Origin of the sequence: Bacillus sp. Leaf49 (assembly GCF_001426125.1) — a bacterium.
In the GTDB taxonomy this organism is placed as follows: Bacteria; Bacillota; Bacilli; order Bacillales; family Bacillaceae; genus Bacillus; species Bacillus altitudinis.
This window is the reverse complement of sequence record NZ_LMRK01000020.1, coordinates 340,845-456,187: the sequence shown is the minus strand read 5'-3', so window position 1 is coordinate 456,187 and position 115,343 is coordinate 340,845. Positions and strand designations below refer to the sequence as shown.

The following is a 115,343-nucleotide window of genomic DNA, read 5'->3' as shown; positions in this document are numbered from 1 at the left end:
TGTTACAAACCACAATGGCATGATCTCCGCTGTCACGCATAACCTCATATTCAATTTCTTTAAAACCTGCGATACTTTTTTCAAGCAAACATTGTGTCACCGGACTTAACTTCAGTCCATTCTCGACGATTTCTTTTAATTCTTGCTCATTTGTACAAATTCCGCCGCCTGTTCCGCCTAGTGTATAGGCTGGTCTAACAATGACCGGGAAACCGATTTGATCTGTGAATGCCATCGCTTCTTCAAGGTTATGGATGATTTCACTTTCTGGTACAGGTTCATTTAATTCATTCATTAGATTACGGAATAAATCTCTGTCCTCTGCTTTTTGAATAGCTGACAGCTTTGTGCCTAGTACTTCAACACCGCATTCAGCGAGTACACCAAGATCTGATAATTCAACAGCAAGGTTCAATCCAGTTTGTCCGCCAAGTGTTGGCAGAATCGCATCAGGACGTTCTTTTCGAATGATTCGTGTTAAAAATTCTGGTGTCAGTGGTTCGATGTATACCTTGTCGGCCATTTCCGTATCTGTCATGATCGTCGCAGGGTTAGAGTTCACAAGAACGACTTCATAGCCCTCTTCTTTTAGCGCTAAACAAGCCTGTGTGCCTGCATAGTCAAACTCCGCTGCCTGACCGATGATGATTGGACCTGAACCGATCACTAAAATCTTTTTGATATCTACGCGTTTTGGCATACTTCTTCCCCTTCTTTCTCAGTTGTATGAATCATGTCCATGAACTCGTCGAATAAGTAGTTCGCATCTTCTGGACCCGGTGATGCTTCTGGGTGATACTGGACAGTGAATGCTGGTGCTTCTTTATGTTTTAATCCTTCAATGGTATTGTCATTTAGCGCAATATGTGTGACTTCAAGCACGTCTTCATTAATGGCGCTAACCGTGTAGCCATGGTTTTGAGACGTCAAGGTTACCTTGCCAGTTGCTAGTTCTTTGACTGGATGATTGGATCCTCTATGCCCAAATTTCATTTTTTCTGTACTTGCGCCGCACGCAAGCGCGAATAACTGGTGTCCCAAGCAGATACCAAAGAGTGGTACCTTTCCAATCAGCTGCTGAATCATTTCAACCGCTTCTGGCACATCGACTGGATCCCCAGGTCCGTTTGAAAGCATGATGCCGTCTGGTTTTAACTGTAATACTTCATCTGCCGTGATATTGTATGGCACCACAATGACATCACAATCTCGCTTATTGAGTTCGCGCAAAATGCCATGCTTCATGCCGAAATCGACAAGCACAATTCTTTTTCCTCTTCCTGGGCTTGGATACGCATTTTTCACAGATACTTGGCTTACTTGATCTGTTGGTAGCTGCATCGTTTGAAGGCGGCTTACAACGTCTTCTACTTGTTCATCCGGTCCTGCAAAAGCTCCTCTTAATGTACCTGCACTTCGAATCATGCGCGTGAGCTTGCGTGTATCAATGCCGCTAAGACCCGGGATATTTTTCATTTTTAAATACTCATCAAGTGAGTATGAAGAGCGCCAGTTTGAAGGCTTTTCACAAAGCTCTTTCACGATCAGCCCTTTCACAAACGGTGTGATCGATTCAAAATCATCACGGTTAATGCCATAGTTGCCGATCAGCGGGTAAGTGAGTGTGACAATTTGTCCGCAGTACGACGGGTCAGACAAAATCTCTTGATAGCCTGTCATCCCTGTGTTAAAGACGACTTCTCCGACTGACGGTTCTAAGCTGCCAAAGCCTGTTCCTTCGAATACTGTTCCGTTTTCTAGCACTAAGCGTCTCTTCATTTTACTAGTCTCCCCTCTTCATAAACGACTTCCCCAGATGCAAGTGTCATGACCGGCCATCCTGATACAGTCAATTTGTCAAACGGTGTATTTTGTCCTTTAGATAAGAAGCTTTTTTTGTCAATTGCCATTTCTTTGTTTAAATCAATCAGTGTGATATCAGCGATTTGACCTTCTTCCAGCTTTCCGTATGGAAGAGCAAAGGCTTCTGCTGGTTTGATGGTCATATAATCAACAAGTTCTTTTAATGTCCATTCCCCTGTTTTCACAAAACGTGTGTACAGAAGCGGGAACGCTGTTTCAAGTCCAACAATCCCAAAAGGTGCCCTCTGCATCGTTTCGTTCTTTTCTTCTTCTGTATGCGGTGCATGGTCTGTGGCGATAAAATCAATCGTGCCATCTAAAAGCCCCTCGATCAGTGCCTCGCGATCTTCTGCTCCTCTGAGCGGCGGATTCATTTTATAGTTTGTGTCAAGACCTGGAATGTCTGCATCACATAAGAGCAGGTGATGTGGCGAGACCTCAGCTGTCACACGAATGCCTGCTTTTTTTGCATCGCGTACCACTCGGACGGATTCCTTTGTGCTGATATGGCATACATGATAATGACAATTCGCTGCTTCTGCTAAGAGGACATCTCTTGCAATATGCACCGATTCACAAATTGACGGTATCCCGTTTAACCCATTTGCTTTTGAAAAGTCTCCTTCATGAACGCATCCTCCATAAATGAGTGAGTTATCTTCACAGTGCGCCACTATGGCTTGATCAAGGCTTGCTGCCTTTTTCATTGCTTCGTACATCATGCCTGCGGTTTGAATACCAACACCGTCATCCGTAAAGGCAAATGCGCCCGCTTCTTTTAACGCTGCAAAGTCTGTCATCTCTTCGCCAATTTGTCTCGTCGTGATGGAAGCGTATGGCAGTACTCTTACAGAGGAGGTCTCGTTGATTCGATTCATCAGCCATTCCATTTGTTCTTTTGTATCTGGAACTGGCCGTGTATTTGGCATCGCTGCAATGGTCGTATACCCGCCTCTTGCTGCTGCCTTAGAACCTGTTTCAATGGTTTCTTTTTTCTCGCCGCCTGGCTCTCTTAAATGCACATGCAGATCAATCAAACCTGGTGATACAAATAGCCCTGCTGCATCAATGACTTCTTCTCCGTCTTCTCTTTCTAAATGACCCATTGCTTGAATCACTTTTCCTTCTACCCTAATATCCTGCTGCACTCTTTCCCCTGTGCTTGTTAAGATAAAACCGTTTTTAATGAGATATGACATAGACAGAATCTCTCCCTTTTTGATGTAGTCTGCTATTTTGAAAAGCCCTTTTTAACACAGCCATTCGGATATACACACCATTTTCCATTTGTTTGAAAATCCTTGACTGTTTTGACTCTACTAATGAATCATCTATTTCAACACCTCTATTTACTGGTGCTGGATGCATAATAATCGCTCTTTCTTTCATTTTGCTTGCCCTGTCTACTGTTAATCCATAAGTCGATAAGTAACCCTCGTTGCCCATCTTTTCTGAGTGTCTTTCATGCTGAATTCTCAGCAGCATCACCACGTCAGACCGCTTCATGGCTTCGTCCACCTCGACATACGTTCCATGAGGATTTTGTTCATCTTGGAAGGAAGCTGGTCCTGAAAAGAGCACTGTCGCTCCTAGTCTTGCGAGGACTTCAGCATTGGACCTTGCCACCCTGCTATGTTTGATATCACCATGAATCGAGATGGTTAAGCCTTCAAAACCGCCAAACTCTTCGAAGATCGTCATCAAATCCAGCAATGATTGGGTAGGGTGCTGACCGCAGCCATCTCCCGCATTAATGATTGGAATCCCGACCTTCCCAATCAGCTCTTTGTAATATTCGTCTGTACTGTCTCTGATGACACATGCCTTCACTCCGATGGATTCAAGTGTTTTCACTGTATCGTAAAGGGTCTCTCCCTTTTGAACAGAGGTACTTGCTGCGTCTAGGTTCAGCACATTCATTCCAAGTTTTTTCTCTGCCACCTCAAAGCTAAAACGCGTTCTTGTACTTGGTTCAAAGAAGAGGTTCGCTACAAATTCACCTGCTAAACCATGTTCCTGTTTCCCTTTTTTCAATGCACATGCTTCTTCAATCAGCTGTAAAATTTCTTCCTTTGACAAGCTGCTCATTGTCGATAAATCATTCATTTTTTCTGCCCCCTCTAGTTTTTCATCACTTTCAGGTTCAAAAAAACCCTAAGCCTCGGCAGCTTAGGGTTCTCCAAAAGAAGCAGGGGTGCTTTCGCACGTTCTGCTCCGTTTAGAACCCTTGTCAGCCTCACTGGACTTCTTTTAAAAGGTTTTCGGTATTCGATTCATTTGACTCATCATCTTCTGCCTTTTGATGCGGCAGAATCAGGTTTAGCAGGACGCCAGTAATAGCAGCGAGTGCCATTCCTGACAGCGTCAGATTGATTTGTTTCACCTCAATGAATGCCCCGCCAATACCAATGACTAAGATGACTGATGCGATAATGAGATTGCGCTTTTCTTCAAAATTCACTTTATGATCAATCAGGATTCGCAGTCCGCTTGAAGCTATGATTCCAAAGAGCAGGAACGAAACGCCTCCCATAACCGCGGACGGTACTGTACTGATTAATGCTGAAATTTTCCCAACAAAGCCGAAGCAGATCGCAAACACCGCTGCTCCGCCGATGACGAAGATACTGAACACTCTTGTGATGGCAAGGACGCCAATGTTTTCTCCATAAGTCGTTGTTGGAGGTCCGCCAATGAGTGATGCAAAGATCGTCGCTGCACTGTCTCCTAAAATGGAGCGGTGAAGACCTGGTTTTTTAATAAAATCCTGCCCGACCACCTTGCTTAACACGACTTGATGGCCGATGTGCTCAGACATGGTCACAAAGGCAACCGGCACCATCACTGTGAGAATGCTTAAGGTCACAGCAGGTGTATAGTCGACAAATGGCACAACAAAGTCTGGTACAGCAAACCATTTTGCGTCAATAACCGGCTGGAAGTTCACAATGCCTTGTGTTAAAGCAAAAAGGTAGCCGCTGATAATGCCGATTAAGACTGGAATCAAGCTAAGGAATCCTCTTAGGAAGATCATACTAATAATGGTGACAGCGAGCGTGAAGCCTGCAACCATTAAATGCTTAAGGCTGTAAACAAGCTCCTTTGCATTTGGATCCACGTACATCGCCATGTTAACAGCTGTTCCAGCGAGTCCGAGTCCGATGACCATAATGACGGGGCCTACAACGACAGGCGGCAGAAGCTTCATTAACCAGCCTGTGCCGAGCCATTTGATAAATAATGCGATGAGTGCATATGCCACACCCGCCATAAAGGCACCTACCATTGCGGCTCCAGGGCCGCCGGTGGCTTTTACATTCAAGATAGGGGCGATAAAGGCAAAGGACGATCCAAGATACGCCGGAATCTGTCCTCTTGTGATGATTAAGTACACAATGGTTCCAACCCCGCTTGAGATGAGCGCAACGGCTGGGCTCATATCAATGATCTTTGGTACAAGAATGGTTGCACCAAACATGGCAAACAAGTGCTGCAGGCTGAGTGACAGCCATGTGAACGGTTTTGGGATATCTCGAATGCCTAAATTGGCTTTTTGCTGACTCATGATTTTCCTCCTAGATGTGTCCTTTTTCATTAAAAAAGCCTCTTTGCGAGTATGCGCAAAGAGGCCTAGAAAAACCGTACACGTCACTTTAGCCGTGTGCTCGGTGTCTCTTGTTATTGCCCTCTTTGCAAACTCTCTGGAATGCATTTAAAAAGGTTATTTTTCATATATAGCGACAAGGTCGTTTTGATCTACTTCATTAAGCTGAACCATGACTGTCTCTGCTTTTGATGTCGGGATGTTTTTTCCGATATAATCTGCCCGAATCGGCAGCTCCCGGTGTCCCCGGTCGACTAGAACAGCCAGCTGAATGGAAGATGGTCTTCCTACATCCACAAGCGCATCCATTGCTGCTCTCACCGTTCTGCCTGTGAACAGCACATCATCCACGACAATGAGTGTTTTGTCATTAATGTCAGCTGGAATGTCTGCACCCTTGACAAGCGGGTCTTGATTCTCTGTCTTTTTTGTCAGGTCATCACGGTATAGCGTAATATCCAGTTCACCCACAGTCACGGGGTTTCCTTCAATTTGCTCGATGCGCTCTGCAAGGCGCTTTGCAAGATGAATACCTCTTGTCTTGATCCCGGCCAGGATGACATCCTTCATCCCTTTGTTGCGCTCAATCATTTCATGCGCAATACGGGTAAGCGCTCGTCTTATCGCTTGTTCATCAAGAATAACTGCTTTTTGTTCCATCTTTTACACCTCTTTTTGACAAATAAAAAGCCCCTTCTGCAAAGGGCAGAGAGGGGCGCTCATTTGTGCATACTCGTGCACAAATTGATCCGTTATCCTTCTCAGCCTCTCTGGACTGTTTTAAAGAATCTCAATTTCTTCGTTTATTATTTCAAAAAAAGAACGGCCTGTCAATCGTTATTTCTTAATGAATCGATAAAAGCTTGCATATCAGCTGGAATTGGAGCTGTAAACTCCATATATTCTCCTGTTCTAGGGTGATCAAATCCTAACACGCCTGCATGCAGCAGTTGTCCATTGAAATCAACAGTTTTTCTCGGGCCATATTTTGGATCTCCTGCAAGCGGATAGCCAATGTATTTCATATGAACACGAATTTGGTGGGTTCTTCCTGTTTCAAGGCGGCATTCTACAACGGTAAAGTCTTTAAAGCGCTCCATCACATCAAAATGAGTGACCGCCTGCTTTGCATTTTCTTTTGTGACCGTCATGCTTTGGCGATCTTTTTTGTCTCGACCAATTGGTGCATCAATCGTTCCAGTATCATGCTGAATGATGCCATGAACAACGGCTGTGTATTTTCTAGTGACCGTTTTCGCCACCAGCTGATTGACAAGTGATTCATGCGCCATATCATTTTTTGCGACCATTAAAAGCCCTGACGTATCTTTATCAATCCGGTGGACAATTCCTGGTCTCATCACACCATTAATGCCTGACAAATCATTGCAATGAGCCATGAGGCCATTGACAAGAGTACCTGTCACATGTCCTGGTGCTGGATGAACGACCATTCCTCTTGGTTTATTGACCACTAGTACATCTTCATCCTCATAATAAATATCAAGATCCATTGATTCCGCTTCTACATCTAGTGCTTCTGGATCTGGAATTTCTACTTTGATTTGATCTCCAGCTTGTACTTTATAATTGGCCTTCACTTGTTTTCCATTTACTTCGATGAGCCCATCTTTCACCCACTGCTGGACTTGGGTTCTTGACCATTCTGGTTCAGTTGTGCTTAAAAATTTATCAAGCCGTTCACTCGTTTGTTCTTCTGAAACGGCAATGTTTACTTGATTCATGTAGTTGACTCCTTATTTTTCTTTCCATCTAACAGCATTTGAATAAAGAGCAGAATGACCCCCACACATAGAGAGGAATCTGCGATATTAAAGATTGGATAATGATAATCCCCAAATACGAAATGAGCAAAATCAACCACTTCTTGACGGAAAATACGGTCAATAAAGTTTCCAATCGCTCCGCCAAGCATTAAGGCAAGCGCTACGCCAAGTAGCTTGTCCTTTTGTCCATGTTTTTGCAAATAATAAACAATTCCTGCAATAACAACGAGTGTGATCGCATAGAAAAACCACATTTGTCCTTGGAGAATCCCCCATGCGGCTCCTGAATTTCGGTGGGATGTGATGTAAAAGAAGCCATCAATCACAGGAATAGAATCACCGAGCATCATATGTTTGACAATGAGCCATTTTGTTAATTGATCTAAACAAATTATCACGAATGCGATTATGTAATAGAACACACACGTTCCTCCATCTTCATACTTTGGTCTTTATGCATTTTATCAAGAAAACAGGATGGAGTAAAGAAACTTTAGTTGACAGACAAAAACCTCCCTACATGTGGAAGGCTTCAAAATGAGAATCGTTTGATTCATAAGGATAAGGGGTGAATGCTTTTTTCTCGTATTGCTTATGATATAAAAAGTCGTCAGTCGTACGAGCAGTCGGAAGAATACTCATTTGTTCAATAGGCATTGTATGCCCTGTCGCCTCGCATATGCCATAAGTTCCTTGTTCAATTTTTGCAATCGCGAGCGAAACATCTTGCAGTTCTTCTTTGATGTGATAAAGAAGCGTGGTCGTTTTTGCTTGATCGAACGTGACATGTTCAGCGGGTGAACGCAATGATGCATATTCAAACAGTTTCGATTGCAGTTCTTCTCTCATTTGAAGGAGTTCCATGTAAATCGTCTCTAGATCGCCATTCATGTCGCTGTTTCAACTCCTGCCCTGTCGTGATAATCATATTGTTGCCCCGCCTGTTCACTTTAAAGCCATAAGATTTTTCCTTTCGTTCTAAACGCTGTCATTTTCTCTATATCAAAAACGCCCCGCTATATGCGGGGCGCTAGTTGGTGATATCACGCTGTTAATTCTGGTAATATTTCTCCACGATTTCAGCATTTTTGAGCGACAATGTTGGGTATTTTGGATTTGCGCCAACATCTTTTGAAATAATGCGGGAGCGTTCGCACAGTTCGCCTTCTGCTTTTTGAACAACAATACGTCCTGATGTGTATTCAGGCGCTGATGCGTCTGCATGCTTCTCATCTTCTACTGTTAACTCAGAAATGATAAAGAGCTGCTTCACATCTTCTTTAATGGATGCAAGAAGGTTTTTCACTTCCTCTGTTGCATAAAGGGTCACACTCGCTTCAAGTGAACGTCCGATGACTTTCTCATTACGCGCAATTTCCAGCGCTTTTAGCACATCGTCACGTACTTCCATAAAGCGGTCAAACTTCACTTCTGTCGCTTCTGCTTGAGGAACAGCTACACCTTCTGGCATATCTGTTAACTGAACACTTGGCTCTTCAACAAAGCTTAAGTGGCTCCATAGTTCATCTGCTGTATGCGGAAGAATTGGTGCTGTCAACTTCACTAACGCCATTAATGTTTCATAGAAGACCGTCTGCATGCTGCGGCGGTCTGGATGATCCGCATGCTCAATGTATACCACATCTTTTGCAAAATCGAGATAGAAAGAGCTAAGCTCAATCGTACAGAAATTGTGGATGGCATGATAGACAACCGCAAATTCGTAATCATCATAAGCTTTTTTCACTTTATCAATCAATTTGTTTAATTTGATTAAGATATATTGATCCACTTCGCGAAGCTCTTCGACTGGTACTGCATTGACTGCTGGATCAAAGTCAAACAGGTTACCATGCAAGAAGCGGAACGTGTTACGGATTTTACGATAAACTTCTGCGACTTGTTTTAAAATGTCGTCAGACACTGGATGATCGGCTTGATAGTTGACAGAAGATACCCAAAGTCTAAGAATCTCCGCACCAAGCTGCTTCGCTACTTTCGTCGGATCAATCGTATTGCCTAATGATTTACTCATCTTGCGTCCTTCTTTATCAAGCGTAAAGCCATGGCTGAGAACACCTTTATATGGCGCTTTTCCAGTGACTGCAACTGCTGTAGATAAAGATGAGTTAAACCAGCCGCGATATTGATCAGAACCTTCAAGGTAAAGGTCTGCCGGACGAACCAGGTCATCTCGTTCTTCTAATACCGCTTGGTGAGAAGAACCAGAATCAAACCATACATCCATGATATCTTGCTCTTTTGTAAATTCACCGTTCGGGCTGCCTGGATGTGTAAAGCCTTCAGGCAATAATTCTTTTGCTTCTTTTTCAAACCAAATATTCGAGCCATGTTCTCTAAATAATTGAGAGACGTGCTGAATCGTTTCATCTGTGATGATTGGCTCACCATTTTCAGCATAGAAGACTGGGATTGGAACGCCCCATACACGCTGTCTTGAAATGCACCAGTCACCTCTGTCACGCACCATATTGAACAGGCGCGTTTCGCCCCAAGCTGGAACCCATTTCGTTTCTTTAATATTATCTAGTAGCGCTTCTCTGAAGTCTTTAATCGAAGCAAACCACTGAGCGGTTGCACGATAAATCGTTGGTTTTTTCGTTCTCCAGTCATGCGGATAAGAGTGCGTGATAAAGTCGAGCTTTTTCAATGCGCCTTTTGCTTCAAGCTGTTCTGTGATGGCTTTATTGGCATCCTCGTAGAATAGTCCTTCAAAACCAGGTGCTTCTTCTGTCATCACACCTTTTTCATCTACTGGACATAACACATCAAGACCGTACTTCATACTTACGATAAAGTCATCTTCCCCGTGACCTGGCGCTGTGTGAACACAGCCTGTTCCTGCATCTGTTGTGACGTGATCGCCAAGCATCACTAGAGAATCTCTATCGTAAATTGGATGTGCTGCAACGACCTTATCTAATTCTTTACCTTTTAAGGTTTTCACAACTTCGTACTCTTCAAATCCAAGTGTTTTTGCCACTTGTTCAACTAGCTCAGATGCGATGACATATCGCTCAGCACCCACTTGAAGCACGCTGTACTCTAGGTTTGGATGAACACAAATGCCAAGGTTTGCAGGAAGTGTCCAAGGTGTTGTTGTCCAGATGATGAACTGCTCGCCGTTTTCAAGTACGCCTTTGCCATCTTTCACTTTAAATGATACGTAAATCGATGGTGAACGTTTGTCCTTGTATTCAATTTCTGCTTCAGCAAGTGCTGATTCACTTGAAGGAGACCAGTTAACAGGCTTAAGACCTTTGTAAATATAGCCTCTTTTCGCCATTTCACCAAAGACAAGAATTTGCTGCGCTTCGTATTCAGGCTTCAATGTCACATATGGATTATCCCAGTCTGCTCTTACGCCCAAACGTTTAAACTGATTGCGCTGACCTTCGATTTGTTTCCAAGCATACTCCTCACATAGTTTACGGAATTCTGCTGTCGACATTTCTTTGCGTTTGACTTTTTTATTTTTCGTAAGGGCTGTTTCAATCGGTAAGCCATGTGTATCCCAGCCCGGTACGTACGGTGCATGGAATCCATTCATTGATTTAAAACGGACAATAAAATCTTTGAGGATTTTATTGAGTGCGTGCCCCATATGAATGTCACCATTCGCATATGGAGGTCCATCATGCAAAATAAAGGTTGGGCGTCCTTTTGTCCGCTCTAAAACCATTTGATAGATGTCTTTTTCTGCCCACTCCTCTTGGATTTCAGGCTCTTTGTTCGGCAAGTTCCCTCTCATCGGGAATTCTGTTTTTGGCATTAATAAGGTGTCTTTGTAGTTCATACCTATTCCTCCACATGCAAATTCGTATTAAAAAACAATAAAAAAAGCCCTCTCATCCCATAAGGGACGAGAAGGCTTGTCTCGCGGTACCACCCTTTTAGACAAGCGCTTTGAAATTGCCGCTTATCCACTCTAAAATCGTAACGTGATCTGACGCCTTTTCTTACTCATTCATTTCAGAAAAGGAACTAAAGGGGTGATCTCATTGCAGCGTTTCGTAATGTCAGGCTTCCACCGTCCCTGATTCGCTTTATTACGCATGTAACCGCTGCGAGTGTCCCTTTCAAACGTTTATCTCTTGTTAATTTATGATGGTATTATATGCAACATGAGCACGTCATGTCAAGGTGATGCGCTTATTCTTTTTCGTCAAAGACAGCGTCAACTTCATATTCCAGCAAATGATCCCAATCATCATTTTTCAGAAGATCAAGCTGAGCTTCGATGAGCATTTGGAAACGAGTTCTAAAGACTTTCGACTGTTTCTTGAGCTCTTCGATTTCCATTGCAATCTTTCTTGATTTTGATAACGCTTCGTTGATAATACGGTCTGCATTTTTCTCAGCTTCACGAATGATCAATTTCGCTTCTTTATCAGAATGACGCTTCACGTCTTCTGCTGCTTCTTGCGCCACAAGAATGGATTTGTTTAATGTTTCTTCAATTGTTGCAAAATGGCCTAGTCTTTCATCAAGCTCGTTGACTTTGTCTTCAAGCTCGTTCTTTTTGCGAAGTACGATCTCGTAATCTTTACGTACTTGGCTTAAAAACTCATTTACTTCATCTTCGTCATAGCCGCGAAAACTTTTTGTGAATGTTTTATTATGAATATCATTAGGTGTTAATGGCACTCTTGCCACCTCCAGATTCAAATTCGTTATGTCAGAAGCTCAAATGTTACTTTGAATTTATCTTTTTTCGTCTTCCCATCAATTGTTTTTAAGCTAAAGCGGCCAAATCCCCTGACAGAGAGCTGATCACCTTCACCAATTGTAAAGGAAGGGTCTTCAGTGACTTTCCAGTTTACTTTGACAAGACCATTTTTGACCAAAAGCTGTGCTTTTTGCCGAGACTGACGGCTGACAGCAGCACATACAGCGTCAAGCCGCAGTGAAGAAATCGTATCTTCTTTGATATCGGTTTTGCTGATGACTGGCTGAAGATCTGCCTTGCTGATTTCCTCTAATGAAACAGATGCTCTGCCGACATGCGTCAGCTGAGCCTGAACAAAATCGGCAACATCGCTTGTACAAATAAATTGTACGTTGTCCTCTGAAAACAACAAATCACCGAATTTTTGACGCTTCAGGCCTGTCCCAATGAGCGAACCGAGAAGGTTGGGGTGTTCTATCGAAATAAACTTTTTCGCATAGTTCACCTGAAAAAAAGTCAGTTCAAAATCCTGTATGGTCGGTGCTAAATAGTCAGGATAGATCAAAGCCCTTTTCCGCTCTGCTTCCTCATACCCGCCAAAAAACATGAGACCCAGTTCATCAGAATGCTGAATCACGGACTGGGTAATGAACTGCTCACGCGGATCAAGAAAGTCTGTTAATTTCATTCGATATTGATCGAGTGCGATGTTTTTCCAGCCTAATACTTGGTCGACAAATGGCTGTTCGTCTTTTCTAAAATGTTGATAAATATCGCTCATTTTGTTCCCCTTTTATGTAAAAGAGCCTGGCAGATGCCAAGCCCGGCAGCCTGTTTACATGAATCGTACAATCATATTATAAAGACCAGTTAGTCCATACGATGATGCGAAACGAATCACAAGCAATGCCACAATCGGCGAGATGTCAATCATACCAATTGGCGGAATAATTTTACGGAATGGTTCTAAATACGGTTCGCAAATGTTTGTCAAGAAGCGGCCAATCGATGTTTCTCTTGCAGATGGCACCCATGACATAAAGATGTAAATAATGATCGCGAATGAGTAAATCGTTAATACCGTACCCAAAATATTAAAAATGAAATTTAGAATAACTATGATTTACCACCTCTGAGGTTCTTCCTCTGTCAATAGTTCTGATATTGTGCCAGATACATCCACATTATCAGGTGTGCAGAGGAATATATTCGAGCCAATACGCTGAATGTCTCCACCGATTGCATAAACCGTTCCGCTTAAGAAGTCGATGATTCGCTTTGCTTGATCGTGCTGAATGCGCTGCAAATTGACGACGACTGCACGCCGATTTTTAATATGATCTGCAATCTCTTGAGCCTCTGCATAAACACGTGGCTCACTTAACACCACTTTAGAGGATTTTTGCACGCTTTGCAAGCTGACGACATTTTGTTTTCCTGCCTGAGGACGCTCTTGAAATGCCGCTTTATCTTTTGTGTTTTTTTCTTCTTGTGCTGGTTCTCTTTCTTCATCAATATATTCGTACTCATACTCTTCATCATCGAGTGTGAAGAAGCTTTTAAACTTATTTTTTATGCTCATGTCACGCACCTCCTGTTTCATTTCCAACAAGTGAAGAGCCAATCCGAACAAATGTCGCACCTTCTTCAATTGCGATTTCAAAATCGTTTGACATGCCCATCGATAAATGCTGACAAGGTGCATTTACTTGGTTCAGTTGTTTTACCTCTTGTTGAAGGCTTTTTAATGTTTTAAAACAGTTTCGTATCACAGTATGATCATCTGTAAATGGAGCCATCGTCATGAGTCCAGCAATTTCAATCTTTTTGAAATCAGCGAGCTGCTTGACAAATGGAATCACGTCCTCACTTTGCAAGCCGTGTTTTGACTCCTCCAGTGATGTATTCACTTGTACAAAACAGCGAACCGTGTGATCCGCTCTTTTTTCAATTTCATTCGCAAGGGACATTCTGTCTAGCGAATGTAAGTAGTCAATGGTCTGAATGACAGATTTCACTTTTCGCGTCTGTAAACTGCCGATGAAGTGCCAGCTAATGTTTTCATCGGTTATGGCTGCCTGTTTTTCAAGTAACCCTTGGTCACGATTTTCACCAAAGTGCAAAATTCCGGCATCCTTTGCTTCTAATGCTCGTTCAATCGAGACATATTTTGTGACAGCGACAACCGATACATCGTCTGGATGTCTACCTGCTCTTTTACATGCTTCGTTGATTTGTTCATTTATTTGTCTGAGATTCTCTCGTACATTCAATTGCACTTATGCCTCCTTAAACCCGACAAAAGACATCATACGTCCTGTTTTCCCTTGATCACGCCGGTGTGAGAAGAAATGCTGCTCATTGCAACTTGTGCACATCGAACTGACATGTATGTTTTCTTCTTTTAATCCTGCATGAAGTAATACGTTTTTGTTTAGTGTTTTTAAGTCAATTTTGTATTGTCCTTGTGACATCTCGGAATACACATCCTCTGTTGAAAAAGGAAGCTGTTTCACTTGATCTATGACAACATCATCTACTATGTAGCAGCAGCTGCCAATGGATGGTCCAATGACGACTTGTATATGATCGGCATCAGCGCCTTCTTGGCGAACCCATGCATCAACCATGTTGGCGCCAATTTGTTTGACGGTTCCTTTCCAGCCGGCATGAGCCGTTCCAATCAGCCCAGATTGCGGCGCTAGAAAATAAAGCGGAACACAGTCAGCGAAACAAAGAGCGAGCATGATGTTTGGTTCAGAGGTGTATAAACCATCTGTTCTAGAGAGCGCTTCATCATACTGAAGACTTCCTCTTCCCTTTTGTTCCTTCGTGACTTTCATGATGCGATCCTCGTGTGTTTGGTCAGCAAACACCCAATTAGAGAGCGGCACAGCAGTAGCATCTGCAATGACTTGACGATTCATTTGGACACTAGAAGCATCATCTCCTACATGGAGTCCAGTGTTCATTGATTGATATGGAGAAAGACTAAAGCCGCCATTTTTTGTCGTAAAACCGGCCAATATCTCTTTTCCAGAACATGTCATGTTCGTCCAATCATGAATCAGCATTGCATAAGGTGATTTCTGCTGAAAGGGGTCATATTTGTCTATCAAAGCTGCCTCCCACCTTTCATTCATCTCTCTTTATATCGCTCCTATTTTACCACAAGACCTGCTAAGACAGTTAGTGGGATTCATTAAATATTACACTCAAATGTGCCCTTTCTACAGGTTTTTTTTCAAATTGATATGAAAACGTAATCTTTTTACCCGAAAAAGACATTGATTGCTGAGAATGGAGAGCTTGTTTTAAGGAAAATTTGATCTATTAGTTGAGGAATTTACACAAATTAAGAAGACAAACGGACAAGTATCACATCTTCGCCAATTTTTACTATATTTCGCCACGGGACAATCATTTCCTCTTCTTTTCCGAAAAATCCCATCATTTTACCTGTACCGCCAATGATAATCGCTTGTATTTTACCGCTCGTGACATTGATATCAATGTCTCCAATAGTACCTAATTTTTTTCCGCTGGACACATCGACGACATCTTTGATTTGGAATTCAGAAATACTGATCATCTGTCCTTCCCCGCCTTTCGTTTTCTACTATAATATGTATGATGGAAAAGCAGGGAAGCAGACCAATAGTTTCTCTTATCTACAATTTACTTAAGTGAGGACGGCCGTTTTGCCACATGACTTCGACTGGACATTCAAAAAAGGAAGAAAGCAAGTCACTTGTCATCATCTGCTTTGTCTCCCCTTTATGAAAAACAGTACCTTCTTTTAATAATAAAGTGTGCTGAAAAATCGGGAGAATCTCTTCTGCATGGTGGGTCGTATAGAGCAATGTGGGCGCATCTGGTTTTGATGCAATCAATGAGATCGTCTCCAGCACTTGTTCTCTTGCTAAAAAATCAAGACCCGTCACAGGTTCATCTAAGATTAGAAGCTTCGGATCATTCATTAAAGCTCTTGCGATGAGCACTTTTTGTTTCTCCCCTTGCGACAGGGTTTCATACGTGCGATTGGCATATTGAAATGAGCCAAATGTTTTTAATAAATCAATCGCCTTCTCTCTTATCTCATCTGTCGGTGTTTCATAAAGTCCGATGGAAGCAAATGCCCCGCTCAAAACAATTTCAAATGCATTGTCATCTCTGTGCAGCTTCTTTTCAAGACCAGCAGAGATGAGACCAATTTTCTTCCTTAGTTTTTCACCAAGCGCTTCCTTGCCAAACACATGGCCTAACACCGTCATCTCACCTGACGTTGGAAAATAATATGAGCAAAGCATATTTAATAAAGCCGTTTTCCCAGCACCATTTAAACCATAAAGCACCCAGTGTTCCTGGTTTTTCACCTGCCAGTCAATAGAACGAAGCAGCCATTTTCCATTTCGTTTTAAAGAAACATCCTTCAAGTCAAGCGACACGATCTTTTCCTCCTGAATAAAAATTCTGAATATACAAATAATAACGTCTACAGCATATCGCAAATGTTTCAATCAGTAAACCTAACGCAAAAAAGCTGCTCCCTATAAGGAACAGCTTTTTTCCATGGTTACGAAATTTCAATTCGTACGCCTTCTTTAATATCAGGAAACGTATGCGGGGATGCAAAGACAGCTCCCGGTAATACATCATCAAACGGCTCTTGGAAGTAGATCGAAATATGGCCGAGTTCCTTAAAGTTGTCATTTGCTTTATTGCCTAAAGCAGTAATGGTATAAGTTTGGTCGCCCACTTGAATCGTTCCCCCTAATTTCAGCGGCTCTTCTTCTAAGTGTTCAAACTCATGAATGACAGACATATCTCTTAATTCCTGCGGCGCTGCTGGTCCAAATAAAACAATCAGCTTATCTTCTTTAAACTGCGGGACTAAGATCCCAATTTCTTTTACGACAGATTGTGTTACCATGTATCTCGATTCCTCCTTTAATACGTTTAATACATACCGAAGCTGGCAACGTATGCGATCACAACAGATAGAACGCCTGTAATGAGACGGCTATACAAAACAGCTGGTACCCCATATTGTACCGTTTCCGGCTTCGCTTCACCAAGTGATAGCCCCACCGGGATAAAGTCACACCCTACTTGACCGTTGATCGCAAACAGTGCTGGAAGAGCAAATTGAGGCGGAATGTTTCCTAGTGCAATTTGACTACCAATCAGTACACCGATGACTTGTGCGATGACTGCCCCAGGTCCTAAGACAGGCGATAGGAACGGTAAGGTACAGACAACAACGAGCAGTAAGAGCCCCCATAAAGATCCTGCCAAAGGTGAAAGGAAATGGGCAATCAGATCACCGATTTTCGTATAATTGATAATTCCAATTAACATACTGACAAAGGCCATGAATGGAATAATGTTTTTAAGGAGCATATCAACAGAATCACGACCAGCTTGATAGAATGTGCCGGTTACTTTTCCGATTCCTCTTGAGAATCTCATGAGGAAATTCCCTTTTTCTTGACGCTCGATATTTTCCTCTTTCAGTTTTGAATAGGTTTCTTTGAAATTCTCTTTGTCAATTGGGCCGCTGCTTTCTTGACCTTCTACATTCCCTTCACTATCAGTTGCTTCAGCAAAGGAAATATCTTTTTCTGTGACACCTGATACGAAGATATCCTCTGTAATGTGTTTTGCAAGCGGTCCAGAAGGAGAGGATGCCAGCACATCGACAGTTGGAATGCGTTTCATTGGATAAAGTCCGATTCGCGCTGTTCCTCCGCAGTCAATGACAACACACATCATTTCATCTTCTGGTATAGAATTTTTAAAGCCGTCACATGCTTCTGTTCCTGTCATTTCTGCAATTTTACGTGCAACTGGGTGAATGCCTCCTCCTGTAATGGAAACGACCTTTCTTCTTTTACCGGTTGGTTCAAGCTCTAATCCTTTTCCCCATCCGCCAGCACCTTTTGCAACAAATACTTTGTGGTTTGTCATGTCTAACCCTCCCCTATTGTGAATTCGCTTTCATTTTTCCTGCTAAGTACTTTGTGATCCATTCCGTAATGATTCCGCGAAGTAAAATGACAACGATCCCGACTAAGAAGTAACGAACAGCCAGCTCTGACATAGAGTATCCAGCTTCTTTAATCCCGTTCGCAATTCCTAAGTAGACAAACAGTTCTCCTGCGTTGGCATACGGGAACAGTGATGTCACCGGATGAACAAATGAAACAGCTGAATCATAGAATGCTGGTTTTTGTTTTTCAGGTAAGAAGCGGCCAAACGTATAAGCCATTGGGTTTGTCAAAATAAGAACGGATAAGATCGGCATTAACGTATAGCGCAAAATGGTATATTTCGCTGCAAACTGAATCGCTCTATTCACTCGCTCTTCTCCAATAAACTTCATGACAGCATAAGTGAAAGTAAGTAACACAACAAGCGTTGGAACGATACCTGTAACAAGACCCATGAACTGCTTTCCGCCGGCTTCAAACATCCCGATAAAGTGCTCTCCAAACCATTGAATCCATTCCATGTTTCATCTCCCCTTTCTTAGTTCACATTTGTTATATTTTTTTTAGAAATCGAGACAAGCGCCTGCTCCGCTGCCATGGAGAGTGCTTGCATGACAGCTGGTCCCCTTTTGCGCTTTTTCAATGTTTGTTTCATCATGTGATGCTCATCAAGCACAGCCCCCACATGTTTTCCTTCATAGGAAGGCAGTTCCTTAAATTTAGACAAAATCGAGACGCCACCCAGCACATGACACTTTTGAATGATGTATGATTCATCGACAATGATGAGCGCAATGGCTCCAGGACCAAATTTGCGCCGCTCCATTCCTGAAAACAAGTGATAGCCTTGTTTCCCTTTATAGTCGTCAATCAGTGAATCCATGCTCTTGCGGTAGTACTTGATTTGAATAAACGATAAACCATACTGCACAATCAGAATAATGCAAAGTACGATTGCTAATTTTTCCATAGCCTCACGTCCTTATGATTGAAATAAGTGATCTTGTAATGAACGCAGCTTCCAGACCGTTGTGCTTGCATCGAGTTCTACATCATCATGAGATAGGAATTGCCCCAATTTGATATCTTTTTTCGCTACCACTTTTCCGCTGATTAAGCCAATTGGGATGTGGCCGTTCGCTTTCATGTCTTGATGTGTTTCAAGTACACCTCTTACGGAGTATCCGCCAATACCATCAAGTGTTTCTCCTGCTTTAATATCTCTTTTCGCCACAGCGACAGTTTCTGATACTGGTACACCAATTGGATGGATTGAAGAATCGTGTTGTAAGACTGCTTTTGCGATCGTCACTGGTGTTTCAAGACTTGCTAAGTGGAAAGGACGATACAGTGTGTAGTGAGGACCTTTTCCAACTTTTAAGTAGCGAAGTTCTTCATCTACTGGCTCAAGATCACTCTTGACGATGACAAAGACACCTGGTGCCAGTCCGTTTACATATTCAACGACTCCGAAGTTATCCAGTACGCCGCCTTGCTGTTTTTGATTTAATTTATCTGCTACATTTTCTAAATTCGCTTCTACTCCATGCATGCCGACTTTATCAGGCAAAAGTCCTGTTGCATTACTTAATAGGTTCATTTCTGCCATCGTTTTTGTTCCGTCTTGGAATGCTGCCAGCATGTGGGCACTCATATGTTTACTATCTGCTTCAGCTTTACACGTATCTGGGTTTGCTTCTGGGAAGAATGGGTTGTTCTTACCTTTCCCAGCAACCAATACTTCAAGCCCCATTGTTTTTGCAAATTCGTATAGTTCTAGCGTTGCTGCTGGTTCATCTCCAGCTGATCCAGAGTAAACAAGTCCTGCATTCGTGAATAATTTATGCATGACCAAGCCGATCGTAATATCGACTTCTACATTTAAAAGAACGAGATGTTTTTTTGAATTAAGCGCTTCCAAAGAAATGTTTGCTCCGACCTCTGGAACACCTGTTGCATCCACAACGACTTCCACAGAATCTGATTGAATCACTTCTCTGTAATCATTTGTGACGACCATTTGATGTGGTTTCGCATGTTGCTTGTAAAAATTCGCTGCTTTCTCAGCTGCACTAAGATGAATATCACAAACACCTGCAACAATCATGCCTGGAATTTTAGAAATTTGTGAAATGAGTCCAAACCCCATTTGGCCTGCCCCGATAATCCCAACTTTGATTGGATCTCCGCTGCGTTCTCGTGCTAACAATTGTTGATAAATTGACATCTAAATCATCCTTTCAGGTTTTCTTGCTTCACAATAGATTGCTAGAAAAATAATCTGAAACTTTTAACAAATGTTATAAAAATTAACAAAAATCTGTTTCTTGTAACATTTGTTATTTTATTTATCATTTGTTATGAACTTAGTTTATATGATGTGTCAACTTTGTGTCAAGATAAAATCGATAAAATTCTCAATCTTTTTGAGTCTAAAGACTCAAAAAAACTACCTAATCGGCTTAGGTAGTTACTTTAATAGGGCATCTCCGGTTTGTTCATCTGTAATTAACACATGAATTAATCCACCTTCTAACGCTGCCCTGATCGCTTCAATTTTTTCTTCTCCTCCAGCGACACCAATCACAAGAGGGATCTCTTTCAGTTTTAGAGGACTGATCCCCATCACCCGGTCGTTCCACGGATGCGGATACACTTCACCTTTATGATCAATAAAGTTATAACAAATGTCACCCGCGACATCTTTCGCTTGCAGGATATCTTCCTCACCACTTGTCATATAGGATTTCACCATCGTTGAATGTTGCGGAACCCCGCCTATTCCTACGACCGCGATATTTGATGATTCTCCTAATTCAATGACTTTTTTGATCGACGGCTGTCTAATGAGTACATCTTTCGCTTCTTTCGTATCAAGCATGACAGGCACATGTAAAAACTCACATTTGGATTTGAGTGCTTCTGAGCATCTTCCAATAATATAGTTGGCATGAATATCAACATCTTCATTTCCGACGCCTCCGACTAGCGGAACAAATGTTACAGACGGAAAATGCTGAACAGAGGTAAGCGCTTTCGCCATTTCATGCAAGGTGGTCCCTGATGAAAAACCGATGACTTGTCCATCCTTCATGACTTTTAATAAAAAGCCCGCAGCCGCAGCTCCTATTCGACTTTTTGTTGTTTCTTGACTGAGAGATTCCACACACACGACTTCTCGCAGCCCGTATTTTCGCTCTATTTTTCTTTCTAACGAACCATATTGTTGATTCACTTCATCATGAATAATGATTTCCACGATTCCTGCTTCACGTGCTTTTGCCAAATATTTCGATATGAGCGAACGGCTAACCCCAACAGCTTCTGCAATTTTAGATTGAGTGGCGCCTTCTTCATAGTACATATGCGCAACCTTAATGAGCAGCCTTCTTTCATCATGGAATGTCATAATAACCCTTCTTTCCGCTTCTCTATTCCCTCACAAATGATATTTTAAATAACATTTGTTAAAAACAGATTAAATGAAAAAAATAACAGAGTCAATACTACAGATGGGTTCTCTAAAAAGAATGAAAAAAGCCGCACATTAGCGGCGGCTTTAAAAAATATTTTTATTCATTTGTTTGATTGCTGCTTTTTCAAGCCTTGATACTTGTGCTTGAGAAATGCCGATTTCTTCTGCCACTTCCATTTGTGTTTTGCCTTGGAAAAAGCGTTTACGAAGAATCATTTTTTCTCGATCATTCAATCTGCGCATTCCCTCTTTTAAGGCCAATTCTTCTACCCATTGTGTATCTTTGTTCCGTTCATCACTAATTTGATCCATCACATAAATCGGATCTCCTCCGTCATTATAAATCGGTTCAAACAAAGAAACAGGATCTTGAATGGCATCTAGGGCAAAAACAATTTCCTCATGAGGGACTTCTAACACTTTGGCAATGTCTTCTGCCGTTGGTTCCTTGCTTGTCTCACTAATCAGTCTCTCACGGACTTGAAGCGCCTTATAGGCAATATCTCTTAGTGAACGAGACACCCGGATAGGGTTGTTATCGCGCAAGTATCGACGGATTTCTCCTATGATCATAGGGACCGCATAAGTTGAAAATCTGACATTGTGGCTTAAATCAAAATTATCAATTGATTTCATTAATCCGATACAGCCTACTTGGAAGAGATCATCAACATACTCGCCTCTGTTGTTAAAACGCTGAATCACACTTAAAACCAACCGCAAATTGCCATTGACTAGCTTTTCTCTTGCTGTATCGTCACCTTCATCTTGCAGCTGTCTGAATAATTTTCTCATCTCGTCGTTTTTCAGAACAGGCAGTTTGGAGGTGTCGACTCCGCAGATTTCCACTTTATTTCTGGACACTTTTTTCCCTCCCTACAGGAGCTGTTGTACAAAGTTCAGTATCTCCGTGGGATGGAAAAATATGCACGGTCTATGACGAGAAATATGTGAAAAAATGGTGATCCCTTTGACAGTACAGGGATAAAGCTTTCAAAAAAATTTTTTAGACCATCTTATTAAATTCTTTTTGCAATCGTTTAATAATTCTTTTTTCGAGCCTTGAAATATAGGACTGAGAAATACCAAGCATATCGGCAACATCTTTTTGTGTCTTTTCTTCACCGCCAACTAAACCGAATCTCAGTTCCATGATCTGTTTTTCACGATCGTTTAATTGTTCTAACGCTTTTTTCAGTAATTTTTTATCGACATTTGCTTCAATATCGCGGGTGATAATATCATCATCTGTCCCAAGTACATCTGATAAAAGCAATTCATTGCCGTCCCAATCGATGTTAAGCGGCTCATCAAACGATACTTCTGAACGGATTTTATTATTTCGGCGCAAATACATCAAAATCTCATTTTCAATACATCTAGACGCATATGTGGCCAGTTTGATCTTTTTTTCTGGATTAAACGTATTTACTGCCTTTATGAGGCCTATCGTTCCGATACTAATCAAATCCTCAATATTAATGCCTGTGTTTTCAAATTTTCTTGCGATATAAACGACCAATCGCAAGTTTCTTTCAATCAAAATGGCTCTTGCTGTTTGATCACCTTTAGGTAATTTAACGAGCAATTCTTGTTCTTCATCCTTTGATAATGGCGGAGGCAGTGCCTCACTTCCACCAATATAATAAATCTCATCACTCTTTAGCCCTAGCTTCATGAGGAGTTTATACCAGTAGTAAGTGAGTTTAAATTTTAATTTTTTCATCTTCTTCTCCCTTCTAAATGTCCAGTTGACTTCGTAAGATAAAAGACATCACAAAAAAACTACGACACCCCTTGTATCATTTTTCCGTCTAACATCTCTGGATGAATGATGGATTGAAATTCCTGATCTGCTGATAATCCACTGAGACTCATCCCAACAAAACACTTCGCTGGCTGGATCATATGCGTTTTTGTATAAAGGACGACCGTATCTGGTTTAAAGCATAGTAGAAACCCGTGATCATGACCGACTGCGCGATACGGAACGAGTCTTAAACGATCAAGCAGCGGAAAATGGTCATCGAGCTTTTGCATCACTTCAACAGGATGAAACTGTTTCATTTTTTCTATAAATGGCTCTCCGAAAATAGATGTGAGCTGATCGAGCTGGACGATCATGACAGGTGTTTTCGTCAATGGATCATACAACTGATTTCCAGAATCGACCAGACCATTTAAGCGGATCGTTTCTCCTTGAATGTGTATCTCCACAAGTACTTGTTCGTCATATTGTCTTTTTTTCGCACCAACCTCTCCTAATCGTTTCTTTGAAAACAGCCAAATGGCCGGAAAGCCAGTGAGAACAAAAAGCCAGCTAATGGGATCACCAAATCCATCATTTTGTGAAATAAGCAGTCCATCTTGAATGACTGTATTTGTCTGCAAAAACGAATGAACCCCGATCATGCCCCCTCCCATCAAAAATGTGACAAAGTAAAAAGCAAACAGGTTTTGAAAAAAGGAACGAAATCTTTGAAAGCCAAAGGTTCCAAGCACGATCAAGACAGAAAAAAGCAGTTTGCCTAAAGGGTGCGACACAATCATTGCAAATGGCGTAAAGAGCAAGAGAACAATGCTCGACCCAATGAGAGCTCCTAACATATATCGCCTTTTTTTCACTTGTCGTTTGAGAATAAATGCCGTGAGTAAGAGCAGCAATAGATCAAAACAAAAGTTTAACAGCCAAATGACATCTAAATAAATGACCACCTTCTGCTCCTTTCATCTGAAACAAAGAATCAAAAGCAGTACTTGCACTTGTTTGTACCAGTATAAAACAGTCATCGGATGGAAGTCTGTCAATTCTTGTAGGGGATGATAGAGAACTTTTGGTGGATTGTTATCGTTTTTGTCGACGTATGAGACAGAAAGAACATCCGAATGATTTGTTGGACAAGTGTCTCCTCTATCCATTGCACAAAAAAAGACACGCTCCGAAGAGTCGTGTCTTTTTCGCTGTCATTCTTTCTCATTGATGGTGAGTGTTCCTTCTGCCTTCTGTCTTGTGACATTTCCATAATCATCTTTGACAATGACTTCTATCACTGCACCTTTTGCTTTTGCAATAGATGTCGCCGTCCAGTAGCCTTCATACGTTCCCGGTGCTACTTCACGAATCGGCAGTTCGGTTGTGTTTTGAAGTTTTGATCTAGCATTTGTCAGCGGCATATGAAGAACAAAGGTGGCATCTAGCTTTTCCCTGCTTTTAAATGAAATCTTAACCGATTCACCTGATGATAGATTCATATTGTCTTTTGGCGTTAATTCTGAAATGACAGGTGCATCATATTGTACATCGATGTCGACCTTTTTAGTCGTTTTGTTTCCAGCCGCATCTTTTGCTGTCACTTTGATTGTATTTTTCCCGTTCTCAAGCAGCACCCTTGCAGAATATGCCCCATCCTTTACGGTCGCTTTTTTTCCATTGACTGTGACTTGATCTAGATGATCGTCTGCTACCTTTCCTTCCACCGTGAGTGATTCTCTATTAGATTTTTCGCCTTTTTTCGGTGTATCAATGGTCAATGTCGGTGCTGTTTGATCGATGATCACCTTGACTGGCTTGGAATGTTTTGTTGAGCCTTTATCCGTTACAGTCGCCGCCGTGAAGACATGCTCTCCACTTGGAACAGATACATTTTCTTTGAAAGTACCCGACTCATCTGATTTGACGTTGGCCACCTCTTCATCATTCTGATAAATGGCCACATCGAGACCCGGAGAGGCCGTGCCTTCAATCGTCAATTCACCTTGATTTGTTATGGTTCCTGCCTTTGGAGAAGTGATTTCTGGTACATCTGCTTCATAGTTTACGAGCGCACGTATCATATAATTCCCCTCTTCTTTCGGAGAAGGAGAAAAAGCACCGCTCGTCAGCTGCCAGCTTCTTTCAGCATTAGGGCCATCTTCATCTGTGGCAAGTCCCGGAGATTCGGTATTCTTTTTCGTTTGAATATAAACAAGGTAGAAATCTCCATCCACTGTAATGGCTTGATCTTCTAAATCTACTTTTGTCCATTCACCATTACGCAGCGCATTTGCTTTTAAAGGTCCTGCGATTTTCTCACCTGGTGCGCCACCCTTCCCAGAAGCATCATATACTTCAACAGCAAATTCATCGCCTCCAGGAGCTGGCCATTCTGATGTCCAAAACCGGAAAAGACCACCTGTGACTTGTGCTTGTTTTTTTCCTTTTTCTAATGAAAACTTCACAGCCCAGCCATTGCCAGGATCGTAGAAAGCCCGTGCATTTTCAGCCGTTCCATCATCGTAGCCAATCTCCCCCGGAAAACCGATAAAAGGCTCAAGTTTCACTGACTTTTCAAGTGGCTTTTCCGTCACATCCGCTGAAAACGTATAGCCTTTAAACCCCTTTGCAAAAATTTTGACTGTATAGACACCGCTTAATGCCTCTAGAGAAAATTCACCGGATTCATCTGTTTTCACCGGCTCAATTTTTGCGTCCTCCACAAGATAAACAGTCGCATTCTTCACCTTTTCACCAGTTGTTTCATTGACGACCGTGCCGGAGATCGTTCGTTTCTCTAGCGGCTGTAAGGAGAAATTCGCTTCTGCTGTTTCTTTTGATGCCACTTTGACTTTTTGGGACCGTGATTCAAAGCCGTAAGCTTCCGCTTTCACTGTCCATTCTCCTGCTCCTTGAGACAGCTGATATTTCCCTGTCGCTTCATCGGTGGAAGTTGATTTTCCGCTTTCTAGAACACTGATTTGCGCTCTCATTGGAAGAGCTTGAATAGACGGAGCCTCATGACTGTTTTGCTTTTGAATGTGTACATGTTTATTTTTTACTTTAGCAGGCTTTGCCTTTTTTGGATCAACTGATTTCTTATTCTGGCTTGTGGATTTTTCTTTTTTGATCACACCCAGCTGGTTCTTGGCTTGTTGAGACAATGCCTGATCTGTGATTTTCACATCATCTAAATAAAAGCCATCTTTTGTGACACTGCCATCTGTTCTTATCTGAAACAGGACTCTCACTTTTTGACCTTTATAAGCAGATAAATCAACTTCGCCTGCTGTCCACGCATTTGTTTTCCCCGTATAAGCTGTCACTTGAACGGCGTCTTCACCCTCTGGCTGTACATAGACATGCACATAATCATAATTGGCTTCGAGATCATGCCAGTATTGATATTGCAGGTAGGAAGAACCTGAATCTGGTACAGCAATGAGCGGCATAGACAAATTGGCGTCCGTTTTATTTTCATAAGGACTGTCTAAATTGGTGGCATAGACATGTTCCCCGCTAAATGCTTGTTTTGGACCTGTGGACGGTTTTCCCCACTGCCACGGATCTTTTGTTCCACCACTGAACCATCCACTTGGCCATGCTTCAAAATCTTGTGAGTAGCCAGTGGTGATGGATGTTTTAATTGGAAGTGTATAAGAATCTGATGCCGCTTCATTTTCTCCAAAATCTTTCACAATCCATCGGTACGTCACGTTTTCCCCCTCAAGTTCAGGGAGCTGCACCGTATAGGTTCCTTTTAAATGATTTCCATCCGTGCGGTTGGCTTGCAACGTCTCCCATTCACCTTGATCTACTCGGTAAGTCAAAGAAACATTTGTCACTGCTATCCCATCTTCTGCAGTGATGGTCAATGGGGTTGGCGTTGTAGCAAAAATTTCATTCGGACCTTTATGTGAAAAAACAGGTGGTTCTGTATCTTCTCCCTCTTTTGTCACCTGACCTTCAATCGTACCGATGCCATTGGTTAAAGCCGTAATCGCCTCTCTTGCATCAACTAACCCTGCCCCATAGCCGTTGTTAGGGGATTCAGGAAATTGCTGATCTGTCAGTGGTTTCGCTGTCTCAATGAGAATTTGCTGAATTTCATCAACAGAAAGGTCTGATTGCACTTGGCGAAGAAGAAGAACAACAGCTGAGACATGCGGACCTGCCATTGATGTACCATTCCACCCATCCTCATATCCTTTTCCCGGGATCGAAGAACGAATGTTTACTCCCGGAGCAGCAATATCTGGTTTCATTACGCCATATGGAGATGGACCCTGAAGGGAGAAAGACCCTAACTTGTTGTCCTGGTCTGTTGCGCCTGTAGCAAACGCTTCCTGATAGTTAGCGGGATTTGCAATCGAACCCGCGCCGCCTGGATTGAACAAATCGGTATTACCGGCTGAAAATTCTGGAAAGATGTCTGCTGCTCTCCAAGCATTCACTACATCTTTATACCAATCATCAAGACCTGGGCCACCGCCCCACGAATTATTCACAACATCAGGTGCCTTTTCTGGGTGAGGATTTCCGTTTTGATCTTTCGGGGCTAAAATCCACTCACCGGCATCTAACAGATCAGCATCTGTACCACCATCTTCTGAAAAAGCTTTCACTGCAATCCATTCTGCTCCCGGTGCGACCCCAATTTGATTCTTTCCATCTGGCTCAGAACCAACCATTGTGCCTGTCACATGGGTCCCATGCTCCAAGTCATCATAAGGGACTTCAGAGCCTGTCGTGGCATCATACCAATTCAGTTCATGAGATGGTTCGTTCGGACGAGCAGGGTCAAACCCGCGGTATTTTTCTTTTAGCGCAGGATGATCCCATTCGACACCTGTATCAATACTTGCCACAACGGTTCCAGTCCCATCATAGCCTAAATCCCACGCTTCTGGTGCATGCACCTGAGCAATATTCCATTCAACTCCATCTACTGCTTTGATTTGTTTGTTTGGCTTAGCATGCTTCAAATCAACAGGACGATGAAGTTGACGTGTTTCATTCGGCAGCACTTGAGCTACTTCTGGAAAAGAAGCAACCTTTTCCATCACTTCTTTTGTTGCCGTCACAGCTAGACCATTCACAATATAGTAGGAATGAATATCTTTCACTTGCTTATTCTTTTTTTCCTTTTGTAAATACGCTAGGAGCGCTTGCTGCGTTTCATCAGATGTTGCTCTCAGCTCAGATACAACGGCTGATCTTTTTGTGTACTGCGTTTTAGCAGCAGTTAATTTTTGTTTTTTTGCTTTTGATACAGCTTCTTTTGCTACTTTTTGTACATTCGTTTGTTCCTTCATTTTGACTAAGAAGGTCACCTTATCTTCCTTTTGAAACTGCTTCTTTAATCTCGAAGAAATCTTGGCTTTTGTTGTCTTAGAGGAAACGGCTTCCTCCTGATATGAGGTAGAAGTCGATTTTGCTTGAACCATCCCAAAGCTTGTCATCGTTAAAGTACCAATCACCAAAAGACTCATGAAACGATAGACGGCGGTTTTGCGAAACTTCACTTTCAATAAAATCCCTCCTCCTCAAATGGTCAAACAGTGTGTATCCTGCCCCTCCCCCTTCTTTTTGATCATGACAAGATTCATGGTGTTCTCATTAATGTAGTCAAATAAAGTTCAACATTTTGTCGTTTTTTGTAAAGGAAATGAAAAATGATTCTTTTGACTTAAAAGACTCAAGCCAAAACACATACAATAGTTCCAAATAACACACAGAAACAAGACTTTTATATCAATCAGACGCAGGATCTTCTCACCATGCAGACATAAAAAAACCCCTTCCAAAGGAAGGGGATGAATCGTGCTTGCTTATCGTTTGTTGCGGTTACGTAAGAACGTTGGGATATCCAATGTATCATCACTTGACTGTGTATTTTGTCTTGGTTGTGATGATGTTTGCTGATGTTCCTCACGTTTTACTTCACGCTTTGGTGGAATGGATTGATTTTGCTTTAATCCTTGTCCTAATGGATTTCTTTGAGGTTTTGTCACTTCCGGCTCTTGCTCAATAAAACCGGTTGCGATGACTGTGACCACAATTTCATCCTTCAAGTTATCATTAATGACAGATCCAAAGATCATGTTGACATCTTCATCAGAGGCTGATGCAACAATATCCGCTGCTTCTTGTACCTCATAAAGACTAAGGTTCGTACCACCAGTAATATTCATGATAACACCTTGTGCTCCATCAATCGCTGTTTCAAGAAGTGGTGAAGAAATGGCTTTTTTCGCTGCTTCAGCAGCACGGTTTTCGCCTGTTGCGACACCAATTCCCATAAGAGCTGAACCTTTGTTAGACATGATCGTTTTCACGTCAGCAAAGTCAAGGTTAATTAAACCTGGTGTTGCAATGAGATCTGAGATCCCTTGAACACCTTGTCTTAACACGTTATCTGCTGCACGGAATGCTTCAAGCATTGGCGTGTTTTTATCGACAATTTCAAGCAGGCGATCGTTTGGAATCACGATTAACGTATCAACTGCTTCTTTCATAGAAGCAATCCCTTCAACTGCTTGAAGCTGACGCTTTCTTCCTTCAAATGTGAAAGGACGAGTCACAACTCCAACTGTCAAGGCTCCAGAATCTTTTGCGATTTTCGCAATGACAGGTGCAGCACCCGTACCAGTTCCACCGCCCATACCGGCTGTCACAAAGACCATGTCAGCGCCTTTTAGGACTTCTTCAATTTGTTCTTTGCTTTCTTCAGCAGCTTTTTTACCGACTTCAGGATTCGCACCTGCTCCAAGCCCTCTTGTCAGCTTAGCACCGATTTGCATTTTTGTTTCTGCTTTTGATAAGTTTAACGCCTGTGCATCTGTATTCACTGCAATAAAATCGACACCCTGTACGTCATTTTCAATCATTCGGTTGACAGCGTTATTTCCGCCGCCACCTACACCGATTACTTTAATTGATGCTAGGCCGTCTATATTTGTTTCAAACTCCAACATGCTGAATCCTCCTAATCCGTCGAAAATCTAGTTCTATTCCCAGAACATATTAAATAGTTTTTTCATTTTGCCCGGTTTTTTATTTGTCTCTTGTTGCGCTTTTTGTTTCACTTTCGGTCTTGGCTGAGCTTCTTTTACTTGTGGTGTAGAAGAAACCGGCTCCATGGACGCGCCTACTTCATGAAATGCTTCATCCGGCATTTGGAATCCAACCTGTCTGCCCTGAATCTTTGCATTGCGATAAGCAAAATGGATCAGGCCCACTCCTGTCATATATTGAGGTTCCCTGACCCCAATATAATTAGGACTTGCGATTCTTACATTGTTTTGTAAGACCGTTTGTGCCAGAGAAAGGATACCTGGTATAGCTGCCTGTCCACCTGTTAGAACGAATCCGCCAGGCAAATCATGGACACCCATATTGCGTAATTCCTCTGCCACAAAAAGCAGAATCTCTTCCAATCGTGCTTCAATGATATTGGCTGCTTCAAGTTGTGTATACGTCTGTTTTTGGTCCGTACCGATGACGGAAACTTCAAATGTCTCCTCAGACGATGCCTCATCATAGAATGCATGCCCAAATTGCTTTTTGATTCGTTCAGCTTCTTCAGTGGAAGTTCTAAGTCCTATAGACAAATCTTTTGTAATGTTCTCTCCGCCCAATGGGATACTGTGAGTAGAATAGAGATGCCCGTTTTCAAATACGGATATCGTAGTAGAGCCGCCGCCAATATCGACAAGAGCTACCCCTAGATTTTTTTCATCTTTCGATAACGCTGCTGAACCCGATGCGAGTGGCTGCAAGCAAATATCCATAATTTCAATACCAGCCCGCTCTACACATCGGAGCCAGTTATGTAGAATCGTTTTAGAACCTGTGATTAACGATCCATCCACTTCTAGCCGTACACCTAGCATTTTTTTCGGATCTGTGATCTCATCTCTTCCGTCGACGATAAATTGTCTCGGAATTACGTCTACTACGAGATGTTCTTGCGGAATAGATACTACCTGTGCAGCATCCAAGACACGTCTCACATCTTCAGCATGTATTTCTTTATTTTCACTAGACACTGCGACAACGCCGCTCGTATTCTGAATATGAATGTGGTTTCCGTTAATTCCGACTATCGCCTTTTGTAAAGGAAAACCTACCATTCTCTCAGCCTGTTCAAATGCTTGTCTAATAGAATGAACTGTTTCATCTATATCAACAATCGATCCTTTTTTTAACCCCTCTGAAGGGACATTTCCAACACCTATAATGTTAAGCGAATCATCCGCCATTTCTCCGACGATGACTTTTATATTGGATGTACCGATGTCAAGGCTGACGTAAATTTCATTGTTGTTCATTCTATGGCACCTCCTCACATATCAATACTTTCTATTCTATTATTTGCTGAACAACAATACAATGAATGTGTTTTTACAAGTGTGTAACAAAACTTAAAAAATCAACATTTTTTATTAGGATTACTGAAAATATTCGTTACATCATATGTATATCCTTTTTTATGACTCACTTTTTTTCTTTTTTTCTCTAGAAATTGTCCATTTTGTTAGTAGAATTCTTCGAATAACGGCGATATTTTGAAACAATCTAACACCGAATGCAAACATTCCGACTAAATACAAGTCTACACCAAGATGGACGCCCAGAAAAGCTAAACTTATTGCGAGTATAATATTAAAGAAGAAACCTGATACAAACACTAGTTCATCGTATGCTCCTTGCAGATGTGCTCTGATTCCACCAATCAATGTATCAAGCGCAGCAAGTACAGCGAGGGAAAGATAGTTAGAATACTCATTCGGTATCGTAAAATTCGTTAAGAAACCGATCGCAACTCCTATGATTAAACCAAGTACAGGAAGCCACATTAAGATTTTCCCTCCTTTACATCGTCAAGAGGCTTCAATTCATTTAATTGAATTGTACCGTCAAATGCTTTTAAATGAATTTTTTTCTTCGGCGGTCTAATACTCAAACTGAAATTTTCCTGAGCAAACAAATCACCAATATCTGATACATTTAAACGGCTGTATAATTTATCGGCCTGCTCACTGACCATCTTAATCGTGACTGTATCACCATCTATGCTGTAACCATCCATTTTCGTCGTACCATTAATATCTCGAATAACACTGGTGTTAATCACCCGGTGTTCATTAATGGAAATATGTTTTGCCCCAAACATATTGGCTTCGTTGATTAATTTTTTCAGAAGATCAGGTGGTATATTTTTGACTTCTTCTCCGGTAAGTTCCTTAGAAAAAAGCTGAGTAATTTCTATTTCAACTCCTTCACCCGTTACCTCTGTAAAACCAGCCTTTTCTTTCAAATCCTTCAACGTTTTTGTTAATTGTGCTTCTTTTGATTGATCTTCTTGGTTGCCATACTTTTTTAGCATTTCATCATATTTATCAATTTCTTTCAATAAATCCAGTTCTTTACTTTTAGATGCAGATAAATCCTCTCTTAATTCCCAAACGTCTCGAGTATCGCGAACTTTAGGCTTTTGTAGAGAGTTAAACTGGATGGAGACCATGATGCCAAATATGACCATCAGGACTGTCAAACTAAGTAATGGCTTCTTTTTCCTCAACACCACTCACCTTTTCACATTTAATCTTTGTTTCTTAGAAGAGGATTCATACGAATATCCTTCTTTTCAATCGTCATGGAAATATGATCACTTGTCAGCTGATCAACCACCCCGCCTGCAATGTTTAATGCAGGAATTAAAACAGCTGGATCTCCAATAGCAGAAATGACAAATGGTGCTGGATGTTGAACACCATCAACCGTGACGACTGGACCGTTACAATGTATGTATGATTGGTGTGTGATTCTTTGTCCGTTTATAGCTACAGCAGATGCCCCTGATATAAATAGTTCGTTTATCACATGGAAAATGTGGCTCTCATGCACAATGTAATTATTGACATTTTGTCCACTCGGGATATAAGATGCATCTTCAAGAGATACTTTTACCCCTTTCCCTTTTACACCTATTTCTCCTGTAAACATTCTGTATTTCTCAACATCTTCCAAAACATTAAAATACTTCTCTTTTTCATTTTTCAAACCAAACTCTGTTTCTTGGACCTTTGATTGAAGACGATAAAGTTCTTTTTCAAGTTTTTGATTCGCCTTTTCTTGCTTTGTTAGCTGACTTTTCAAAGAATATTCTTTTTTCCATTGTTCTGTTCGATTGACATCTGCTCGATGCTGCTTCGTATATTGGTATGAAAAAGAAATCAGAAATCCAAGAACAAGCATTACAATTGAGAATATGACGGTTTTGCCTCTCAACGTTCATCTTCCTTTTTCTTAGATTTAAAAGCTTCAAAATATGTGGCTACTTCCATATGAATCGTACCTTTCTCAGAGGAGGAAAGCTCTTTGACAATGGCAGGGTACGTCGTCATTTTATCTGCGAATGTTTTAATTGATGCAATAACGGTGTTTCCATCATTCATATAAAATTTAACGAGCCACTGATTGGAGCTAGTCGGTACGTAATATACTTCTGAGATTAGTTCCTGAATAGAAGCCGGCAGTTGATTCAGAGCTCTCACTGTTTGCTTCAATTTCTCTTTATTGTCCCAATCGACAAAAATAGGTCCTGCGTGACTTGGTGTTACTTCATCTGGCAAAGCCGTCCCGTTTTCAAGAAGTTCATAATAAAAATGTCCCTTTTGCAGATACGCAATATTTGAATACTCTTTGACAGCAATACTGACCTTATTAGGGAAATGTTTTTTGATACTGACACTTTTAATCAATTTATTTTGCTTTATATGGTCTGCTGTTATATCTTTATTTAAATTCCAAAACTCTGTCTCGCCTTCTTTAATTTGCGAAAGTTTAACGAGCTGTTTTGTTGGTACATGTTCATTACCGGTAATGGTTAAAGAAGAAATTTTACTGATTGGTGTTTGCAAATAGACAATAATTAAAACCATGATAAAAAACAGCAAAATAAAAGAGATTAATCTCCGATTCGCTTTCTGCTTCCTTTGTTCTTTAATTTTAGGGATTCGCTCTTCTATATTGACGATCTTTTCATTTTCATGATCAGGCCGCATATATACTCTTCACCTCATTCAAAGCTGCTTGTCCGCACCTTTGGATCATTCTTTATCTCATATTGATTAGAAAACAAACGGCATGAAAAAATGCCGTTTGTTTTCCTGTGATACCATCATTCATAAGTAGTAGCCTTTAATTTGCTTCACCAATAATTTCTACTTCTGTATGCATCTCTACATTGTAGTCATCTTTGATTTTCTTTTGAATGTATTGAATTAAGTCGAGCACATCTTGAGCCTTCGCCCCACCTGCATTGACAATAAAGTTTCCGTGCATATCAGAAATTCTAGCGCCGCCAATCTGATATCCTTTTAAATTCGCCTTTTCTACAAGCTGTCCTGCATATTCAGGTAATGGATTTCGGAAAATACTGCCGGCGCATGGTTTATTATACGGTTGTGTTTCCTTGCGATAATCTTTATTTTGCTGCATTTTCTTTGTGATTTTCTCACGTTCGTCCTGTTTAAGCTTGAACACTGCTTCGAGAACAATTCCAGGTCGTTCCTTTTGAAGCACAGAAGTTCGATAGCTAAAGTTCATTTGCTCATTAGTTAACCACTCGATCGTTCCATCTTCAAATAAGACTCTCGCTTTCACAAGAATCTTGCTGATATCAGATCCATGTGCCCCTGCGTTCATATAAACAGCACCACCAATAGATCCTGGAATACCAGCTGCGAATTCCAATCCTGACAGCCCCTGCTTACTAAGAGACGTCGCGAGTCTTACAACTGAATAGCCTCCACCAACTGTAATTTCTTCATCATTGACAGTTAAGTGATCAAGCCCAGCGCCCAGCTTTAAAACGACCCCGCGAATTCCTTTATCAAGGACAAGTAAATTGGATCCTCTCCCAATGACCGTCCATTGAGTATCATGTTTTTTCACCTGATCCATAATTGTTTTGACAGCATCGACATCTTTAGGGATGACTAATAGATCGGCCGGTCCGCCTATTTTCATTGTCGTATGATTTGCAAGCGGTTCATTTTCAAGTACTTTACCAACTTGCGCTTCTAATAATTCATTCTTCAAGTTCTCCATATTACCCTCCGCCTTACCTCATATCATTCATCATGAAGTCGTAATTTCTTTTAACACATTATATAAACGTGTGGCCGCATCTGGTACTCCAAGTTCTTTTGTTAAACGGCTCATTTGATGTAGTTTCTCGTCATTACCAGCAATTTCATCAATTGCATGAAGCAAGCGATCTCCAGAAAGCTCTGATTCTCTTAAAACGATCGCAGCATCATGTTTTTCAAGTGATCTTGCGTTAATTTCTTGATGATTTGCGGTCACGTATGGACTTGGAATGAAGATGGTCGGAATTCCAAGTGCCGTCACTTCAGCAATCGTTGTGGCTCCCGCTCTTGCAACAATGACATCAATTGATTTTAAATACTCCGGCATTTGATGCAAGAAAGGCTTTGTGATCATATTCGGTGCTTCACCTTTTTCTTTTAATTCGTTCAGCACTTTTTCATAATGAACCTCACCTGTAATATATAAAAGCTGATAGTTCTTTGCCTTTAATTCATCTTGCATGTCAATCACTGCTTGATTGATTGGAGCTGCACCTCTGCTCCCGCCAAAAATGAGAACCGTTTTTTTCTTCTCATCCAGCCCGAACTCTTTAAGAGATTTTCCCTCTTTAATAGAGACGACTTCAGAGGCTCTTGGGTTTCCCGTAAAAACAACCTTTTCTGAAGGAAAGTGTTCCTTTGCTTCTTCAAAACAGATGGCTACTTTATTCACATACCGTGCCAGAAACTTATTTGTGATGCCTGGCAGGCTATTTTGTTCGTGAATGATCGTCGGGATTTTTAGCTTAGACGCAGCATAAACAACAGGACCACACACATAACCACCTGTTCCAATAACAGCATCCGGCTTAAATTCTTTTAAATAAGATTTACTTTTTTGGACGCCCTTTAGAAACCTCATCACTGTTTTTACATTATCAAAGGAAAGCTTTCTTTTAAAACCTGAAATTTCAATTGATTTAAAAGGGATATTTTCTCTTTCTACAATTTTCTTTTCAAGCCCATTCTCAGTGCCAATATATAAAAATTCCACATCAGGATGCAGTCTTTTCACTTCTTTAATAAAAGCTAGAGCAGGATAAATATGCCCGCCTGTTCCGCCTCCACTAATAACTATACGCATTATACCATTTCCCCTCAATTTTTTTCTGCTCTGAACAAAGTATAAACCCTGTTTTAAACAACAGGGCTCCGTCAAAACCTGTAAAGAAGAGTTAATCATCATGTTTTCGAAACAGAAACTGCCATTTTCACTCTTCAAATCATTTTTTCATACTTTTGCAAAATAAAAGTCTATATGGTTTTATGAACTATCGGCACATTAATATCTAGCATACCTGCTTACATTCAAAAGTACGCCAATTGCCATCAGCATTAATGTCAGTGATGAACCGCCATAACTTATGAATGGGAGTGTGATGCCCGTCACAGGGATGAGACCAGTGACAACTGCGATATTAATCATTACTTGAATGGCAACCATTGAGATGATGCCCACTGCCAAGAAACTTCCATATAAATCTGGTGCACCGAGAGCTATTCTAATGCCTCTCCACAATAGAACACTAAAGAGCAGCAAAATGAGTGATCCACCTATAAATCCAAGTTCTTCAGACAAAATAGCAAAGATAAAGTCTGTTTGAGGCTCAGGCAAATAGAAGAATTTTTGTCTACTCTGACCTAGCCCCATTCCAAACAGACCGCCTGGACCGACAGCATATAAGGATTGAATAATTTGAAACCCGCTGCCAAGTGGATCCTCCCAAGGATTTAAATAAGATGTAATTCGTTTTATTCGATAGGGTGCTGATAAGACAAGTGCGGCAAATCCGCTAAGCCCTAAAAGACCGAGAAAGATAAAGTGAGCGATTCTCGCACCTGAAACAAATATCATAATAATACAGGTTCCAACCATAACCGTTCCTGTACCTAGGTCCGGCTGCAGCATAATGATGGCAAATGCAGAAAACACAATGCCTAGTGCTGGGGCGAAACCTTTACGAAAGGATGTGATATTCTTTTGCTTTTCAGATAAGAATTTTGCAAGAAACGCAATCATCGCAAGCTTCATAAATTCAGATGGCTGAATACTAAACGCACCGACACCAATCCAGCTTCTTGAACCATTTCTCTCCATACCGATACCAGGAATCAAGACAAGCACGAGTAGGAGAAAACACACTGCAATCAGTATCTTTGACCAAGTCCGCCACGTCCAATAATCGACCCGCATAATGAAAAACATTGCGATAACTCCGATTCCGGCAAACAAAAGCTGTCTTTTTGCAAAATAAAACGAATCATCAAATTTATACGATGCCCACACAGCACTTGCGCTGTACACCATAATTAAACCAATCGTCAATAAAAGTAACGTAATGACAACAAGCAAAAAATCCGGAGAAGTTTTCTTATTCGTCAAGAGACCGACACCCCAAGCATAATTTCATTTGGGCTGTCAGTCATATGAGAGACAAGCCCTTATTTAAGCATATGCACGGCGTTTACAAACATGTCTCCACGTTCTTCAAATGTTTTATGCTGATCCCAGCTTGCACAAGCTGGAGACAATAAAATCACGTCTTCTTCTTCAGATATGCTAAACGCCGCAGGTACTGCTTGTTCAACATTATCGACATGTTTTACGTGATGTATTCCCAGCTCTTCACCAAGCTTCACAAACTTAGGCGCAGTCTCACCAAATGTAATCATTCCTTTTACATTCTTCATAAAAGGTTTTAATTCATCAAATTCATTGCCACGATCCAGTCCACCTGCTAGTAAAATGGTCGGCTGCTTGAAGGCAGACAAAGCTTTACTTGTTGCCAGTATATTGGTCGCTTTACTGTCATTATAAAATTTTCTATTTTGAATCGTCTCCACAAATTGCAAACGATGCTTCACTCCACTAAATGTAGTAAGAACTTGCGCAATCGCTTCGTTTGAGCAGCCTGCATTTTTTACAACACAAATAGCTGCTAGAATATTTTCTTGGTTATGCTCACCAGGAAGAACAACATCCTTGAGGTCAATGACATGTTCATTCATATAGTAGATGGCACCATCTTTAATAAACGCTCCATGTGCTACCGGCTCTTTAACAGAGAAAAACACTTTTTGCGCTTTCGAATCTTCTGCTAGTTTGACAACAGATGGATCATCTAGGTTAACCACAGCTATGTCATCTTCTTGTTGATGTGCATACACTTTTTGTTTTGCTTTTTCGTATTCTTCACGCGTGTGATGATAGTCTAAATGTGCGTCAAAAATATTTAATATTAAGCTGATTTTAGGTCTGAATTCAACGGTTCCCATTAACTGAAATGATGAGAGCTCAGTTACGATCCATTCATCGCCCGCTGCACGCGCGGCAACTTCACTTGCGACCGTTCCGATATTACCTGCTACCAATGTTTTTTGACTGTCTTTTTTCAACATTTCATAAATCAAAGTGGTCGTGGTCGTTTTTCCATTTGATCCGGTAATCCCAATAAAAGGAGATGAGGTCAAATGATACGCCAATTCTATTTCAGTCCAAACTGGAATTTTTCGACGAAGCGCCTCTTGAACCATCACATTCTCATAAGGAATTCCAGGGTTCTTAATTAAAATCGTAATTTCTTTATCGTCGAACATACGAAGAGGATGACTGCCACAAATGACATCAATCCCCTTTTCAGAAAGTAACTGAGCAGGCTCGTTTTCTTCAAAAGCTTTTTGGTCATTGACCGTCACATTTATTCCGTGCTCGTGAAGAATTGAGGCTGCCGCATATCCGCTTTTTGCAAGGCCTAGTACTAGTACATGTTCATCTTTTAACATTTGCATCCTATTCAATTATAACCACACCTCGATGTAAATTCCTAAAACAGCAAGCAATAAACCAGCTGTCCAGAAGGTGACAACTACTCTCCACTCAGACCAGCCAACTAACTCATAGTGGTGGTGAAGCGGGCTCATCTTAAAGATTCTTTTTCCAGTTGTTTTAAAGGAGATGACTTGAAGGATAACGGATAACGTTTCAACAACAAATACTCCTCCAATAATGACGAGTAAAATCTCAAGTTTCGTTAAAATGGCAATGGCCACTATGGCACCGCCTAAAGCAAGCGATCCCGTATCACCCATAAATACTTTTGCAGGATGCGCATTAAAGACAAGGAACCCAAGGACAGCGCCTGCTACTGCTACCGAAAAGATCGCCACATCATACTGAGATTGATTCCAAGCCAATATAGCAAAAGCTCCGAATGCAATAGCAGCTGTTCCAGATAATAAACCATCAAGTCCATCCGTAAGGTTTACCGCATTAGAACCACCGACAAGCATGAAAACGACGAGGATAAAGTATGCCCATCCTAAGTCAAAGCTGACATCTGTTCCTGGAATGCGAATAGTCGTTGCAAACTCATAATAATGGAAGACTGCATAGAAAATCACAGCAATCACAATTTGCCCGATCAGTTTTTGTTTCGATGTTAAGCCAAGATTTCGCTTCATCGCTACTTTAATATAATCATCTAAAAATCCTAATAATCCGTAGCCAAGGGTGACAAATAACAATAAAAACATTTCTGGACTAATCTCAGAGAATTTGTTAATCATCACGATCGTTGTAATTGTAATAGAAAAGATAATCATAATTCCACCCATTGTTGGGGTACCAGATTTTTTTTGGTGAGACTGAGGTCCTTCTTCTCTAATACTTTGACCAAATTTAAGCCTTCTTAAAAACGGAATAAAAATCGGGGATAAAAGAACACTGATTAAAAATCCCATTATGATTGTAAACAATATCACCTGTTCAAGCATTGTTCTTTACTCCTTCCGAATTTCCAAAGCCGTTTTCCATTAGAAAATAGCATTCATTATTATGATATTCATTCGTGTCTTTCGTATGTTGTTTTTGTACAAAATGCTTCATTTCATTACACTCTTTTCATCATTTTTAAGATTTGTTTAGATCTAAAATAGCGTCCGCTGCCACCTTGGCATCATCAAAGTCATAGACTTGATCACCAATGATTTGGTACGTCTCATGGCCTTTTCCAGCTATTAAGACTGTATCGCCCTTTTTTGCATTAGCAATGGCAAAAAAGATGGCCTGTTTCCGGTTCACAAAGCTGTGATAATAGGCGTTTGGCACGCCATTTTCCATGTCTTTCAAAATGGCTGATGGATCTTCACTTCTTGGATTATCTGATGTAAAAACAGGCTCATCTGCATATTTCACAGCGATTTGGGCCATCTGAGGGCGCTTGGTTTTATCACGGTCGCCCCCGCAGCCAACTACACAGAAAATTCTACCTTTTGTTAATTCTCTGCACGTAGTCAGTACATTTTCTAAACTGTCAGGTGTGTGCGCGTAATCAACGATGACTGGGAAGTCTTGATCAAAATTCACAAGTTCGAATCTTCCTTTGACTCCCTCAAGTTCTTCAATGGCACTAACGATCGTTTCAAACGTTAAGCCTGATACAATTCCTACTGATACAGCTGCTAAAATGTTATACACATTGAATTTCCCAATAAGGGCAACCGTCACATTTTTTGTGCCGATTGGGGTGATCAAATCAAATTGTGTTCCCTTTGGTTTGATTTGAATGTTCTTTGCCATTACATCTGCTTCTTGCTCTAAGCCATACGTCATAATTTCAGCAGCTGTGACTTTTTCAAAATAACTAGACGCTTCATCATCTGCATTTAAAATGGCATGCTTCGGCTTATCGTGCTGGAAGGCACTTCCTAGCTGGGAAAAGAGCAAGCTTTTTGCATGTTTATATTCTTCCATTGTGTTGTGGTAGTCCAGATGATCTTGGGTAAGATTTGTAAAGACGGCAATATCATAATCACATCCATGAACACGCCCAAGATGCAAAGCATGTGATGATACTTCCATAATGGCCGTATCTACGTCTTGATCAAGCATCTGCTTAAAGGTCTTCTGAAGGGTGACACTCTCAGGTGTTGTGTTTTTCACTTCGAGAATTTCATCGTTTACCTTCATATACATCGTACCGATTAAACCTGTTTTTTTATCGGCTTTTCTCATGATTTGCTCAATCATGTGTGTTGTGGACGTTTTCCCGTTCGTTCCTGTAATACCAATTAGATTGAGTTTATGAGTTGGCTGTTCGTAAAAAGCATCTGCCATTCTTGCAAGTGCTCTTTGAGAGTGTTTTACAATAATGACTGGTACATCTGTTATGTGAAGTGGGTGTTCTGCTACAATCGCTGCAGCCCCGCTTTTCACTGCTTTTTCAGCGTAATCATGTCCATCTACTGTATAGCCTTTTATACAGACAAAAAGACTCCCTTTTTTCACTTCTCTTGAATCCATTTCAATGGAAGTAATCTCCGGATTTTCGTTTATCAATTCACTGTTTTCACTTTTAAAGTATGTAAGGAGTTCTTGTAATTTCATTTCATATCAAACCTCTCAAATTCGTTCACGTGCATGTCTTGTGAAAAAAACACACAGTCTATATTTTATCGTAAAAAAAAGGATACATCCAGCGTATTCCTTAAGTTTCTCTTGGAAAAAACACACTTTATGCTCTTTTTTTAAAGCGACCCTTCACTTTCAACAAAAAGAGGCAGCCGAATGAGTGCGGCTACCCTCTGTTCATTCTTTATTATTCATCATTTAAGTATAATCGGATCGTGGAACCTTCTTTGACCTTTGTGCCGGCAGCAGGCGATTGCTTCACCACTTTACTGCCAGTTCCTGAAGCATCAATCTTTAAATTAATCAGGAGTGATTCAAGGTCAGAAACAGATCCTCCTACAAGATTCGGTACCTCAATGGTTTTTGTGTCCAGCCATTGGTACTTCCTTTCAATTTGTCCTTTTCTTTTTTTCACGCCCATTTCAGGCAGACTGTCTCGCATAATATGGCCCACAATAGGTGCGGCTACTGTCCCACCAAATTGAATCGTGCCTTTTGGGTTATCTACTGCTACATATACAACAATGCTTGGATCATCCGCAGGTGCAAACCCGATAAATGACACAATGTGGTTATTTTCCATGTACTTTCCGTCTTTTACTTTCTGTGCTGTTCCTGTTTTTCCGCCCACCCGATATCCTTCAACGAATGCATTCCGACCAGTTCCTTGAGCGACTACACTTTCAAGGGCATACCTGATTTCTTTAGACGTCTCCGCTGAAATGACTTTCTTCTTGGCAATTGGTGATTGCTTTTTCACTACCTCTTTTGTAATTGGATCGATCCATTCTTTTGCAATATACGGCGTGTAAAGCGTTCCTCCATTTACTGCGGCTGCCACTGCAGCCACTTGTTGAATCGGCGTAACAGATACACCTTGACCAAAGGCTGTTGTTGCCTGTTCTACAGGACCAACACGATCAAGCGGGAACAAAATTCCTCTACCTTCTCCTTGAAGGTCGATTCCTGTCTTTTGACCAAAGCCGAAATTTTTAATATAAGAAAATAGTTTATCTTTTCCAAGACGGTCGCCTAGCTCGACGAAACCTGGGTTACAAGAGTTTTGTACCACTTCTAGAAACGACTGTGATCCATGTCCTCCCTTTTTCCAGCATCTGAGCCTTGCGCCATCCACTGTCACAGATCCGCTGTCAAAAAAATGATCACGTTTTAAATTTACTTTATTTTCTTCTAGGGCAGCTGCCAGTGTAATGATTTTAAACGTCGATCCCGGCTCATATGTGCTCCACACTGGTAAGTTTCGGTTAAATACTTTTGGATCAACTGATTGATAGTCAGCCGGATCAAAGTCAGGTCTGCTCGACATTCCCAGCACCTCACCATTTTTCGGATTCATGGCAATGGCAATCATGCCATCTGGGTTATATTTTGCCTGAGCATTGTCTAGTTCTCGTTCGATGATGGTTTGCACTTTTGAATCAACTGTTAATTTCATATCAAGCCCATCTTTAGGCGGTGTATAATCATCTGCTTCATCTGGCATTTTCTGCCCTTTTGCATCAGAATAAAATTTCACAGAGCCTTTTTCACCTTTTAGGTCATCATCATAGTACGCTTCTAGCCCAAGTAAGCCTTGATTATCAATTCCAGCAAAACCTAATACATGAGATAAGAAACTTCCAAACGGGTAATGTCTGATGCTGTCCTCTGCTACATAGACTCCATCTAAATCAAGCTCTCTGACTTCTTTTGCTTTTTCATGAGATACTTTTCTCCCCTCTGGGGAAATTCGTTCTATAGACGTTTTCTTGGTGACATGCTTGTACGCTTTCTCCTCAGACATATTCAGCACTGCTGCTAATTTTTTGCTTGTTTCTGCTGGGTCTTTCACCTGCCGTGGCACGACTAAAATAGAGGGAGCACTTTTGTTCGTCGCAAGCTCCACCCCATTTCGATCCAAAATATCTCCTCGTTCTGGTTCAAATGGGAGGTTACGGCTCCATGAATCTTTCGCTAAACTTGTCAGCTTCTCGCCCATAATAAACTGCACATATCCTAATCTAGTATCTATGATGAAAAAAATGATCACCCCAAACAGCAGCACGAAAAGCAATCGTTTTCTCACTGTTACACTTGACACTCGCACGCCCGGTTCACTCCTTACATATGGCTTGTTTTCATCATATGCAGGCTCGTCTTTTTATAGAACGATCTCGTCCATCGCTCAAGCAAAAGAAAAAACCTAGCAAATGATTTGCTAGGTTTTCAAGTTAATTTGGACTTTTGAAGGTCACTGTGACGACTTTATCTGAAATCTCCGCTCCACTTTTGACGCTTTGTTTGACAGCATATCCCTGTCCATTTGTTTCAATATGCACACCTGAAATAGACGCATATTGAAGAACTTCCCTTCTGGACCAGCCTGTCATATCAGGCATTTTAATGGTTTTCCCTGCTGTTTTCAAAAAGACTTTCTGGCTTTCAGAGAATTCAGAGCCCGCATTTGGCCATTGGCGTTTAATGGATAGACCGTCACCAATAACAACAGGTGATAACTTTTTGTTTTTTGCTTCTGTTTCTGCCTGTTTCACTTCTAAATCTAGGAATGACGGCATTGTTTCTTGTTTTATTTTCTGTTTGCCAGATTTTTTATCGTCTGTTTTTGTTGGTGCGATATTTAAATAAAGCAAACTATTTTTCATCACAGGGTTAAAGATTTCTGAAACAGGAGCAGAGCCTGTTTGTGTTTCAGATAGCTGAGGCTGTTGGACAGCCACATAAACGAGCAGCTTCGGATCATCTTTTGGTGCCATTCCCATAAATGAAAAGACGTAATCGTTTCTCCCTTGAAGGTAGCCGCCAGCACCGCCAATTTGTCCTGTACCCGTTTTCCCAGCGACATCAAAACCTTTGATTTGGTATGGCTGTCCTGTGCCAATTTTTGAGGAAACGACCTCACCTAAAATGTCACGGACTTGCTTCGCTGTATCAGAAGAAATTGGTTTTCCTGCTACTGTTGGTTCGTGCTGTAAAATTGTTTTGTTTGTGTTCGGGTCTGTAATATGATCGATTACATATGGCTTCATCATCGTTCCACCGTTTGCAATGGCTGTCGCCGCTTCAATTTGCTGAATTGGGGTAATCGCGGACGCCTGACCATAAGCAGTCGATGCTTTGTCATATTCGTATCTGAAATTGATTTTACTAGACGCTTCGTTCGGCAAGTCTATGCCTGTTTTGTCATAGAAATGGAATTTTTGCAAGTATTGTTCATAGCGTGTGAAACCTAATTTTTCTTTTGCCAATTTCGCAAAAGCTACGTTTGAAGAACGTAGAACACCTTCATGAAAATCAATTTTTCCCCAGCCATTTCCGTTGTTATGGTCTCTTACAAGACCGCCGCCTACTTTATAAGTACCAGACTGATACTTGTCACTGCCTTGGTACACTCCTTCTTGGATAGCAGCAGCGAGTGTAAAAATTTTCATCGTTGAACCTGGTTCAAATGCGTAAGAAATGACATCGTTGTTATAATTCGTAATGTCGAGTTCATTTAAATTAAAGCTTGGCCGCTGTCCCATTGCAAGAACTCTTCCAGTTTTCGGATCAACGACTGTCGCAATGATTTTCTTCGGCTTATATTTTTTAGCGACCTGCGTCATACTTTCTTCAAGAAATGCTTGAATTTTTTGGTCGATGGTCAGTGTGACGTTTTTCCCGTCTTTCGGGGCAACGATGTCTTCTTTACTATTCGGAAGTGCCCATCCGCTTCTGTCGCTGTTATACGTTACATAGCCATCTTTTTCTTTTAAATATTTATTCAGAGCCTTTTCTAGACCCATTGCGCCTGACATGTCCTTGGTGGCTTCATCTAATCTAGCATAACCGATTAAGTTCGAAGCAAACATGCCGTTTGGATAATACCTCTTTGTATCTTTTTCAAAGGCGATCCCAGGAAGTTTTAGCTTTTCAATTTTTTCCTTAGTTGAAAAACTAATATCCTTTCCGGCTTTACCAAACTCGACTTGGAACGCATCTTTTGTATTCAGACGCTTTAAAATTTCACTCTCACTCATATCAATGACTTTTGACAGCTCTTTTGCTGTCTTTTCTTTGTCAACGACATGCATCGGATGCTTTGGATCGACCGTCATTTTCTTGCTCATGATCGCAATCAGTTTATACACAGATGTATCTTCCGCAATCACATTTCCGTTTCTGTCTAAAATGGACCCTCTTTTGGCTTCAAGTGTTTTTTTCGATTGATATTGTTCATTGGCTTTTGCAGCTAACACTTGTCCATCGACGGTTCCCGTAATCTGAATATAAATAAAACGTGCAAGGATGATAAAGAAAAACAGGGCGAAGCAAATACTCGCAATTGCCGCGCCTCTGTTCATCATTTTATTCTTTTTAGGCATCGCCATGTTAATCGACCTTCTTAACATCTTTCGACATGCTTAAGCCTGCTTTTTTAGCGGCTTCAATGATTCTCTCTGGTTCACTTAGTAAATCTTTTTGCTTTTGCAGTTCAGTGATCTTTTTCGATTCTAAAGACACTTGCTGTTCTAGTTTCTGCACTTCGATATTTGCGTGATAAACAGCAAAGGCTTTCGAAATGATGAGGATCGAGCTGCACATGAGAGCCATGACAAACATGACAAGTAAGATTTTTTCACCAAGTGTAATAGAACCTCTTCTTCTAATCACAACCGATTGACCTTGTTGCTCGGTTTGATGTTGCTTTACTTCTCTTTGGTAAGCCAAATTACTCATAAGAAACCTCCTTTTTATCATCATCTATGGTGTCGTTTACTTTTTTTCTGCAATTCGGAGCTTCGCTGAACGGGCACGGTTGTTATATTCCAGCTCTTGTTCTGATGCAACGATTGGTTTTCTCGTGATCAGCTTCAGTTTTGGTTCAAGTCCTTCTGGAATTACTGGCAGTCCGTGCGGAAGTTCTGGAAGAGAAGACATTTCTTTAAATGTACTTTTACAAATCCGATCTTCAAGTGAATGGAATGTAATGACAGAAATTCTCCCCTTCGGATTGAGTAACTCTATTGCTTGTTCTAGTGCTTCTTCAAATACTTTCAATTCATCATTTACGGCAATTCGGATCGCTTGAAATACTCTTTTCGCTGGATGTCCGCCTTTTCGTCTTGCAGGTGCGGGAATTCCTTCTTTAATAATGTCGACAAGCTCTCCTGTTGTTTCAATTGGCGCTTTTTTTCTGGCTTCTTCAATTTTGCGTGCGATTTGCTTGCTGAACTTTTCTTCCCCATATTTGTAGAAAATCCGAACTAGATCTTCAAATGGCCATTCATTCACCACTTGTTTTGCCGACAAAGCAGCGGTTTGATCCATTCGCATGTCAAGAGGTGCATCATGGTGATAACTAAAGCCTCTCTCTGGTGTGTCAAGCTGAGGTGATGAAACCCCAAGATCAAAAATCACACCGTCTACGCTTGTAATTCCTTGTTCATTCAGACGTTCTTTTAAATATCGGAAGTTGCTTTTTATGAAAAGAATGTTCGCTTTAACATGTGCGAGCTTCTCTCGTGCATGATCCAGTGCAGCATCGTCTTGGTCAAACCCAATTAATGTACCTTTTTCTGATAATTGAGATAGTAAATATGAGCTATGACCTGCGCCGCCTAGCGTGCAGTCCACATATGTACCGTCTTCTTTGACGTTTAAACCGTCAACTGTTTCTTTTAATAATACTGTCTCATGTTGAAACATGATGATATGGTCCCACCTTTTTCAAATAGAAATGAATGTGTAGAAAGCTTGCTGCACAAGGGATTATTATATATCAAATCCAATCATGTTTTCAGCAATTTCAGCAAAAGAATCTTCTTGCTCTTCTGTATATTGTTCCCAGATCGACTTACTCCACAACTCAATTCGATTTGAAACGCCGATGACCACACATTCTTTTTCGAGTTTTGCATATTGGAGTAGGTTGGATGCGATGTTAATGCGCCCCTGCTTGTCCAGATCACATTCAACTGCGCCGGAGAAGAAGAACCGGGTAAACGCACGTGCATCTTTTTTCGTTAGCGGCAGTGCTTTGAGTTTCTCTTCAATTAGTTTCCACTCACTCATAGGGTAGCCAAATAAACATTGATCAAGCCCTCTCGTCAGCACAAACTGTTCTCCGAGACCGTCTCTAAATTTAGCAGGGATGATCATGCGCCCTTTTGTATCAATCGTATGTTGGTATTCACCCATGAACATGATCATCAGAGCCCCACTTTCTCACCTATACTCTCCACTATCCACCACTTCTCTCCACAAAACTTATTTTACACTGTTTCTACATAAAAAAAAACCCTGAACTAGTCAGGGTTCATTAAAACTTTATTTCAAAGTTTGACAATTTGTTGCTTGTTTTGAAATGAAAATGGCAGATTTTTGAACGTTTTGAAGAATTCTGGACCATATTTGTTTAAAAAGTACATGATATTCCAAATTCTTTCTTGTGGTGCTTCGAGTGGTTTTAAACTATTTTCAATCCGTTCAAAATCTCGAAGGATGTATCCTTCCTTCTCTTCCACACGCTTTGCAACCTTTTGATAAACAAATTGAAGCTGGTCTTCTATAAATTTGGCATTTTTATCTAATAGCTGTTCAAAGTTTGGTTCGATCTCTAGCGCTTCTTGTCTCATGGCCTCATGAACATTCGCTAATTCACGTTTGGCATGTTGAACCGATTGAACGAAGCTGTCTGGGAGACTTTGCTGAAAGTGCATATCCTTTTTTTCTTTCACGCCTTTTGTCAGCACTTCTTCAACCGACAATTCTCTTATCGGCAGCTTCTTATCAATATGCCGTTCAAGAATGGTGACGTGCAGTCTTGGAAGAACGGGTGCCATTTTGACATCGAAGTACTCGAAGATGCCTTTCAGCTCACCCCAATAATTCACTTCACCGTGTCCAGCCATAAAAGCAAGCGTTGGAAGAAGGGTTTCTTGCATCAATGGACGGGTCACCACATTATTGCTAAACCGCTCTGGGTGCTCCTCGACTTCCTGCAAAAGCTCATCTTTTGTCCAAGTAAGCCCCACTTCAGATATAGAAAATTGGCCATTCTCTTGTTCAATGAGGAAACGCTCATCATCATATTCGTAAAACAAGTTGGCTTGATGGTCACCAGCTTCAATAATCGGCTGATACCCCGCTTGTTCCATGGCAGCCTGCGTGTTATTTAAGTGAGTCACGATCGCATCACTCGACTCCACAATTTGCTTGAATAACGTACGTTCAAGTGGCTTCACACCGAAGTCTCCTGAATTCAATAACAGCAGTCCATCTTCTTCAAATAGATCGCAAACAATCCACTCAAAGAAATCAGTAAACGTTTCTGATTTGCGTAAACATCGAAGAAGCTGATCAAACAAGTCATTTGTGTAAGCAGATTCCTCATAGGTTGAAAATACATCACGAAGCCATCTCTCTGTTTTCTCTTGGTGGAGAGGTGTTCTTTTCGCAGCTGTTTTTTTCACATGATGTAATGGAAGCTTTTGTTTGACTGGGCCTTTTTCGCCAGACGTGTACACAAAGTTAATTTCGTCTACGTCGTGATCTTCACCCGCTACCCAAAAGACCGGAATAACAGGAACCCCAAGCTCTGATTCTTTTTCTTTGGCAAACTGAATAATGGAAATGATTTTATGTATGGTATAAAGCGGACCTGTTAAGAGGCCTGCCTGCTGTCCTCCAACCACCATGACGCTCCGTTCATCACGGATCTTCTCAATATTCTCACGCATCGCAGCCGAATCAAATTTTGCATGGTATGCGCTCATATAATCCGCTAAAGCCTCGCGCGGGAAGCTCCTTTCCATGAGATCGTCGTATCTCTTTTTCCATGTGTGCTCAGAATGTATATCATAATCAAAAAAAGCAGTCATCTCTTTTTTTTCTTCTATATAATCACGTATGAATAAATTCTGACTTCGGATGGAAAGTTCAGTCAATTGCATGTTTAGAACTTCCTTTCTTCAATAAATAGTTAGTTTCCCGAAAAAAGTATAGCATGTAAATGAGCTCACTCAAAAGATTTTGTTTGCTTTTTTTCCAATACTTCCAAGCTTCTATTCAAGAAAGTGAGGAATGGCGGCGTCATCCCTTGACCTTGAGCTTTTTTTAAAAGGTAGCCAATGATTGCTTTTCTTTCAGTTTGGCGGCCTTTGACGATATCTTGTAGCATTGACGATTGATTGGCAGCCGTTTGATGGCAAATTGATTTCACATGAGCCCATAGACGATCTTTCTCAAGCAACCCTAGAATGGAAACCGCTTCTTCAAATGCACATGTCATCATATGTTCATATGACGGGTTCGATACCAATTCCCCATTATTCACATGTAATAAAGCCGTCAACGGATTAATACACACATTGACGAGCAGTTTTTCCTCCAGTACTTTCTTCCATTCATCTGTATAAACCATTTGAAAATCGCCCGTTGACAGTTCACTACTCATAGGTCCTTTTTCCTCATGCAGAAATGCTCCCCACTTGATGACACCAATTCCTGTATGGTTTACTGCGCGATCAGACACCTTCATTGCGCCATGCTCTACTACACCAATATATAACTGATGTGCCGTTTTCCAGTTCTTTAAATCGACGAGGTGGGCCATTCCGTTCTGCAAAAATAAGATCCGATGACGAGGCAGTCCCGATAATTCCCCTAGAACATCTTGCAGATGATGATACTTCACTGTCACAATCAGCAAATCAAATATTCCTTTGACCCCCGTATCGGCCCCAACAGCTGATTGAATGGTTTCCCCTCTTACCATTCGTTCAATGCCTAATGCTCGAATTTCTTCTGCCTGCTGTTTCCTTCTTGTAAAGACGGTGATGTCATGATGTTCTGATAAATAACTGGCACAAAGCAGACCAATCGCACCACCGCCAATGATTCCAATTTTCAATTGCCGCACTTCCCTTTTTCTGTTTACTTCATGTTATCAACTATTTTACCAGTTTCGTGCTACGATGCAAAAAGCAGATAACGCGCTATGATTGAATTTTTTTAATTAAAAAACTATAATAATAAGTGTAAAAACTTTTTTAGGCGGATGGGATGAAAACGCCTTCAATGACATCACTGTCGACATTATGTGTGTAAGGGGGAAGATCACATGACACAAGTAAAACGTCTTCTGATTAACTACAAAACATTAGAGGAATTTAAACAATTTAAGGAATATGGTATACAAGAACTTTCCATGCTTGAAGACCTAGAAAGTAATATGATTGAAAATGACAGCAACTCTCCATTTTATGGGATTTACTTTGGAGATAAGCTTGTGGCACGTATGAGCCTCTATCAAGTAGATGGCTCGACGACGACGTATTTTGACCATAATCATGATTATCTAGAGCTGTGGAAGCTAGAAGTGTTGCCAGGATATCAGCGTAAAGGATACGGCGAAGCACTTGTTGATTTCGCAAAATCTTTTGGCCTTCCAATTCGAACGAATCCACGCGTCAAATCCGCCGGTTTTTGGGATAAAATGGGCTTTGAAGCGGTGAAATATGATATGGAACGCGATAAAGGAGAAAACCCACTCATTTGGGAGCCTGCACATATTCAAAAGAACACAGGTGAGTCCGCTTAATCATTTTAATCATTAAGAAAACGCCCCTCTTTCCATCTGTGAGGGGCGTTTTCTTATTTTGCGTAATCTTTTAAGCTGATATTCTGTTTGACTCTTTCAACAATACCAATAAGTGCCCGGTAATCTTCTTCTGTCATTTTTAATTGACGTTTCAGCTGTTCATTTTCTTCGGTGAGTGATTTTAATTGATGCTGTGCATCTTTAAGCTCCTCCCGTAAATAAGCTGGACCAGATGGTTCTTTCTCAAGCTGCTCTAGAAACCGAATTACTTCTCGAAGCGTCAGTTCAGTCTGATCAGAAGATGCCTTCTCTTCTATGGTGAACGCATGCTGCGGTAAACCCGAAGAATGGATACCAATTTTTTTACGCAGTTCTTTTCGCTGTTTTTTGGCAAGCTCAATGCCTGCCTGGTACTGCTTTCTGACGTAAGAATTCCACCTGAATCCACATGCTGCTGCTGTTCTTGACAATGCTTTTCCAACCTCTTCAAATGCTGAAAGCTGGGTACCCCCATCTCGGATATGCCTTAAGACAACTTCTGCTAAAAGTAAATCTTCATCTTGTGTCCATGCGTCCTGCCGTGTAATCGTCAACTCATCATCCCCCCTGAATCTGAATACCACATCATATGCGCTTACTAGAGTAGATAGACTATTTGCAGGAGAGAAACCTAAAAAATAGATCAATAAAAAAACGCAAGGGAAGATTCCCTCACGTTTTTTTATCAAGCATTAGTTGCTTTTTACGTCTTTGCCTTTGTATGTTCCGCAAGATTTGCAGACACGATGAGAAATTTTCATTTCACCGCATTCTGGGCAAGCTACCATACCAGGTACTTGTAGTTTGAAATGCGTACGACGCAATCTTTTTTTCATTTTAGAAGTTCTTCTAAAAGGTACAGCCATTATTCCCACCTCCTTAAAGAGTTAAGATTCATTATTTTCTTCTAAGAGCTTCTTCAAGCCTTCCAGACGAGGATCAATTCGGTTTTGATGTGCATCTTCCGAAATGACCGCCCAGTCATTCCCTTCCTGTGGTGCAGCACCTTTTACGTCAGCTTGGTCGCAAAAAATTTGCATGGGCACTTCAAGAAGAATTTCTTCCTTGACTATAGGCGTTAAGTCGATGATATCGTCTTCTACAACAGATACGTCTTCATCTTCTATATCGTCTGTCTTATGAAGTACAAATAGTTCTTTTGTTGAAATCGCAAATGGATAATTTACATCAACAAGCGTTCTTGAACAAGGCAATGTCATTTCACCTGTGATGGTTAAATCAAATGCGACTTGCTTTGATTCGATCACTCCAGTCCCTTTCACCTCTACTGGTGAAATGCGACGTATATCTGAATGAAGGCTAGTAAGTTCATTTAAGTCAACCGTCTCATGAAAATCGAAGCTGTTTTTAGCTTTTTGATGTAACTGATAAACTGTCCATTTCAATTGTATCACCTCTAAGAGCAACAAACATGATTATAGCTTTCATCATGCTATTTGTCAATATTTTTTCTTTACAGTCCTTCATGATGTCAAAGGGCTGTTTGACATCAGTTCTCGGAATGCCTACACTGAAAAAAATGGTCTTCATTTTTCCCTTATGCTACTGTAGCACAGACCATTTAACCATAGCAAGAAAGGCGGAACATCTATTGAAAGCAGTGGGAGTCGTTGTCGAGTACAATCCATTTCATTATGGGCATGCCTATCATGTGAATCAGGCGAAAAAACAAACCTCCTCAGATGTTGCCATTGCCGTCATGAGCGGTTCTTTCCTCCAGCGCGGGGAGCCTGCCATCGTCTCAAAATGGGCACGTACAAAAATGGCACTGCAAAACGGTGTAGACATTGTGTGTGAGCTTCCATACATATATGCCGTACAAAAGGCAGAAACCTTCGCCAATGGCGCTGTGTCCATCCTCGATGCATTAAAATGCCATTCTCTTTTTTTCGGCAGTGAGGATGGAGAGATCAAAGCATTTGAGCGCACAGCACACGCTTGGCATGAAAAAAAAGCAGAGATTGATCTTTTAACAAAAGAAAAGGTGAAAGAAGGCCTTAGTTATCCCGCAGCAGCAGCAGGTGCGTTTCAAGAGGCCATTCATTCTGAACACTTACTGGATTTGTCCAAACCAAATAACATTTTAGGCTTTCATTATGTTAAAGCCATCTTAGAGAGAGCTCCTCACATGCAGCCTTTTACGTCTCAAAGAATTGCATCTGATTATCATGATGAAGAACTGCCTGACAACCAAAAAATCGCAAGCGCCACAAGTATCCGAAAAGCATTAAAAGAACAGAGCTCATTTCAAGAAGTCACGCCCTACCTACCAGACGCTACTTTAAAGCAATTACACGACTATCATTCTTCATATGGTCTTTTACATACGCAAGAAGCCTATTTTCGCTTTCTGAAACATGTTTTTCATACAATGGATACGAGTGAATTAGAGGGCATCTATGAAATTGAAGAAGGCATTGAACACCGCATGCAAAAAGCCATAACACATGCGTCTTCCTACGATGAGTATCTATCACTTGTCAAAACAAAACGATATACGTGGACAAGGTTACAGCGGATGAATACGCATCTATTAATGAACATGAAGAAAAAGACGATGCACGAGCTGCTTGAAGAGAAAAAAGCGCCCTATATTCGTTTACTTGGAATGACAATGAAAGGACAACAGTACTTGTCTCTTGTAAAAAAAGAGTTGGATGTACCACTTGTGAGTAAACTGTCTTCCTTTTCACATCCCGCCCTTGATCTTGATATTCGCGCTTCAAGGGTGTTCAGCCTTCCCATCTCTGAACCCATGCAAACAGAGTTAACAAAAGCAGAGTTTAAAACATCACCGATTCGATATGATGAAGAGAGCGGACTCTTTTCATCTCGATAGAAAAAAGCAGCCTGATTTGCAGGCTGCTCTTTTTTATGATGCTTTCTCTTTTAATTTGTTTAAATAGTTTAGTGCGTCCTGCATGGTATCCACAGGAACGATTTTCATATCACTTTTAATATCTTTTGCTGTTTTGACTGCATTTTTGTAGTCAGAGTTTGGGTCACCTTTATCATTCGGTGCAAAGAAGATGTCTTTCCCTGCTTTGTCTGCTGCAACAACCTTTTGATCAATTCCGCCAATCGGTCCGACTGTACCATCTGCATCAATCGTTCCAGTTCCTGCGATCGCATAGCCGTGTGTTTCATCTTCTTTTGTCAGCTGATTGTAAATTTCAAGTGACATCATTAAACCAGCCGATGGACCGCCGATGTTTTCAATATCCACTTTCACAGAAGGAGACACTTTCACATGACGGTCTGTAAATAATGATACGCCAATTCCCACTCGTTTTGGCTCTTCTTTAAATGGTTTTAACGTCACGTTCTGCGTGATTTCTTTGCCATTACGTTCAAGTACAAAACGGACAGTCGTGCCTGCTTTTTTACTGCTGATATACGAAACCATTTTATCTGCTGACTCATATGTATGGCCGTCGACGCTTTTGATCTTATCGCCAACTTCAATCTTCCCATATGCAGGCATTCCTTTCATCACATAGCTCGCATATACCCCATTAAACGTATAATCTACTTTTTTTCCCGCTTTTGTATAAGCGGCAATCATCGCATTTTCTTGAGAACTTTTCATGAGCTGCAGCTGCCGTTTCATATAATCCTCATCAGACTCTCCGTCCGCTTTAATATTTTCTTCTGGAACGATTTCGTCATACTTGTTCATTTTTGCAAGCAAATACGTATATGGATTGGCTGGACCTACTTTAATGGTCATAAGAGAAAAGCTGCCCTTCTCGCCATATCCTCCGTCCACTTGAATGTGTGGCGCAATTTCTGTTGCATCACCTGGCTTTGTGACGTAATAGGGCAGTTTCACAAAAGTTAAGCCAAATAAGACTAGAACAACAGCAAAAAAGCTGAGCCAGCGAATATTTAATTTTTTCATTCGATTAACACTCCCATTTATCAATGACATCTTTCAGTTTTCCTTTTAGTTGGTCGGCGGCGAGTTCACCTGCTTCAATCATTTCTTGAACCTGTGTAAACGCACTAGAGCTAAAGGTCTCGAGCTTCGGCCGAATCATGAGATCTGCATGAATGGTTTGGTGACGAACCAATTCATTTTGAAGGATGTCCAAACTTTGCATAATGACATCCGATAATCTCGTTGCCTTTTCTGTTTTTTTCACCCTTGATACATCAGAGGCGATAATGAGATCTGCCCCCATTTCTTTGAGAACAGAAACAGGAATGCGGTCCACTACCGCTCCATCCACCAATTGCCTGCCGCCTATTTCATGCGGAACAAACACACCCGGAATGCTAATGCTTGCCCTGACTGCTTGTGAGACAGATCCTTCTTTGAACACAACCTTCTCCCCTGTCTGAAGGTCACAGGCGACAATTGCAAGAGGCACGCGCATTTCTTCAATATTCTTCCCATATGTAAACGTGTGAATCAGCTGCAAAATTCGATTTCCTTTTAACAGACCGATTTTTGGCAGTGTATAGTCAGCATAATACTTTCTTCTGAAGACAAGTGCAAGTTTTTTCATTTTTTCTACGTCTTGTCCTGCTGCATAAAAGCTCCCCACAAGAGCACCAATACTGCTTCCTGCGATCATATCCACCTGAATTCCTTGTTTCTCAAGACTAGATAAAACCCCGATATGCGCCATCCCTCTGGCACCCCCGGAGCCCAGCGCAAGCCCGATAATCGGTCGTTTCATGAATCCACCCTCCTCTTTCTATGCATATATACGAATCTATAGGTCTAAACATGCCCCTTCTCATCGTATAGTAATAGAAGACAGGCTCGGCTAGCATCTCTTTTTCTTTAATCACGAGCTCGCCAATAGATTATAACGGCAAGGGGCGACATCTCCATGAAAAAATGGAACACTCTGTTCATCGCTGCTTTTTTTATCTTTTTAACAGCCACTGTGATTACACATCCACAAGCCTCTTTGCAAGCATCGAAAAATGGACTTGCAATGTGGTGGGAAGTGGTTTTTCCATCGCTGCTACCTTTTTTTATTTTGTCCGAGCTATTAATCAGTTTCGGGATTGTCAGATTTGTCGGCGTATTATTAGAGCCATTTATGCGGCCTATCTTTCGGGTGCCTGGTGTCGGCGGATTTGTACTGGCGATGGGAATGGCCTCTGGTTTTCCTTCTGGCGCTAAATTGACGACAAGACTTCGGCAGGAAGGACAGCTGACAAGAATTGAAGCAGAACGCCTTGTGTCATTTACCAATTCTTCAAACCCTTTGTTCATTTTTGGAGCAGTGGCTGTAGGATTTTTTCATCACCCAGCTTTAGGCATTGTGTTAGCCTGTGCACATTATTTAGGAAATCTCGCGGTTGGGGTGACAATGCGCGGATATAAAGCACGTCATGATGCGCACCTCAGAAGCCGAAAAGGATTTTTATTGCCTCCAATTCGAGAAGCATTCAGCGCTCTTCATACGGCAAGACTTGCAGAGAAAAGACCACTTGGCCAAATATTAAGTGACGCTGTCATGTCATCTGTTCAAACGCTCTTTATGATTGGCGGCTTTATCATTTTATTTTCTGTCTTTAGTCAAATGCTCGCTGTCGTTCATGTGACAGATCTTCTCTCTATCGGGATCGGCTCTATACTGAAAACGATGCACCTTCCGCCGGAATTAGATCTAGCCATGATTGCGGGTCTATTTGAAATCACATTAGGAAGTCAGCTCACAGGATCACAAGAGGTTTCCATGCTCGCTAAAACAATTGTGGTCAGCTTTATTTTAGGATTTAGCGGATTCTCCGTTCAAGCTCAGGTAGCCGGGATTTTGGCAGCCACCGATATACGCTTTAAACCGTTTTTCTTCGCCCGTTTGCTTCACGGTATTTACGCAGCCGTCTTTGCTTTTTTGTTATTCAAACCCCTTTATGTCTCTAAAGCAGACATGGCGCTTCCAGCAGGGGCATTTGAAACAAGCGAGCAAGTCGTGATGTTTAGCAGCATGTTATGGAATCAGCTTGTATCTGCTGGTCCCCTCATCACCTTGTTCAGTCTGATCGTGTATATTGCACTCTATTATCAGAAATTAAAAAATGGATGAGTGCACAATGCACTCATCCATTAAATTTCTCTTTCAGCGCAGCTTCGACCTCTTGCGGTACAAGCTCTTTGACTGATCCATGATATTTCGCTACTTCTTTAACAATGCTTGAACTTAAGAAGGAGTATTGATTATTCGTCATCATAAAGAACGTTTCAATGTCATCATTCAACACTTTGTTCATTGATGTCCCTTGCATCTCGTATTCAAAGTCCGTCACCGCTCTAAGTCCGCGTAAAATGACTTTCGCCTCTTTTTGTTTCGCATAATCAACGAGCAGTCCATGAAAGGATTCCACTTTGATATTTGGTAGCTCCTTTGTTGCTTGACGAATGAGTTCACATCGCTCTTCAACAGTAAACAACGGCTTTTTTGACGAGTTATTGAGGACGCACACATATACTTCATCAAAAATCTTTGCCCCTCTTTTGATAATATCCAAATGGCCCAATGTGACTGGATCGAAGCTACCCGGACAAACGGCTATATTCCCCATGCTTTAATTTCCCCGCTTTCTATAGATCGTAATGCCAGTCATTCCGTACATTTCCTGCCTTGAGATATGCAGCTGTCCTGCTTCCTCTGGCAGTGTCACATCTTTATCATGCTCACACACAATGACGCCATCATCTGCTAATAAGGAATGCTCATCAATCGTATCAAGAAGTGCTTTCAACTTTTGATCTTTATACGGCGGATCAAGGAAGATGGCTTGAAAAGATTCTTCTCGCTTCACTACAGCGGCGAGTGCACGGTTTGCATCATTTCGAAACACTTCACTTTGATCCATTAGCGACAATTGATTCAAGTTGCCTTTAATCGTCTGAATCGCCTTCATATCTCGATCCACAAATATACAATGATCGAATCCTCTAGAAAGCGCTTCAATTCCTAAACCACCACTTCCAGCAAATAAATCAAGGGCCCATCCCCCATCAAAATACGGTCCAATCATATTAAAAATGGATTCTTTTACTTTATCTGTTGTTGGTCTTGTTGATTGGCCGGGTACGGCTTTCAGCGTGCGGCCTTTTTTTGTTCCAGAAATCACTCTCATTTTTCCACCACTTTTTCTGCTTGCATCTATTGAATATTGTTTGATGACAAAAAATTCAACATTATCTTACCATATCCACTCCACATGGGACAATGCACTGAATTCCATTCATTTTCTATGTATAGATCACAAAAGAGAGGGTCATACTACTGTTAACAGCATCTGATGTGGTGCTGTTGCCAACCGCGGAGAAGACTTACGTTTCCCCATAAGTTCTTCCTCCGGTTTCTCCTCTCCCTTTGCCTTCTCCTTAATGAATCATTAAGAATAGAAGGACCCCGCGGGTGATGCCGCGGGGGTTTTTTTGTGTCTTTAAAAGCCCACCTTATAATCATACTCTTTTGCTTTGTCCAATTTCGATTCGTACTCTAATTTAATAAAAGGTTTATAGGAAGGCTCAACACGTTTTACAAATGGCAATGAACTGAGCTTTGCCATGTGGCGCTCAAGATCATTCATATCACAATAAATCACTGCATATTTCATTTTCCTTGAAATATAGTGAACATTCCCAAATTTCCTTAGCGCTTTTGACTGCTTTAACGAATGCAGCCAAACGACCATCCCTTGACGTTTGGTATCCATCTTTTCACCTTCCGCTTTTCAATTCTTTCCGTTCATTATGTAAAAGACGAGACGTTCAAGTCTCGTCAAGATACTTTACAGCCACAGCTGCCTCCTGATCCACAGCCACCGCCGCATGATGATAGACCATCAAAATATGGGTTCCCTGTTGGAACTTTAATATATGCTGATACAGCTTGACCGATTTCAATACTAATCTCATCTAAGATGGATTGAATCGCTGTTTCTGCTTTTTTGAAATCAACCACTGTATCGTGAAGATCTAGCTTTCTTTTGACCTCACGCATTTCTTTTGAGATCGTTCTATAGTCCGGATGGTATTTGCCGAACCGCTGCACATCTTCATATTGCTCTTTTACTTTTGTAAAATGGGCAATAATTTGTTGGGCTTCTTCGTCTTGCTGGAGACGCTTAAAGCAGTTGCGGTAATGTTCAGCCTCCTCCGACTGAAGAATCATGGCAGCCAATTGATTTGCTTCCTCTTGGAGCTCCACAGATTCGATTGTCGCATACATAAATGTTGCACCTCCAATTCATAGTTTACCACGAAACCTATGGATCAGAAAATGCTTTTACGTCACAAATACATCCCACGTCTCTCTTTTCTGCTTATATTCAGGGTGACGAGAATTTAGCACAACGGTCATTTTATGCTTTCCTTTTGAAAGGTGCTTGACCACAAACGCCGCAGTATACTCATTGCCTGCCCGTTTCCCGTCTACATACACTGTAAAATATCCCGCCTTCTTATCCTTTTTCAAGGGTGAAGGTTCAAGGTGAAAATCTTGAAGTGTACTTTCTATATACACAACAGATCCCTGCACTTTGTATTTTAAAAAGCCTTGCTGCTTCATTTCACTTTGCGTCTGCTGCATGACTGGTACTGCTGGTTCTTGCCTAGTTACTTGCTCTTGATCATGTTGACTTTGACATCCGGTGAGAAGAAAAAGCAATGCGCATATTGACAGCATCCATTTCATGTTCTGATTCTCCTTTCGTCTACTTTCATAGGATGCTCATGAAATAGACATCTTAATCAACTCAAAAAAAGCCTCACCCGGCTCCATTTTGATTGCGCATTGCTTGGAACATCTGGATCATCATTTCAGCCATTTGGACACTATTGCTCAACTGGCTCACACGATGAGGAATGGTTTTTTCGTAAAAGTTCATTTTATCTAATTCAAACGAAGTGACATTTTCAGGATGCCGCGTTAACTGTCTATACCAGAGTGGGCGCTGCCTGATGAATTTGATTCGATCCTCTTCGGCCATGACAAACTCTTGTACTTCTCTCCGCACCAAAAGCATCCCCTTTCAATTAATCTTTCCTGAAGGAGAATGGGTGCTGGCTGCCTCCAGATGAACCCTTCTTTGAGCCATTTGATGAAAATTGACCGAGTAAGCTTTGTAAAGAGGAAATAGACTGGCTCATTTTATTAATTTGTTCATTCATTTGATCAGCGTCCATTTTTTTCACTGCAGAAACCATTTTAGACATAAAATCTGCTTTTCCCGGTTCACTTTGCTTAGCGGCTTTTTCTTCTTTTGCTTCTTCCGTTTGTGTTTGCCGGTAAGGAGACCACATGTCATCTTCCTCACCAAACATGACCCAATTCTCGTATAAACTTTGCCAGCTTTTTTCTTGCGTCTGCACTTCTTGAATTAATTTCGGATGGCGTCTGACGAACTGTTTAAATTCATCAATGGATGTTTGCTTTTGCTTATTTGTCATATCCTCACCCCCCATACAAATGCCTACTATACTATATACATCTGGGTCTATTTTGGTGAGCCCTTTTCATAAAAAAACAGCCGCCATCTGTGCGCAGCTGTTTAGAGGATTAAGACGTTTTCTTAATGAAGTTTTGTGTATAATACTTTTCTTTCACACCAACGCCAAGGTGCGTGTAATCTTGATTTAACAATGCCTTCCGGTGACCTTCGCTATTCAGCCAGCCTTCTACAGCTGCAGGGCCATCAACATAATTATACGCAATGTTTTCCCCCGCAAGCTGAAATGCGACCTCGCCTCTTTCTAACCGATCTTTCAGCGTACCGTATTTTTTAGATTCATGGGAGAAATAATGATGATCTTTCATGTCCTCACTATGCATGAATGCCACTTCAGAGGTTTCATCGTCCCACTTTAAGGTCGGCAGTTTGTACTTATGGCGGATAATATTGGTCATATCAAAAATTTGTTTTTGACTCGACGCTTCAATATCCTTCCACTTTTCACCTGATATCGCCTCAGGTTCAATTAATTGACCTCGATAAACGACTTCATACGGCTTTTGTTTGACAAATGTATCTGCATTAAAGGCTCGAATGCTCGAAAGAGTGCTTTCAAACTTATCCATGTAGAGCTGGACATACACATCATCTCCCACTTTCACCGTCGGCCTGGTATTCATATCATCTTCTGAAAATTCAAAGCGATATGAATTTCCCTCGTCCTCTACATGAATGTAAGGAGCGATTTGTGTTTTTTTAAACACTTCACTTGTGGCTTGACCGATTTTAAACGGCTCCACATTCAGCCCACCCCCTGTCGCAAACAAGGTCACCACTTTACTGTCCTTTACCCCTACTTGAATATAGTGTTTCTTCGATTGATTGTATATCCACCAGTCATAATCATATGCGGAAGGATCAATGCGATCTGGTTCCCCTAGCTGTTTAAGCACTTCGTTTGAAGACTTCCCCATAAAGGACATGAGACCTTTTTTCGGAATGTTAATCGGCTTATCGCTAGATGTTTCTTCATTAGACACCTTCGGCTCATTGCTGTTTTCTTTTTCTGGTGAAGATCCATATTGAATAAACAGAACGTACGTTCCAGATATAATCAGGAGGATGAAGAGTGTTTTCAGCACAGTTTTCAAATAAACACCTCCGTTAAATTGGCAAGGTACAAAAAGTACCTTCTACTGTCATTTAAACAAAACTTGCTCCATTTATCAACGACAATACAGCCTATTTAACACGAATTTAAAATATGCCCCTCCTAATGAAGAAATCCTTGGCCATGATCCTGGTCTTGTTGTGAGATTTCCGTCAGAGCATCACCTGCACGATCGTTTGATAAATCTTCAACTGATAAATCCCCAAGGGCTACGATCCCTGTGAGTGCCCCGTTTTTGACAACCGGGATACGGCGGAGCTGATGTTCTGACATCAACCGGACAATTTCTTCTAGGGTTGCATCTTCTTCAGCTGTCAATACTTCCTTCGTCATGAGGACACTAACCTCTTGTGAGTTCGGCTTTTTCTCAGCAATACCTCTAAGTACAAGGTCGCGGTCTGTGACAATACCAACAAGCTGATCCCCATCGACTACTGGAATGGCACCAATGTCAGCATCTTTCATTTTGACTGCCGCTTCATATGCATTGTCGTCCTTTTGCAACGTCACTACTTTTTTCGTCATGATATCTTTGATTTTTTTCGTTTTCACGTTGATTCCTCCATCCGTTATTTTCTTTATTACTGTAACCAGCTTATAAAAGAACATACCTTTCACAGTTGAAAGTTTAACGCTTTCATACTATGATTGTCAGTAAAGGGAATTTTTATAAGGAGGGGTTTTGGGTGAAGTTTGAAGGTACGGGGATTGAAAAGGTATCAGCTGACTTAAATAAATTAGATTTCATTATGGAAAGTGAAGGATTTGTACGAGCCGATCAATGGGATTATGAGCGTGTGACGTACGACAGGAAGTATAATATGGTAGAGGGGACATTTTACTTACGGATCTCTGGCTACGCCACTGAGGGAGATGTCGGCTCCAAAAAAGCCCACATCCAGCTGCTGACACCTTTACTTGGAAAACACTATTATCCGCATGGTGTTGAATATGGAGAAGGCGAAGATTTCCCTAAATCTCTTATTCAATCCAGTAAAAAAACGCTGAACCAATTAAAAGAAAAACTAGAAGCGATAACTGCTGAAGCATAAAAAGCACAGCCCCTGCGGCTGTGCTTTTCATTTATTCATATTTCGGAATGAGCGCATCTGGTACGGCATCTTTCGCTCTTTCTTTTCTCGCCCAGTCAAAGAAGACAACAGCAAGAATCGATCCGTATACAATCTCTTGAATGATTTTCATCAAAATAGCACCTAGCTGCTGATCTTCTAGCAGCGGCAATGTATGAAACATGTCAGGTCCCGTAAGCGCAAGACCAGCAAGCATATCACTCGGTACGCATAGGTGCAGTGCTTGTATCCATGCGCCGGCATCTGAATAAGTGGCATAGATAGGCGCTTCACTAAACATAATGAGTGCGCAGGCAGGTGTCATTAAAATCCCATCTGCCATAATATATCCAAGCTTTAAAATGCCTGTAATCTGCGGCTGACTTTGCACTTTATGGACAAGCGGCCACCACATGAAAAAAGCAGCGATAAAAATGACAACTGTCATCAATGCGTGATAAAACGGATCTGTTTTGACAAAATCGAACACAAGCGGAATATGATACAGCGAAAACAACCCGTTAAAACCGAGTAAGGCAATCAACGGCTTAGAAAACAAGCGGAAAATCGGCTGAATACCCCGTGTTTGAATGATCCGCTCCCAAATCGCCGCAGGTAAACCTGTGATAAGAAGGGGCGGGATGACCAAATAGAGCACTGCCATTTGCGCCATATGCGCACTGAACATAATATGCCCCATTAAATCAATCGGGCTCCCCTTCACTGCATAAAGCAACACAAGCCCCGTGAGAAACAGCGTTTTCTCTTTCACCGTCGCACGGTGCTTACCCTTCGTCACGAGAAGCAGATAAAAAGCGGCTGCTGCTACAATACATGTCAAATAGTAAGGACTCCATAATGCACGAAATCCAAATATCTCTAAGTTTTCCATTGCTGCGCCTCCTTCAAGGGCAAAGCGAGCTTACCACCAAATAATGGTCAAAAAGGCTAAAACGGTAATAAACGCGACAAACACACCTGAGTAAAGAAACAACGCGGGTGTTTCATGCCCTTTTTGGTTCATGTGCATAAAATAATAAAGCTGAAAAGCGACCTGAATCACTGCAAGCAGTAAAATAAAAGGGACAGCGAACCAATTTCCGACGTCTTCAGAGGCGATTGTTAAAAAGGCAACAAACGTTAAACCAATCATCAAGCCGAAAGAAATGAGCTGATGCTTCATTTCTTCGGCATTTTTCTTTTTCCGATAGACAAGATCGACTTTGGACTGATTTGTGTTTTTATTTCCCATTCTTATCCCACCATTCCCATTAAATATACAACGGTAAAGATGAAGACCCACACAACATCAATGAAGTGCCAATAAAGGCTTGCCACATAATATTTTGGTGCATTGTATAAATCGAGTCCGCGTCTCATATTCCGAATCATCAGAGCGGTGATCCAGCAAAGTCCAAATGCGACGTGAGCCCCGTGTGTTCCAACAAGCGTATAGAAGGAAGAGCCAAGTGCAGAGCTCGTAATGGTAAATTCATACGCATGCACATAATGATAAAACTCATAAATTTCTACCCCTAAAAATCCAGCACCTAAAAGAACGGTTATACCAAGCCAAAGCTGCATTTTTTTAAAGGCAAAGTTTTTCATATGATACATAGCATACACACTCGTTAAACTGCTCGTTAACAGAAGCATTGTGGCAATAAACACAAGTGTGAGGTCAAACATTTCAGTTGTTGTTGCGCCGCCTGCATTTGAATTTTTCAGCGCCAAATAAGTGGCAAACAAAGATGCAAACAGGACCGTTTCTCCCCCAAGAAACAACCAGAACCCGACGAACTTATTCTTTCCTTCTAACGTGGCTTTCTCAGGAGAAGCCGGAAAGGTTTCCGCTGTCATTTTTTGTGGTTCCATTATGCTTTCACCCCTTTGTCATCGTCATCCGTCAAATCTTCTTTGTGAATATGGTATCCATGATCATCTTTAAGAGAGCGAACGAGCATGGTCGCAAACGTGATCCCAAGACCAATGAAGATCACCGGTAGACCCCAGCTGTGTTCTTGACGATACATAAAACCAAACGCTGACACAAATAGACCGAATGAGATAATGATAGGCAAGATGGAATTATTCGGCATGTGAATATCATCGAGCGGTTCAGATGCTGTCATTCCTTTTTTACCATCCATTTTCTCAATCCATAATGGATCAAGTCCCCGTACAAGAGGCAGCTGCTTAAAGTTATATTCTGGCGGAGGTGAAGATACTGCCCATTCAAGCGTTCTTCCATCTCCCCAAGGATCGCCCGATACACGCTCCCCTTTTGCTGTCGTCCAGATGATATTAATCAGCATGATGACAACTGCTACAAACATGAACAGTGCCCCAATCGTACTCACCAAGTTCCCAAGGTCTAGACCCTGACCTGGCAAGAATGTAAAGACTCGGCGCGGCATGCCCCAAAGACCGAGAAAATGCTGGATAAAGAACGTTAAATGGAAACCGACGAAAAACAGCACAAAGCCAATTTTCCCAAGCTTCTCATTCAGTATTTTCCCAAACATCTTCGGCCACCAATAATGCACACCTGCTAAAATACCGAAGACCACACCACCGATAATGACATAGTGGAAATGCGCCACAACGAAGTACGTGTCATGGAACTGATAATCCGCTGCTGCTGCTGCAAGCATGACGCCGGTTACACCGCCAAGTAAGAATGACGGAATGAACGCAACTGAATATAGCATCGGCGTTGTGAACTTCACATTACCGCCCCATATGGTGAGCAACCAGTTAAAAACTTTAATTCCAGTTGGCACCGCAATCGCCATTGTGGCTACGGCAAAGATCGCATTGGCAATTGGACCAAGTCCTGTTGTGAACATGTGATGCGCCCACACCATGAATCCAAGGAAACCAATTAATACAGTCGCAAACACCATGGACGAATAACCAAACAATCTTTTTCTTGCAAACACCGGAATGATCTCAGAGAAAATCCCAAATGCCGGCAAAATCAAGATATACACTTCTGGGTGTCCAAAAATCCAGAACAAATGCTCCCAGATGATTGTATTTCCGCCGAGCTCTGGATTAAAAAAGCTCGTATCAAACATTCGATCAAGCATCAGCATCGCAAGCCCTGCTGTCAGCGGCGGGAATGCGAATAAAATTAGTGCAGATGCCACAAACGTCGTCCAGGTAAAGAGCGGCATTCTCATATACGTCATACCTGGCGCTCTCATATTAATAATCGTTGCAAGAAAGTTGATTCCGGCAATTAGCGTACCAATACCCGCTATCTGCAACCCTAAAATATAGAAATCCATGCCGTGCCCTTCTGAATTCAGCGTGAGCGACGCATAGGCAGTCCAGCCTGCATCAGGTGCTCCGCCCATAAACCATCCAAGGTTTAAGAAAATACCTCCGAAAAAGAACAGCCAAAAACCAAGTGAATTCACAAATGGAAACGCTACGTCACGTGCACCAATTTGAATGGGTACAACCGCATTCATTAATGCAAATAAAAGCGGCATTGCTGCAAGGAAAATCATCGTTGTTCCATGCATCGTCATGACTTCATTGTAAAACCCTGCACTCACAAAATCATTTTCAGGGATGGCTAGCTGAATACGGATAATCATCGCTTCCAGGCCACCAATTAAAAAGAAAAATCCCCCTGCCACTAAATATAGTATGGCAATTTTTTTGTGGTCAACCGTCGTTAAGTAATCCCATAAGACAGCGCCAAACCCCCGCTTTTTAGCTATTGTACTCACCATGAAATCCCCCTCTTATCTCCCATTTGCCCCTTTTCATATCAATGTCTATCTTCACGTTCTAAAAACAGACTATATCTGACAGATGACTTATTCTTGGATGTAGAGACTTATTCGGGAGCTCTTAACAAAAACTTCACATAGATCGTATACCCTTTTGAATGTGCGCAACTTCAAGCTGCTCAAGGCATTTACTGTATTTTAAGACCTTTTAAATACTCGTAGAGTGCGTCTGCTTCTGAGTCATTTAGTTTAGGGTACGTCCCTGTCATCTTATTACCTGGTTTAAAGCTCTCTGGATCTTTCAGCCATGCTTTGACATTTTCTTTGTTCATGTCTTTAATTCCAGCTACTTTTGTCCGCTCTCCGAAGGTTGCAAGGTTTGGTGCAGTCCTTGCCGCCTCTGGCCGTTCATCTCCAGGCTCTACCGCATGACAGCTTAAACAGTTTTTCTCTTTAAAGAGTTTTTCACCCTCAAGGGCTAGATCTGACGTAGATGCAGGCTTCTTATAATCTGTCATCTTTTTCGTCCAGCCTAAAAACTCATCTTGAGAAAGCGTTTTAACTTTAAAGTCCATTAAAGCATGTGATGGACCACAAAGCTCTGCACATTTCCCATAGAAATATTCTCCAGCATCTTTCGTTCGTTTTGAGTCAAACGTTAAATAAAACTTGTTCTCGTTGTCTGTATTTGTATCAATTTTACCCCCAGCTGATGGAATCCAGAATGAGTGTTTCACATCAGATGCTTTCAGCTTAAAATAAACCTTTTGATCAGTTGGAACAATCAATTCCTGACTTGTCACAATCCCATAATCAGGGTATTCAAATTCCCACCAATATAAGCTGGCTCTTACATTCACTACAAGTGTCTTTTCAGGATCTCGTTTTTTCTTATCCATGGCGCTTGTATCCCCTAGCTCAAGCGTGTATGCCACAACAGGTACAACGAGAATAATGAGTAGAAGTATCGGAATCGCTGTCCACGTAATTTCGAGGTTACGGTTCCCTTCTACCTGTTTAGGAATCGTATCTTCTCCCACTTTAGAACGTTTGAATTTAATGATGACGTAAAAGAAAATGATCGATACAACAATAACGACAAGAACCATAATAAGTGTACTCAGTACCGTTAGGAAAAACTGTTTATCTGCTACTTCCCCAACTGGCTTGAGTGTTGATAAGTATGGTTCACCGCAGCCCGCCAAAACGAGCGTCAGTAAGAGAAACAGTGAATAAACACGCCATTTTCTTATCATAATTTGTCCCAACCCCTTTTGCTTGATCTCCTTTGCCTTTCGCTTTTACCTCTTATTTATAAAATCACCTTTCACCCATCCATAACCCCCGCCTCTTATAAAAGCACTTACATTTCCTCTTTTCATAAAAAAATGATGTTTTTACTCAAAATACCATCTATGTATAAACAGAAAGCCGCCTAAATAGAACTGAATATCAGGCGGCTTTCATAGTTGTAAGAAAATGTTGTGTTATAAGATATAGCCATTGTTTTGATGTGATCAAAGTGTATTTCACTCTAGAATAGTGTAATAATAATCATCGCAACGAAAAAGATCGTTAAGTAGTTTAATGAATAAACGAACATGAGTGTTGACCACTTCATGATATCTTTCATTTTAAAGCCCATAAGCCCAATGACGAGCCATCCAATGTTCAGCAATGTGCCAAGTGCGACAATCGGCCATCCTAATCCACCTAAGAAAAATGGAAGCGGAAGAAGACATGCTGTCCAAATGATGATTTGGCGTTTTGTGACTTCAAAGCCGTAAACAACTGGCAGCATTGGAATACCTGCTTTACGGTAATCTTCCGTTTTCTTAATCGCAAGTGATAAGAAATGCGGAATTTGCCAGATGAACATAATCATAAACAGGACCCAAGCCGTTGTGTCGATGGTGCCTGTAACAGCTGTCCAGCCAATTAATGGCGGAACCGCACCAGATACACTCCCAATGACTGTATTAATGGTGTAATGACGTTTAGACCACATCGTGTATAGAACTGCATAAGTAAAGACACCGATAAATCCAATCACTGCTGATGTAACAGTTGTCATCAGAAGCATAATCAGTCCAAGTATAACAAGCAGAATACCAAATGCATACGCTTGACCTGGCTGAACTTTACCTGTCACCGTCGGTCTTGTTTTTGTTCTTTCCATTAGTATATCAATATCACGGTCAAACGCATTATTAATGGCGCATGAACCGGCAATAATAAGAGAAGAACCAATCATTGTTAACAGCACAATATCAAGATTCCCAAGAAAACTCATACCTGTAAAATAAAAAGCAAGCCACATTCCAGTAAAAGTTGTAATGAAATTGGAATTGACGATGCCCATTTTAATAAGAGCAAGAAAATCTTTTAAAGCGGTTGTTTCTTCTATTTGTCCATGAATAGCTGCTTCCGCGGCTGTTTTGGAATTTGCCAATGTGTATAACCTCCCTTGCCCAAACCTTCAAACGAACGAATAAAACGTAAAATCGTTACAACTCTATCATACAAGATAAAGAGCTGTAAAAAAACATCCTATTAAATAATAAACGACAAACTTGAAGTTATTTGTGAACTTTTCGTGAATTTATTAGGATGTGCGTTTCAGAAGGCGGTGCAAAATGAAATATTCTCTCCTCTATTTCTATCAGACTGTCAAAGAAAGATCAAGCACTCTAAATCTGTAAACTTTGTGAACTAACATATCATTTTTTTGTGAACTTTGGTCATTATGAATTGCAACAGAACACGCATTTGGCTTAAACTTGAGAGCATGTGAGGTTTTCATTTAGATCAGAAGTTATTTAGAGAAGGTGAAATCATTTGATGAAATTTGCTTTAAGGTTATTGAGCGTTGTCACAACATTTGTGATGCTGATCGTTCTGATTGGCGGTGCGCTTGTGACAAAAACTGGCTCCGGTCTTGGCTGCGGCAGACAATGGCCCCTTTGCCACGGTCGTTTCTTTCCAGAAATGAATCCTGCTTCCATTATCGAATGGAGCCACCGCATGTCAACAGGAGTTTCCACCATTCTTGTATTGGCACTGGCGGTCTTATGCTGGAAAAAAATCAGTCCAGTATTCCGTGAAACCAAATTTTTGGTCATCATGTCCATTATATTCTTACTGCTTCAAGCGCTGTTAGGGGCACTCGCCGTTGTGTTTGGTTCTAACGCACTTGTCATGGCACTGCACTTCGGTATTTCACTGATTTCTTTTGCTTCCGTTTTACTGCTGGCACTGCTTGTGTTTGAAGCCACCAGATCTGAAACAAAGCTTGTGAAGCCACTTCATATCGGCAAAAGAATGCAGTTCCATATTTATGGGTTGATCACATATACGTATATTGTGGTGTATACGGGCGCCTATGTGAGACATACAAAATCAAGTCTTGCATGCTCTGTCTTCCCATTTTGTTCAAAAGACGGCGCACTTCCAGCGTATTTTAATCAATGGGTTCAAATGTCTCACCGAGCAGCAGCCCTTCTTTTATTCGTTTGGATATTTGTTGCGATGTTCCATGCCCTTAAACATTATAAAGAACAAAAGCAGCTGTATTATGGATGGATCATTTCAGCCATTCTGATTACACTTCAAGCGATCTCTGGTGTCATGTCTGTTTATTCTCAGCTCGCACTCGGTTATGCGCTTGCTCATTCATTCTTTATTTCTTGTTTGTTTGGGGTACTATGCTACTTCTGCTTACTCATTGCCCGGTTTAAATATGAAAATAGAGAGCCTTTCAGATAAACATACAATCCCCCTTTCATCCGAAAAGGGGGATTTCTTTTATGTTTGTTTCGCTTCTTCAAATAGCGAAATGGCCTTTTTTCGTCTTTCTTGATGATCGACTGTAGGCAGAGGATATGTATCCCCCAACACACATCCCGATTTCATTTGCTCATCTATCGGCATTTTACTCGGTTCATGAATCCATTTTTCATTCACATGCTTTAGTTCTGGTACATACCTTCTAATATATTCTCCGCTTGGATCAAATCGTTTCGACTGGGTCGTTGGGTTAAAAATACGGAAGTAAGGAACAGCATCCGTTCCGACAGAGGCTGCCCACTGAAATCCTCCAATATTCGAAGCCTCATCATAGTCGACAAGTTTTCTCGCAAAATACGCCTCGCCCATTCTCCAATCGATGAGATAATCTTTTGTCAGAAATGAAGCCGTCACCATTCTCAAACGGTTATGCATCCAGCCTTCTTCATTTAACTGTCTCATCCCAGCGTCAACGAGTGGGAAGCCTGTTTGTCCTTTACACCAAGCTTCAAAAAGTGTCTGATCATCATTCCATTTTATATGTTGAAAGGAGGCGTTGATTTCTTTTTCTTTCATCTCTGGATAATGCGCAAAGATCATATGATAAAAATCACGCCACGCTAGCTCTTTCATAAATGTTTCCTTGCCCTTATCTTCAAAAAGTTCTTCCTCATTGACTGCATGAAAGATCGTGCGAATAGAAATGGTCCCGGTTTTTAAAAACCGAGACAGCTTGCTCGTCCCAAAAACAGACGGAATATCTCGTTTCTCGTGATAATGCGTCAATCTTTCTTGAATAAAGCCGCCTAGCGTGCTCATCGCTTTGTCTGATCCAATCTGATCGAATTTCCTTGTACATTTCTTGATGATGTCCCTTAGTTTCTCATCTCCCTTTTCAGAAAGTGACTCATCACAAATCGTATGCTTGCTGCTCAGAAATGATTTGTCAACTTTTATCACAGACTGCTTCTCCTGCTTCCGCCACGCTTGATAGTATGGAGTAAACACTTGATAATGAGTCCCATCCGCTTTTAAAATATCTCTCGCCCCATGCAGATGCGTATCTTGCCACTTTGACACATGAATGCCCTTTTCTTCTAAGAAACGGGTCACTTGCTCATCACGTGTTTGACCATTTCCTACTTCGTCTTCATTAAAAAAGACCGCATTGATGTCATAAGCATTCATGAGCTTTTGAAAAGCGGACAAAATATCATCATGAATGAGATGAACATACATGTGAGATTCTCTCGCTTCCTTGACGAAATTGGCCAAGTTTTGAAAGAAATGTTCGTTGTTCAAATCCAGTTCCATTTCTGTAAAAAACGGATCTAGATGATAAAAAGCAAATAATCGGTACTGATGTTTTTTTGCATATGTGATCGCTTTTGATAAGGCGATATGATCATCCAATCGCATATCTCGGCGAAACCAAATCACGACAATTTCCACTCTTTCTTCACCTCATTCTATAGTGTAATCACTCTAGCGGGCGGCTGCACATTTTAATGCGCTCAAAAAAAGACACATCCAAATGGATGTGTCTCAGCTTGTAGACAAAGTCTACAAGCTTTTTTGTATAATAAGGGTAATAACACAATTCTGTGGGGGATGAACATGTTATCGAAACGTGAAGAAGAAAGANATGCGCTCAAAAAAAGACACATCCAAATGGATGTGTTTCAGCTTGTAGACAAAGTCTACAAGCTTTTTTGTATAATAAGGGTAATAACACAATTCTGTGGGGGATGAACATGTTATCGAAACGTGAAGAAGAAAGAAGAAATCAATTAGAAGTAGTGGCCTTAGATGAATTAGTGCCTGAAGATCATCTTGTACGAAAAATTGATCAAGCGATCGACTTTGATTTCGTTTATGATCTTGTCAAAGATCATTATAGTTCTGASAAYGGTAGACCAAGTGTTGATCCCGTTGTTCTCATTAAGATGGTCTTAATTCAATATCTATTTGGCATTCGCTCTATGCGGCAAACCATTARAGAAATTGAAACCAACGTGGCTTATCGTTGGTTTATTGGATATGGATTTTCYGAGAAAATCCCGCACTTTTCTACCTTCGGTAAAAACTACGTGAGACGCTTCCATGATACAGATTTATTCGAACAAATTTTTTACCGAATCTTAAGAGAAGCGATGAAAAAAGGACTCGTTGACCCTTCTATTGCCTTCATTGACTCCACTCATGTAAAAGCGAATGCCAATAAGAAAAAACWTGAAAAGAAAATCGTTCGAGTAGAGACGAGAAGTTATCAAAATCAGCTTCATGARGAGATCAATATTGACCGTGAAGAACATGGAAAAAAGCCTTTACCCCTACAGAATAAAGAAGAGACAAAAGAAATCAARGTAAGTACGACTGATCCAGAGAGTGGYTACTATGTGAAGGATGAGCGAGAAAAATCATTTRCCTATTCATTTCATACGGCTTGTGATTCTAAAGGATTTATTTTAGGATCACTGGTCACAGGTGGAAATGTTCATGATAGTCGTATGTTGGATTCACTCGTATTAAAGGTGACAGAAAAAGTCGGAAAACCATTTGTAGTCGCAGTAGATGCAGGATATAAAACACCTTACATCGCTAAGTTTTTAATGGATCAAGAAATAAGACCTGTCATGCCTTACACTCGTCCAAGAACAAAAGCTGGTTACTTGAAAAAGAATGAATATACCTTACATCGCTAAGTTTTTAATGGATCAAGAAATAAGACCTGTCATGCCTTACACTCGTCCAAGAACAAAAGCTGGTTACTTGAAAAAGAATGAATATGTGTATGATGCATATTTTGATTGTTACATTTGCCCCAACGGGCAAATTCTCTCTTATCGTACAACGACTAGAGAAGGCTATAAGCAATATGCATCTGATTCAGAGGTATGTAAATCCTGCTCGTTTTTAAATAACTGTACACAAAGTCAAAATCACACTAAACAAATTCATCGGCATATTTGGCAGGACTATCTAGATGAAGCAGACCATCTGAGGCTGACACAAATGAATAAAGACATCTATGCAAAACGGAAAGAAACAATAGAACGCGTTTTTGCGGATGCAAAAGAAAAGCATGGTATGCGTTGGACGAAACTTCGAGGACTGAAAAAAGTTTCAATGCAGGCGATGCTTACTTTCGCTGCCATGAATCTTAAAAAGCTAGCAAACTGGACTTGGAAAGAGCCATGTCCAGCGTAAAACACATAATGTTTTTATCAAAAAATGTGAAAACCCCACTTTTACTTGAAGTAAAGGTGGGGTTTGTCTACGGTCTGANAAGAGCCATGTCCAGCGTAAAACACATAATGTTTTTATCAAAAAATGTGAAAACCCCACTTTTACTTGAAGTAAAGGTGGGGTTTGTCTACGGTCTGAGCTGCCTGATCATCAGGCAGCTTTTTCTATGACATTTATTTTCCACCAGTAAATACAGAGACGATCGCGTTCCAAATAGAGACAAAGAAATCCCAAATCTTCTGTAGAAGGTTTTTCCCTTCATCTGATTCTATGAATTTTGTAATCTTGTCTTTTGCTTTATCAATTTGAGATCCGACTTGTTTCCAATCGATATTGATATTTTTCATTTTATCGAAGAGAGAGACAAGTTGATCTTTTTGATCCTGCGTCAGATTTAAGTTCAAATCAGAAGCGGCTTGATCTACTTTTTCTTCCACTTCTTTTGTTGTTTTAGGAACTCCATTTTTGGCAATGTCATCTTTGATTTTTGCAATCAGGGCAGAAGCATTGTCTTTTCCAATAGAGTCTCCCAGTTTAGATGTTGTTACAAGCTCTTCGTTTGCCACCTGTTTCACATCTTCAGGAATGGCTTTGTCGCTTGACACTTCATAGGCTTTTAATAGACCTGTCAGTGCTGCTGTGCCAGATACTTCAAACGGCGCCGTCACGACAACCTTTGCATCTTTCACGCCTGCGGTCATTAAAGCATTTAAATACATCTCATCTGTAATGGTCTTAATGTTATGTGTATCCACAGTCAGACCCGTACCTGATTTTTCAATAGTGATAGATGAAGATGATAATGCTCGAGTCCCGATTTGAGAGCGAGGGATATACTTTCCTAAATATTCGTGCTCTTCTTTATTGGTTACTTCAATTTTTGTCGCATTTTCAGGTGGATTCAACTCGTCAAGCACCTTCTGGCGATCAGCCGGTGTTAAGTCTTGCCCGAGTGTGACGATGACATCGCCGACAGCTGCATCCGCTAAGCTGACTTTTGGCGCACCAATCAGTAAAAGGAGCGCTGCCATCATACCAAGCATTGTTTTTTTAAACATGTTGACCTCCTTCAAGTCGAAAGCGTTTCTCGATGGTGAGAAACTCATCTTTTGAGTACATGATTTGAATCGTACTCCATCATATAGACGTAACAAATCAGTCTGACGTTTCAATTTTCTTTTAAAGATGTTTGAAACCTCCAAGATGATGAAGTGATTTGCTCAGTCTGTGATCATTTCCTTAGGAGAAAAGGATCAAGCGCTTTTATTTTATCAATGATGGCAAAAGAGGTAAATCACATTAGGTAAGCAGGGGATGTTTAACATCACCGAAAATGTGCTATAATGAGCGTTGTTTAACCTGAAAGGAGAATGTGAAAAATGGCGAAAAAAGGATACATACAATTAACGAATGGAAAGAAAATTGAGTTTGAACTTTACCCAGAGGCTGCTCCAGGTACAGTAGCAAACTTTGAAAAATTAGCGAATGAAGGCTTCTACGACGGATTGAAATTCCACCGCGTGATCCCAGGGTTCGTAAGCCAAGGCGGCGATCCAAACGGTAATGGAACTGGAGGACCTGGTTACACAATTAAATGTGAAACAGAAGGAAACCCTCATCAGCACGAGAGAGGTTCATTATCAATGGCACACGCTGGTAAAGATACTGGCGGCAGCCAATTCTTTATCGTACATGACCCACAGCCGCACTTAAACGGTGTTCACACTGTTTTTGGCAAAGTAACATCTGGTATCGAAGCTGTTCTTGATATGGAACAAGGACAAGGCATGGAAAAAGTCGAAGTGATCGATGCTTAATCCAAAACACCGCTTAATTGCGGTGTTTTTTTATTTTACATCTGATGTTCCTGTGATCTGTGCCGTGAAGCGGTAGGTGATCATCCAATATAAAAGGGCTAAGGCGCTGATAGAGGCTCCAAATAAACATACCCCATTCCAGCCAGCGTTGGCGTATATATTAGTTGATACAATAGAACCGAGCGCACTGCCGAGGGAATAAAAAATCATATAAGCAGCAGTCAGCCGGCTTCTCGCCTCAGGCCGGACCATGAAAATCATACTTTGATTGGTCACATGAACTGCCTGCACAGATAGGTCAAGAATGATGATACCAACGATTAATAAAATGAGGGAATATTCAGTGAAAAAAATAAAACACCATGAAAAGAGTAATAGGACAAGGGCGATGCACGTTGTTAACTGTCCTAAGCCTCGATCAGCAAGGCTTCCAGCTCGAGCGGCACCTAATGCTCCGGCAACTCCAGCAAGGCCAAATGCTCCAATCGCCGTATGTGACAGATTGTATGGCGTAGTGCTGAGAGGCAGCACAAGTGAAGTCCACAGCGTGCCAAACACAACAAAGATCAGAAAACCCAGTACGCCACGAATACGTAGAATTCGTTCTTGTCTGAACAATATAAACATTGAAGCGAGCAAGTTCACATAGGATATGGAGACTCTCTTGCTGTCAGCACGCGGAAGATACCGGTACAACACGCCAGTGATGATCAACATCATCACGCCGGAAACGAGATAGACTGATCTCCAGCCGGCGAGATCGGTTAGTACACCAGCAAACGTTCGTGCGAGAAGAATACCAATCACAATTCCACTTTGAACCAAGCCCACTATGCGGCCACGTTCTTCAGGAGCGGCCCATGTCGCTGCGAATGCTACGAGTACCTGAGTGACTACAGCAAGCAGTCCCACCGCAGCTAGTCCTATGAACAGGACGGTGGCGGTAGGGGCGATACCGACTAGAATGAGAGATAACACGGATACTAGCATTTGAGCTACGATGAGTCGCCGTTGGTTGAACAGATCACCAAGTGGTACGATCAGTAGCAGTCCTAGCGCATAACAAAGCTGAGTAATCGTAATGACCATACCAATGGCTGAATAGCTGATACCAAACTCGGATGCGAGGGAGTCTAATAATGGCTGTGCAAAGTATATGTTTGCAACTGCCATCCCTGAGGCTGTCGAAAACAGTAGAGCCATATTACGAGTCATCGTTGATCGGGTGTTTATTTGTAAATGAGTTGTTTCCAGATCAGAATGTTCAACGGCATTCATTTTTTCTTTTTTCATGCATGTCAGCAGCTCCTTTTGTACTGAAAAGTATAATATACTGATTGGTATAAAATGATTCCTGTTAAGGATAACCAGAGAAACGTTTTAAAGTCAAGATGATGTAGTGAAGATCTAGTCAATTTGACAATGATATGTCAATAAAATAAAATGATAATATACCGATGAGTAAAAAACGTTATAAGAAATAGATGATTGATTTAGTGAAGAGATTTTTATGATAGAAATGAGGGTTGATAATGGTTCGACAACGGGAATTTGATGAGGAAAAAGCGTTAGATGAGGCCTTGTTGCTTTTTTGGGAGAAGGGGTACAGAGCGACTACATTAAGCGACTTAACTGCAAAAATGGGAATACAGCGGCCAAGCTTATACTCAGCGTTCGGTGATAAAGAGGAATTGTTTGAAGCAGCATTACGCAAATATACAACTCAGCATGCTGCCCACATTCGAACAAAACTTCAAAACAATCTATCTGTAAAGGAAGCATTTCATACATTATTTGCTGAATTAGTAGAAGAGGAATATGGACATGGGCCGAGTAAAGGGTGCTTCTGCATCAATACAATAGTCGAGCTTGCCCCACACGAAGAGAAGTTTGAAATTCTCACAAGAGAGCATCAGATGTATCTTTCGGTCATTTTTGAAGAAAAAATTGTACAAGGTATTCGCTCGGGTGAGCTCGAAAGCAGTCTGAATGCCAAAGCCTTAGCACAGGCGCTGGTTGTTTCTTTTATTGGACTTACAGTTCTCATGAAATCTCGCCCAGAGCGTTCATTTGTAGATCATTCTGTAGCGACGATCCTATCCATATTGAAATAAATAGTCTATATAAAGAAAGCGTATTTTGATCCATTGATTAAAACACGCTTTTTCTTTTAGGGTGTGATGGACACGTTTTTGTGATATGATAAGAGAACAAACATTCGTATTCGTGAGTGTCACCATATGTAGCTCTAAAAATAAGTGGAAGTGCACATCTAAAAAGCGTGTGATCATGCTGAAAGAAAGCAGGAGATACTTTGAAACCATTAACAAAAGAAGAAAAAAACCAGATGATGATTGCCATTCAGCGTTACTTTGCCGAAGAACGAGAAGAGGAGATTGGTGAATTAGCAGCCATTAATATATTAGAATTTATCACAAAATATCTTGGAAGCTACTATTATAATCAAGGGGTTCGTGACAGCCGAAATATCGCTGTTCAAAGATCTCAATTGTTAGAGGAAGATCTATTCGCACTAGAGAAAAGAATATAATCAAAAAGCTCGTCTATCTTATTCATCCTGCTAACAGATAAAGAGGAAAAAAGACCCCCTTAATAAAGAACGCATATTCGTATCATATGTAATGATGAAAAGGTGGAACCAAAAGTCCATTTGAATCGTTATATAAGTAACCATTAATGAAAATCAGCTTTTTTGGTTTTATTTCATCAAAAGAAGGAATAGAACATACAAATAGGCGAAGTGCAGATGATGGAGGTTCTAAATATGGGGAAAATCAAATTGAAAATCGCAATCTTATTTGTTTTACTGCTTTGTTTAGGCGCAGGTTATTTATACATGAATGGCATGAAAATTGAAGATGTGCCAACAGCCATTGGCGAAAGTTTAACGAATAATGATAAAGATTACACAATCTATGAATATACCATTACAAAAATTGATGGTGATGAGTATTACGGTCAAGCCAAAAATGGCACGAAAATCATTTTTAACGGGAAGAAATTTGAAGATGATGTGGCCGATCTGAAAAAAGGCGATCGTATTAAAGCATACTTTAGTAATGAAAAAAGAATAGACGGTCTTATAAAAGTAGTAAAAGTCGTCAATTAACAAGTCTCCTTTCCTATAGGGAGGCTTTTTTTATGAATAAGTGAATAAATCTTGATTGTTGCATTTGACCACAAGGATCGCTATAATAGCCCCTAAGGACAGCTAAATATCGATTGTATCCTTCGGGGCAGGGTGAAAATCCCGACCGACGGTAATAAAGCAAATGCTTTACAGCCCGTGACCCGTTAATTTATTAACGGTTGATTCAGTGAGAAGCTGAAGCCGACAGTGAAAGTCTGGATGGGAGAAGGATAACGAAAGCTATGTATGAACAAAAAATATGTGTTGATCATAGTTTTATTTCTAATGCAAAAAAACCACAGCCCCGGAATTTTTCCGGGGCTTTCTGTATGTCAATATAGTCATCGCATGCAGTGTTTATTAGGTGATCCCTCATCTTGTATGGACCATAAAAAGCGACGAAGGTGTTCAATCGATCACATGTCCCAAACATCGCTTTTTCATAAAGTGAGAAATACAAAAGAAAGAGAAAGGGAGGATCACATGTTTACGGGGATTATTGAAGAAGTGGGTACAGTTCAGTCATTGAGCAAAAGATCCGCAGATGCCATGGAAATCATCATCAAGTGCAGTCGTGTACTAGAAGATGTTCACCTAGGCGATAGTATCGCCATCAATGGCGTTTGTCTCACTGTCACAAGCTTCACAAAAGAACAGTTTGCGGCAGATGTGATGCCTGAGACGGTCAAAGCGACATCACTTGATCAGCTTGCGCCAGGTAGCCAAGTGAATTTAGAGCGAGCGATGTCATCAAATGGACGATTCGGCGGTCATTTTGTTTCAGGCCATGTTGATGGAACGGCTGTGATTACCCGTGTAGAAAAGAAGAGTAATGCCATTTACTATGATTTGAAAATGGACAAGACCCTCACAGATATGCTCACAAAAAAGGGATCGATCGCAATAGACGGCGTCAGCTTGACTATTTTCGATTTGCGAGATGCTCATGTGACAGTTTCTATCATTCCACATACGCTTGAAGGAACTATTTTCCCGACTAAATCTATGGGAGATGTAGTAAATATTGAATGTGACATGATCGGTAAATACATTTATCGCTTTTTAACAAAAGAGCAAAACGAAAAGCAGCCATCACGATTAACCCCATCATTTTTAAAAGAGCACGGATTCTAGGAGGCGATTGTATGTATCATTCAGTTGATGAGGCAGTAAATGCCCTGAAACGAGGAGAAATCATTATCGTAGTAGATGATGAAGACAGAGAAAATGAAGGAGACTTTGTGGCACTTGCTGAGCATGCAACGCCGGAAGTCATTAACTTCATGGCTTTACATGGAAGAGGTCTTATTTGCACACCAGTTCATGCCTCGATTGCGAAACACTTGGATCTGCATCCCATGGTCGAGCGAAATACGGATGCACATCATACAGCATTTACAGTGAGCATCGACCATACGTCAACGACAACTGGTATAAGTGCTTTTGAGCGCTCAACGACCATTTTGGCCATGTTAAATAAAGAGTCAAAACCAGAAGATTTTGCCCGCCCAGGTCATGTTTTCCCTCTTATTGCGAAAGAGGGAGGCGTAGTAGAAAGACCAGGTCATACAGAAGCGGCCGTTGATCTTGCTAAACTTGCGGGTTCAGTGCCAGCGGGTGTCATATGTGAAATTATGAATGCAGATGGAACCATGGCCCGCGTACCCGAACTGCAAAAAATTCAAAAAGAACACGATTTAAAGATGCTGACGATTGAAGCATTGCAGGCATATATAAACAAGCAAACAACGACAATGAAAACAAAATAAAAATCACAAAAAAGGATGATGAACATATGAATACAATACAAGCGAATGTAGTAGCAGAAGGATTAAAGTTTGGAATCGTCGTCGCTAGATTTAATGATTTTATTACAAGTAAATTGCTAGATGGAGCAGAAGATACATTGCTCAGACACGGAGCAAACGGTGACGATATTGATGTCGTGTGGGTGCCAGGGGCTTTTGAAATTCCGTATATGGCAAAAAAACTAGCAGAAACAAAAAAATATGATGCAGTCATTACACTTGGAACCGTGATTCGCGGGGCAACATCCCATTACGATTATGTTTGTAATGAAGCGGCTAAAGGAATCGCACAAAGTGCCATCTCAACAGGGGTGCCGATTATCTTTGGTGTACTGACAACAGAATCTATTGAACAAGCCATTGAAAGAGCCGGTACAAAGGCTGGAAATAAAGGCAGTGAATCGGCTGCAGCTGCTATTGAAATGGCCAACCTAAATCGAACGTTTCGTTAATTTGATGAAAAAGAGTTTAAAAACAACCTAAAAGTGTTTATAATGTGTGATGAGCAAGTGATTCATAAGACATTTGCTGGAAAATAGGATAATTTTAATATTGAGGGGTATATATGTTAATTCGTTACAAGAGGTCTTTTGAAAAAATTGCCATGGGACTCCTGTCCTTTATGCCGGGTGAGAAAGACGTCAAACAGCTTCAGCAGACGATAAAGTCGTATGAAATGGATGAAGATCGGCAGCTGTTCCTTTGGAAAGATGGTGAGGATATCGTCGGTGCGATTGGTGTGCTGAAAACAGACGACCAAGTACAAATCGAACATATTAGTGTCAATCCGTCCCATCGTGACCAAGGCATCGGCAAGGAAATGGTATTAGCCGTGGAAGAAGTATTCAAAACGAAAACACTCATTCCAAATGAATTAACGCAAGGCTTCTTTCATAAGTGTCACAGTGAAACAAACTAAATATCACACATGTAAAAGCAGAGGTTATATGCCTCTGCTTTAGATTGTTGACAAATGGCTAAAATGAACTTGATTTTAGCCATTTGTCTTCTTTTCAGCGTGATAGAAAACCTTTGCAGTCTAGGAAGGACGAGTACTGGAGCGGAGCGAATTCGATATTCGTGAGCACCGGCACGCAGGACTGACACCGAATGCGAGGGTTTGTCTACACGCTGAAGCAGAGGTTATATGCCTCTGCTTTTTTTACGTTCCATCTGCTTTTCACGTTCAAGCAATACGTCCGTCCGATCACGCAGTCTATGCTTTTCAATTAAGAATGTATGGGATAAGTTGCTCTCCTGTCCGAAGGTTAAGCCTTCTTTTTCGGCCATCTCTTGGCATAAAGAAAGAAGCGTTTCATCTCGGATTGGCAGCATCACACTTTCGTAGGGCATGTCTTCATCGATTTTCTTTTTCAGTGTTCTCAGCAGCAAAAGAAATGCCTCTTCATCAAGACCTAATTCTGTTAGTATGTTCCTGTCCGAATCTAATATATGAAGGCTGTTTGAAATCAGCCGTTTTGCTCCTTTTCCATTTCCTCGTCTTTGATGATACAAAGCAACAGCAAGCTGAATGAGACCCACCCAGTACTTTTTGCGCTGATGAGGAGGATCTTCTTTCCAAAATTCTTCAAGAATTTCATGACACTCAAAATAATCTCTTGTCGTATGAAATTCATGTAAAAAAGCCACGTACGCTTTAGGATACACAGCGGTCATCTCCTTTTCCACTATCAGTCTAACATACCGAAAAGAAAAGAAGAAAGAGCGCCCCTTTATGAAAGGACGCTCTGTTTCTTTAATAAACCCAAGCCGCGCCAACGATGATCAGCAAGATGAACAGCACAACAATAAGCGCAAATCCTCCGCCGAAGTAATAACCATCTCCCATAATGTTACGGCCTCCTTTTTCATCAGTTCTGATTACAATGGTATTCTATGTATAAATGCCCTCATTGGTATGGGCGAATCCACTGTTTTTCTTTTTTTGCCTGCTGCCTCATGGTCGAAATTATATTGGACGAGAGCTTTATCGTGTCTTATACTAAAGGTTAGCCGATGAAAACGGTACTTAGAAGACAGTAGAAATGGTGAGAAAAAGAATGCTGGAATATCAGGTGAAAATAGATTCGTTTGAGGGTCCTTTGGACTTGCTTTTACATTTAATTAACCGTTTGGAAATTGATATTTATGATATTCCCGTCGCTAAAATTACGGAGCAGTATTTATTATATGTCCACACGATGAGGGAGCTTGAACTGGATGTTGCAAGTGAGTATTTGGTGATGGCTGCAACCCTCCTGAGCATTAAAAGCAGAATGCTTCTCCCAAAACAAGAGGAAGAGCTGTTTGATGAAGACCTGATGGAAGAAGAAGAGGACCCTCGTGATGAGCTGATTGGCAAGTTAATTGAATACCGCAAGTATAAAAATGCAGCGCAAGAACTGAAGGAACGTGAAGAAGAGCGGCAAAACGCCTTCACAAAACCACCAAGTGATTTAAGTGAATTTGCAAAAGAAGCAGAAGCGAAGGACACAAACTTACACGTCACGGTGTATGATATGTTAGGTGCGTTCCAAAAGGTATTGAACCGCAAAAAAATAACAAAACCAGCACCATCAAAGATTACAAGACAAGAAATCCCGATTGAAGACAAAATGAATGAGATTATGAACCATTTAAGAAAAACAAAAAAGCGGACCAATTTCATGACTTTGTTTCAACATGATCAAAAGGAACACCTTGTCGTGACATTTCTTGCTGTTCTCGAATTGATGAAAAGCCATCAAATCATGCTGGAGCAGGAAGGAAACTTTGAAGATATTTATATCATAGGGAGTGAAACGATTCATGACGCTTGATATCGTGAATTGGAAAGCCATCTTAGAAGCGCTGCTATATGCAGCAGGTGACGAAGGCTTAACAAGAAAACAGCTCATGTCTGTTCTTGAAGTTGATGAGGCAGCGTTGCTTGATATTATGTCTGCCGTAAAAGAAGAATATCAAAAACAAGAACGAGGGATTGAGCTTATTGAATATGCAGATTCATATATGCTGCTGACGAAAAAAGAATACAGCGTATATTTAAAAAAATTAGTAGAGACACCATCGAAAGGTTTGTCACAGGCAGCGCTAGAAGTGCTCGCCATTGTCTCGTATAAACAACCGATTACACGCAGCGAAGTCGAGGAGATCAGAGGCGTTAAATCAGAACGAGTACTGCATAGTTTAGTGGCCAAAGCACTGCTCTGTGAAGTAGGACGTGCCGATGGACCGGGACGAGCGATCCTTTATGGGACAACACCTACCTTTTTAGAGCAATTTGGTTTAAAAGCCTTAGATGAATTACCGCCACTTCCAGAGAATGTGGAAGCAGATGGGGTGCAAGAAGAGGCTGATCTCTTTTTTGAAAACTTCAATCAAACATTTGAAGAGATAAAATAGTTCAAAATAAGGAAAAATGTATGATAAAATATAACAAAGATTTTAGGTCTAAAACCTTTGTTTGAAAGATAAAATGGTGACAAAGCCATGAGGGGAAGGTAAACACGAAACAAATGGCACATATGAATGTAAAGGCTCAAGTTGATCAAGCAGGCGTTTTTTTATCAAAGGTTGCAGTTGAAGTGAATGGTTTTCTGAACGAAGCTACCTTATCAAGCTTGAAACGATTAAACCCGGAAGCGGAAGCCTATTATTGTGACATATTAAGTACATTGCGGAAGCTTGCAGTTTATAGCGAGGATGCCGCGGCGGTTTGCAGGAAAATCGGGCAGCAGCAGACATTCCCGCAGCAAGCCGCACAGCAGACGCTTCATCGTATTTATCATCAATGTATTGAAGAATTTTTTACACCAAAAAAGGATACATGGTATGAAGATAGCCGTTCAGCCTACACGGGAAAAAGCTGCATTGTTTTCCATCATGAAGTATCGGCTGAAGTCAAACGTTTGTTTTCTTCATTAGAAAAAGAGTTTTTAACGATGAGAGAAGAGCTGGAATATACAACATCTCATCAGCAAATGAAAATGGTATAAAGAAGAATGAAAAGTGACTCTAATCATCGAGTCGCTTTTTTTTATGGACGAGGGCATCATAACTTTTTCAGCCGCGCATACACTTGTACAAAACGGACAAGGACGTGAATGAACATGCCCTATTTAAAAATTGGAACAGCAGTCCTTCTTCTATTGACACTCTTACTGCCTTTTTCCTCCCACGCTCAAGCAGACATTTCATTATCGGTGAGTGCGAGAAGCGCCATTTTAATAGATGGACAGTCAGGCAGAGTCCTATTTGGAAAGGACGAGCACGAAAAAAGAAGAATCGCCAGTATCACAAAAATTATGACGGCTGTATTAGCCATTGAATCAGGAAAAATGAACGACATGGTCAAAGTGTCAAAACGTGCGATTCAAGCGGAAGGTTCTTCGATTTATTTAAAGGAAGGACAGAAGGTGAGCTTAGAAGACTTGACATACGGGCTCATGCTGCGCTCTGGAAATGATGCAGCTGTTGCCATTGCAGAACATGTTGGTGGCAGCTTAGAAGGGTTTATTTTTATGATGAACCAAAAGGCCTCTGAACTAGGCATGGAGAATACGAATTTTCAAAATCCGCATGGACTCGATGATCATAAAAACCATTATTCATCAGCTTATGATATGGCGATCTTAACGAAGTACGCCATGAAGCATAAGCAATATCAAAAAATTGCCGGTACCACCTTTTATAAAGCAAAAACAATCGAAGGTTATTGGAAAAACAAAAACAAGCTGCTCACTGGTTTGTATCAATATTCGACTGGAGGGAAGACAGGATATACAAAACTTGCAAAACGCACGCTTGTCTCCACAGCTGCAAAAGGAGATGCTGCGCTCATTGCTGTGACGATTAATGCACCGGATGATTGGAAGGATCATATCTCAATGTTTGAGTATGCATTTGATCACTATAAAACGTATGTGCTTGCTGAAAAAGGCAGGCTCGCTTCGTTAAAAGGGACTTTTTACGAAAAAAAAGCGTTTATTAAGCGGGATGTGGACTATTTTCTAAATGAGGATGAGAAAAAACTAGTGGAAATCGAAACGGAAATGCTGACGCCTGAAAAGAAATGGGAAAAAAACAAAGAAGCGATCCCAGATGTAGTAGGGAAAATGACGTTCTTACTGGATGGTCAGGTGATTGAGCAAGTCCCCATTTTTTATGAAAACAAACGCAACCGAATGCCTCAAAAAAGCTTTCAAGAAATGTTTAAGTCTGTCTTTCAGACATCGATAGGCGGATCTTCATGGTCAATCTGATCTGGGTATTCCTCACGGTCATCGGTCTTGTCTATGCAATGTTTAACGGAACGATGCATGAAGTGAATGAAGCGGTCTTTAAAGGATCAAAAGAAGCGGTCACCATTTCAATAGGGCTGATTAGTGTTCTTGTATTCTGGCTAGGATTGATGAAGATCGCAGAAGAAGCGGGGTTGTTACATTTCTTTAGTAAATTATGCCGGCCCTTTATCTCAAAACTATTTCCTGAGATTCCTGCGAATCATCCAGCGATGGGGTATATTCTGTCCAATCTCATGGCAAATTTCTTTGGCCTTGGCAATGCTGCCACTCCACTTGGGATTAAGGCGATGGAGCAGATGAAAGCATTAAATGGCGGAAAAAATGAGGCGAGCCGGTCTATGATTACTTTTTTAGCAGTCAATACATCTTCTATCACACTTGTGCCAACGACTGTCATTGCCATTCGTATGACCTATGGCGCAGATCAGCCAACAGATATTGTAGGCCCAACCATTTTGGCGACACTTATTTCAGGTATCGGTGCGATTATGATTGATCGCTATTTCCACTATCGCAGAAGCAGGCGGGGGTGATCTTGTGGCATTTATTAACTGGCTGTCACTTGCTTTGATTCCACTGATCATCGCAGGAATATTGATTGCAGGGACGATTAAAAAAGTACCGACGTACGAAACATTTGTAGAAGGTGGGAAAGAAGGCATTCAAATTGCCTTTTCAATCATTCCGTATTTAGTCGGTATGCTTGTCGCTATTACGATTTTCCGAGCATCAGGTGCCCTTGATTTTGTCATGGAATTATTGAAACCTGTGTTTACAGCGATTGGTGTTCCTACAGAAGTGGTGCCGCTTGCGCTTATTCGTCCTATATCAGGAACAGCGGCGCTTGGTATGACATCAGACTTAATTGCGACTTATGGTCCAGATTCTTTTATCGGCAAGCTTGCCGCCGTTATGCAAGGGTCAACAGATACGACCCTTTATATTTTAACCGTCTATTTTGGAGCAGTTGGTATTAAAAAAATGGGAGATGCACTGAAAGTGGGGCTGCTTGCAGACCTGATTGGGATCATTGCATCGATTATTATCGTCAGTTTGTTATTTAGTGGCGCCTAATCGGGTGCTTTTTTTATTTCGTGGATGGAAAACAGCTTTTTAGTTGAAATTAGACAGATGAAACGCTTATTTTTCCACGAATGCTTGTTTGTTTCAAGCCAAGCAAGTAAGATAGTACATGAGGTGAAAGACAAATGGAACGTTTACAGAAAGTAATTGCCCATGCCGGCGTCGCTTCTAGACGAAAGGCTGAAGAATTAATTAAAGAAGGACGAGTTACCGTTAATGGTGAAACAGTGACAGAGCTCGGAGTAAAGGTGGGCTCTTCAGATAAAATTGAAGTCAATGGCTTAAAGCTTGAAAGAGAAGAACCGGTTTACTTTATGCTTTATAAACCGCGCGGCGTCATTTCAGCTGCTGAGGATGATAAAGGACGCAAAGTCGTGACAGACTTCTTTGATGATGTCCCGCAGCGCCTGTATCCAATCGGCAGGTTGGATTATGATACGAGCGGTTTAATTTTGATTACAAATGATGGCGAATTTGCCCATAAGCTCATGCATCCGAAATATGAAATTGATAAAACGTATGCAGCAAAACTAAAAGGCATCCCTTCAAAAGAATTGCTTAGAAAGTTAGAAAAAGGAATCATGTTAGACCATAAAAAAACAGCACCTGCCCGTGCCAAAATGCTCTCGATTGATAAACGAAAGCAAACATGTATTGTGCAATTAACCATTCATGAAGGCAGAAACAGACAGGTTCGCCGCATGTTTGAAGCAATCGGCCACGACGTTCTAAAACTCAAAAGAGAGCAATATGCTTTCCTTCATATTGAAGGCATGAGACCAGGAGATCGCAGAGAATTGACGCCGCATGAAGTAAAACGCCTAAGAGCGATTGCGGATCATGGGAAAAGCGCTTTTTAATTTTCACATAAACTTCAAAAAATGAAGAAGCATCAAAAGAAGGAGAATGCTATAATTTACCTGAATGTCTATGGGGAAGGGGTACTTCAGATGAAGAAAAGACGATTTTTCATACGGACGGGCATTCTCCTCGTGATGCTTGCTGCACTATGTTATACGATGTATAACTCAGTATTTGCCAAACAGGATCAAATCAAAGAAGGATCTATTGCGCCTAACTTTGTCCTTCAATCGGTAGATGGGGAACGGATTGAATTAAAGGACTTAAAAGGCAAAGGCGTCTTTCTCAATTTTTGGGGTACATGGTGCGGTCCATGTAAGCAGGAATTCCCTTATATGGCAAATCAGTATGAAGTGTTCAAGGATCGCGGTGTCGAAATTGTTGCCGTGAATGTGGGGGAATCCAATATTGCTGTGAAGAACTTTATGGATGCTTATGGCGTGAATTTTCCTGTTGCCATGGACAAAGATCGTCAAGTGACAGAGGCATATGATATTACGCCGCTGCCAACCACATTTTTAATTAATCCTGAAGGCAAAGTAATCAAAGTCATAAAGGGAACGATGACAGAACGTAATGTCTATGAATATATGAATTTGATTAAACCAAAGGGGTCATAGAATGAAAGAGGTAAAGTGCGAGTGTGGACATATTAATCCAATCGGTACTGTTCTATGTGAATCATGCGGGAATCCCATTGCAGCAAAAGAGAAAAATTCATCAAAGCTGCTTGATATGAGATATGACGGCAGTGCAAGACGCTCGCAAACATACAACAAAACGATTGTTGATAAAGTATGGAACTTTTTTTCTTCCGTAAAAGTGGGTGTGTGGCTCATTGTCATCACACTGTTAGCTTCTTCGCTAGGAACTATTTTTCCGCAGGAGCGGTTTATTCCGCCAGGTGCATCAGCTTCCACTTATTATGAGGAGCAGTATGGGTCGTTTGGCAAGTTATATTACATCCTTGGATTCCATGATCTTTATAATTCTTGGTGGTTTTTAGCCCTTGTCGCATCTATCGGAATTTCCCTTGTGATTTGCAGCCTTGATCGAGTGATTCCACTTTATCGCGCACTCAAAAATCAAGGGGTTGTCAAAAAAGAAGGTTTTATGAGAAGGCAGCGTCTTTTCAGCGAAACAAATCAAACATTAGATCAACATACATATGAAGGCATCGTTAGTAAAATGAAACAAAAGCGTTACCGCGTAAGAGAAGAAGATGGACATATTTTAGCTGAAAAAGGCCGCTTTTCCCGCTGGGGACCTTACGTCAATCATATTGGATTAATTATATTTCTCATTGGATCCATGCTCCGGTTTGTCCCAGGAATGTACGTGGATGAAACATTATGGGTAAGAGAAGGCGAAACGGCACCAATCCCAGGGACGGGAGGCCAATACTTCTTAAAGAATAATGCGTTTTCAATTGATCGCTATGAATCTGAAAAAGAAAAAGAAGTCTTTGAAAATGCGATTGAAAAGGCTGGCGATGGTCAAGTCGTCAAAAGTTATAAAACCGATGCCGTTTTATACAAACGTGAAGGGGAAGTTGTTTTTGGTGAAAAGCCCAAGCTGAAGCAGGTAACAGAACACGATATTAAAGTGAATGAACCGCTTAAGTTTGACAATTTCTCATTATATCAAGTGGATTTTAAACAAAATGAACTCGATCAAATGGTCTTTCAGCTGATTCGAAAAGATACTGAGAAATCTTTCGGAACAGTGAAGATTAATCTGCTGGAGCCTAAGTCAGAATATGATCTTGGTAGCGGTTACAAAGTCAAGGTGATGAGTTATTTGCCTGATTTTTATTTTGACGAAGATGGCACACCTAGTACGAAAACGAGGAATCCGAATAATCCTGCGTTCGTATTTGAAATGATCTCTCCTGAAAAACCAAAAGGTGAAAAAAGCTTTGTCGCAATTCAAGAGACAGTAGAGGGTTCTGATAACAATCTTTATAAAATGAAATTTGACCGGGTTGAAACAAAAAACGTGACAGGTTTAACGGTTCGAAAAGACTTAACACTCTGGGTACTTATTGTTGGCGGAATGATCTTTATGATTGGTGTCGTACAAGGGATGTACTGGCAGCATAGAAGAATCTGGCTATCGGCAAAGGATGGAAAAGTATTTGTGGCAGGACATACAAACAAAAACTGGTTCGGCTTAAAGTCTGATCTTAAGGTGTTACTGCACGACAGTGGCATCAAACAGCCAGTGGATCAAAAAGAACTGCCTGATACAACAAGTATCAGCAAAAGCAAGGGGGAAGGGTTAGATGGCGGCAGTCAGTGAAAACCTGTTATTTGCAGCTTTTCTATTTTATTTAGCGGCAGTTCCTTTTTTTGGAGGGGCCATTAAAGGAAAAAAGAAAGAAGAGGGTCCGCGCAAAAATAAGGCGGCACTTATCGGCATAACGCTCACCATCATTGGTTTTTTGAGTCAATTTGGCTATTTTATTTCAAGGTGGATCGCGTCTGGTCACGCACCAGTCAGTAATCTGTTTGAATTCACCACAGCCTTTGGCATGATGCTGGTGCTCGCATTTATTATTTTATATTTTGTCTATCAAGTGTCTGTGCTAGGTTTATTCACACTTCCAATCGCTTTATTAATCATTGCTTATGCAAGCATGTTTCCATCGGATATTTCACCGCTGATTCCTTCGCTTCAAAGTAATTGGCTATATATTCACGTCACGACAGCAGCGCTTGGTCAAGCCATTTTGGCGATCAGTTTTGTGGCAGGTGTGATTTTTCTTTTGAAGCATGTCGATCAAACAAAACCGGGGAAGAAAACCTTTGGCTTAGAGCTGGTCATGTTTATGATTGTGGTCACCCTTGCATTTATCGCTGTCACGTCCATCTTTAGAATGACAGGGTATGAAGCGAAATTTAATTGGGTAGATAAAAATAAAGAAGAGAGCGTCATGGTCTATGAGCTGCCTGCCTTAGTAGGACCTCATAAAGGAGAGCTTATCACAAAAGATCGTTTAGAGCCTGTGGTTGATCTGCCGCCTGTTTTTTCAGGTAGAAAGGTGAATACAGTGCTGTGGTCATTTGGCGTTGGGCTGATTATTTATGGATTGCTGAGATTGATCATTCGCAAACGTCTAAGTGCGCTGCTTCAGCCGCTCGTAAGACAAGTGAATCTCGATTTAGTCGATGAAATTGGGTACAGGGCTGTTTCCATAGGATTCCCTGTATTTGCGTTAGGCGGTCTTATTTTTGCGATGATCTGGGCACAAATTGCATGGACGAGATTCTGGGGATGGGACCCGAAGGAAGTATGGGCTTTAATTACATTTTTATTTTACGCCGCCTATCTCCACCTTCGGTTATCACGAGGCTGGCATGGTGAAAAGTCCGCTTGGCTTGCTGTAATCGGATTTGCGATCATTATGTTTAACCTTATCTTTGTCAACCTAGTGATTGCGGGGCTTCATTCTTACGCGTAATCGCATGAAAAAGGCCAACTTTTATGATTCGATTCGGCTTTTTGTTAAAATGTATGTAACAACGGAGAAAGCAGGAGGATTGTCTAATGGAACACACAACTCAAACGAAAATATTAGTCGTCGATGACGAGGCAAGAATTCGCCGCCTTTTAAAAATGTATTTAGAACGGGAAAATTATGAAATTGATGAAGCGGAAAATGGGGATGAAGCCATTCAAAAAGGACTTCAAACCGATTATGACCTCATTTTGCTTGATTTAATGATGCCTGGGACAGATGGGATTGAAGTGTGTAATCAAATCCGAGATAAAAAAGCCACACCAATTATTATGCTGACAGCAAAAGGTGAGGAAGCTAACCGTGTGCAAGGCTTTGAGGCAGGAACGGATGATTATATCGTTAAACCTTTCAGCCCGCGTGAAGTGGTTCTTCGTGTGAAAGCACTGCTAAGAAGATCGTCGCAAACGTCATACCTTAATACTGGAACAACCACAAAAGATGTTCTCGTGTTTTCTCATCTATCCATTGATCATGATGCACACCGGGTCACAGCAGATGGAAAAGAAGTCAGCCTCACGCCGAAGGAATACGAACTTTTGTACTTCTTGGCAAAAACGCCGGATAAGGTCTATGACAGGGAAAAGCTTCTCAAAGAAGTGTGGCAGTATGAATTCTTTGGGGATCTGAGAACAGTGGATACCCACGTCAAAAGGCTTCGCGAAAAACTAAATAAAGTGTCACCAGAAGCAGCGAAAAAAATCGTGACAGTATGGGGTGTCGGGTACAAATTTGAGGTCGGCGCTGAATGAAGCTGTGGAAAAGTGTCGTAGGAAAGCTATGGTTAACCATTCTTTTCCTCGTGCTCATTGTTTTATCGATTTTAACTGTGCTTCTTTTAGAGTTCATTGAGAATTACCATGTGGAAGAAGCAAAGTCTGATTTAACACAAATGGCCAACAAAGTAGCAGTCATTTTAGAAAGCCATGAGGATCAATCACTAGCAAGATCGATTACATCAGAACTAGCTGATAAATTGACAAGTATCGCGATTGTTCAAGAGGATGGACTAGAATGGTATTCGTCTGAAAAAGGCGGGAAGCTTCCTGCGATCACAAAAGAACAAATTGAAGCAGACAAAGATTTGAACAAAGCACTGACACAACGAAAAAAAATCAGTAAACGAGCTGAATCTGATACAGGCAATCAGAAGGATGAGCGCATTGTAGTAGGTGTTCCTTACGAGGCGAACGGAAAGAAAGGGATGGTCTTTCTTTCTCAATCCCTCCTCGCTGTAGAGCAGACAACAAAACATACGACGCGTTATATCTTCCTCGCAGCCGGAATTGCGATTGTGCTGACGACAATTTTCGCTTTCTTCTTATCCACTCGTGTCACCTACCCTCTCAGAAAGATGAGAGAGGGAGCACAAGATTTGGCGAAAGGGAAATTTGATACAAAGATTCCTATTTTAACGCAAGATGAAATTGGGGAACTGGCGATCGCCTTTAATCAAATGGGTAAGCAGCTTAAATTTCATATAACCGCTTTAAATCAAGAAAAAGAACATTTGTCCAACATTCTGAGCAGTATGGCAGACGGTGTCATCACGATCAATATTGATGGAACGATCCTCATGACAAATCCTCCTGCAGAAAGATTCTTGCAGGCTTGGTATTACGAGCAAAATATGAAGATCAAAGATGGGGATGAACTGCCGCCAGAAGCGCGTGAATTGTTTCATACTGCCGTCAGTACGGAAAAAGAGCAAATGATCGAAGTCACGCTGCAAGGGCGTACTTGGGTTCTTCTCATGTCTCCGCTTTATAACCAGCAAGATGTCAGAGGGGCGGTTGCGGTGCTTCGCGATATGACAGAAGAGAGAAGACTGGATAAGCTAAGAAAAGACTTCATTGCAAATGTCAGTCATGAACTCCGTACACCTATTGCTATGCTGCAGGGCTATAGTGAAGCGATTGTCGATGACATTGCCGGATCAGAAGAGGAAAAGAAAGAGATTGCCCAAATTATCTATGACGAATCACTTCGAATGGGGCGTCTTGTGAATGATCTTCTCGATCTCGCACGTATGGAAGCTGGTCATATTACACTGAATCTTGAATCAATTGATACAGAAGAGCTGACTGAAAAAATCTACCGTAAATTCCTTGGAATTGCGAAAGAAAAACAAATCAACCTGACGTATGAAATTCAAGTAGAAGAACCGTATTTTGTATTTGATCCAGATAAAATAGAACAGGTTTTTACAAATCTCATCGATAATGCCATTCGTCATACACCAGAAGGCGGAGAAGTTCACTTCTCAGTTCAATCGGTGGAAAATGGGCTCAAGATGGATGTGAAAGATTCGGGAAGCGGCATTCCTGAAGAGGATCTCCCGTTTATTTTTGAACGGTTCTATAAAGCAGATAAAGCAAGAACAAGAGGACGTTCCGGTACGGGGCTGGGTCTTGCGATTGTGAAAAACATCGTAGAAGCACATCAAGGCTCCATTCATGCACATAGTAAAGCTGGAACAGGTACTCACTTCACTTTCTATATTCCGAAAAAAAAGCAGGAACTCGTCTAATCTTGACGAAGAATCTTGTTACATGAGAAACACTTCTTTTCGAAAGAAAATGAAGTGTTTTTTCTATTTTCATATTTTTAAGGAGAAGTTAAACTAAAAGCCCTTTCCAAATTGTCGATCTTGTAATATATTTGTCATAAAGTTGTAATGTAACGTTTTGTGAGAGTCACTCGACAAAAATAAGTGAACGGAGGGGTTTCCTATGCATGAAACCTTTCAAAAAATATATGATTCGTACCATCAAGATTTGTACCAATTTTTATTTTATATGGTAAAAGATAAAAATCAGGCAGAGGATCTCGTGCAGGAGGTTTACATTCGGGTACTTCACTCATATAAAACTTTTGAAGGAAGAAGCAGCGAGAAAACATGGCTGTTTTCAATTGCAAGGCATGTGGCAATTGACTGGTTTCGCAAACAGCAAACCATCAGACAACGGGTGCTCGGCACGTTTGATTGGGATAAACAGGATGTAAAAGATCCAGACCTGCTCCCAGATGAATTGGCTGTACAGGATGAAAATATCAAAGAAATTTATGCCGCACTTGATCATTGCACCATTGATCAACGAGCCGTCATCATTTTAAGGTTTATCCAAGGCTACTCAATCATGGAGACGGCCAAGGCGCTAAAGTTCTCGGAAAGCAAAGTCAAAACAACGCAGCACCGAGGCCTGAAAGTGCTCCGAAAACATATGGAGCTTTTGAAGGAGGAGCTAGTGAATGAAAACGAACAGGTCCAATTGGAGCGAAGAACGAATTAAAGTATTACTCAGTCAGCTTCCAAAGGTGGAGGACAACCGTTCATCTAAGCAGATTTACCAGCAAATGCTGATGGCAAGCGGGAAGAAAAAGAAAAGTGCCAGATGGATCGGTCCAGCGGTCGCAACCGTTGTGGTCTTATTTATGGCGTTTTTGATTTCTCCTCATTTATTTCAGCCGGCTGCTCAAGATATAAAGAAATTGAAAATGGATTCGAGTGCTGAAAAAGGACAGGTGAACGCTACATTAGAGGCGGTAAAAAACACAAATGATCCTTCACATGTTGCTTACGCATCTGACAAAGAAAAGTATATGACGATTTCATACATAGATGAATCCACTTCTCAAGTTGTCCCAATCAGTATTCAAAAAGAAAATAAGCATGATAATGTGCAGGCGCTTCTTGATACATATGAAAAATTGGAGCTGCCTGAAATGACAAAACCTCTTCAAGCTTATATGGATATGGTGGATGTGAGTGAAAAAGGGGATACACTGATTTTTCAGCTGAAAAATGATTTGTCTCTTGATACATTAAAAGAAGCCAACCGTTTTAAAGACATGGTCAAAGAAACGTTAAAATGGAGCCAATATAAACAAGTACAGGTCAAGTCTGTCAATGGCTCGCACCTTCAATTAGGGACGAATGGCCGTCTTGGTACCATTTCAATTAATAAACAAACAAAGCACGCTTACTACGTTTTAGAAAATAAGAGTGGGACATTTTTGGTGCCGTCAAAAGATGATTATCCTTCTTATAAAGATGCAGTAGAGGCGATGAAGCGGGCGAATGATGCAGGACTCGATCCACTCATTAAAGAAGAGCCTATTAAAAAAGTGACATCAAAAGGAAAACATGCAACCATCACGTTTGGAGCATCAGCACAATTAACGGACTCAATTGATCATATTTTACTTATTGAAGGACTGCTGCTCACAGCGAAAGATTTCGGTTTTACAGATGTCACGATACAAAATGCAGGAACAGATCAAGTAGGCCCATATGAATTAAAAGAACCGCTAGAGGTACCGGCACTGCCAAACCCAGTTGTTATCAAAGAACGCTAAAGGACGCAACTTATTGCGTTCTCAGCGTGTAGACAAACCCTCGCATTCTTTGTCAGTCCTGCGCTCCGGTGCTCGTCCTTTCTAGACTGCAAAGGTTTTCTATCACGCTGAAAAGAAGACAAAGGGCTAAAATCAAGTTCATTTTAGCCCTTTGTCAACAATCTGAGGACGCAACTTATTGCGTTCTTTTTTCATGTATAGAAAAGGGCTTCCTTGAGGTATACTAAGCTGTCATGAAAAGAACTTCAAAGAAGGGAAGTCACTGATGAAAAGGTATTGCTACATATGTGCTAGCTGTTTCTTGTTCTTGACCTTATCACCGTTTGCCCATGCAGAGAAAACAACCGAGTGGGTGGAACCAATCAAAGGTGAAGTCACTGATTTGTTTGGGACAAGAGGTGGTTCGCATAAGGGGTTAGACATTGCTGCACCAGAAGGAGAATCCATTTTGGCTGCTAGCGAAGGTGTGGTTACTCGTTCCTATGTATCTGCTACATATGGTGAAGTTGTATTTATTCGGCATCCAAATGGATATGAAACCGTCTATGCGCATTTAAATGCGCGTTTTGTAAAGAATGGTGACCATGTACAAACAGGGCAGCCGATCGGCATCATAGGCAACACAGGCGCCTCTAGGGGCACTCATTTGCATTTTGAGGTGCACAGGGGTAATTGGTCAGTTAGTAAAGAAGATGCAGTAGATCCGCTCACAATCATTGCAAGAGATCGTTTCCAAGAGCCAGCCCTCCATGTAGATGGATATGAGAAACATACATATGTCATACAACGAGGGGACACGCTCTGGTCTATTGCTAAAGCACATCAAATGACCGTTGATCAATTGAAGAAAATCAATGCACTGACAACGCATCTCATACGTACAGGTGAACGTTTAATCGTTTCAACAAAATAAACCTCATGCAAAAGCATGAGGTTTACCATTTTTTAAAGGTCAATCAGACGTACAGAAAGAATATCGCTCACTTTAGTTAACGTTTGGACAATTTCATCTTCAAGGTGCTTATCAAAAGAAAGCATCATGATGGCTTCGCCGCCTTTTTCTTTACGGCCTACTTGCATTGTCGCAATGTTCACATCGTGGTCGCCTAAAATCTTTCCAACTTGACCGATCACACCAGGTGCGTCAGTATGCTGAATATAGACAAGGTGCCCATCTGGGTAAAAGTCAATATTGAAACCATTAATAGAAACGACACGTTCACCTAGATGCGGGATATACGTTGCTTTTAATGTAAAGGTGGAAAGGTCACCTTTGACTTCAATGGAAATGCTGTTCTCATAGCCAGATTCGCTTGAAGAAATTTTCTCGCTAAAGCTAATGCCACGTTCTTTTGCCACCATACCTGCATTGACTTCATTTACAGTCGAATCGACACGCTCTTTCAAAAAGCCAGAAAGCAGACTTTTTGTAATAAATGATGTTTCGAGTTTTGCGATAGATCCTTCATATGAAATGCTGACTTCTTTTACAGGTTCTCTCATCGATTGAGAAACAAGACGTCCAAGTTTTCCTGCAAATTGATGATAAGGCTGGATTTTTTTGAACTCGTCTTTTGTCATCGCTGGTAGATTAATAGATGACATGACCGGGAGTCCTTTTGCAAATTGAAGAACTTCTTCAGAGACTTGTGCCGCCACATTTAATTGTGCTTCTTTTGTAGATGCACCAAGATGCGGAGTGGCAATGACGTTTGGATGATCCACAAGTGGATTCTCAGTAGGTGGTTCTACTTCAAATACATCGAGAGCAGCCCCTGCGACATGACCATTTTCAAGTGCTTCAAGAAGGTCTCGTTCGTCAATGATGCCGCCGCGTGCACAGTTCACTAGACGAACACCTTTTTTCGTTTTTGCGATTGTTTCTTTATTGAGAAGTCCTCTAGTTTCTTTTGTTAAAGGTGTATGTACCGTAATAATATCTGATACTTCAAGCACTTCATCAAGTGATTTTGCATTGACACCAATTTTTTCGGCACGTTCTTTTGTAAGGAAAGGGTCAAATACGTTGACGGTCATGCCAAATGCTCTTGCACGCTGGGCGATTTCACTTCCAATTCTGCCTAAGCCAACAATCCCAAGAGATTTTCCGTAAAGCTCAGCACCGACATATGCGCCTCTGTTCCATTCTTTTGATTTCACAGAAATATTCGCTTGAGGAATATGACGCATGAGAGATGAGATCATCGCAAACGTATGCTCTGCCGTTGAAATCGTATTCCCATTTGGTGCATTGATGACAATCACACCGTGTTTTGTTGCTTCATCAATGTCAATGTTGTCGACTCCCACACCAGCACGGCCAACAATTTTTAATGAAGTCATTTTTTCATAAAGTTCTTTTGTCACTTTTGTGGCACTTCTGACAAGTAAGGCATCAAACGTGTGTAATTCATCTTCTGCTTCTGTTACATTTTTTTGAACAATTTCAACAAAATCTGATTCTAATAGTGGTAAAAGACCATCATTGCTCATCTTATCTGAGACTAATACTCGAAACATCGTAAGATTTCCTCCTAAAATAAACGTCATAAATATCTGATAATTTACCATATTCCTTTTCACTGTGTCAATCAAATTAAAGCAGTAAAGCGAAAAAGAAAACACGAACATTTTTTAGTGTCTTGATCAAGAATGGACACCTTTAAACAAAAGATACCCAATTTTTACGCATTTGTCATTATAAATTTTAGGTTTTTTACGATTTCTTAAAACTGATGAAATTGCTCAGGATTTTTATCTGTACAAATGCTCATATATCATATATAATGATGTCGAATTGAATAATGATCAATCTTCGGGGCAGGGTGTAATTCCCTACCGGCGGTGATGAGGCATAGTCTCTAAGCCCGCGAGCCTTTTTTGGCAGGATTCGGTGTGATTCCGAAGCCGACAGTATAGTCTGGATGGGAGAAGATGGAGGTTCGTAAACGTTGAAAACATGTCTGTTTATACGTTTATTTGTGTAGCCTAAATTTCCCGCTCCTGTGTATGTATTCAGAGCGGTTTTTTTGTGGCTAAAATTGAACAATCCTCTTTTCGAAAGATTTGATCGAAAAGGAGAGAGAATATTGAATCAAAGTAAAGTAAAACGTTTAGTTGTCATCAGCATGCTTAGCAGTATCGCATTTGTATTAATGTTATTGAATTTTCCTTTTCCTGGGCTGCCTGGGTATTTAAAAATTGATTTTAGTGATATTCCTGCGATTATTGCAATTTTAATTTATGGGCCAGGTGCTGGGATTGCTGTTGAAGCTTTAAAGAATCTACTGCACTACCTCATTCATGGTAGCATGTCCGGTGTTCCTGTGGATCAAGTAGCGAATTTTACAGCAGGTGTACTATTCATCTTACCGGTGGCTTTTATTTTTAAAAAGATTAAATCAGCAAGAGGGTTAGCGTGGTCCATGATTCTCGGAACATTACTCATGACAGTCATGATGAGCATCTTAAACTATTTCTTGTTCCTTCCTGCTTATACATGGTTTTTGAATGCACCCGTCCTGTCAGATCATGTGCTAAAGGCAACCATTACAGCAGGGATCTTGCCTTTTAACCTGATTAAAGGAATCATCATCACCATCGTCTTTAGTTTCATTTTTGTCAAAATGCGTCCATGGTTTGAAAATAAACGCCGACTTCAAAATAGTTAATATAAAAAAAGCCCCTTTTAAAGGGGCTTTTATCCTATTCATGCTTAAGTGGATCACCATCGAAAGTTTCGTCCGCAACTTTAATTGAGTCAGTTGGGCAACCTTCAAATGCGTCAAGCATATCTTCTTCAAGTACTTCTGGAACTTCTACAGTCCCCTGATTGTCATCAAGCGTGACAAATGCAATGCCTTCATCATCATAATCATAAATGTCTGGAGCAGCTGCACCGCATGCGCCGCAAGCAATACATGTGTCTTTGTCTACAATTGTATATTTTGCCATGTTAAAAAAATACCTCCCAGATTGTTCGATGGAACAAATGGTTTAACCTTTTTAGTTTCACCGATAAAAAACCAATTTCCTCAAACCTTATTGTAATGATTTTAAATTCACATTTCAACTGTAAAGTGATTGAGAATGCTTATCACATAAGGGTTTGTTCATAACTTTCCCCCATTAATTGAGTTTAAACATTTCTTCTTCAATGAAATCTGTTAAAATAAAGGGAGAAAATATTCGAATTTTGTCAGGAAGACAGGTGCTTTGGTCAATGACGATTCATTACTTGGATGTCATGTTGATGGACAGCGTACATAAATTGAACGGCGAACGCTCCATTAGTGCTGTCTACCATCTTTTTAAAGGAAAAAAATCATCACAAACGATACAGGATGCAAGTTTGTTTCAGCTTTCTAGCTACTTCGGCTGCTATCCAGCTTTTACGAGGGATCAGTTGAACCGCTCTGTACAAAGGCTAAAAGAGCAGCACTTCATCAGAAAGACAGGGGATACATTCATCGCCACAGATGCAGGAATAAGTATGCTCAGGCAGTGTTTCACTGAAAAACCGATGCCAGTTTATTTTAATGGTGCCAAGTATCATGATAAAGCAAAGGTGTTATGGATGAGACTGTCTTTACTTGTGCAGGTCCTTTCACATCATGCAGCGGGGTCACAACACTATGTGCCGATTCAAAGAGATATATCGGTTCAAAACTGGACAAAATCCTTCTTCTCGCAATATCACCAGAAGAAAAAGCTTTCTGAAGATATCCATCATGAGCTTGAAACACTTCTTGCTCATTTAACTGATCAAGAGGCACTGCTTTTTGTGTATTCATTGACTTCCAATGAAAGAATCGGACGGACGTACCAGCAAATGGCGGAATGGATGAAAGAAGATGTATGGTATGTTTACTTGCTTTTTTGGAATGTGCTCCATTATTTTATTCAATGTGCGCAAAAAGGTGAGGCACCGATCATCCAGCGAATGATAGATGATCTTCAATTCAAACGTGTGCTGACCACCTCTACCCATAAAACGCTTGAGCTTGTACAAAAAGGATTCAGTATTGATCAAATTGCTCATATTCGTTCATTAAAAAAAGCGACAATTGAAGATCATATTGTGGAGCTCTCGATACATGAGCCGAGCTTCTCGATCGAACCATATGTCAGCAGTGAAGCTCAAAAGGCGATACATGAGGTAGCCGGTCAGCTCCAAACCAACAAGATGAAGCTGATCAAAGAAAGTCTCGAGCATTCATTTACTTATTTTCAAATACGATTGGCATTGACAAGGATGGTGAAAGCAAATGGATAAGCTTCATCAGACGCTGATGCGATACTTTGGTTATGATGCCTTCAAAACAGGTCAGGAGGACATTATTCGAAGTGTACTTCAACAAAAAGATACGGTTGCCATGCTTCCTACTGGTGGCGGGAAGTCACTTTGTTATCAAATTCCGGGCTATTTGACAGACGGGTTAGTGCTGATCATTTCACCTCTTTTATCACTCATGGAAGATCAAGTGGAACGCATGAAAATGCGCGGTGAAAAGCGAGTAGCTGCGCTTAACAGTACACTGTCTTTTCAAGAAAGAAGACATATTATTCGGCATTTGCCATCATATAAATTTTTATTTGTCGCACCTGAGGCGCTTATGTCAGAGGTATTGTTAGAGCAGCTCAAAGCGATGCATGTGGGTCTATTCGTTGTAGATGAAGCTCACTGTATATCGGAATGGGGACATGATTTCCGCCCGGAATACTCCAAGCTTGGAGAATGGAGAGAAGCGCTCGGCAATCCTGTCGCCTTAGCACTAACGGCAACTGCAACGAAACAAACCTTAAAAGATACTGTGCAAACATTGCGGCTAGAGCATCCAGATGTTCATATTCATTCAGTCAACCGGCCGAATATTGCACTATTAAAAGAGGCACATGAAACGAAAGAAGCAAAAGAGAAACGAGCACTGGAGCTTGTGGAAACCCTTCAAGGGCCTGGGCTGATTTATTGTCCGACCCGGCAAATGACAGAAGATATTTCACGTTTGGTGAAACAAAAAACGAATCAACGTGTAGAGTTTTATCATGGTGGAATGGAGTCAGGAGACCGCATGCTGATCCAGCAGCAATTTATCAGTGGTCAAATTGATCTCATTTGCTGTACAAGTGCTTTTGGAATGGGAATTGATAAAGCAAATATACGCTTTGTGATTCATATGAGTCCGCCTCAGTCAATTGAAGCATTTATGCAGGAAATTGGAAGAGCTGGACGGGACGGGAAAAATAGTGTGAGCGTTCTTTTATATACAGAAGAGGATGCGGATATTCAAAGTCATTTGATTCAAGCAGAAGGTTTTGATGATCCAGAAATTGATTTTTTCTTAGCCCGATTATCACACATGCCGATAAATGATGAAAAGAAATTACGTGAACAATTGATGGAAGCAGGGCTTCAGGAGACGCGCGCGCGAATGCTCTCGCATTATTACACGATGTACCAAACTGAACAGCCCCGTTTGCTCATGAAGAAGCTGAAAGAAAAGCTGCAGGATAGACAAACAGAAAAGCTAAAAAAAGTGTGGCAGTTTAAAGAGCATATCACTGGCCATCGCTGCTTTAGGCAATCTCTGTTATCATACTTTGATGAGCAGCTTGATCTAACGGAGGACGCTTCCTTTGGGAACTGCTGCTCTTCATGCGGACTTGACCTGTCTGATTACGAAAAAAAAGATCAACCATTGGAGCTGAATGAAATGAAACACTGGAAGACCGAGCTGGATCGTCTGTTTCACCTGACAAAAGAGGCGCAGCATTGATTGAACAACATCGCCGTATTATTGAAAAATTAACCGATCGACAAGTAGTAGAACAGTTGTATTTCACACAGCTGCTCATGCTGATTGTCTCTTTTTTACTAGGGATGTTTATGTTTGATCATTGGACTGATTTTACAGCCTTATGGCAGATCCGAGATATGCGTATCCTGACTTACGGAATTGGCGGCGCTTTGCTTGTGATTATTGTCGACGCTATTGTCATGAAGGTGTTTCCGGCTCATATGTATGATGATGGCGGATTAAATGAAAAAATGTTCAAAAACCGCAGCATTCTGCATATTGTTTGGTTAACGCTGCTCATTGCCTTTTCAGAAGAAATTTTATTTCGCGGGATCGTTCAGCAGCAATTTGGACTGGAGATTGCAAGCATTGTGTTTGCACTTCTTCACTTTCGCTATTTGTCAAAAATACTCTTGTTTATCCTTGTGGTTTCTATTAGTATTTTTTTAGGACTTTTATACGAGTGGACAGGGAATTTATTCGTTCCTGTCATGACACACTTTGTCATTGACCTAGTCTTTGCATGTCAAATTCGTTTTAAATATTGGGGGAGGGATGAACATGGAAGAAATGTCGAGAATGAAGAGAAAAAAGCAGCAGCTGACAAACATCCATGATGATGATGTAGAGAAAAATCTTGAAGAAGAAAAAGTGCATCCTTCAGATGACTCTCACTTTCCTACACGAGAAGATTTTCATGAATATAAAAAGCAGCGAACCAAAAAGGTGCGTAATCCATTGTTTACGACACTGGCTATTATCTTTCCTATTATTGTCGTCACGGTTTTCTTCCTGTTGATTTATTACACATCAAAGGAAATTAATGATAACAACAATCAAGGTGTTTATATTGATAAAACATCGAGTGCTGACACAGATCCAGTCCCGTCAGCACTTGTTGACACAAAAAATGATTCAAGCGCTGACAAAGCGGATGCGTCTGATGATGAGAAGAAAAAGAAAGATGCTGGTAAAGAAAAGCAGCGTTCAAAAGAAAAAGCAGAGCAAAAGAAAAAAGAACAAGCCGCTAAAGAGAAGGCTGAGCGTGAAAAGGCCGAAGCTGCAAAAAAGCGTGAGCAGCAACAGCTCGCTCTTCAAAAACAGCAGGAAGAAAAAAAGCGAAAAGAAGCAGAAGAGAAGAAGAAGCAGGAAGAAAAGCCTGGTCGTGTCGTGCAGCATACTGTTGGACCAGAGGAAAACTTGTATCGAATTTCCATGAAGTATTATCAAAACCGATCAGGGGAAGAGAAAATTCGAGCTTACAATCATTTAAAAGGAAATAGCGTGTACAGCGGACAAGTATTGAATATCCCATTAGAAAATTAATATTTGACATGAATGAATCGAAAAGCACATACATATGTAGAAAAAAGGGACAAGGGTGTATGTGATGACATTGCACGCAATCAGCCGCTATATGGATCAGCCGACACAGAAAATGATTGAAACATTGATCAAAAGGAAGCGCAAATACGAGGGATTTGCAAAACAATGCAAAAGGTGGCAATGGACAGCCCTTTTATCACTTGCGATTCTTCTGTTTTATTTTGTGATAACAGCTAATAGCGGGGGCTCCCTGCAGCCGGAAGCGATGATTGCCACATTGCTTGGCCATGAGGTGTTTCTGTTTTGGATCATGGCTGAAGTGTTTGCTTTTTACGCATCGTATTATTATAAGAAAAAAGAAGAAAAGGCTGAGGATGAATATCATAAGCTCAGATGTGAAATTATACAGAAAAGCACAGATTTATGGCCTCAATCAAATCAGTGGAAAGAGCGCGAGGCCGTTTTTCACTTCATGCAGACGCAATATGACATCAACCTCTATTATGAAAGTAAATAAATGAGCAAAAGACGTTTAAACAGTTGAAACGTCTTTTTTCATTCAAGCGTCCTATAAAAGAAAGCTGATACAAGGGAGTCATTCATAATGAAATATGCCATCGGATTTACTGCTGCCATAGCGGCTGTGACAACAGGTGTGTGTGTAACAGCGAAAATGGTGAAAACGGCAAAACAAAACAACATCAAAAAGCATTACTTTACAATAGAAGGACTTCAGTCAGATCGACCTGCAGTCATTTTCTTTATTTCTGATACCCATCGCCGTCTAATTAGTGATACTTTATTAGCGGAAGTAAAAGAGCAGCAGCCTGATGTCATTATGATCGGCGGGGACTTAGCTGAAAAGGGAGTCCCTTATGCTAGAGTTGAAGAAAATGTGAAACGTTTAGCAAGGATTGCCCCGGTGTATTTTGTGTGGGGGAATAACGACCATGAGCTGCATCAGCAAAAACTCAAAGACATCCTCCATACCTATCAGGTGACGACATTGCAAAATGAGACGGCTGTGTGGAATTTTGAAGGACAGCCCATTAAAATAGGCGGAATCGATGATATCCGGCTTGAAAAAGCAGATTATGAAGCGATACGGCCGGAGTTTGTCAAAGAAGACGTGAATATCCTTTTATCACACAACCCAGATGTGCATCACTTGATGAGTGAAGAAGAGGGAATTGATCTTGTTTTGAGCGGTCATACCCATGGGGGTCAAATTCGTATTGGGAAATTTGGTCCGTATGAAAAAGGAAGAACAGGCCAAGTCAAAGGTGCTTTCTTTCTGATTAGTAATGGTTACGGAACAACAAAGATTCCGATGCGTCTTGGAGCAGAACCAGAAACCCATCTGATCTATTTAATGCCGCTAAAAACGCGCTAAGTTGATGCCCCATCAATATTTTCCATAAAAGTCACCGTAAGCATAGCTTCATGCTTGTCTTCCGTCTTGACACAGTGTAAACTGAATACAAAATTAAGAACCTATGACTCATCATCTCATATACTACAGTATGATGTGTGTTAGAAGAGGCAGGAGGGAACGTTATGCGGCTAGAGCGTCTGAATTATAATAAAATCAAAATTTTTCTCACACTAGATGATCTGACAGACCGAGGTCTTACGAAAGAAGACCTTTGGAAAGATTCGTTCAAAGTTCATCAGCTGTTTAAAGACATGATGAACGAAGCGAATCAGGAGCTCGGTTTTGAAGCGAATGGACCGATTGCTGTTGAAGTATTTTCTCTTCAGGCGCAGGGGATGGTCGTCATTGTGACAAAGAGTCAGCAGGAAGATGCTGATGATGAGTTTGATGAAGATTACATTGAGATGCAAGTCAAGCTCGACGAGAGCAAGCATGTGCTCTATCAATTTGCCTCGTTTGAAGATGTGATTCAACTGTCCCATAGTTTAAGTCGTATTGGACTTTTAGGGGGTACAGTTTACCACTATGAAGGTCAATATTTTCTCAGCCTAGATGATTTCGAAGAACTGTCTGCAGATACAGTCATTTCTATTTTAGCGGAGTTCGGTTCTCCGACGACATTAACCATTCACCGGTTAAAAGAATACGGAAAAGTGATCATGCAGGAAGATGCAGTGAAAACGATTCAACTGTATTTTTAATCACTTTTTTCTATTATATTTAATACTGTTGTGATGAAACAACAGTATTTTTTTATATCCATTTTTATATTTATAAACGCTGATATTTTATTTTGATAAAAAACGCTTTTTACCTTTGCTTTACCAGTACGAAGGTGTATACTATTGCTTGAAAGGGAGCAGTAGATCATGAAAGATTTCTAGGGGGTTTATTTTAATGGCAGCCGATCAAAACGCCGCTCATAACGCAGAAGATAAGCTAGATGTTTTAAAGTCAACTCAAACCGTCATACATAAAGCGCTTGATAAATTGGGCTATCCGCAAGAAGTGTATGAATTGCTGAAGGAGCCAATTCGCCTATTAACGGTCAAAATTCCAGTACGTATGGATGATGGATCGGTGAAAATTTTCACTGGTTATCGTGCGCAGCATAATGATGCTGTCGGTCCAACAAAAGGCGGAATTCGATTCCACCCGAACGTTACTGAAAAAGAAGTAAAAGCGCTTTCAATTTGGATGAGTTTAAAATGTGGTATTGTGGATCTTCCTTATGGCGGAGGAAAAGGCGGTATTATCTGTGATCCAAGAGAAATGTCATTTAGGGAGCTTGAAAAACTAAGCCGCGGATATGTACGCGCAATTAGTCAAATCGTTGGACCAACAAAAGATGTTCCAGCACCAGATGTGTTTACAAACTCTCAAATCATGGCATGGATGATGGATGAGTATTCTAGAATTGATGAATTTAACTCGCCAGGATTTATTACAGGAAAACCAATTGTTCTTGGAGGCTCACATGGACGTGATACTGCAACGGCAAAAGGTGTAACGATCTGTATAAAAGAAGCGGCGAAGAAAAAAGGAATTGACATCAATGGGGCTCGTGTTGTCGTTCAGGGATTCGGAAATGCAGGAAGTTACTTGGCTAAATTTATGTATGATGCCGGAGCGAAAATTGTAGGAATTTCAGATGCTTACGGCGGTTTGTATGATGAAGATGGTCTCGATATTGACTACTTGCTTGACCGACGTGACAGCTTTGGAACCGTCACTAAATTATTTAATGATACAATTACAAACCAAGAGCTGCTTGAGCTAGATTGTGATATCTTAGTACCTGCAGCCATTGAAAATCAAATTACAGAAGATAATGCGGCGAACATTAAAGCCAAAATTGTCGTAGAAGCAGCAAATGGACCAACGACATTGGAAGGGACAAAAATTCTTTCAGATCGTGGTGTACTGCTTGTTCCAGACGTACTTGCAAGTGCGGGTGGAGTGACTGTTTCTTACTTTGAATGGGTTCAGAATAACCAAGGGTTCTACTGGACAGAAGAAGAAGTAGAAACTCGTTTAGAAGATATGATGGTGAAATCATTTAATAATATTTATGAAATGGCGCAAAACCGCCGTATTGATATGCGACTAGCAGCATATATGGTCGGTGTACGTAAAATGGCTGAAGCTTCTCGATTCAGAGGCTGGATTTAAGCGACTTATTTGCATCGCGCCTTAAAATCTCCTATCCTTAAATAGGAGATTTTTTTATGGAATCATGCAAAGAATCAAACAGCCCAGCAATTGTTATTGCAGTGAAACGACAGGAGTGGAACAAATGAAACAAGAAAAAGCGATCATAATAGGAGGCGGCCCGTGCGGTCTATCAGCTGCCATTGCATTCAAGCAAATTGGGATTGATGCACTTGTGATTGAAAAGGGCAATGTGGTCAACAGTATTTATCATTACCCTACACACCAAACCTTCTTCAGTACAAGTGAAAAGCTTGAGATCGGTGACGTCGCTTTTATCACTGAAAATCGGAAACCCGTTCGTATTCAGGCGCTTTCCTATTACCGAGAGGTGGTCAGGCGAAAAAGCCTTCGTGTGAATGCTTTTGAAAAGGTAAACGCTGTGACGAAAAAAGATGGCCGTTTTACGGTAAATACATCAAAAGACGACTATACATGTGACTATGTTGTGATTGCAACTGGCTACTATGATCATCCTAACTATATGAATGTAAAAGGGGAAGACCTTCCTCATGTGTATCATTATTTTAAAGAAGGACACCCCTACTTTGATAAAGATGTGACGGTGATCGGCGGGAAGAACTCTAGTGTTGATGCTGCCCTGGAACTTGTGAAATGCGGAAGCAGGGTGACGGTTTTATATAGAGGAACTGAATATTCATCCAGCATCAAACCTTGGATTTTACCAGAGTTTGAAGCGCTTGTTCGAAATGGAACCATTCGAATGGAGTTCGGTGCAGAGGTGAAGGAAATCACAGAACAGGATATTGTCTTTACAAACCAGCAGGGCCAAACGGATCGAGTGAAAAGTGATTATGTGTTTGCGATGACAGGTTATCATCCTGATCACTCATTTTTAGAAAAAATGGGTGTAACAATCGATCCAGAATCAGGTCGCCCAGCATTTGATGAACAAACAATGGAAACAAATGTAGAAGGTATTTTCATTGCAGGGGTCATTGCAGCTGGTAACAACGCCAACGAAATTTTCATTGAAAATGGAAGATTTCATGGTGGGTTAATTGCAGAAGAAATCAACAAAAGAATCAACGGGTAAAAAAAGAACTGGGTCCTTCTAAGGGATTCAGTTCTTTTTTGTGTAAATTGGGATTATATAGAAGATTATTTTTGGGAAAATGGGCTCGAGTCATATAAAAAAGGGGTGATTCGTGGTACGATAATAAAGGATAATGTAGGGAAAGAGGTCTGATTATGATCGCAATCATTTCAGCAGGTTTAGCTCCCGGCATCGCACTTTTAAGTTATTTTTATTTGAAAGATCAATACGACAATGAGCCGGTTCATATGGTCATCAGATCTTTTATGCTAGGTGTCATACTTGTGTTTCCAACCATGTTTATTCAGTATGTCCTCCAAGAGGAAAATATCGCCACGAATCCTATCGTGATTTCATTTGTGACATCGGGTTTTTTAGAAGAATCATTAAAGTGGTTTATTTTAATGGTCAGTGTCTATGCGCACGTACAGTTTGATGAACACTATGACGGGATTGTCTATGGAACAAGTGTCTCGCTTGGATTTGCGACACTTGAAAATATTCTGTACTTAGTTGGTCATGGGGTAGAGTACGCGTTTACACGTGCCTTGCTGCCTGTATCAAGCCACGCTTTATTTGGTGTGGTGATGGGGTTTTATATAGGTAAAGCTCGCTTCTCTGATAAAAAAGAGCAGCGAAAATGGCTGATTCTCTCTTTAATACTTCCTATCCTTTTTCATGGCTTATATGATTTCATTCTTCTTGGCATGAAAAATTGGGGATATATTATGTTACCGTTCATGATTTTTTTATGGTGGTTTGGTCTGCGGAAAGCCAAAAAAGCCCGTGCGGTGAAGATGGTACAAATTTAAATTGGAAAACGTCCTATACGTCTTTAGGGCGTTTTTTGTCTTTTCCATCCAATTCCCTCCTGTGATGAATGTATAAAAATAGGGATCGGAAGAAACATATATTCAAACATCAAAAGTACAGGAGGATCAAATATGGACAAAGCTCGTTTCATGAAACAAATCGTCCTTATCTTCTCAATTGTTCTGCTCGCGTCTTCATTGATGACAGCTGAAAAAAGTGAAGCTTTCACAAATCAAGTGATTCAGCGGGGAGCTACAGGAGAAGATGTCGTCGAGCTCCAGGCAAGGCTCCAATACAATGGTTTTTACAATGGAAAAATAGACGGGGTGTATGGCTGGGGAACTTACTGGGCCGTGCGCAATTTTCAAAGCCAGTTTGGTGTAAAGAAAGTCGATGGACTCGTAGGGGAAAAAACAAAAAGCCTATTAGTTCAAAAGACGAAATACTATAAAGAGTTTGTGCAACAGCAGTTGCAAAAAGGGAATCAGTTTACGCACTATGGCGGGAAACCTCTTGATCAGCAAACAAAGGCTCCTGCGCAAAGAAACACGCAAAAAAAGACAGCACAAGGTGCAAAAGAGAATCAAAAAAGTCAAAGCGGAGGAAACAGCTCGTCTGGAAACCAGTCAGGAAATGGTCAAGCAAATCAAACGCCGAAACAAACAGCAGCCAACATGCCAGGTGGTTTTTCAAGCAATGACATTCAGCTCCTTTCACAAGCTGTTTATAGTGAAGCGAGAGGTGAACCTTATGAAGGACAGGTAGCGATCGCAGCCGTCATCTTAAACCGTTTAAACAACCCGACCTTTCCAAACACGATCGCTGGTGTCATTTTTGAACCGCTTGCGTTTACTGCTGTAGCAGATGGACAATTTTATATGGCGCCAAACGAAACCGCTAAAAAGGCAGTATTTGATGCCATTAATGGCTGGGACCCATCTGAAAGCGCCGTTTATTACTTTAATCCTGATACAGCGACAAGCCCATGGATTTGGGGAAGGCCACAAATTAAACGAATCGGGAAACATATTTTCTGTGAATAAAAAGAGGTGTAAATAAATGATCAGAGGAATATTGATTGCTATTTTAGGAATTGCTGTCATCTCAACAGGATACTGGGGCTATAAGGAGCATCAAGAAAAAGATGCAGTACTGCTTCATGCAGAGAACAACTATCAAAGAGCCTTCCATGATTTAACGTATCAAGTCGATCAGCTGCACGATAAACTTGGCGCAACACTTGCGATGAATAGCCAAACATCTATATCTCCAGCACTGGCAGATGTATGGAGAATGTCATCAGAAGCGCATAACAATGTCAGTCAGCTTCCGCTCACATTGATGCCTTTTAACAAAACAGAAGAGTTTCTAGCGAATGTCGGTGACTTTAGCTACAAATCGTCACTTAAATCTTTATCAGATGAACCATTAAACAAGGATACACACAAAACCATTACCACTTTATATGATCAAGCGGCAGATATTCAAAACGAGCTTAGACAAGTGCAGCATCTTGTACTCAACAAAAATTTAAAATGGATGGATGTTGAAATGGCACTGGCTGATGGAGATCGAAAAAACGACAACACCATCATTGACGGATTAAAAACCGTTGAGAGAAATGCTGATGCGTTTGCAGATGTTGATCTTGGCCCTACAAATGTGTCAACTGAATCAGAAACGCAAGGCTACAATCACTTAAAAGGGCAAAAGATTTCAAAAAAAGAAGCGATCCGTATCGCCCAGCAATTTGCGCCTGACCATAACAAAGATTTCAAGGTGAGAAAAAGTGGGAGTAAAACGAACCGTGATGTCTACAGCCTGTCAATGTCTGACCCAGACAACCGGGCAAACTTTTATTTAGACTTGACTGAAAAAGGCGGCCATCCTGTCTATCTTCTTCAGAACCGTGAAGTGAAAAAACAAAAAATCAGTTTAAATGATGCCTCAGAAAAAGCACTAAGTTTCTTAAAGAAGCATGGATTCGATACCGAATCATTTCATTTAGATGAGAGTGCGCAATTTGATAATATCGGCGTATTTACCTATGTACCTTTACAGAATAACGTATTGCTTTATCCAGATAGTATTCGAATGAAAGTTGCTTTAGATGATGGTGAGGTTGTGGGATTCTCAGCGAAAGACTATTTAATGAACCACAGAAAACGTGACATAAAAGCACCAAAGATTTCTCGAAAAGAAGCTGAAAAGACCTTAAATAAACATGTGAAGATCGAGGATACACATGTAGCTCTTGTTCAAAATGATATGTCAGAGGAAGTTCTCTGCTATGAGTTTTTAGGAACCATTAAAAACGACACGTACCGAATGTTCATTAATGCAGATACTGGAAAAGAAGAAAGAGTAGATAAACTAAAAAATGCAGAACCTATATATAAAGACCTATAGAAAAGGAAGCGAGGAAAAGGCGAATAAGCCTTTTCCTTTTGTTTTATACATGGTTTAATATAAGAGAGGATACGATTTCACAGATGAAAAGAGTGATGAGGAATGTTACAAATAGGGGATGCAATCACAATTGAGTATGTCAATGAGAACAAAGAAGTGAAAACCGCAAAATCGAAAGTTTTGGAAAATAATAACGATGATATTTGCATTAATTATCCAGCTGATAAAGAAACGGGGCGCACGATCTATTTAAATCAAGAAACAGAAATCACCGTCTTCTTTTTCGATGAAAATCAAATTCCATACAAATGTACAAGCAAAGTCATTGGGAAAAGAAAAGAAGATATCCCGATGATTGTCGTTTCGATTCCGCCAAAAGAAGAAATGATTCGGCTTCAGCGAAGAGAATATCTTCGAGTGGATACGATGGTGAAAGCGTCCATTACGCAAAATGGTGAAGAAACCTTCGACACATTTATTGTCAATATGAGTGCTGGCGGTGTAGCAATTGCTGTTCCAGAAGGTGTCTCACTAAAAGAATATGGCGAGGTCGTCACAGAGTTTGAACTTTCACTGAAAGAACCAGTGAAAATTAAAGCGATTGCAGAAATGAATCGTGTTTATCAAGATGAACAGACGGGGAAAACAAGAGCGATCATGGAATTTACTGAAATCACAAACGACCACCAGCAACACATCATGAAGTATTGCTTCCAGCAGCAGCTTCTAACACGTGTGAAAAAAGTATAAGAATAAAGGTTGTCAAAAGCTTCCATACTAGAGAGGAAGAATCTAGCGTTGGAGGCTTTTTGTATGAAAACAATGGAAAGATGGCTATTCAAAGCAGTGCTCATTCAGCTCATTTTGCTTTTGGCGGTTCAGGTCACCCTTCACTTGACGAAAGGAGAACTATTTTTGTCAAAAGTCGTACAATACGAGGGTGTGAATAACATGAGCATTGAAGATTGGATTGAGACATTTAAGCAAAAGGATTGATAGAAAATTCCCCCGTTTGAGCGGTGATCGTGTTACAATTCATAAGGGAGATTCAATCAAGGAGAGGTATTATGAAAAAGAAATTATCTATCGCAATTGACGGTCCTGCTGCAGCAGGAAAAAGCACTGTGGCAAAAATTGTCGCAGCGAAAAAATCATATATTTATATCGATACAGGTGCGATGTACCGCGCAATTACACTTGCAGCACTCAATCAAGGCGTAGACCTTGAAGACGAACAGGCACTTGATGCGTTATTGAAAAACACAGTCATTGAACTTGTGTCAACTGACGAAGGTCAAAAAGTACATTTAGACACGATCGATGTCACAGAAGACATCAGAACAGACCGCGTAAGCAATCAAGTCTCTGTTGTTGCAAAGCATAGAGCTGTCCGGGAAGAAATGGTCCGCAGGCAGCAAGAGCTGGGGAACCGAGGCGGTGTCGTCATGGATGGAAGAGACATTGGCACGCATGTTCTTCCAGATGCAGAAGTGAAAATTTTCTTGCTTGCGTCAGTAGAGGAAAGAGCAAAACGTCGTTTTGAAGAAAATCAGAAAAAAGGCTATGATGTCAATTACGATCAGCTGATCGAAGAGATTGCAAGACGTGACAAGCTTGATTCTGAGCGGGAGGTATCACCGCTGAAGAAAGCAGATGATGCCATTGAAATTGACACGACTTCCCTTTCTATTCAAGAGGTTGCAGGTAAAATTTTAGATGCAGCAGAGCGTGTAGAAAAACAGTAAGAAATTTTAGAAAACTTTTATAAGTTAGAGGTTTATCTCTTGACAAACAAGGTCTTTTATTAGAAGTTTATACTAATACTATTTTTATTGATCATTCAAGCAATTCTGTTGATTTGAATGTTTCTATAATACATATTCGGCTGGCAATCATCATGCTAAGGACACATATTCACCCAGTCGTTTTAACTAAGCTGTGTAGGTTTGGACCAAGGAGGTTATCGAAATGACAGAGGAAATGAATCAAATCGATGTTCAGGTACCAGAGGTTGGAGATGTAGTGAAAGGGATTGTTTCTAAAGTTGAGGACAAGCATGTCAATGTAGATATCGTCAATGTGAAACAACCTGGGATCATCCCAATCAGTGAATTATCAAGTCTTCACGTTGAAAAAGCATCAGATGTCGTGAAAGATGGCGACGAGTTAGAGCTTAAAGTAACAAAGGTCGAAGACGATGCTTTGATTTTATCGAAACGTGCTGTTGATGCAGACCGCGCTTGGGAAGACCTAGAGAAAAAGTTTGAAACAAAAGAAGTATTTGAAGCAGAAGTAAAAGACGTTGTCAAAGGTGGTCTAGTGGTCGACATTGGTGTTCGCGGATTTATTCCTGCGTCTCTTGTTGAGGCACACTATGTAGAAGACTTCACTGACTACAAAGGAAAAACACTCTCGCTTGTTGTGGTAGAGCTTGACCGCGAAAAAAACCGCGTGATTCTATCGCATCGTGCAGTCGTTGAGCAAGAACAATTAGACAAGAAGCAAGACTTCCTGCAAAAGCTTGCAGTAGGCAGTGTGATTGATGGAAAAGTGCAGCGCCTGACGGACTTTGGTGCATTTGTTGACATTGGCGGCATTGATGGATTAGTTCACATTTCTCAACTATCCCATGCGCATGTCGAAAAGCCATCTGACGTTGTTGAAGAAGGACAGGAAGTGAAAGTCAAAGTTCTTGCTGTTGACCGCGATAACGAACGTATCTCACTATCTATTAAAGAAACATTACCAGGACCTTGGAGCCAAATTGGTGAAAAGGTAAAACAAGGTGATGTTCTTGAAGGAACCGTTCAACGTCTTGTGAGCTTTGGAGCATTTGTTGAAATTCTGCCAGGTGTAGAAGGACTTGTGCATATTTCCCAAATTTCACACAAACATATCGGTACTCCTCAAGAAGTCCTTGAAGAAGGGCAGACTGTGAAAGTGAAAGTGCTTGATGTCAATGAAGATGAAGAGCGCATTTCACTTAGCATTCGTGAATTAGAAGAGAATCCTGAAAAACAAATCGAAGAGGATTACCGTCAATATCAGGCGAAAGAAGAAAATACAAGCGGATTCCAGCTTGGTGACCTGATTGGTGATAAACTCAATAAACTAAAATAATTTGGTGATCAAAATTGACGCGAGCAGAAAGAAAGAAACAGCATATTGAGCATGCTTTGTCGACTGGCCAGCATGCAGCAACAGGTTTACAAGATGTTTCCTTCGTTCACGCCAGTTTACCAGATCTTGCGACATCACAAATTGATACACATACGACAATTGGCGGACTGACTTTCGGTTCGCCAATTTTTATCAATGCAATGACTGGTGGAGGCGGAGAATCGACCTATGAGATTAATCGCTCTTTATCTATCGCAGCGAAGGAAACCAATATTCCAGTAGCAGTCGGATCACAAATGGCTGCACTGAAAGATGCAGACGAACGTCGTACGTATGAAGTGGTTCGAAAGGTGAATCCAGATGGACTCGTTTTTGCCAATTTGGGCAGTGAGGCGACAATTCAGCAAGCACGGGATGCCGTTGACA

General features: G+C 41.0%; 120 protein-coding genes, 1 pseudogene, 2 riboswitches and 1 other annotated feature (2 of these 124 cut by a window edge). Of the genes and pseudogenes, 47 read left to right on the top strand and 74 right to left on the bottom strand.

The features are described from left to right. The 47 genes from carB to ASG46_RS11890 all read right to left on the bottom strand — a co-directional run. Nucleotides 1–700: the start of a carbamoyl-phosphate synthase (glutamine-hydrolyzing) large subunit gene (gene carB, locus ASG46_RS12120; RefSeq protein ID WP_035700695.1), read on the bottom strand. It extends 2,516 nt beyond the left edge of the window; only the first 700 of its 3,216 coding nucleotides appear in the window; it begins with the start codon at nt 698–700; its stop codon lies off the left edge, out of view. Beyond that, nucleotides 685–1,779 (bottom strand): carbamoyl phosphate synthase small subunit, encoded by a 1,095-nt coding sequence (locus ASG46_RS12115; RefSeq protein WP_019743288.1) that lies wholly within the window; start codon nt 1,777–1,779, stop codon nt 685–687. The genes carB and ASG46_RS12115 overlap by 16 nt, the downstream gene beginning before the upstream one ends. After that, a complete protein-coding gene (locus ASG46_RS12110; RefSeq protein WP_035700692.1) occupies nt 1,776–3,062 on the bottom strand; it encodes a dihydroorotase in 1,287 nt (428 codons plus the stop codon). Before ASG46_RS12110 ends, ASG46_RS12115 begins: the two co-directional genes overlap by 4 nt. Next, nucleotides 3,046–3,969 (bottom strand): aspartate carbamoyltransferase catalytic subunit, encoded by a 924-nt coding sequence (locus ASG46_RS12105; RefSeq protein ID WP_017367206.1) that lies wholly within the window; start codon nt 3,967–3,969, stop codon nt 3,046–3,048. The genes ASG46_RS12110 and ASG46_RS12105 overlap by 17 nt, the downstream gene beginning before the upstream one ends. Nucleotides 3,970–4,099: 130 nt before the next feature. Continuing rightward, nucleotides 4,100–5,428, bottom strand: a complete 1,329-nt coding sequence (locus ASG46_RS12100; protein ID WP_045034243.1) for a uracil-xanthine permease family protein — start codon at nt 5,426–5,428, stop codon at nt 4,100–4,102. 156 nt (nt 5,429–5,584) lie between these two features. Then, the gene (pyrR, locus tag ASG46_RS12095) at nt 5,585–6,127 is read right to left on the bottom strand and encodes a bifunctional pyr operon transcriptional regulator/uracil phosphoribosyltransferase PyrR (protein ID WP_007499718.1); all 543 of its coding nucleotides are present in this window, start codon (nt 6,125–6,127) and stop codon (nt 5,585–5,587) included. A 170-nt stretch (nt 6,128–6,297) separates the two neighbouring features. Beyond that, on the bottom strand, nt 6,298–7,212 hold the full coding sequence (locus ASG46_RS12090; RefSeq protein WP_024720321.1) for an RluA family pseudouridine synthase: 915 nt from the start codon (nt 7,210–7,212) through the stop codon (nt 6,298–6,300). After that, nucleotides 7,209–7,676, bottom strand: coding sequence for a signal peptidase II (lspA, locus tag ASG46_RS12085; protein WP_048002847.1), 468 nt, complete (start codon nt 7,674–7,676; stop codon nt 7,209–7,211). The genes ASG46_RS12090 and lspA overlap by 4 nt, the downstream gene beginning before the upstream one ends. A gap of 94 nt (nt 7,677–7,770) precedes the next feature. Further along, on the bottom strand, nt 7,771–8,145 hold the full coding sequence (locus tag ASG46_RS12080; RefSeq protein ID WP_008344944.1) for a TraR/DksA family transcriptional regulator: 375 nt from the start codon (nt 8,143–8,145) through the stop codon (nt 7,771–7,773). Between the two features lie 160 nt (nt 8,146–8,305). After that, the gene (gene ileS / locus ASG46_RS12075; protein ID WP_008344945.1) at nt 8,306–11,071 is read right to left on the bottom strand and encodes an isoleucine--tRNA ligase; all 2,766 of its coding nucleotides are present in this window, start codon (nt 11,069–11,071) and stop codon (nt 8,306–8,308) included. Nucleotides 11,072–11,130: 59 nt separating this feature from the next. Further along, nucleotides 11,131–11,368 (bottom strand) — a binding site (T-box leader). Nucleotides 11,369–11,427: 59 nt separating this feature from the next. Next, entirely contained in the window at nt 11,428–11,922 is a 495-nt protein-coding gene (locus tag ASG46_RS12070; protein WP_008344947.1) for a DivIVA domain-containing protein, read from the bottom strand. Between the two features lie 26 nt (nt 11,923–11,948). Next, nucleotides 11,949–12,725: a YlmH family RNA-binding protein gene (locus ASG46_RS12065; RefSeq protein ID WP_047946974.1), complete on the bottom strand. Its 777-nt coding sequence runs from the start codon at nt 12,723–12,725 to the stop codon at nt 11,949–11,951. A 54-nt stretch (nt 12,726–12,779) separates the two neighbouring features. Continuing rightward, nucleotides 12,780–13,058 carry a YggT family protein gene (locus tag ASG46_RS12060; protein ID WP_373422526.1) on the bottom strand — a complete coding sequence of 93 codons (279 nt, stop codon included), beginning with the start codon at nt 13,056–13,058 and terminating at the stop codon, nt 12,780–12,782. Nucleotides 13,059–13,067: 9 nt separating this feature from the next. Further along, the gene (gene sepF / locus ASG46_RS12055) at nt 13,068–13,526 is read right to left on the bottom strand and encodes a cell division protein SepF (protein ID WP_017359354.1); all 459 of its coding nucleotides are present in this window, start codon (nt 13,524–13,526) and stop codon (nt 13,068–13,070) included. Nucleotide 13,527: 1 nt separating this feature from the next. Beyond that, complete coding sequence (locus ASG46_RS12050; protein WP_024720318.1) at nt 13,528–14,217, bottom strand: YggS family pyridoxal phosphate-dependent enzyme; 690 nt, start codon at nt 14,215–14,217, stop codon at nt 13,528–13,530. Nucleotides 14,218–14,223: 6 nt separating this feature from the next. Continuing rightward, nucleotides 14,224–15,087 (bottom strand): peptidoglycan editing factor PgeF, encoded by an 864-nt coding sequence (gene pgeF, locus ASG46_RS12045; protein WP_035700679.1) that lies wholly within the window; start codon nt 15,085–15,087, stop codon nt 14,224–14,226. Nucleotides 15,088–15,299: 212 nt separating this feature from the next. Next, the gene (locus ASG46_RS12040) at nt 15,300–15,536 is read right to left on the bottom strand and encodes a YlmC/YmxH family sporulation protein (RefSeq protein WP_008344958.1); all 237 of its coding nucleotides are present in this window, start codon (nt 15,534–15,536) and stop codon (nt 15,300–15,302) included. 79 nt (nt 15,537–15,615) lie between these two features. Beyond that, entirely contained in the window at nt 15,616–16,392 is a 777-nt protein-coding gene (locus tag ASG46_RS12035; protein ID WP_019743283.1) for an ABC transporter ATP-binding protein, read from the bottom strand. A 128-nt stretch (nt 16,393–16,520) separates the two neighbouring features. Further along, nucleotides 16,521–16,877, bottom strand: a complete 357-nt coding sequence (locus tag ASG46_RS12030; RefSeq protein ID WP_007499733.1) for a PTS glucitol/sorbitol transporter subunit IIA — start codon at nt 16,875–16,877, stop codon at nt 16,521–16,523. Nucleotides 16,878–16,903: 26 nt separating this feature from the next. Next, nucleotides 16,904–17,914: a PTS glucitol/sorbitol transporter subunit IIB gene (srlE, locus tag ASG46_RS12025; RefSeq protein ID WP_017359358.1), complete on the bottom strand. Its 1,011-nt coding sequence runs from the start codon at nt 17,912–17,914 to the stop codon at nt 16,904–16,906. 13 nt (nt 17,915–17,927) lie between these two features. Continuing rightward, nucleotides 17,928–18,458 carry a PTS glucitol/sorbitol transporter subunit IIC gene (gene srlA, locus ASG46_RS12020; RefSeq protein WP_003210918.1) on the bottom strand — a complete coding sequence of 177 codons (531 nt, stop codon included), beginning with the start codon at nt 18,456–18,458 and terminating at the stop codon, nt 17,928–17,930. A 17-nt stretch (nt 18,459–18,475) separates the two neighbouring features. Continuing rightward, on the bottom strand, nt 18,476–18,907 hold the full coding sequence (locus tag ASG46_RS12015) for a transcriptional regulator GutM (protein WP_008354650.1): 432 nt from the start codon (nt 18,905–18,907) through the stop codon (nt 18,476–18,478). A gap of 12 nt (nt 18,908–18,919) precedes the next feature. After that, nucleotides 18,920–20,164, bottom strand: a complete 1,245-nt coding sequence (locus ASG46_RS12010) for an NAD(P)H-dependent oxidoreductase (protein WP_007499740.1) — start codon at nt 20,162–20,164, stop codon at nt 18,920–18,922. Nucleotides 20,165–20,407: 243 nt separating this feature from the next. Then, a complete protein-coding gene (locus tag ASG46_RS12005; protein WP_024720314.1) occupies nt 20,408–21,346 on the bottom strand; it encodes a sugar-binding transcriptional regulator in 939 nt (312 codons plus the stop codon). A 150-nt stretch (nt 21,347–21,496) separates the two neighbouring features. Further along, complete coding sequence (gene sigG, locus ASG46_RS12000; protein ID WP_003211879.1) at nt 21,497–22,276, bottom strand: RNA polymerase sporulation sigma factor SigG; 780 nt, start codon at nt 22,274–22,276, stop codon at nt 21,497–21,499. A 142-nt stretch (nt 22,277–22,418) separates the two neighbouring features. Beyond that, complete coding sequence (gene sigE / locus ASG46_RS11995; protein ID WP_007499746.1) at nt 22,419–23,138, bottom strand: RNA polymerase sporulation sigma factor SigE; 720 nt, start codon at nt 23,136–23,138, stop codon at nt 22,419–22,421. Nucleotides 23,139–23,197: 59 nt separating this feature from the next. Then, nucleotides 23,198–24,127: a sigma-E processing peptidase SpoIIGA gene (gene spoIIGA / locus ASG46_RS11990; RefSeq protein ID WP_017367198.1), complete on the bottom strand. Its 930-nt coding sequence runs from the start codon at nt 24,125–24,127 to the stop codon at nt 23,198–23,200. A gap of 249 nt (nt 24,128–24,376) precedes the next feature. After that, nucleotides 24,377–28,696 (bottom strand): S8 family peptidase, encoded by a 4,320-nt coding sequence (locus tag ASG46_RS11985; protein ID WP_056704709.1) that lies wholly within the window; start codon nt 28,694–28,696, stop codon nt 24,377–24,379. Nucleotides 28,697–28,996: 300 nt separating this feature from the next. Next, entirely contained in the window at nt 28,997–30,142 is a 1,146-nt protein-coding gene (gene ftsZ / locus ASG46_RS11980) for a cell division protein FtsZ (protein ID WP_045034241.1), read from the bottom strand. A 33-nt stretch (nt 30,143–30,175) separates the two neighbouring features. Next, nucleotides 30,176–31,498: a cell division protein FtsA gene (gene ftsA / locus ASG46_RS11975; protein WP_007499754.1), complete on the bottom strand. Its 1,323-nt coding sequence runs from the start codon at nt 31,496–31,498 to the stop codon at nt 30,176–30,178. Nucleotides 31,499–31,657: 159 nt separating this feature from the next. Continuing rightward, on the bottom strand, nt 31,658–32,026 hold the full coding sequence (locus tag ASG46_RS11970; RefSeq protein ID WP_003210988.1) for a small basic family protein: 369 nt from the start codon (nt 32,024–32,026) through the stop codon (nt 31,658–31,660). Continuing rightward, on the bottom strand, nt 32,026–32,751 hold the full coding sequence (locus tag ASG46_RS11965; RefSeq protein WP_007499758.1) for a DUF881 domain-containing protein: 726 nt from the start codon (nt 32,749–32,751) through the stop codon (nt 32,026–32,028). Before ASG46_RS11965 ends, ASG46_RS11970 begins: the two co-directional genes overlap by 1 nt. 20 nt (nt 32,752–32,771) lie before the next feature. After that, nucleotides 32,772–33,461 (bottom strand): DUF881 domain-containing protein, encoded by a 690-nt coding sequence (locus ASG46_RS11960; protein WP_024720312.1) that lies wholly within the window; start codon nt 33,459–33,461, stop codon nt 32,772–32,774. Next, entirely contained in the window at nt 33,458–34,237 is a 780-nt protein-coding gene (locus ASG46_RS11955) for a cell division protein FtsQ/DivIB (RefSeq protein WP_056704708.1), read from the bottom strand. Before ASG46_RS11955 ends, ASG46_RS11960 begins: the two co-directional genes overlap by 4 nt. Before the next feature lie 136 nt (nt 34,238–34,373). Next, on the bottom strand, nt 34,374–35,285 hold the full coding sequence (gene murB / locus ASG46_RS11950; protein ID WP_007499764.1) for a UDP-N-acetylmuramate dehydrogenase: 912 nt from the start codon (nt 35,283–35,285) through the stop codon (nt 34,374–34,376). A 30-nt stretch (nt 35,286–35,315) separates the two neighbouring features. Continuing rightward, nucleotides 35,316–36,410, bottom strand: a complete 1,095-nt coding sequence (gene murG / locus ASG46_RS11945; protein WP_056704707.1) for an undecaprenyldiphospho-muramoylpentapeptide beta-N-acetylglucosaminyltransferase — start codon at nt 36,408–36,410, stop codon at nt 35,316–35,318. A 198-nt stretch (nt 36,411–36,608) separates the two neighbouring features. Next, nucleotides 36,609–37,709 carry a stage V sporulation protein E gene (spoVE, locus tag ASG46_RS11940; RefSeq protein ID WP_039166797.1) on the bottom strand — a complete coding sequence of 367 codons (1,101 nt, stop codon included), beginning with the start codon at nt 37,707–37,709 and terminating at the stop codon, nt 36,609–36,611. 59 nt (nt 37,710–37,768) lie between these two features. Continuing rightward, nucleotides 37,769–39,115: a UDP-N-acetylmuramoyl-L-alanine--D-glutamate ligase gene (gene murD, locus ASG46_RS11935; protein ID WP_370539203.1), complete on the bottom strand. Its 1,347-nt coding sequence runs from the start codon at nt 39,113–39,115 to the stop codon at nt 37,769–37,771. Nucleotides 39,116–39,124: 9 nt separating this feature from the next. Continuing rightward, nucleotides 39,125–40,099, bottom strand: a complete 975-nt coding sequence (gene mraY / locus ASG46_RS11930; protein ID WP_007499771.1) for a phospho-N-acetylmuramoyl-pentapeptide-transferase — start codon at nt 40,097–40,099, stop codon at nt 39,125–39,127. A 136-nt stretch (nt 40,100–40,235) separates the two neighbouring features. Then, on the bottom strand, nt 40,236–41,711 hold the full coding sequence (locus ASG46_RS11925; protein ID WP_056704705.1) for a UDP-N-acetylmuramoyl-L-alanyl-D-glutamate--2,6-diaminopimelate ligase: 1,476 nt from the start codon (nt 41,709–41,711) through the stop codon (nt 40,236–40,238). A 211-nt stretch (nt 41,712–41,922) separates the two neighbouring features. Further along, nucleotides 41,923–43,842 carry a stage V sporulation protein D gene (locus ASG46_RS11920; protein WP_039166807.1) on the bottom strand — a complete coding sequence of 640 codons (1,920 nt, stop codon included), beginning with the start codon at nt 43,840–43,842 and terminating at the stop codon, nt 41,923–41,925. A 124-nt stretch (nt 43,843–43,966) separates the two neighbouring features. Next, complete coding sequence (locus ASG46_RS11915) at nt 43,967–46,117, bottom strand: penicillin-binding protein (protein WP_024720306.1); 2,151 nt, start codon at nt 46,115–46,117, stop codon at nt 43,967–43,969. Between the two features lie 7 nt (nt 46,118–46,124). Then, complete coding sequence (ftsL, locus tag ASG46_RS11910; RefSeq protein ID WP_025207292.1) at nt 46,125–46,472, bottom strand: cell division protein FtsL; 348 nt, start codon at nt 46,470–46,472, stop codon at nt 46,125–46,127. A gap of 36 nt (nt 46,473–46,508) precedes the next feature. After that, a complete protein-coding gene (rsmH, locus tag ASG46_RS11905; RefSeq protein ID WP_007499781.1) occupies nt 46,509–47,441 on the bottom strand; it encodes a 16S rRNA (cytosine(1402)-N(4))-methyltransferase RsmH in 933 nt (310 codons plus the stop codon). A 66-nt stretch (nt 47,442–47,507) separates the two neighbouring features. Beyond that, on the bottom strand, nt 47,508–47,939 hold the full coding sequence (gene mraZ, locus ASG46_RS11900) for a division/cell wall cluster transcriptional repressor MraZ (protein WP_003211163.1): 432 nt from the start codon (nt 47,937–47,939) through the stop codon (nt 47,508–47,510). Nucleotides 47,940–48,067: 128 nt separating this feature from the next. Continuing rightward, the gene (gene bshC / locus ASG46_RS11895) at nt 48,068–49,687 is read right to left on the bottom strand and encodes a bacillithiol biosynthesis cysteine-adding enzyme BshC (RefSeq protein WP_056704703.1); all 1,620 of its coding nucleotides are present in this window, start codon (nt 49,685–49,687) and stop codon (nt 48,068–48,070) included. Between the two features lie 65 nt (nt 49,688–49,752). After that, nucleotides 49,753–50,646 (bottom strand): 2-dehydropantoate 2-reductase, encoded by an 894-nt coding sequence (locus ASG46_RS11890; protein WP_056704702.1) that lies wholly within the window; start codon nt 50,644–50,646, stop codon nt 49,753–49,755. 210 nt (nt 50,647–50,856) lie between these two features. Between ASG46_RS11890 and ASG46_RS11885 the strand changes: the two genes are divergently transcribed. Continuing rightward, nucleotides 50,857–51,336, top strand: a complete 480-nt coding sequence (locus ASG46_RS11885; protein ID WP_007499784.1) for an N-acetyltransferase — start codon at nt 50,857–50,859, stop codon at nt 51,334–51,336. Between the two features lie 53 nt (nt 51,337–51,389). Here ASG46_RS11885 and gerR read toward each other — a convergent pair whose 3' ends face one another. The 3 genes from gerR to ASG46_RS11870 all read right to left on the bottom strand — a co-directional run bounded on the left by gerR (nt 51,390) and on the right by ASG46_RS11870 (nt 52,781). After that, complete coding sequence (gene gerR, locus ASG46_RS11880; RefSeq protein ID WP_017359370.1) at nt 51,390–51,929, bottom strand: sporulation-specific transcriptional regulator GerR; 540 nt, start codon at nt 51,927–51,929, stop codon at nt 51,390–51,392. A 138-nt stretch (nt 51,930–52,067) separates the two neighbouring features. Then, on the bottom strand, nt 52,068–52,241 hold the full coding sequence (gene rpmF / locus ASG46_RS11875) for a 50S ribosomal protein L32 (RefSeq protein WP_008354700.1): 174 nt from the start codon (nt 52,239–52,241) through the stop codon (nt 52,068–52,070). A 21-nt stretch (nt 52,242–52,262) separates the two neighbouring features. Further along, nucleotides 52,263–52,781 carry a YceD family protein gene (locus ASG46_RS11870; RefSeq protein WP_008345010.1) on the bottom strand — a complete coding sequence of 173 codons (519 nt, stop codon included), beginning with the start codon at nt 52,779–52,781 and terminating at the stop codon, nt 52,263–52,265. 206 nt (nt 52,782–52,987) lie between these two features. On the opposite strand from ASG46_RS11870, the gene ASG46_RS11865 reads away from it, so the two are divergent. Beyond that, nucleotides 52,988–54,235 carry a nucleotidyltransferase gene (locus ASG46_RS11865; protein ID WP_412055339.1) on the top strand — a complete coding sequence of 416 codons (1,248 nt, stop codon included), beginning with the start codon at nt 52,988–52,990 and terminating at the stop codon, nt 54,233–54,235. 33 nt (nt 54,236–54,268) lie between these two features. Here the strand turns inward: ASG46_RS11865 and ASG46_RS11860 are convergent, their stop codons facing one another. Then, on the bottom strand, nt 54,269–55,297 hold the full coding sequence (locus ASG46_RS11860; RefSeq protein ID WP_017359372.1) for a SepM family pheromone-processing serine protease: 1,029 nt from the start codon (nt 55,295–55,297) through the stop codon (nt 54,269–54,271). A 4-nt stretch (nt 55,298–55,301) separates the two neighbouring features. Continuing rightward, nucleotides 55,302–56,081, bottom strand: a complete 780-nt coding sequence (locus tag ASG46_RS11855) for a patatin-like phospholipase family protein (RefSeq protein ID WP_017367186.1) — start codon at nt 56,079–56,081, stop codon at nt 55,302–55,304. 156 nt (nt 56,082–56,237) lie between these two features. Here ASG46_RS11855 and ylbJ point away from each other — a divergent pair, with 156 nt between their 5' ends. Next, complete coding sequence (gene ylbJ, locus ASG46_RS11850; protein ID WP_056704698.1) at nt 56,238–57,446, top strand: sporulation integral membrane protein YlbJ; 1,209 nt, start codon at nt 56,238–56,240, stop codon at nt 57,444–57,446. 13 nt (nt 57,447–57,459) lie between these two features. On the opposite strand, the gene coaD is transcribed toward ylbJ, so the two are convergent. The 9 genes from coaD to ASG46_RS11805 form a co-directional block, all read right to left on the bottom strand. After that, nucleotides 57,460–57,942, bottom strand: coding sequence for a pantetheine-phosphate adenylyltransferase (gene coaD, locus ASG46_RS11845; RefSeq protein WP_007499803.1), 483 nt, complete (start codon nt 57,940–57,942; stop codon nt 57,460–57,462). A gap of 3 nt (nt 57,943–57,945) precedes the next feature. Continuing rightward, nucleotides 57,946–58,503: a 16S rRNA (guanine(966)-N(2))-methyltransferase RsmD gene (gene rsmD / locus ASG46_RS11840; RefSeq protein WP_007499805.1), complete on the bottom strand. Its 558-nt coding sequence runs from the start codon at nt 58,501–58,503 to the stop codon at nt 57,946–57,948. Nucleotides 58,504–58,815: 312 nt separating this feature from the next. Next, complete coding sequence (locus tag ASG46_RS11835) at nt 58,816–59,088, bottom strand: YlbG family protein (RefSeq protein ID WP_008345023.1); 273 nt, start codon at nt 59,086–59,088, stop codon at nt 58,816–58,818. Nucleotides 59,089–59,153: 65 nt separating this feature from the next. After that, nucleotides 59,154–59,603 (bottom strand): YlbF family regulator, encoded by a 450-nt coding sequence (locus ASG46_RS11830; RefSeq protein WP_007499807.1) that lies wholly within the window; start codon nt 59,601–59,603, stop codon nt 59,154–59,156. A 57-nt stretch (nt 59,604–59,660) separates the two neighbouring features. Continuing rightward, nucleotides 59,661–60,068, bottom strand: coding sequence for a hypothetical protein (locus ASG46_RS11825; RefSeq protein ID WP_007499810.1), 408 nt, complete (start codon nt 60,066–60,068; stop codon nt 59,661–59,663). 73 nt (nt 60,069–60,141) lie between these two features. Then, entirely contained in the window at nt 60,142–60,390 is a 249-nt protein-coding gene (locus tag ASG46_RS11820) for a YlbE-like family protein (protein ID WP_017359376.1), read from the bottom strand. A 19-nt stretch (nt 60,391–60,409) separates the two neighbouring features. Continuing rightward, entirely contained in the window at nt 60,410–60,823 is a 414-nt protein-coding gene (locus ASG46_RS11815; protein ID WP_024720298.1) for a YlbD family protein, read from the bottom strand. 109 nt (nt 60,824–60,932) lie between these two features. Continuing rightward, nucleotides 60,933–61,976, bottom strand: coding sequence for a CAP domain-containing protein (locus ASG46_RS11810; protein WP_056704696.1), 1,044 nt, complete (start codon nt 61,974–61,976; stop codon nt 60,933–60,935). A 122-nt stretch (nt 61,977–62,098) separates the two neighbouring features. Further along, nucleotides 62,099–62,521, bottom strand: a complete 423-nt coding sequence (locus ASG46_RS11805; protein WP_056704797.1) for a CBS domain-containing protein — start codon at nt 62,519–62,521, stop codon at nt 62,099–62,101. A gap of 161 nt (nt 62,522–62,682) precedes the next feature. On the opposite strand from ASG46_RS11805, the gene ASG46_RS11800 reads away from it, so the two are divergent. Continuing rightward, on the top strand, nt 62,683–63,048 hold the full coding sequence (locus tag ASG46_RS11800) for a YugN family protein (protein ID WP_008345035.1): 366 nt from the start codon (nt 62,683–62,685) through the stop codon (nt 63,046–63,048). A 31-nt stretch (nt 63,049–63,079) separates the two neighbouring features. On the opposite strand, the gene ctaG is transcribed toward ASG46_RS11800, so the two are convergent. From ctaG to cyoE, 6 genes are all read right to left on the bottom strand, one after another. Beyond that, nucleotides 63,080–63,958: a cytochrome c oxidase assembly factor CtaG gene (gene ctaG, locus ASG46_RS11795; RefSeq protein ID WP_017367183.1), complete on the bottom strand. Its 879-nt coding sequence runs from the start codon at nt 63,956–63,958 to the stop codon at nt 63,080–63,082. Between the two features lie 30 nt (nt 63,959–63,988). Continuing rightward, complete coding sequence (gene ctaF, locus ASG46_RS11790) at nt 63,989–64,318, bottom strand: cytochrome c oxidase subunit IVB (RefSeq protein WP_003211520.1); 330 nt, start codon at nt 64,316–64,318, stop codon at nt 63,989–63,991. A gap of 2 nt (nt 64,319–64,320) precedes the next feature. Further along, nucleotides 64,321–64,941: a cytochrome c oxidase subunit III gene (gene ctaE / locus ASG46_RS11785; protein WP_056704695.1), complete on the bottom strand. Its 621-nt coding sequence runs from the start codon at nt 64,939–64,941 to the stop codon at nt 64,321–64,323. Next, nucleotides 64,941–66,812, bottom strand: coding sequence for a cytochrome c oxidase subunit I (gene ctaD, locus ASG46_RS11780; protein ID WP_007499823.1), 1,872 nt, complete (start codon nt 66,810–66,812; stop codon nt 64,941–64,943). Before ctaD ends, ctaE begins: the two co-directional genes overlap by 1 nt. A gap of 188 nt (nt 66,813–67,000) precedes the next feature. After that, nucleotides 67,001–68,068, bottom strand: coding sequence for a cytochrome c oxidase subunit II (gene coxB / locus ASG46_RS11775; RefSeq protein ID WP_039168612.1), 1,068 nt, complete (start codon nt 68,066–68,068; stop codon nt 67,001–67,003). A 278-nt stretch (nt 68,069–68,346) separates the two neighbouring features. Beyond that, nucleotides 68,347–69,264, bottom strand: a complete 918-nt coding sequence (cyoE, locus tag ASG46_RS11770) for a heme o synthase (RefSeq protein WP_056704693.1) — start codon at nt 69,262–69,264, stop codon at nt 68,347–68,349. A gap of 389 nt (nt 69,265–69,653) precedes the next feature. Between cyoE and ASG46_RS11765 the strand changes: the two genes are divergently transcribed. After that, nucleotides 69,654–70,577, top strand: coding sequence for a COX15/CtaA family protein (locus ASG46_RS11765; protein ID WP_024720295.1), 924 nt, complete (start codon nt 69,654–69,656; stop codon nt 70,575–70,577). Nucleotides 70,578–70,616: 39 nt separating this feature from the next. Here ASG46_RS11765 and ASG46_RS11760 read toward each other — a convergent pair whose 3' ends face one another. Then, on the bottom strand, nt 70,617–72,050 hold the full coding sequence (locus ASG46_RS11760) for a cryptochrome/photolyase family protein (protein ID WP_056704692.1): 1,434 nt from the start codon (nt 72,048–72,050) through the stop codon (nt 70,617–70,619). Between the two features lie 302 nt (nt 72,051–72,352). Between ASG46_RS11760 and ASG46_RS11755 the strand changes: the two are divergent. Further along, nucleotides 72,353–73,808: pseudogene (locus ASG46_RS11755) on the top strand (IS1182 family transposase). Nucleotides 73,809–74,020: 212 nt separating this feature from the next. On the opposite strand, the gene ASG46_RS11745 reads toward ASG46_RS11755, so the two are convergent. Next, nucleotides 74,021–74,905 carry a DUF1002 domain-containing protein gene (locus ASG46_RS11745; protein WP_017359791.1) on the bottom strand — a complete coding sequence of 295 codons (885 nt, stop codon included), beginning with the start codon at nt 74,903–74,905 and terminating at the stop codon, nt 74,021–74,023. 321 nt (nt 74,906–75,226) lie between these two features. Here ASG46_RS11745 and ASG46_RS11740 point away from each other — a divergent pair, with 321 nt between their 5' ends. After that, nucleotides 75,227–75,664, top strand: a complete 438-nt coding sequence (locus ASG46_RS11740) for a peptidylprolyl isomerase (protein ID WP_007501040.1) — start codon at nt 75,227–75,229, stop codon at nt 75,662–75,664. A gap of 30 nt (nt 75,665–75,694) precedes the next feature. Here ASG46_RS11740 and ASG46_RS11735 read toward each other — a convergent pair whose 3' ends face one another. Next, nucleotides 75,695–76,957: an MFS transporter gene (locus ASG46_RS11735; protein ID WP_056704689.1), complete on the bottom strand. Its 1,263-nt coding sequence runs from the start codon at nt 76,955–76,957 to the stop codon at nt 75,695–75,697. Between the two features lie 239 nt (nt 76,958–77,196). On the opposite strand from ASG46_RS11735, the gene ASG46_RS11730 reads away from it, so the two are divergent. From ASG46_RS11730 to ASG46_RS11700, 7 genes are all read left to right on the top strand, one after another. Beyond that, complete coding sequence (locus tag ASG46_RS11730; protein WP_017359789.1) at nt 77,197–77,778, top strand: TetR/AcrR family transcriptional regulator; 582 nt, start codon at nt 77,197–77,199, stop codon at nt 77,776–77,778. A 200-nt stretch (nt 77,779–77,978) separates the two neighbouring features. Next, the gene (locus tag ASG46_RS11725) at nt 77,979–78,215 is read left to right on the top strand and encodes a DUF2164 family protein (RefSeq protein WP_035702871.1); all 237 of its coding nucleotides are present in this window, start codon (nt 77,979–77,981) and stop codon (nt 78,213–78,215) included. Nucleotides 78,216–78,449: 234 nt separating this feature from the next. Then, nucleotides 78,450–78,794: a hypothetical protein gene (locus ASG46_RS11720; protein WP_008344451.1), complete on the top strand. Its 345-nt coding sequence runs from the start codon at nt 78,450–78,452 to the stop codon at nt 78,792–78,794. Between the two features lie 114 nt (nt 78,795–78,908). Next, a riboswitch (FMN riboswitch) is annotated at nt 78,909–79,050 on the top strand. A gap of 248 nt (nt 79,051–79,298) precedes the next feature. Then, nucleotides 79,299–79,949 (top strand): riboflavin synthase, encoded by a 651-nt coding sequence (gene ribE, locus ASG46_RS11715; RefSeq protein ID WP_026050106.1) that lies wholly within the window; start codon nt 79,299–79,301, stop codon nt 79,947–79,949. 11 nt (nt 79,950–79,960) lie between these two features. Then, a complete protein-coding gene (gene ribB, locus ASG46_RS11710; RefSeq protein ID WP_017359786.1) occupies nt 79,961–80,584 on the top strand; it encodes a 3,4-dihydroxy-2-butanone-4-phosphate synthase in 624 nt (207 codons plus the stop codon). 26 nt (nt 80,585–80,610) lie between these two features. Next, nucleotides 80,611–81,075 carry a 6,7-dimethyl-8-ribityllumazine synthase gene (gene ribH, locus ASG46_RS11705; RefSeq protein WP_056704688.1) on the top strand — a complete coding sequence of 155 codons (465 nt, stop codon included), beginning with the start codon at nt 80,611–80,613 and terminating at the stop codon, nt 81,073–81,075. A 113-nt stretch (nt 81,076–81,188) separates the two neighbouring features. Then, nucleotides 81,189–81,542, top strand: coding sequence for a GNAT family N-acetyltransferase (locus ASG46_RS11700; RefSeq protein ID WP_008344455.1), 354 nt, complete (start codon nt 81,189–81,191; stop codon nt 81,540–81,542). A gap of 224 nt (nt 81,543–81,766) precedes the next feature. Here ASG46_RS11700 and ASG46_RS11695 read toward each other — a convergent pair whose 3' ends face one another. After that, nucleotides 81,767–82,291: a DUF309 domain-containing protein gene (locus tag ASG46_RS11695; protein ID WP_019743088.1), complete on the bottom strand. Its 525-nt coding sequence runs from the start codon at nt 82,289–82,291 to the stop codon at nt 81,767–81,769. An 88-nt stretch (nt 82,292–82,379) separates the two neighbouring features. Beyond that, nucleotides 82,380–82,472 carry a YjcZ family sporulation protein gene (locus ASG46_RS20590; protein ID WP_008359694.1) on the bottom strand — a complete coding sequence of 31 codons (93 nt, stop codon included), beginning with the start codon at nt 82,470–82,472 and terminating at the stop codon, nt 82,380–82,382. A 211-nt stretch (nt 82,473–82,683) separates the two neighbouring features. On the opposite strand from ASG46_RS20590, the gene ASG46_RS11690 reads away from it, so the two are divergent. From ASG46_RS11690 to ASG46_RS11620, 15 genes are all read left to right on the top strand, one after another. Further along, nucleotides 82,684–83,442 (top strand): segregation/condensation protein A, encoded by a 759-nt coding sequence (locus ASG46_RS11690; RefSeq protein ID WP_007501021.1) that lies wholly within the window; start codon nt 82,684–82,686, stop codon nt 83,440–83,442. After that, nucleotides 83,432–84,025 carry an SMC-Scp complex subunit ScpB gene (gene scpB / locus ASG46_RS11685; protein WP_008344462.1) on the top strand — a complete coding sequence of 198 codons (594 nt, stop codon included), beginning with the start codon at nt 83,432–83,434 and terminating at the stop codon, nt 84,023–84,025. The genes ASG46_RS11690 and scpB overlap by 11 nt, the downstream gene beginning before the upstream one ends. A gap of 113 nt (nt 84,026–84,138) precedes the next feature. Further along, nucleotides 84,139–84,618, top strand: a complete 480-nt coding sequence (locus tag ASG46_RS11680) for a YpuI family protein (RefSeq protein WP_017359783.1) — start codon at nt 84,139–84,141, stop codon at nt 84,616–84,618. Between the two features lie 114 nt (nt 84,619–84,732). Beyond that, the gene (locus ASG46_RS11675) at nt 84,733–85,884 is read left to right on the top strand and encodes a D-alanyl-D-alanine carboxypeptidase family protein (protein WP_056704686.1); all 1,152 of its coding nucleotides are present in this window, start codon (nt 84,733–84,735) and stop codon (nt 85,882–85,884) included. Next, nucleotides 85,872–86,459: a nucleoside recognition domain-containing protein gene (locus ASG46_RS11670; RefSeq protein ID WP_007501015.1), complete on the top strand. Its 588-nt coding sequence runs from the start codon at nt 85,872–85,874 to the stop codon at nt 86,457–86,459. Before ASG46_RS11675 ends, ASG46_RS11670 begins: the two co-directional genes overlap by 13 nt. 4 nt (nt 86,460–86,463) lie before the next feature. Continuing rightward, nucleotides 86,464–87,000, top strand: coding sequence for a spore maturation protein (locus tag ASG46_RS11665; protein WP_017359781.1), 537 nt, complete (start codon nt 86,464–86,466; stop codon nt 86,998–87,000). 134 nt (nt 87,001–87,134) lie between these two features. After that, nucleotides 87,135–87,869: a 23S rRNA pseudouridine(2605) synthase RluB gene (gene rluB, locus ASG46_RS11660; protein WP_007501012.1), complete on the top strand. Its 735-nt coding sequence runs from the start codon at nt 87,135–87,137 to the stop codon at nt 87,867–87,869. A 90-nt stretch (nt 87,870–87,959) separates the two neighbouring features. Continuing rightward, nucleotides 87,960–88,490 (top strand): thiol-disulfide oxidoreductase ResA, encoded by a 531-nt coding sequence (resA, locus tag ASG46_RS11655; protein ID WP_017359780.1) that lies wholly within the window; start codon nt 87,960–87,962, stop codon nt 88,488–88,490. Between the two features lies 1 nt (nt 88,491). Next, nucleotides 88,492–90,171 (top strand): cytochrome c biogenesis protein ResB, encoded by a 1,680-nt coding sequence (gene resB / locus ASG46_RS11650; protein WP_056704685.1) that lies wholly within the window; start codon nt 88,492–88,494, stop codon nt 90,169–90,171. Next, nucleotides 90,155–91,333, top strand: a complete 1,179-nt coding sequence (ccsB, locus tag ASG46_RS11645) for a c-type cytochrome biogenesis protein CcsB (protein ID WP_019743082.1) — start codon at nt 90,155–90,157, stop codon at nt 91,331–91,333. The genes resB and ccsB overlap by 17 nt, the downstream gene beginning before the upstream one ends. Nucleotides 91,334–91,419: 86 nt before the next feature. Beyond that, a complete protein-coding gene (locus ASG46_RS11640; RefSeq protein WP_003215596.1) occupies nt 91,420–92,142 on the top strand; it encodes a response regulator transcription factor in 723 nt (240 codons plus the stop codon). Next, entirely contained in the window at nt 92,139–93,920 is a 1,782-nt protein-coding gene (locus tag ASG46_RS11635; protein ID WP_056704683.1) for an ATP-binding protein, read from the top strand. The genes ASG46_RS11640 and ASG46_RS11635 overlap by 4 nt, the downstream gene beginning before the upstream one ends. Nucleotides 93,921–94,122: 202 nt before the next feature. Then, a complete protein-coding gene (gene sigX / locus ASG46_RS11630; RefSeq protein WP_007501006.1) occupies nt 94,123–94,683 on the top strand; it encodes an RNA polymerase sigma factor SigX in 561 nt (186 codons plus the stop codon). Next, nucleotides 94,643–95,749 carry a hypothetical protein gene (locus tag ASG46_RS11625; RefSeq protein ID WP_035702882.1) on the top strand — a complete coding sequence of 369 codons (1,107 nt, stop codon included), beginning with the start codon at nt 94,643–94,645 and terminating at the stop codon, nt 95,747–95,749. Before sigX ends, ASG46_RS11625 begins: the two co-directional genes overlap by 41 nt. A gap of 265 nt (nt 95,750–96,014) precedes the next feature. Further along, the gene (locus ASG46_RS11620) at nt 96,015–96,662 is read left to right on the top strand and encodes a M23 family metallopeptidase (RefSeq protein ID WP_056704681.1); all 648 of its coding nucleotides are present in this window, start codon (nt 96,015–96,017) and stop codon (nt 96,660–96,662) included. Between the two features lie 32 nt (nt 96,663–96,694). On the opposite strand, the gene serA is transcribed toward ASG46_RS11620, so the two are convergent. Further along, nucleotides 96,695–98,269 (bottom strand): phosphoglycerate dehydrogenase, encoded by a 1,575-nt coding sequence (gene serA / locus ASG46_RS11615; protein WP_008344488.1) that lies wholly within the window; start codon nt 98,267–98,269, stop codon nt 96,695–96,697. A 287-nt stretch (nt 98,270–98,556) separates the two neighbouring features. Further along, nucleotides 98,557–98,689, top strand: a riboswitch (FMN riboswitch). A 149-nt stretch (nt 98,690–98,838) separates the two neighbouring features. On the opposite strand from serA, the gene ASG46_RS11610 reads away from it, so the two are divergent. After that, the gene (locus ASG46_RS11610) at nt 98,839–99,420 is read left to right on the top strand and encodes an ECF transporter S component (RefSeq protein WP_008344490.1); all 582 of its coding nucleotides are present in this window, start codon (nt 98,839–98,841) and stop codon (nt 99,418–99,420) included. 34 nt (nt 99,421–99,454) lie between these two features. Here the strand turns inward: ASG46_RS11610 and ASG46_RS11605 are convergent, their stop codons facing one another. After that, complete coding sequence (locus tag ASG46_RS11605; RefSeq protein WP_008344492.1) at nt 99,455–99,703, bottom strand: ferredoxin; 249 nt, start codon at nt 99,701–99,703, stop codon at nt 99,455–99,457. Between the two features lie 268 nt (nt 99,704–99,971). Here ASG46_RS11605 and ASG46_RS11600 point away from each other — a divergent pair, with 268 nt between their 5' ends. From ASG46_RS11600 to fni, 17 genes are all read left to right on the top strand, one after another. Further along, nucleotides 99,972–101,024 (top strand): helix-turn-helix domain-containing protein, encoded by a 1,053-nt coding sequence (locus ASG46_RS11600; protein ID WP_056704678.1) that lies wholly within the window; start codon nt 99,972–99,974, stop codon nt 101,022–101,024. Continuing rightward, nucleotides 101,017–102,525, top strand: coding sequence for a RecQ family ATP-dependent DNA helicase (locus ASG46_RS11595; RefSeq protein ID WP_056704676.1), 1,509 nt, complete (start codon nt 101,017–101,019; stop codon nt 102,523–102,525). The genes ASG46_RS11600 and ASG46_RS11595 overlap by 8 nt, the downstream gene beginning before the upstream one ends. Beyond that, nucleotides 102,522–103,163, top strand: a complete 642-nt coding sequence (locus ASG46_RS11590) for a CPBP family intramembrane glutamic endopeptidase (protein WP_017359770.1) — start codon at nt 102,522–102,524, stop codon at nt 103,161–103,163. Before ASG46_RS11595 ends, ASG46_RS11590 begins: the two co-directional genes overlap by 4 nt. Beyond that, entirely contained in the window at nt 103,108–103,872 is a 765-nt protein-coding gene (locus tag ASG46_RS11585; protein WP_056704674.1) for a LysM peptidoglycan-binding domain-containing protein, read from the top strand. The genes ASG46_RS11590 and ASG46_RS11585 overlap by 56 nt, the downstream gene beginning before the upstream one ends. Before the next feature lie 64 nt (nt 103,873–103,936). Beyond that, nucleotides 103,937–104,389 (top strand): DUF2663 family protein, encoded by a 453-nt coding sequence (locus ASG46_RS11580; RefSeq protein ID WP_007500988.1) that lies wholly within the window; start codon nt 103,937–103,939, stop codon nt 104,387–104,389. A gap of 87 nt (nt 104,390–104,476) precedes the next feature. Beyond that, nucleotides 104,477–105,265, top strand: a complete 789-nt coding sequence (locus ASG46_RS11575; protein WP_017367513.1) for a metallophosphoesterase — start codon at nt 104,477–104,479, stop codon at nt 105,263–105,265. 164 nt (nt 105,266–105,429) lie between these two features. Beyond that, nucleotides 105,430–106,008: a genetic competence negative regulator gene (locus ASG46_RS11570; RefSeq protein WP_007500984.1), complete on the top strand. Its 579-nt coding sequence runs from the start codon at nt 105,430–105,432 to the stop codon at nt 106,006–106,008. A gap of 196 nt (nt 106,009–106,204) precedes the next feature. Beyond that, nucleotides 106,205–107,479 carry a Glu/Leu/Phe/Val family dehydrogenase gene (locus tag ASG46_RS11565; protein ID WP_007500982.1) on the top strand — a complete coding sequence of 425 codons (1,275 nt, stop codon included), beginning with the start codon at nt 106,205–106,207 and terminating at the stop codon, nt 107,477–107,479. Nucleotides 107,480–107,603: 124 nt separating this feature from the next. Then, a complete protein-coding gene (locus tag ASG46_RS11560; RefSeq protein WP_024718498.1) occupies nt 107,604–108,575 on the top strand; it encodes a YpdA family putative bacillithiol disulfide reductase in 972 nt (323 codons plus the stop codon). 155 nt (nt 108,576–108,730) lie between these two features. After that, entirely contained in the window at nt 108,731–109,387 is a 657-nt protein-coding gene (prsW, locus tag ASG46_RS11555; RefSeq protein WP_008344507.1) for a glutamic-type intramembrane protease PrsW, read from the top strand. 132 nt (nt 109,388–109,519) lie between these two features. Further along, nucleotides 109,520–110,431 carry a spore cortex-lytic enzyme gene (sleB, locus tag ASG46_RS11550; protein WP_035391637.1) on the top strand — a complete coding sequence of 304 codons (912 nt, stop codon included), beginning with the start codon at nt 109,520–109,522 and terminating at the stop codon, nt 110,429–110,431. A 16-nt stretch (nt 110,432–110,447) separates the two neighbouring features. Next, the gene (gene ypeB, locus ASG46_RS11545; protein ID WP_008344510.1) at nt 110,448–111,797 is read left to right on the top strand and encodes a germination protein YpeB; all 1,350 of its coding nucleotides are present in this window, start codon (nt 110,448–110,450) and stop codon (nt 111,795–111,797) included. 102 nt (nt 111,798–111,899) lie between these two features. Then, nucleotides 111,900–112,547: a flagellar brake protein gene (locus ASG46_RS11540; RefSeq protein WP_007500975.1), complete on the top strand. Its 648-nt coding sequence runs from the start codon at nt 111,900–111,902 to the stop codon at nt 112,545–112,547. Nucleotides 112,548–112,610: 63 nt separating this feature from the next. Continuing rightward, entirely contained in the window at nt 112,611–112,793 is a 183-nt protein-coding gene (locus ASG46_RS11535) for a YpfB family protein (protein WP_008344514.1), read from the top strand. 71 nt (nt 112,794–112,864) lie between these two features. Next, nucleotides 112,865–113,542 (top strand): (d)CMP kinase, encoded by a 678-nt coding sequence (gene cmk, locus ASG46_RS11530; protein WP_017359766.1) that lies wholly within the window; start codon nt 112,865–112,867, stop codon nt 113,540–113,542. A gap of 223 nt (nt 113,543–113,765) precedes the next feature. Next, entirely contained in the window at nt 113,766–114,917 is a 1,152-nt protein-coding gene (rpsA, locus tag ASG46_RS11525; protein WP_008344519.1) for a 30S ribosomal protein S1, read from the top strand. 14 nt (nt 114,918–114,931) lie between these two features. Then, a protein-coding gene (gene fni, locus ASG46_RS11520; protein WP_056704673.1) for a type 2 isopentenyl-diphosphate Delta-isomerase crosses the window boundary here: on the top strand, nt 114,932–115,343 show its beginning. The gene runs 656 nt beyond the window's last position; 412 of the gene's 1,068 nt are visible here — the first part of the coding sequence; the start codon lies at nt 114,932–114,934; the stop codon falls past the right edge of the window.

Excerpts from the sequence above, each read along its gene's own strand:
- ASG46_RS12115 (WP_019743288.1), bottom strand. The coding sequence starts at position 1,779 with ATGAAGAGACGCTTAGTGCTAGAAAACGGAACAGTATTCGAAGGAACA.
- ASG46_RS12110 (WP_035700692.1), bottom strand. The coding sequence starts at position 3,062 with ATGTCATATCTCATTAAAAACGGTTTTATCTTAACAAGCACAGGGGAA.
- ASG46_RS12105 (WP_017367206.1), bottom strand. The coding sequence starts at position 3,969 with ATGAATGATTTATCGACAATGAGCAGCTTGTCAAAGGAAGAAATTTTA.
- ASG46_RS12100 (WP_045034243.1), bottom strand. The coding sequence starts at position 5,428 with ATGAGTCAGCAAAAAGCCAATTTAGGCATTCGAGATATCCCAAAACCG.
- pyrR (WP_007499718.1), bottom strand. The coding sequence starts at position 6,127 with ATGGAACAAAAAGCAGTTATTCTTGATGAACAAGCGATAAGACGAGCG.
- ASG46_RS12090 (WP_024720321.1), bottom strand. The coding sequence starts at position 7,212 with ATGAATCAAGTAAACATTGCCGTTTCAGAAGAACAAACGAGTGAACGG.
- ASG46_RS12080 (WP_008344944.1), bottom strand. The coding sequence starts at position 8,145 with ATGAATGGCGATCTAGAGACGATTTACATGGAACTCCTTCAAATGAGA.
- ileS (WP_008344945.1), bottom strand. The coding sequence starts at position 11,071 with ATGAACTACAAAGACACCTTATTAATGCCAAAAACAGAATTCCCGATG.
- ASG46_RS12065 (WP_047946974.1), bottom strand. The coding sequence starts at position 12,725 with ATGAGCGATATTTATCAACATTTTAGAAAAGACGAACAGCCATTTGTC.
- sepF (WP_017359354.1), bottom strand. The coding sequence starts at position 13,526 with ATGAGCATAAAAAATAAGTTTAAAAGCTTCTTCACACTCGATGATGAA.
- pgeF (WP_035700679.1), bottom strand. The coding sequence starts at position 15,087 with ATGAATGAAAGGTGGGAGGCAGCTTTGATAGACAAATATGACCCCTTT.
- ASG46_RS12040 (WP_008344958.1), bottom strand. The coding sequence starts at position 15,536 with ATGATCAGTATTTCTGAATTCCAAATCAAAGATGTCGTCGATGTGTCC.
- ASG46_RS12030 (WP_007499733.1), bottom strand. The coding sequence starts at position 16,877 with ATGGTAACACAATCTGTCGTAAAAGAAATTGGGATCTTAGTCCCGCAG.
- srlE (WP_017359358.1), bottom strand. The coding sequence starts at position 17,914 with ATGACAAACCACAAAGTATTTGTTGCAAAAGGTGCTGGCGGATGGGGA.
- srlA (WP_003210918.1), bottom strand. The coding sequence starts at position 18,458 with ATGGAATGGATTCAATGGTTTGGAGAGCACTTTATCGGGATGTTTGAA.
- ASG46_RS12015 (WP_008354650.1), bottom strand. The coding sequence starts at position 18,907 with ATGGAAAAATTAGCAATCGTACTTTGCATTATTCTGATTGTGCAGTAT.
- ASG46_RS12010 (WP_007499740.1), bottom strand. The coding sequence starts at position 20,164 with ATGTCAATTTATCAACAATTGTTAGCACGAGAACGCAGCGGAGATCCA.
- ASG46_RS12005 (WP_024720314.1), bottom strand. The coding sequence starts at position 21,346 with ATGACATTCCATGATGAAAGAAGGCTGCTCATTAAGGTTGCGCATATG.
- sigE (WP_007499746.1), bottom strand. The coding sequence starts at position 23,138 with ATGAAAAAATTAAAATTTAAACTCACTTACTACTGGTATAAACTCCTC.
- ftsZ (WP_045034241.1), bottom strand. The coding sequence starts at position 30,142 with ATGTTGGAGTTTGAAACAAATATAGACGGCCTAGCATCAATTAAAGTA.
- ftsA (WP_007499754.1), bottom strand. The coding sequence starts at position 31,498 with ATGAACAACAATGAAATTTACGTCAGCCTTGACATCGGTACATCCAAT.
- ASG46_RS11970 (WP_003210988.1), bottom strand. The coding sequence starts at position 32,026 with ATGTGGCTTCCTGTACTTGGTTTAATCATAGGAGTTGCGATCGGTTTC.
- ASG46_RS11955 (WP_056704708.1), bottom strand. The coding sequence starts at position 34,237 with ATGCGGCCTGATCATGAAAATGAAAAGATCGTCAATATAGAAGAGCGA.
- murB (WP_007499764.1), bottom strand. The coding sequence starts at position 35,285 with ATGGAGAACTTGAAGAATGAATTATTAGAAGCGCAAGTTGGTAAAGTA.
- murG (WP_056704707.1), bottom strand. The coding sequence starts at position 36,410 with ATGCGTATAGTTATTAGTGGAGGCGGAACAGGCGGGCATATTTATCCT.
- murD (WP_370539203.1), bottom strand. The coding sequence starts at position 39,115 with ATGCAAATGTTAAAAGATGAACATGTACTAGTACTAGGCCTTGCAAAA.
- mraY (WP_007499771.1), bottom strand. The coding sequence starts at position 40,099 with ATGCTTGAACAGGTGATATTGTTTACAATCATAATGGGATTTTTAATC.
- ASG46_RS11925 (WP_056704705.1), bottom strand. The coding sequence starts at position 41,711 with ATGAAATTACAAGAACTCCTTACATACTTTAAAAGTGAAAACAGTGAA.
- ASG46_RS11915 (WP_024720306.1), bottom strand. The coding sequence starts at position 46,117 with ATGCCTAAAAAGAATAAAATGATGAACAGAGGCGCGGCAATTGCGAGT.
- ftsL (WP_025207292.1), bottom strand. The coding sequence starts at position 46,472 with ATGAGTAATTTGGCTTACCAAAGAGAAGTAAAGCAACATCAAACCGAG.
- rsmH (WP_007499781.1), bottom strand. The coding sequence starts at position 47,441 with ATGTTTCAACATGAGACAGTATTATTAAAAGAAACAGTTGACGGTTTA.
- mraZ (WP_003211163.1), bottom strand. The coding sequence starts at position 47,939 with ATGTTCATGGGTGAATACCAACATACGATTGATACAAAAGGGCGCATG.
- bshC (WP_056704703.1), bottom strand. The coding sequence starts at position 49,687 with ATGCAATTGACTGAACTTTCCATCCGAAGTCAGAATTTATTCATACGT.
- ASG46_RS11885 (WP_007499784.1), top strand. The coding sequence starts at position 50,857 with ATGACACAAGTAAAACGTCTTCTGATTAACTACAAAACATTAGAGGAA.
- rpmF (WP_008354700.1), bottom strand. The coding sequence starts at position 52,241 with ATGGCTGTACCTTTTAGAAGAACTTCTAAAATGAAAAAAAGATTGCGT.
- ASG46_RS11860 (WP_017359372.1), bottom strand. The coding sequence starts at position 55,297 with ATGAAAAAATTAAATATTCGCTGGCTCAGCTTTTTTGCTGTTGTTCTA.
- ASG46_RS11855 (WP_017367186.1), bottom strand. The coding sequence starts at position 56,081 with ATGAAACGACCGATTATCGGGCTTGCGCTGGGCTCCGGGGGTGCCAGA.
- ylbJ (WP_056704698.1), top strand. The coding sequence starts at position 56,238 with ATGAAAAAATGGAACACTCTGTTCATCGCTGCTTTTTTTATCTTTTTA.
- coaD (WP_007499803.1), bottom strand. The coding sequence starts at position 57,942 with ATGGGGAATATAGCCGTTTGTCCGGGTAGCTTCGATCCAGTCACATTG.
- rsmD (WP_007499805.1), bottom strand. The coding sequence starts at position 58,503 with ATGAGAGTGATTTCTGGAACAAAAAAAGGCCGCACGCTGAAAGCCGTA.
- ASG46_RS11835 (WP_008345023.1), bottom strand. The coding sequence starts at position 59,088 with ATGGATACCAAACGTCAAGGGATGGTCGTTTGGCTGCATTCGTTAAAG.
- ASG46_RS11830 (WP_007499807.1), bottom strand. The coding sequence starts at position 59,603 with ATGTATGCGACAATCGAATCTGTGGAGCTCCAAGAGGAAGCAAATCAA.
- ASG46_RS11825 (WP_007499810.1), bottom strand. The coding sequence starts at position 60,068 with ATGAAATGGATGCTGTCAATATGCGCATTGCTTTTTCTTCTCACCGGA.
- ASG46_RS11815 (WP_024720298.1), bottom strand. The coding sequence starts at position 60,823 with ATGACAAATAAGCAAAAGCAAACATCCATTGATGAATTTAAACAGTTC.
- ASG46_RS11805 (WP_056704797.1), bottom strand. The coding sequence starts at position 62,521 with ATGACGAAAAAAGTAGTGACGTTGCAAAAGGACGACAATGCATATGAA.
- ctaG (WP_017367183.1), bottom strand. The coding sequence starts at position 63,958 with ATGGAAAACTTAGAGATATTTGGATTTCGTGCATTATGGAGTCCTTAC.
- ctaF (WP_003211520.1), bottom strand. The coding sequence starts at position 64,318 with ATGGGAAATAAAAACACAAATCAGTCCAAAGTCGATCTTGTCTATCGG.
- ctaE (WP_056704695.1), bottom strand. The coding sequence starts at position 64,941 with ATGGAACCACAAAAAATGACAGCGGAAACCTTTCCGGCTTCTCCTGAG.
- ctaD (WP_007499823.1), bottom strand. The coding sequence starts at position 66,812 with ATGGTGAGTACAATAGCTAAAAAGCGGGGGTTTGGCGCTGTCTTATGG.
- coxB (WP_039168612.1), bottom strand. The coding sequence starts at position 68,068 with ATGATAAGAAAATGGCGTGTTTATTCACTGTTTCTCTTACTGACGCTC.
- ASG46_RS11765 (WP_024720295.1), top strand. The coding sequence starts at position 69,654 with ATGAAATTTGCTTTAAGGTTATTGAGCGTTGTCACAACATTTGTGATG.
- ASG46_RS11745 (WP_017359791.1), bottom strand. The coding sequence starts at position 74,905 with ATGTTTAAAAAAACAATGCTTGGTATGATGGCAGCGCTCCTTTTACTG.
- ASG46_RS11740 (WP_007501040.1), top strand. The coding sequence starts at position 75,227 with ATGGCGAAAAAAGGATACATACAATTAACGAATGGAAAGAAAATTGAG.
- ASG46_RS11735 (WP_056704689.1), bottom strand. The coding sequence starts at position 76,957 with ATGAAAAAAGAAAAAATGAATGCCGTTGAACATTCTGATCTGGAAACA.
- ASG46_RS11730 (WP_017359789.1), top strand. The coding sequence starts at position 77,197 with ATGGTTCGACAACGGGAATTTGATGAGGAAAAAGCGTTAGATGAGGCC.
- ASG46_RS11720 (WP_008344451.1), top strand. The coding sequence starts at position 78,450 with ATGGGGAAAATCAAATTGAAAATCGCAATCTTATTTGTTTTACTGCTT.
- ribE (WP_026050106.1), top strand. The coding sequence starts at position 79,299 with ATGTTTACGGGGATTATTGAAGAAGTGGGTACAGTTCAGTCATTGAGC.
- ribB (WP_017359786.1), top strand. The coding sequence starts at position 79,961 with ATGTATCATTCAGTTGATGAGGCAGTAAATGCCCTGAAACGAGGAGAA.
- ribH (WP_056704688.1), top strand. The coding sequence starts at position 80,611 with ATGAATACAATACAAGCGAATGTAGTAGCAGAAGGATTAAAGTTTGGA.
- ASG46_RS11700 (WP_008344455.1), top strand. The coding sequence starts at position 81,189 with ATGTTAATTCGTTACAAGAGGTCTTTTGAAAAAATTGCCATGGGACTC.
- ASG46_RS20590 (WP_008359694.1), bottom strand. The coding sequence starts at position 82,472 with ATGGGAGATGGTTATTACTTCGGCGGAGGATTTGCGCTTATTGTTGTG.
- ASG46_RS11690 (WP_007501021.1), top strand. The coding sequence starts at position 82,684 with ATGCTGGAATATCAGGTGAAAATAGATTCGTTTGAGGGTCCTTTGGAC.
- scpB (WP_008344462.1), top strand. The coding sequence starts at position 83,432 with ATGACGCTTGATATCGTGAATTGGAAAGCCATCTTAGAAGCGCTGCTA.
- ASG46_RS11680 (WP_017359783.1), top strand. The coding sequence starts at position 84,139 with ATGGCACATATGAATGTAAAGGCTCAAGTTGATCAAGCAGGCGTTTTT.
- ASG46_RS11675 (WP_056704686.1), top strand. The coding sequence starts at position 84,733 with ATGCCCTATTTAAAAATTGGAACAGCAGTCCTTCTTCTATTGACACTC.
- ASG46_RS11670 (WP_007501015.1), top strand. The coding sequence starts at position 85,872 with ATGGTCAATCTGATCTGGGTATTCCTCACGGTCATCGGTCTTGTCTAT.
- rluB (WP_007501012.1), top strand. The coding sequence starts at position 87,135 with ATGGAACGTTTACAGAAAGTAATTGCCCATGCCGGCGTCGCTTCTAGA.
- resA (WP_017359780.1), top strand. The coding sequence starts at position 87,960 with ATGAAGAAAAGACGATTTTTCATACGGACGGGCATTCTCCTCGTGATG.
- resB (WP_056704685.1), top strand. The coding sequence starts at position 88,492 with ATGAAAGAGGTAAAGTGCGAGTGTGGACATATTAATCCAATCGGTACT.
- ccsB (WP_019743082.1), top strand. The coding sequence starts at position 90,155 with ATGGCGGCAGTCAGTGAAAACCTGTTATTTGCAGCTTTTCTATTTTAT.
- ASG46_RS11640 (WP_003215596.1), top strand. The coding sequence starts at position 91,420 with ATGGAACACACAACTCAAACGAAAATATTAGTCGTCGATGACGAGGCA.
- ASG46_RS11635 (WP_056704683.1), top strand. The coding sequence starts at position 92,139 with ATGAAGCTGTGGAAAAGTGTCGTAGGAAAGCTATGGTTAACCATTCTT.
- sigX (WP_007501006.1), top strand. The coding sequence starts at position 94,123 with ATGCATGAAACCTTTCAAAAAATATATGATTCGTACCATCAAGATTTG.
- ASG46_RS11625 (WP_035702882.1), top strand. The coding sequence starts at position 94,643 with ATGAAAACGAACAGGTCCAATTGGAGCGAAGAACGAATTAAAGTATTA.
- ASG46_RS11620 (WP_056704681.1), top strand. The coding sequence starts at position 96,015 with ATGAAAAGGTATTGCTACATATGTGCTAGCTGTTTCTTGTTCTTGACC.
- serA (WP_008344488.1), bottom strand. The coding sequence starts at position 98,269 with ATGTTTCGAGTATTAGTCTCAGATAAGATGAGCAATGATGGTCTTTTA.
- ASG46_RS11605 (WP_008344492.1), bottom strand. The coding sequence starts at position 99,703 with ATGGCAAAATATACAATTGTAGACAAAGACACATGTATTGCTTGCGGC.
- ASG46_RS11600 (WP_056704678.1), top strand. The coding sequence starts at position 99,972 with ATGACGATTCATTACTTGGATGTCATGTTGATGGACAGCGTACATAAA.
- ASG46_RS11595 (WP_056704676.1), top strand. The coding sequence starts at position 101,017 with ATGGATAAGCTTCATCAGACGCTGATGCGATACTTTGGTTATGATGCC.
- ASG46_RS11585 (WP_056704674.1), top strand. The coding sequence starts at position 103,108 with ATGGAAGAAATGTCGAGAATGAAGAGAAAAAAGCAGCAGCTGACAAAC.
- ASG46_RS11580 (WP_007500988.1), top strand. The coding sequence starts at position 103,937 with ATGACATTGCACGCAATCAGCCGCTATATGGATCAGCCGACACAGAAA.
- ASG46_RS11575 (WP_017367513.1), top strand. The coding sequence starts at position 104,477 with ATGAAATATGCCATCGGATTTACTGCTGCCATAGCGGCTGTGACAACA.
- ASG46_RS11570 (WP_007500984.1), top strand. The coding sequence starts at position 105,430 with ATGCGGCTAGAGCGTCTGAATTATAATAAAATCAAAATTTTTCTCACA.
- ASG46_RS11565 (WP_007500982.1), top strand. The coding sequence starts at position 106,205 with ATGGCAGCCGATCAAAACGCCGCTCATAACGCAGAAGATAAGCTAGAT.
- ASG46_RS11560 (WP_024718498.1), top strand. The coding sequence starts at position 107,604 with ATGAAACAAGAAAAAGCGATCATAATAGGAGGCGGCCCGTGCGGTCTA.
- prsW (WP_008344507.1), top strand. The coding sequence starts at position 108,731 with ATGATCGCAATCATTTCAGCAGGTTTAGCTCCCGGCATCGCACTTTTA.
- sleB (WP_035391637.1), top strand. The coding sequence starts at position 109,520 with ATGGACAAAGCTCGTTTCATGAAACAAATCGTCCTTATCTTCTCAATT.
- ypeB (WP_008344510.1), top strand. The coding sequence starts at position 110,448 with ATGATCAGAGGAATATTGATTGCTATTTTAGGAATTGCTGTCATCTCA.
- ASG46_RS11540 (WP_007500975.1), top strand. The coding sequence starts at position 111,900 with ATGTTACAAATAGGGGATGCAATCACAATTGAGTATGTCAATGAGAAC.
- ASG46_RS11535 (WP_008344514.1), top strand. The coding sequence starts at position 112,611 with ATGAAAACAATGGAAAGATGGCTATTCAAAGCAGTGCTCATTCAGCTC.
- cmk (WP_017359766.1), top strand. The coding sequence starts at position 112,865 with ATGAAAAAGAAATTATCTATCGCAATTGACGGTCCTGCTGCAGCAGGA.
- rpsA (WP_008344519.1), top strand. The coding sequence starts at position 113,766 with ATGACAGAGGAAATGAATCAAATCGATGTTCAGGTACCAGAGGTTGGA.